This is a genomic window from Phyllobacterium sp. LjRoot231 (genome assembly GCF_964253365.1).
GTDB lineage: Bacteria > Pseudomonadota > Alphaproteobacteria > Rhizobiales > Rhizobiaceae > Phyllobacterium.
This window is the reverse complement of the sequence record NZ_CAXUQT020000001.1, coordinates 2,266,441-2,379,851: the sequence shown is the minus strand read 5'-3', so window position 1 is coordinate 2,379,851 and position 113,411 is coordinate 2,266,441. Positions and strand designations below refer to the sequence as shown.

Sequence of the window (113,411 nt, the reverse complement as noted above, 5' to 3'; positions counted from 1 at the left end):
TCGAGTTGGCAGCGTTTGAGGAACGTTCAGATTCCGCTCGCCCTTCCGACGATTATGGCTGGCATCAACCAGACAATCATGATGGCACTGGCCATGGTGGTCATCGCATCGATGATCGGCGTTCAGGGTCTCGGACAGCCCGTCTTGCGTTCGGTCAACGGCCAGTTTTTCTCGCTTGGACTTTTCAACGGCCTTGCCATTGTTGGTATAGCCATCATCTTTGACCGCGTTAGTCAGGCCTATGGCAAGCGTCTTCAGAAGCACCAGGAGGTTGTCCATGGCTGATCGTTCGGTTCAGGGAGCAGGCATCAAGATCAAAAACCTGTACAAGATATTCGGGCAGAGGCCGCAAGCCTATGTCGAGGCCGTCAAGAAAGGCATGTCGAAGACCGAACTGAACGAACAGCATGGGCACGTTCTTGGCTTGCGCGACATCAATATCGACATGCCTGCAGGTTGCATTCAGGTGGTCATGGGTCTTTCGGGCTCAGGCAAATCCACGCTGATCCGGCATATCAACCGGCTGATCGATCCGACGGCAGGTGAAGTCATCATCGATGGCGCCGATGTGTGCAAGATGAACCAGAACGATCTGCGCCAGTTCCGGCGCCACAAGACGGCGATGGTTTTCCAGAAATTTGCTTTGCTGCCCCATCGTACAGTGCTGGATAACACCGTCTATGGCCTTGAGATCCAGGGTCTGTCGCGTGAAAAGCAGGAAGAACAGGCCCGGCGCTGGATTGGCCGAGTCGGACTGAAAGGTTTCGAGGATCACTATCCCAACCAGCTCTCAGGCGGCATGCAGCAGCGTGTTGGTCTCGCTCGCGCGCTTACCAACGACGCCCCTATCCTCCTGATGGACGAAGCTTTTTCGGCACTCGATCCGCTCATCCGCATGGACATGCAGTCTGTCCTTCTGGACCTGCAGAAGGAAATCAAGAAAACCGTCGTTTTCATCACCCACGATCTCGACGAGGCGTTACGCCTTGGTGATCGCATCGCGATCCTGCGCGATGGTGAAGTCGTTCAGCAGGGTACCGGCCAGGACATCGTTCTGCAACCTGCCGACGAATACATTTCGAGCTTTGTCAAGGAAGTGAATCGCGGACGCGTCATCATGGTTGATACCATTGCCACGCAATCGGGAGCACCAGCTTCAACAGGCGGCGTGACGGTCAAGACGGGCACGATCCTCGAGGAAGCAGCCAAAACAATGACCGATGCCAACCAGCAATACGCCACGGTTATCGATGACAATGGGAGACCCACTGGCGTCATCAGCATGAACAGTTTGATTCAGGCGATGGTCACACCGATTAGCCATCTGACATCCAAGGCTGCAGCGGAATAACCGACGCATTCAGGTGTCGCTTCCCTTGCGCTTGGCGTCGCTCACGCCGCGCACGCTGCACTCTCCTCTCGCGATAGTGCATAATCGCCTGTCACGGGTGCGAATGAGGGCATGAGCAATGAGTGAACCTGCAGTTGAAATCGACACAAACGCATCATTGCGGGATCATGGCAGACGCGGCGGTCGGTCGCGCCCGCGTAGCGTTGAAAGCGGTGCTTTCGATCAGCCACCGTTCCGGCAGCTTAAAATTCCGTTTGCACCGACAAAGATCGTTTCCGATGATGAACTCGAATCAATCCACAATGCATCGCTCAAAGTGTTGCAGGAGATTGGCGTTGACGTGCTGCATGACGGTGCGCGCGAGATCATGAAAAAGGCCGGTGCCGATGTAACCCCCGGCACGATGCGTGTGCATTTCGACAAGGACATGATCCTCGAATATGTCGGTCATGCACCCTCAGAATTTACGCTGCATGCCCGTAATCCGGCACACAATGTCCGCTTTGGCGGTAACAATCTGATCTTCGCGCAAATGGGATCGGCGCCGAACTGCTCCGACACCGACAATGGCAGGCGCTCTGGAAATCAGGCGGACTTCCGCAACTTCGTCAAGCTGGCGCAGATGCACAATATCATCAACACGACCGGCGGTTATCCGGTTGAGCCGATCGATATTCATCCTTCCGTCCGTCATCTCGAATGCATCCGTGATCTTGCGACGATCAGTGACAAGGCTTTTCACATCTATTCGCTGGGCAAGGAACGCAATCAGGACGGCATAGAAATCGCCCGCCTCGCCCGCGGCGTCAGTCATGAACAGTTGCAGAACGAAGCGTCTTGCTACACGATCATCAACACCAATTCACCGTTGAAGCTCGACATTCCGATGATGGAAGGCATCATCCAGATGTCTGGTAATGGCCAGATTGTCATCGTGACGCCGTTCACCCTCGCAGGTGCCATGGCCCCGGTGACGATTGCTGGTGCGCTCGTTCAACAGAACGCCGAGGCACTCGCCGGTATATCCTTCACGCAGATGGTCAAGAAGGGTGCGCCAGTCGGCTACGGCGGTTTCACTTCGAATGTCGACATGAAGTCCGGGGCACCGGCATTTGGCACGCCTGAATACATGAAGGCACAATTGGTCGGCGGCCAATTGGCCCGCCGCTATGGTATCCCCTACCGCACCTCCAATGTCTGCGCAGCCAACACGGTCGACGCACAAGCAGCCTACGAATCGGTGTTTTCGCTCTGGGGCGCCATTCAGGGTGGCGGCAATTTCATGCTGCACTCGGCAGGCTGGCTGGAAGGCGGGCTCTGCTGTTCCTATGAAAAGATGATCCTCGATTTCGACCTCCTGCAAATGGTCGCGGAATTCCTGACGCCGCTTGATTTGTCCGAGGATGCGCTGGGGCTCGATGCAATGCGCGATGTCGGTCCTGGGGGCCATTTCTTCGGCACGCCCCACACACAGTCGCGCTACAAGACAGCCTTCTATGCGCCGATCATTTCCGACTGGCGCAACTACGAAAGCTGGCAAGAAGCTGGTTCACCAACGGCAATCGAGCGAGCCAATCGCGTGTGGAAAGAACGACTGGCTACCTATGTGAAGCCGGCAATCGATCCGGCGATCGAAGAGGAAATCAATGCCTTCGTCGCAAGACGCAAGGCCGAAGGCGGCGCGCCCACCGATTTCTGATCGTTTGAATCAAACTCTCAACACGTTGAATCACATTTTTATACAAGAGGCACAAGAGTATGAAATCGCACGTTAAAGCAGTGGTCATTGGCGGCGGTGTAGTTGGATGTTCCGTTCTTTATCATCTTGCCCGTGCCGGATGGACTGATGTCCTGTTGATCGAGCGGTCGGAACTTACATCCGGTTCCTCGTGGCACGCAGCCGGCGGTTTCCATACGCTGAATGGCGATCCAAACGTTGCCAAGCTGCAGGCCTATACCGTCAGCCTCTATAAGGAGATCGAGGAACTCTCCGGCCAGTCCTGCGGCCTGCATCTGACAGGCGGCGTTATGATGGCGGATTCGCCCGAGCGCATGGATTTTCTGCGGCTCGCTCACGCCCGCGGCCGTTATCTCGGCATGGATACCGAACTGATCACGCCGTCCGAAGCCAAGGCGATGTTCCCGCTGATGGACGAGACGAACTTTGTCGGCGCCATGTGGGATCCGGTCGAAGGCCATCTCGATCCCTCCGGTACCACCCACGCCTATGCCAAAGCGGCGCGCAAGCTTGGTGCAGAAATCAGCTTGCGTAACCGCGTCGTTGAACTGACGCAGGAGGTCGATGGCACGTGGAATGTCATAACTGAGCAAGGTACGGTGAAAGCCGAGCACGTGGTGAACTGCGGTGGCCTATGGGCGCGCGAAGTTGGGCGCATGGTCGGCCTTGAATTGCCGGTCCTCGCCATGGAACACATGTACCTTCTCACCGAGGACGTGCCGGAAGTCATGGAGTTCAACAAGTCTACCGGACGCGAACTCATCGGGGTCATGGATTTCAAAGGCGAGATCTACACCCGCCAAGAGCGCAATGGCATCTTGCTTGGTACCTATGAAAAAGCAGCGAAGCCATGGTCTCCGGTCAACACCCCATGGGACTTCGGCCACGAGTTGCTGCCACCGGACATCGATCGTATCGCCCCTTCCCTCGAAGTCGGCTTCAAGCATTTTCCAGGCATCGAAAAGGCCGGCATCAAGCAGATCATCAATGGCCCGTTCACCTTCGCACCAGACGGCAATCCGCTGGTCGGTCCGGTTCCGGGCCTCACCAACTATTGGACGGCCTGCGCTGTCATGGCCGGGTTCAGCCAGGGCGGCGGCGTTGGCCTCGCTCTTTCCAACTGGATGGTGCATGGCGAACCCGGCTTCGATGTCTGGGGCATGGACGTCGCTCGCTTCGGCGAATGGGCAACCTTGCGCTACACCAACGCCAAGGTTCGCGAAAACTATTCCCGCCGTTTCTCCATTCGTTTCCCCAACGAGGAACTGCCGGCGGCGCGTCCGCAGCAGACCACGCCCCTCTACGATACAATGCTCGCGCAGAATGCCGTCATGGGGGATTCCTGGGGCCTTGAAACGCCGCTCTGGTTCGCGCCCAAGGGCACGGAACCGCGCGATATCGTTTCCTATCATCGTTCCAACGATTTCGAGCATGTCGGCAACGAGGTTCGCGCCACACGCCAAAGTGTCGGTGTTACGGAAATCGCCAACTTCGCCAAATATGAAGTGACGGGCAGCGGCGCGGAAGCGTTCCTGTCGCGGCTGATGACCAACACCATGCCCAAGACCGGGCGTCTTGTCCTCACGCCCATGCTGAATGAGGAAGGCAAGCTGATCGGCGATTTCACCATCGCCAAGGCTGCCGACGACAGGTTCCTGATCTGGGGATCGTCAGCCGCCCAGCGCTATCACATGCGCTGGTTCCAGAAACAGCAGCCGAAGGACGGTTCGGTACGCATCCACCGCTTCGACCAGACACTCGTAGGCCTCGCGATTGCCGGCCCGAAAGCGCGCGATCTTCTCGCCAAACTCGTCGATGAAGATGTTTCGAACGCAGCGTTCCGCTTCATGGACTTCCGCGAAATAGCTGTCGGCGGTGCACCATGCAAGGTCAACCGCATCTCCTATACTGGTGACCTCGGCTACGAAATCTGGATGGAGCCGGCCTATCAGCGTCTTGTGTACAAGGCGATCAAGGAGGCCGGTGCCGAATACAACATCGTGGATTTTGGCATGCGCGCCTTGCTCGCCATGCGGCTCGAGAAGAACTTCCCGACATGGTTCCGTGAGTTGCGTCCAATCTACGGGCCATACGAAGGTTCGATGGACCGCTTCATCAAGCTTTCCAAGAATGATTTCATCGGCCGGGAAGCGGCGGCCAGGGAAAAGGCGGAATTCGACGCTGGCACCAGCACGAAACTGCGCCGAGTTTCCTTCTTGATCGACATACCCCATGGCGACGGCGCCGCCGATGTTATGGGTGATGAGCCGATTTGGGCCAAGGTCTCCAAGGATTATGGCGTCGTGCAGGCGAGCCATGGCGTCGGCGCACCACGTTTTGATGGGACGGGAGAAGTGGTTGCCAACGCCGGCGATATCGGCGCGGTACAGGGCGAATGGCGCGTCGTTGGTTGGGTGACTTCCGGCGGCTACGCCCATTATGTTGGCCAGTCCATGGCGCAGGGCTATTTGCCGGCAGAACTCGCGACAAGCGAAGTTCAAGGCTTGTTCGAAGTGGAGATCCTCGGCGTTCGCCGGGCTGCCCGGATCAATCTCGAACCGCCGTTTGATCCGTCAGGCGAAAAGATGCGCGGGTAATTCGAACGCCGAGATAAAGGGCAGGCCTTTGCGCTTGCCCGTCCAGCCGACAACGACCAAGGCGCTGGCCGCTTCGTCATAACGCTGCGCCAGTTCCCAGGATTTGCAATCGATCGCAGCGATATCTGCTCGGCCAGACGCAATGGCCTCGATGGAATGGCGATGCCCGCCGGTCTCCGTATGGCTGACAAACAGATCGAGTGTCTCTCCCTGAGCTTCAAGGTCCCGCTGAAGAGCGAGATAGCCGGACATCGAGTCGTGACTGTTGAACGCGAACCGTTTCTGCCGCATCACTTCCACAGGCAGCCTTGCCTCTCCGCCGAGTGGCGCCTCGACAGGCATCCCCGCGCCGCGCCGCATAACCAGTGCGCTTGAGTAAAGTTCGCCATCTCCACCATCAACGCCCGAGTAGTCATCCTGCCCGACAACATGAACATGCGCTTGAAGGCCCAATTCCAGCGGGCCCCAGCAGGTTTGGGCAAAGAGCAAATCAGGGTGACACCATAGCGTCGGCCGATCCAACTCGTCGGGTGGAAGTACAGCTGGATCCGGGGCGATGACATTGCCCGCTGCATCCTTGATGCCACCGGGAACCACTGGTAGGTCAGCATTGCGGCGCACCAGAAAATCCGGGGCATCAAGACCGTTCGATCGCAAGATGTCACGCAATACCATCCACTGCGCGTCAACTTCGGCGCGCCGTTCCGACCAGTCATACATCGGCAATGCCGCCACGAGAGTCATGCGGTTTGTTTACTCTTTCGGCGGCTCGGCGGGAATAGGCATTGTGGAGCCACCCTGCAGACTGATGCCATGGCGGCGTGGCCGGAAGGCCCGCCCCGGCGCTGGCTCACGCCGCAGAACCGGGTGAACGACTTCCTGTTTTTTGCGGAATGCGTATGCGCGCAAGATCTCGAAATAGTTGCGGAAGACATAGCCACCATTCATCCGCTGCCATTCCTCGCGCTGTTCGCGATAGAGCTCCGGCAGATCATACCAAGGCACGGTTGGCCGCTTGTGATGGACGAAATGCAAGTTGTTGTTGAGAAAGATCAGAGCTAACGGCGATTTCTCCACGATGATCGTCCGCCCGTCCGGACGTTCCGACCACTGGTGCTCGCAATAGCTGCGGATCGAGATGATCGACAGACCCCAATAAACAGCTGTCAGCGTGTAAATCCAAAGCGGAATGCCGAAGACAAACCACACAATGCTGAGCGTCGGAATAAGTCCGGCGAAATGCAAAAGCCAGGCCGTGCGCGTCTTCCGGTCGCCGCCTGCAACCAACGTCACCTCAGCGATTAAAAAGCCCACAACCATTAGCACCGGTCCGATGACGATCCGGCCAACCAGCGTGTTGTTCCAGTTGAGCAATGATTTGACAAACGCCGGCATTTTTTCCCAATCGCCCATGGCGCGGTAGTAACTTTCCGGATCATCATAGGGATCTGTCAGCCGTTCATCCGCATGGTGCTTGAGGTGCAGATGCTTGTAGCGGCGATAAGGAAAGACGAGACCAATCGGCAGCGAGATTAGGATTTCATTTACAACCCCGCTCCGCGTCGGATGACCGTGGAGGGCCTCATGCTGCAATGACGAATGCAACGCGACGGATATAGCCATCGCGGCCAGAGCAACAATCGGCATGGTATCGTAGACGTAATAGCCGGACAAAAACCAAAGTCCGTAGCAGGCTGTCATCAGGGCAATGGTTGGCCATTCAATGCCGGTGCGCCTTCGCGAATGCTGGGATTGTGAAGAGAGTATTTCGGTATGTCTTTCTGATTCCATGATTTTCATGGTCTCACTGTCAGGAGCTGTCAGCAATGCGATTCTTGTGAGTAAGTGTTGATTTTGCGCACCAAATGGCGCAATTGTTGTGCATTATAAACAATGAGACGCAAATATGGACAAACGCGACCTTTCTCGCCTGTTTCAGGAGCGCATCAAAAGCCTTCTTGCGCGGAGTGGGGAAAACCAGTCTTCATTTGCGGCGTCGGTCGGCATTGATCGTTCGGCCTTGTCGCAGCTCCTGTCGGGCCAGTCCACACGTCTGCCGCGCGTCGAGACTCTGCTTAACATTGCCGAGCGCCATTCCGTGTCGCTTGATTGGCTGCTTGGCCTCAGCCAAGATGAGGGGATTACCGGCGAACTGCGCCCAAGTCTCGAAATCGAGCAAGGGTTTGACAATCAGACGTTGCTTGTAAAATGGCATGCGGAGGCAACCGGCACGAAGATCCGCTATGTACCAGCCCGTATTCCCGACCTGTTGCGCACGCAGGCAGTCGTTGCTCACGAGACCTCTATGGTCCACCGCGACCCGGCAATTCAGCTGAGCGAGACCGCATTCCGGCTCGACTATAATCGCCAGCCGGGCACGGATATGGAAGTCTGCATGCCTTTCCAGACATTGAATGACTTCGCGGCCGGTTGCAGCATCTGGAGCGACCTTCCACGCAAGGTGCGTCTCGAACAGCTCAACCACATGGCCGGATTAATTGATGAGCTCTATCCGTCATTCCGGCTCTATCTCTTTGACGGACGCGAGCGCTTTTCTGTTCCCTATACGGTGTTCGGCCCCTACCGCGCCGCTATATTTGTCGGGGAAATGTATCTGGTCCTGTACACAACTGAGGCAGTCCTGACCATGCAACGGCATTTTGACGGACTTATCCGGGTTGCCAAAGTCAATGCCCACGAAGTGGCTGCGTATATTTCATCATTGAAGGTCAGTTGACCATGCGGCAGGCCTTGTCGCAAAAGATGATTGACCACATATAAAGACTTCCTTATATCGTTATTTAGCTGATCCAAAGGAATGTGCCATGACCGTTGCAAACCCACTCGCTGATCTCATTGCCGAAAAGGGCGTTTTGCTGGCCGACGGCGCGACAGGCACAAACCTTTTCGCGACTGGGCTGGAGGCTGGTGAAGCGCCGGAACTCTGGAACGAGGCGCAGCCTGAAAAAATCATTGCGCTGCATCAAGGGTTTGTCGATGCTGGAGCCGATATCATCCTCACCAATTCTTTTGGAGGCACACGGCATCGTCTGAAGTTGCATCATGCACAGGATCGCGTATTCGAACTCAACAAAAAGGCCGCAGAGCTGGCGCGCAGCGTTGCCGACACGGCAGATCGCAAGGTTATTGTTGCTGGATCAGTGGGCCCAACGGGCGAATTGCTGGTGCCGCTTGGCGCACTGACCGAAGAAGATGCGGTTGCGGCTTTCACCGAACAGTTGGAAGGCTTGAAGGCCGGCGGCGTCGACGTTGCCTGGATCGAGACGATGTCAGCCCCCGGCGAAATACGTGCAGCCGCCGAGGCCGCTGTCAAAGTCGGCCTGCCCTACGTCTATACGGGTTCATTCGATACGGCGGGCAAAACCATGATGGGCCTGCCGCCGAAGGACATTCACAGCGTGGTTGATGGTCTTGCGCAACGTCCGGTTGCCGTTGGCGCCAATTGCGGCGTCGGCGCTTCGGATATTCTGGCGTCCCTCCTCGACATGAGCGAGGCTGATCCGTCCGCTACGATCGTCATCAAAGGCAATTGCGGCATCCCGGAATTTCGTGGCGCCGAAATCTACTATTCCGGCACGCCCGAGCTGATGGCTGACTATGCTCATCTCGCCATTAATGGCGGCGCAAAGATCATTGGCGGTTGCTGCGGCACGTCGTTCGAGCATCTGGCGGCGATGCGCAAAGCGCTCGACAGTCATACACATGGCGCGCGCCCTTCTGTCGAGACAATCGTCGAGACCATCGGACCAATGCGCAACAAGCTTGCTGCTCACGCGGACGATATGCCAAAGCGGGAACGCCGCGGACGGCGCGCATAGACAAGTATGACGAAGAGCCGGCAGTTTGACCGCCGGCTTTTTCGAGAACCGGAGCGCAGCGTACGTAAGCACCGGAAGCGCAGAAAACTACGCCAGATGACCGCCACAATGGACTTATGAATAGTCTCTCAGAGGTCCTCAATCTCGCGGCGCACTCTTTTCAGGATTTCGCGCAACTGCTCGGCCTTCTCTGCTGTTAGCGAGCCACTGCGGAGCTTCGAGCGAAGTGCGAAGCTCAATGCATGCATTTCCTCACCCAAAGCGGCACCGCGTATCTCGCCTGAGGCGTTGTCGAGTTGGCCGTTGATCTTGTCTAACTCCGCCCGGTTCTCGTCGAGATAGGCAAGCCCCTGGTCTGTAATTGTATAGAGCCGCTTGTTGCCGGTTGTCGTGGAGGTGACAAGATCGGTTTCCTCCATCATCTGCAACATCGGGTAAATCGCACCGGCACTAGGGCTGTAGGCGCCTTGGAACCTCGCCTCTAGCGCCTTGATGACGTCGTAGCCGTGACGCGGCTCTTCCGCGATCAAACCGAGGACGACAAGGCGCAATGCGCCTGGATCGAACATGCGTGGACCCCGCCCGCCAAATGGGCCGCCTCGATGCCGTCCGAACGGACCGCCGCGACCGCGTCCGCCAAAGCGGCCGCCACCCTCCTGCGAACCTGACATTGACTCTACGCGCGACCAGTGATCGCCGCCGTGGCTGTGGTAATTTCTGCAATGACCGTACATGGAATATCTCCTAGTTATATCTTTCATGAGCTATATCTACACAAAGATATATCTTTTATCAAGACAACGATATATCTTTTAATGAGATCCGCGCCTAAGAATTTGAATTAGCTTCTATATTTTTTGCCGGAGAGGTAAATCAGCCCTGCGCAAAAGCGTTCATGTGAAAACGCATCTGCGGCGCATTGTACGCGTGCTCGCGTCCCACAGGACAGGCGCGGCGCGCCAGACAACCGCCATTCAGACAGGCGCCCCCTTCTCCAGAAGCAAGGTGGGCACGACAACGGACGACATCATATCTGCCATCGGAAAAGGCATTCACGGGGCAGGCCGAAAGGCACGGCTTATCCTGGCAATCGTCACAGGGATAACGTTGCGGACCGCAGCCAGGAAAGTCGAGCGCGCGATCAAACAGCAGCGCCCCGCGATAGGCGTGCCAAAGGCCATATTCGGGATGGATCAACAGCCCCAATGGGGAAGCAAGCAAGCCTTCAGCGCGCTTGGCCCATTGCTGAAACGGCAAATAGGGCGTGTCGGAGGGAAACACTGCCTTGGCGCCAATTTTCCCTGCAACGCCAGTCAGGACTTCCTTCGACCATGCATCGAGAGGATCCGGTTCGTCGGGGCGATATCGTCGCCATTCTATAAAATGTGGCCATATGGATGAGCCGTAGTGGCCGACCAGCACCACGCTTTTAGCTCTCACACCCTCTATCGGCGGCGGAGCTGAATTAGCCTCGTCAAAAACAAATCCGCCGCGCAGAACAAGACCGTATGGTTCCAGCGCAGCGGCAATTTGATCGAGAGTGGAGACAGCATTGATCATCTGGCGTCTTACCCCTTCACAGCAGAGGCCCAGACTTCCTTGTGAATCAAATCGGCCACTTTAGCCCGGCCGTCTTCGGGCTTCTTTCAGGTGAAAGCGTCGGGCATCGAGGCCTTTTTCTTGGCGATGAACTCTTTCAGGGATTCATCGATGGCCGGGTCGAGATAAGGTCCTTCATAGGATTCCAGCCAACGGCGGGCGAGTTCATTTGCGCGTTGGTCGGCACGCTTCTCACCTTCCGCCAGCCACTGCTCGTAGGAATTGTTGTCGGCAATATTCGAGCGATAGAACGCTGTCTGGAAGTTGGCTTGAGTGTGGTCGCAACCAAGATAGTGGCTGCCGGGTCCAACCTGCCGGATAGCATCCATTGCCTGACCATTCTCGGACAGGTCAACACCTTCCGCGATTTTCTGAGCCATGCCGAGCTGGTCGATATCCATCATGAACTTTTCATAAGACGAAACCAGACCGCCTTCGAGCCAACCTGCCGCGTGCAGCACGAAATTCGTCCCGGCAAGAAGCGTCGAATTCAAGGTATTGGCGCTCTCATAGGCTGCCTGTGCATCGGAAACCTTCGAAGCACAGAGCGAGCCGCCGGTGCGGAAAGGCAATCCGCAACGGCGTGCCAGTTGCGCGGCGCCATAGGAAACCAGCGAGGGTTCCGGTGTGCCGAAGGTCGGCGCGCCTGATTGCATGGAGATCGACGACGCGAATGTTCCGAAAATCACCGGAGCGCCCGGACGAATCAGCTGGGTGAAAGACGCACCCGCAAGAACCTCGGCCAGAACCTGCGTCAGCGTGCCTGCCACTGTCACAGGGCTCATGGCGCCTGCGAGAATGAACGGCGTAACGATGCAAGCCTGATTGTTGCGCGCATATACCTTCAAGGCGCCCAACATGGTTTCATCGAACACCATGGGAGAATTCGCATTGATCAGGCTGGTCAAAACCGTATTTTGATCAAGATAGTCCTCGCCGAACACCAGCTTGCACATGGAGATCGTATCTTCCGCACGTTCCGGCGCTGTGACAGAACCCATGAACGGCTTGTCGGAATATTTGATGTGAGCATAGACCATATCAAGATGGCGCTTGTTGACCGGCACATCGACCGGCTCGCATACGGTACCGCCCGAATGGTGGATGGACGGCGCCATATAGGCGAGTTTGACGAAATTGTTGAAGTCTTCGATTGTCGCGTAGCGGCGATTGCCGTCAAGATCACGCACGAAGGGCGGTCCGTAAACGGGTGCGAAGACAGTGGCGTTGCCGCCAATCTGAACAGAACGCTCCGGATTGCGCGCATGCTGCGTGTAGATTGGCGGAGCAGTCTTCAGCAGGGAACGCGGAAGGCCTTTAGGGAAATGCACGCGCTCGCCTTTGACATCGGCACCTGCCTCTTTCCACAGTGCCAAGGCTTCCGCATCGTCGCGAAATTCAATGCCGATCTCTTCAAGCACAGTATCCGCATTGGCCTCGATCAGCGCCAAACCTTCTTCATCCAACACTTCATAGGTGCGGATCTTGCGCGTGATATAGGTCAGCGACTTGCCGGGACCCCCACCAGAACGGGCAGCGCGCCGTGCAGCAGCACCCGCACCAGCGCCGCGGCCGCGACGTCCACTGCTTGTCTCCGCTTCCGCGGGGGCATCGACTGGCGTTTCCTCAATCATTTTCTTGTCTCCTCAGCGCGTCACAAGCGCAGACTTCTTCTTAAGCAAATCAAATCTAACCCTGGCAGTTGCAGGGGCGTTTCCGTGTGCGGCACCGGGTGGCGCATCGGAGACAAACAGCCGGTCGTTTTCGTCATTTACTAGGTCGCATTTAAGCGGTGCGTTTTCAGCAACTTGCCCGATATGTTAAACAAACACCAGTTATGTTAGTGACATGTGCATAACGCTTGAGAGGAAGCATACCCATGGCCGATGATGAAATCATTCTTTCGGAGCTTTCGGACGATGAACTCGTCGAGCAAATGCATGACGATCTGTATGACGGGCTGAAGGAAGAAATCGAGGAAGGCACCAATATCCTCCTCGAGCGCGGCTGGGTGCCTTACCGCGTTCTGACCGAAGCTCTGGTCGAGGGTATGCGCATCGTCGGCGAAGATTTCCGCGACGGTATTCTCTTCGTGCCGGAAGTGCTGCTTTCAGCCAACGCGATGAAGGCGGGTATGTTTATCCTGCGTCCTCTCCTTGCGGCAACCGGCGCGCCCAAACAGGGCAAGCTCGTGATCGGCACGGTCAAGGGCGACATCCACGATATTGGCAAGAACCTCGTCGGCATGATGATGGAAGGTGCAGGCTTCGACGTCATCGACCTTGGTATCAACAATCCGGTCGAAAAATATCTGGCAGCGATCGAAGAGCACAAACCCGATATTCTCGGCATGTCGGCACTCCTCACGACAACCATGCCCTACATGAAAGTCGTCATCGACACGATGAAGGAAAAGGGCATCCGTGACGACTATGTCGTTCTGGTTGGCGGCGCACCTCTAAATGAAGAGTTCGGCAAGGCCGTCGGCGCCGACGCCTATTGCCGGGATGCGGCGGTTGCGGTTGAGACCGCCAAAGCTTACATGAAACGCAAGCACAATCAGCTTTCGGGAGCTTGATGGCATGCAAAACGGCCGCATAAGCATGCGACCGTTTTGTTAGCAATAAATCAATAAACGGCTGAGGCCCGAGACGGCCTTAAGCGTTAATTAATTGGCAGCCTTTGCCACGCGATGACCAGCGCTCTGGGTTGCGTTTACGGTGTTGGCCGTATCCTGACCCATGCCACGAATGGTATTGGCACAGCCGGCAAGTGCGACGACTGCAAGCACAGCGGCAATCGGAGCGATATGTGATAGTTTCATGGACGGTATCTCCCGTTCTGCTAGAATTAAATCCAACGCTGGAACAACGCGATGGAGTAAAATCAGTTCCATGAATGCAAGCCAAAAGTCAACGAAATCACCGGAGACCGTACGGGTCATTGCGTGCGGCATGATTGCGCGCGAAATCCTGGCGATACGTGAACAATTTGGCCTCGACCATATTGATCTCAAGTGCCTCCCCGCGATCTATCACCACTATCCCGACAAGATTGCGCCATCGGTCAATCGAGCGATTGTCAAAGCCAAAGCGGAAGGCATAACACGCATATTTGTCGGCTATGCAGACTGCGGTACGGGTGGCATGCTTGATCGCGTCTGTGAGAAACACGGCGTCGAACGTATCGCCGGTCCGCATTGCTTTTCGTTCTATGTCGGTAATGAAGCCTTCGCGTCACAGTGGGACGACGACATGACGTCGTTTTTCATGACGGATTTCCTCGCCCGCCATTTCGAAGCGTTTATGGTCAAGCCGCTGGGATTGGATCGGCACCCGGAATTGCGTGACATGTATTTCGGTAACTACACAAAAATGATTTATATGGCGCAAACAGATGATCCTGAACTGAGCCTCAAGGCCGAACGGGCTGCAGCCTTCCTCGGCCTTGCCTATGAGCGGCGCCTTACTGGTTACGGTGATCTTGTGCCAGCTTTGACCGCCGCCGCTCACCACATATGACGTCATAAAGCACCAGAAAGAGCCATTTCACGATGTTTCGCGCCGCTATCGCCACGATTCTCCTTGTTTCTTGTGCAGGTTTTGCCCACGCGGATGGGGCAATCACGCGAATTATCACGAAGTCTGATCAGGCCCGTCTCGACAGCTATGAAGACACTAGGAACAAGGCAATCGATGCAGCAAGAAAAGGCGGCACTCCAACCGACGTGAAACGGTTGGAGGAAATCCTGGCCAAGCCCCACCTGCCCTTCAGTGAAGATTTCGACATGACTGGCGAATGGAAATGTCGAACGGCAAAGCTTGGCAACGAACCGGCGCTGGTGATCTATGGCTGGTTCAAATGCCGTGTCACCGACGATGGGTCAGGCTGGATGCTTGAAAAAACAAGCGGTTCCCAGCGCACCAAGGGTCGTTTCTACACTGAAAGCGATAAACGCCTGACCTACCTTGGCGTTGGCTATGTTGCAGGTGAGAAGCCGAAGAATTATGGCGCCGGTCCGGACATCGACCAGGCAGGTTATACTTACCGAACGGCAAAAAATGAGTTTCGAATCGAGTTCCCTGCACCCGCCCGCGAATCTCTCGTGGATGTACTTGAACTGAAGCGCTGACATTTTTCGTCATTGCAATGTCACCGATGTCGCGCCATATGCGTCAAAATGTGAACGAAGACGAGAAGATGGCCGCTATCGACGCAGAAGATAAAATGAAGCCGGAAGAAGCGGCTGTGCATTCAACAGCGGATAATGACCCCCGCCCGCTCTCACAGGTCTTCGAGGATTTGTCGCTGACCGCCACCGCGCCCGTGTCATTCACTGAGCTTGAAGACGCCTTCACCGATCGCAGCTTCGCTGCACTGCTGACGTTTTTCGCCATTCTGAATCTCCTGCCCTTGCCACCGGGTACTGGCGTCGTAACCGGAATTCCTCTCGTTTTGGTCTCGGTCCAGATGGTAATGGGCCGCGAATCTGTTTGGCTTCCGGCTTTCATGCGAACGAAAACCATCTCCCCGGATCGCTTCCGTCTGGTCTCCGACAAGGTTGTTCCTTGGTTGAAATGGCTGGAAAGGTACATTCGACCGCGCAACTGGCCATTCGGACGACGACAGGGTGATCGCTGGCTGGGTGCGTTTACCACCATTCTCGGCATGTCGGTCGTCCTGCCCATGCCGCTTTCCAATTGGTTGCCGGCTTTGGCCACCGCTATCATCGGCATTGCGCTGTGCGAGCGCGACGGCAGATTGATGTTTGGCGGACTGGTGCTGGGTGTCGTCTCGATCGGCATTGTCACGGGCTTTGCTTTCATTGCCGCAAGCGTTCTCGCCTACGCCGCCAGTTTCTGGCCTTTCTAAGAAAATTACCTGTCGCAAAAACACCAATGGCACACGTCGCATTTGAGTGCGCGCGCGTCGTGAGATAGCAAGCTTAACCCCTGATTTTCCGGCAAAAGGGTCCTCGTCGGAGGATGAATTGCATGGCTGATCTCATTGTCGTTTATTGGCGGGACATTCCCGCTCAAGTGACCGTCAAAAAAGGACGCCAGGCAGCCAAGCGCGAGCTTCCGATTCGTTTTACCGAGGCCATCGACATGTGTGCGATGCGCATTGGCGCGAAAGATTCCGATGCCTATCTGGCGGAATGGCGCCGCGGCACTCCGGTGCCTGTGAGTGACGATCTGGAGACCGAGGCTGACACAGCCCTCGCCCGTATTGACAATGAATATGATCGGGAACGCCTTGTGGCGCTCGTAAAGGCAGGTGGACATGACAATTCATGAATTCAAAGCGAAGCCCCAGCAGGATCAAATGAGCAAAATCGCAGCATCCATTGAAGTCGCGGCACGCCAGGCTATTGAATCGCAGGATTTGCCCGGTCTGTTTCCGGCTGGCACCCGCGTCTATATCACAGACATGGGAACCGACAGCGTCGATACGCTGACGGCGGCCGCGAAGCGCATTCATGATCTTGGTTACAAGCCAGTTCCGCATTTTGCCTCGCGCCGTCTGTCGTCCAAAGGAGCCCTTGAGACCCGCGTTCGCCGCGCCGCGCAGGAAGCTGGCGTGACTGACGTTCTCGTCATTGGCGGTGGTCTCGAGCGTCAGACTGGTGAATTCTCCTCCACGATGGAAGTTCTGGAAACAGGCTTCTTCGACAAATACGGCATCACCGAAATGGGTGTCGCCGGTCATCCCGAAGGCAGCCCGGAATTCTCCGAAGCGGTTGCGATCGAAGCACTGCGCCTGAAGAAGAATTTCGGTGAACGCACCGGCGCCAAACTGCGCGTCGTCACCCAGTTCGGTTTCGATGCTGACCGCTTCATCCGCTATTCGGAATCGCTGCGCCAGCATGGCGTCGACCTGCCTGTGCATCTCGGTGTTGCAGGCCCTGCCAAAATCACCACCCTGATCAAATATGCTGCCATGTGCGGCGTCGGCAATTCGATCAGCTTCCTGAAGAAGAATGCACTGTCGCTGACCGCCCTCGCCACCAGCCATTCGCCGGAAGGTGTCGTTGGACCAATCGAGCAGCATGTTATTTCCAGTCCGACCTCGGTCATCAAGCAAATCCACATCTTCCCGTTTGGTGGATTGAAGAAATCGTCCGAGTGGCTCGTCGATCGCGGCTCATGGAACGTAGATAGCGGCCAATACGCATCTGCAGCCAGCAATTGAGGATATCCTGAATGACCCGCACGATCGTTGCCTCGGCGACCAGAGAAATCATCATCGGATTTGATCAGCCCTTCTGCGTGATTGGCGAAAGGATCAATCCGACCGGTCGCAAGAAGCTCGCCGCCGAAATGATCGTCGGCAATTTCGATACGGTCATCAGGGACGCGCTGGAACAGGTTGCTGCGGGCGCGACCATGCTGGACGTCAATGCGGGTGTTACCGCGGTCGATCCCAATGCGACAGAGCCGGGACTTCTGGTTCAGACGCTTGAAATCGTTCAGAATTTGGTGGACGTACCGCTATCGATCGACAGCTCGGTAAGCGCTGCCATCGAGGCGGCGCTGAAAGTTGCCAAAGGCCGTCCCCTGGTCAATTCCGTGACCGGGGAAGAGGAAAAACTCGAGGCAATTCTGCCGCTGATCAAGAAGTACAATGTTCCAGTCGTTGCCATCTCCAATGATGAAACCGGCATTTCCATGGACCCGGATGTCCGCTTTGCAGTCGCCAAGAAGATCGTGCAACGTGCTGCCGATTTCGGCATCCCTGCCCATGACATCGTCGTCGATCCGCTGGTCATGCCGATCGGGGCGCTTGGCGATGCCGGTCGTCAGGTTTTCGCACTGCTGCGCCGCCTGCGCGAAGAATTGAAAGTTAACACCACCTGCGGCCTGTCGAACATTTCCTTCGGTCTCCCCCACCGTCACGGTATCAATGCCGGCTTCATCCCGATGGTGATTGGCGCTGGCATGACCTCGGCGATCATGAATCCCTGCCGTCCGCAGGAAATGGAAGCCGTTCATGCAGCCAACGTTCTGAACGGTACAGACGCCAATTGCACCTACTGGATCAAGAAATATCGCGACCACCAGCCGGCAGCAGCAGGAGCAGCTCCCGCTGTATCCGTCCCTGCAGATTCCGCTGGCGGCGGGCGCCGTCGTGGCGGACGCGAGGCGCGGCGCGGCGCCGCAGGCTGACGGTTTGCGTTACGCAAACTGACCAGCATAGAAAGGCGGTGGACGGCTAAGCTGCCCCTCGCCTGAAAGTTTTGGAGTATCGCTCGTGAACGCACCCGTCAAAGCACCAGAGGCATCGGCAAAGGAAGCGCTCGTTCTCTTCATGCCGTCGGGCAAGCGTGGGCGTTTTCCTGTTGGAACCGCGGTTCTGGAAGCTGCCCGCACCCTCGGCGTCTATGTCGAAAGTGTCTGCGGCGGGCGCGGCATTTGCGGGCGCTGCCAGGTCGAGGTGCAGGAAGGCCGTTTTGCCAAGCACGGCATAACCTCCTCCAACGATCACATTTCAGAATTTGGCCCGAAAGAACAGCGCTACGCCGAAAAACGCGACCTGAAGGAAGGTCGGCGTCTTTCGTGCTCCGCGACAATCCTTGGGGATCTTGTGGTTGACGTCCCGCAGGACGTTCAGATCAATGCCCAGGTCGTGCGCAAGGACGCCGATACGCGCATTATCGAGCGCAACCCGGCTGTTCGCATGTGCTATGTCGAGGTGGAAGAACCCGATATGCACAAGCCGCTTGGGGATCTCGATCGTCTGAAGATTGCCCTTGAAAATGAATGGGGTGTCCGCGATCTGGAAGTCGATACCTACCTTTTGGCCAATGTGCAGAGAATTTTGCGCAAGGGTGAATGGGGCGTGACCGCCGCTATTCACTACGACGAGGAAACCGCGCGTCCAACGATGATCGGACTTTGGCCGGGCCTCAAGAACGAGGCTTACGGCATTGCCTGCGATATCGGCTCAACGACCATCGCGATGCATCTGTCGTCGCTCCTCTCGGTTCGCACCATTGCTTCCGCTGGTACGTCCAATCCGCAGATACGCTTCGGCGAAGACCTGATGAGTCGCGTTTCCTACGTCATGATGAACCCCGATGGCCGCGAGGGCATGACCTTGGCTGTGCGCGAAGCGATCAACCGCTTGATCGATAAAGTATGCGCTGAGGGCGGTGTTGCCCGCGAGGACATTCTTGACGCGGTCTTCGTCGGCAATCCAATCATGCATCACCTCTTCCTTGGCATAGACCCAACGGAACTTGGCGGCGCACCTTTTGCGCTCGCCGTTTCCGGCGCAGTCCATCTCAAGTCCTCCGAAATCGGCTTGCCGATGAACCCTGGAACGCGGGTTTACATGCTGCCGTGCATTGCCGGACATGTCGGCGCCGATGCTGCTGCTGCAACACTGGCAGAAGGCCCGCACCGCCAGGACGAGATGATGCTGCTCGTCGACGTCGGCACCAACGCTGAAATTGTTCTGGGTAACAGGCAGCGGACAGTCGCAGCATCCTCACCTACCGGCCCCGCTTTTGAGGGTGCAGAGATTTCCGGTGGTCAGCGCGCCGCGCCCGGCGCCATTGAGCGCGTGCGTATCGATCCCGTGACGCTGGAGCCGCGTTTCCGCGTTATCGGCACAGAACAATGGTCAGACGAGCCGGGCTTTAACGAAGCCGTGCAAGCCAGTGGTATTACAGGGATATGCGGCTCCGCCATCATTGAGGTCATTGCTGAGATGTACCTCTCCGGGATCATTTCGGAAGACGGCGTTGTCGATGGCAGTCTCGTCGCAAAATCCCCGCGCGTCAGAGCAACCGGTCGGACTTTTTCGTATCTTCTGCACGAAGGTTCGCCAGCCATAACAATCACCCAGAACGACGTGCGCGCGATCCAGCTTGCAAAGGCCGCGCTTTATGCTGGTATCAAGCTATTGATGGACAAGCTTGGCATCGATCATGTCGACCAGATCAGGTTTGCCGGGGCCTTCGGATCCTTCATCGATCCAAAATATGCGATGGTTCTTGGGCTCATCCCCGATTGCGATCTCGATAAGGTCCAGGCCGTAGGCAATGCGGCTGGCACAGGCGCCCGGATGGCCTTGCTCAATCGCAACTATCGCCGCGAAATCGAGGATACGGTCACGCGCATCGAGAAGATCGAGACGGCATTGGAGCCAAAGTTCCAGGAACACTTCGTCTATGCCATGGCCATGCCAAACAAGATCGACCCCTTTCCAAAGCTGTCAAAGGCCGTGACCCTGCCACCGCGCAAGAATGTCAGCGAGGATGGTGTGGCAGGCGATGCAACCCCACGTCGCCGGTCTCGCGAAGATCGGGCAACGCGCCGCAACCGCGAATAGCTTTGTCCGGCACTCAATTTCCGCTATCACACATCTACGATGATTGATTCCGGAAATATTTCTCATGATAGCCTGCTTTGACATTGGCGGATCTGCCATCAAAGGCGCAATTGCTTACTCGCCTGAAGATATAAGACCGCTGCCAAAAGTTCCGACACCGCTACTAGACTTTGATGCCTTCGCGTCAGCTATCGAAAAGATCGCAGCAGACGGCGGTGCTGACCCCAAAAGCTTGATATCGATTTCCATCGCAGGGGTTGTCGATTCCGATACGGGCAAGATCACTTGCGCCAATATTCCATGCATTCATGGCCGTGCATTGGTCGCTGATCTCAGCGAAAAGCTGCAAAGGCCGGTGCTCGTCGCCAATGATGCCGATTGCTTTGCGTTATCCGAAGCCGTTGTTGGCGCGGGACGCGGCCACCGTATCGTATTCGGTGTCATCCTTGGCACAGGTGTCGGTGGTGGCATTGTCATCAACGGCAAGATTCACGAAGGCGCTGGCGGTTTCGCTGGCGAATGGGGCCATGGACCCGTCTCGGCAACCTTGGCGGGCAATCCGCCTGTCGCTATTCCGCGCTATGCCTGCGGCTGCGGCCAGGTCGGCTGCGTCGATGCAGTCGGCGCGGCCCGCGGCATGGAAAGACTGCACGCCCACCTGCATGGTGTGGATCTGCCGAGTACCGGGATTATCGCGGCGTGGAATGCCGGCGACCCCGCAGCCGAACGCACCATTGAAGTCTACATCGATATCGTCAGTGGCCCACTTGCGATGACGATCAACGTCGTCGGCGCATCCATCGTGCCCGTTGGTGGAGGGCTCGCCAATTCTGTTCGCCTTATCGAGCGACTGGATGAAGCGGTTCGCGCGCGCATTCTGCGGAAAACCGATAAACCATTGGTCATCCCGGCAGAACTGAAGATTGAACCCGGCCTCATTGGCGCAGGTGTCCTCGGGTTGATGGAAATGGCCAAATGAGCATCCTTCTGGAAGTCTGTGTCGACAGCTCCGAGGGGCTGGCGGCGGCCATCGCCGGTGGTGCGGACCGTATTGAACTCTGTTCGGCGCTCGAACTGGGCGGACTGACGCCAACACCGGGACTGATCGGACAGGCTGCTGTCTCCCCTATCCCCATATACGCCATGATCCGTCCTCGCCCGAGCAATTTCGTTTTTGTTGAAGCCGATATTGACGCAATGCTGCGTGAGATCGATGTCGTGCGTTCCGCCCGGCTAGCTGGTGTGGTTTTCGGTGCCAATCTTGCCAACGGTCAGCTCGACCACACGACACTCGAACGCCTCATCAGACAATGCAACGGTCTGGGCGTTACGCTGCATCGCGCATTCGATCTCGTCCCGGATCTTGCTGAAGCTGTCGAGATGGCCGTCGATCTTGGATTCGAGCGCATCCTGACATCGGGTCGCGCACTGACGTCCCCTGAGGGGATGGATGATCTGGAAAAGACATTTAAACTTGCCGCAGGCAGAATCAAGATCATGCCCGGCTCCGGCATCAACATCAGCAATGTCAGTTTGCTGCTGGATCGCATTCCGTTTGACGAAATCCATTCATCATGCGCCGTGACCGCGCCCGTGATCAGCGAAGCGGCAAGGCGGCTCGGATTCGAAACCGCATCACAGAAGCAGACGAGTGTGGACCTTGTCAGAGCATTGAAGGATTACTGCGCAAGCAGATAAGAGGCTTTTTGAGAATTCAACCTGATGAGTCAGCTGGTGCGATTTTCGAGAACCGGAGCGCAGCGGACGTATTGGTCCGTGAGCACCGGAAGCGCAGAAAATCACATTAGATGGCCATCAGGGTGGATTGGCAAAAGTCTCTAGCAGCTAAGCTTGCCAGTCCGCTCATACCCTTCAAAATAAACCCGTAGATGCTGTGCGACAGCTTTGACATGCGCACCCGCATTCTTCGCAATAAGCATGCCGAGCTTGGATTCGCCAAGTGGTGGCAGACCGTGCTCAGCGCCGAGCTGCACCATATTGTCTTCCAGAAGGAATTTCGAAAAAGGCGCAACGGCAAGATCTGCGACGATTGCCGCACGCTGACCCATCGTATGGGCGCTCATATAGGCAACGCGATATTCGCGGCCCGCACTTTCAAGCGCACTGATCGCGTTGGCGCGCCAGATGCACCCCTCTTCCCACATGGAAAGCGGCAAGGGATTACGTTCATGGGCTGTGCCGCATTTGGCACCCGCCCAGATGATGTCCTCGGTCATGAGAACTTCTATGTCATCCATCTTGGCCAGCGTCTCATTAACGTTGACCAGAGTGACATCAAGCCGTTGCTCGTCCAGGCGCTTGCGCAAATTGTTGCTCTGATCAATGACCACATCGACGGTCACGTCCGGATGAGATTCCGCAAAACGCTTCAAGACAAACGGAAGCACCCGTTCGCCGATATCGTCCGGCGCACCAAGCCGCACAACACCGGAAACCGTCGGCGCTATGAACTTCGCAACCGTTTCGCGATTGAGCGCCAGCATGCGCCTTGCAAAGCCAAGGAGAACTTCGCCGCTCGGTGTCAGTTTTACCGAACGCGCGTCCCGTTCGAGCAGCACGTGGCCCAACGTTTCCTCCAGCTTTTTGATTTGCATGGAAACAGCCGAGGGGGTGCGAAACACCGCATTGGCTGCGCTCGAAAAACTGCCAGTCTCGGCAATCATCGCAAAGGTACGCAAGACATCGAGGTCCAGGATCGGAATGGGATGATGCATCGGGGCTGACATGGCGCATTCTCCTTCATCAATTTTTCTGAAACATAGTGTTTCGTAATTTCGTTTGATTGAACATCAACTTCGGGCGATAGTCAAGATCATGAAACGGACGCCAATGAAAATTGTGGCCCCGCCGAAAGAAGGAGAAGGAAAATGAGCACTTGTGATGAACTATACCAGAGCGACACGAGAAGTTTCGCAGAACGCATTGCTACTTCAGTTGTCGATCGCGCGAATCGCCTGGCCGCACGCATTAGAACAGGACGCGAGATTTTCATCCGTGAACGCCGCCTGCGCGCTACGGAACTGGCACTTGATGGATTGCCGGAATACATGCGTTGCGACATTGGCTGGCCGGATCTTTATGAACGGCAGGTTGGCGAATGCAATCAGCTAAAAAAGTCGCGGTCCTAAAATCATGAACCAGTCAACTCAAGGGAGCAGATAACAGTCCATCTGCTCCCTTTTATTATATGTGATACCTGCGCTTTTGCGACACAGGTTCCCTCCCTTCCATTTAGAATAATTCTATGGTTCTATCTGAAAAAAAGCTCTCGAGACCACGCCCGTAAGTTGAAGTTGTTACTTCAGTTGCGACATGGCCTTAAAGCCAGATACGGGAACCTAGAATCAATGGATCACATCGGTCTCAATAAGCGCTCTTTCGTTTTCTTCCTCGTGCCGAACTTTTCGATGATCGCGTTTGCTACAGCCATCGAACCGCTCCGCATCGCCAATCGCATGCTTGGATACGAGGCTTATCGCTGGCGTCTGGCTTCCGTGGATGCCAAGCCCGTCACAGCATCAAATGGCGTAGAATGCGCAGCCAATTCATCGCTGGAAGATGAGCGCCGGTACTTGACGGGTGAAGAACGGCCTTCCATGGTTTTCGTCTGTTCCGGTGTGCATGTCGAAAAATTCCAGAACAAATCGGTTTTTGCCTGGCTCCGCGAGGAGTTCAATCGCGGCGTTGCCGTCGGCGGCTTGTGCACCGGCGCACATATTCTTGCCGCAGCTGGCCTGCTTTCGGGCAAGCGCTGCGCAATCCACTGGGAAAACCTGCCAGGTTTCGCCGAAGCCTTTCCCAAGGCCGATGTGTATGCCGATCTCTTCGAAGTCGACGGCAATATTTACACTTGCGCCGGCGGTACTGCCGCTCTCGATATGATGCTGAAGCTGATCGGTGACGACTTTGGCGACAACATCGTCAATCGCGTTTGCGAGCAAGCGCTGACCGACCGCGTACGCAGTCCGCATGATCGCCAGCGACTGCCACTGCGTGCCCGTCTCGGCGTCCAGAACTCCAAGGTATTGACCATAATCGAATTGATGGAAGCTCGCCTCTCGGAACCCTTGTCATTGATCGAGATTGCCGACCATGTCGGCTTGTCACGCCGCCAGATCGAGCGGCTGTTCCGGCAGGAAATGGGCCGTTCCCCCGCCCGTTACTATCTTGAAATCCGCCTCGATCGTGCGCGTCACCTCCTCATCCAGTCGTCCATGCCGATCGTGGAAGTGGCAGTCGCGTGCGGATTCGTCTCCGCATCGCATTTTTCCAAATGCTACCGGGAACTTTACGGGCGCTCGCCGCAGCAGGAACGCGCTGATCGCAAGCAGTTGATGGCAGCATAATTTATCTGGATTCCCAGTCCTGCATTCGCTTCTGCCAGATACGCTCTCCGGACAGGCAATCGATCTCCGGCTTGTCCTGGGCCAGGATTAGCGGCAATTTCTGTGAAGGCAGCCAATCTGCTTTCTGCATCGTGGGGCTACCACCGGCTAGCTCCAGAACCAGTTTACGGCGCACTGCCTCGGGGAACTGGTCCCAGGAATTGACCGGGACCATAAAAGCGCCCGGCCCGCCAATGACGCAGCTACTGTAGTAAAGATCGAGGTCCTTCACCGCCCAGTCTGAGTAGAAATCTCCACGGGTCATCAGCGGCAAACCGTTGATCGTTATACCCTTGGCAACCGCCTGATCACGCGCCTCGGCCACCGGGCGGCCGTTGTTATTCGCGCCATCGCCCGAAATATCGATAACCCTTCGCAGCGCTTTGAAGCCGTTATTGTCAAAAAGGGTGCTGCTGAAATCGATAGCGCCGGAGATAGAGGTTCGGCTTTGCGTTGACGGAATCGGTTGATCGAGGGCAGTTGCCAGTTTTTCGGCGGAGTCGACGCCATCAACAAGCGTCCACGGAACAATGATACGTTGCACGTTCGATCCGGCCCACTCCACATAGGTAATTGCGACGCGGCCGTGAATACCGTCACGAATAGCGTCGACCACTTCCTTGCGGCGGAGCGCAGCAACATAGCCGTCGCGCTGGATTTTCTGTTCAAAGGTTTCCATAGAGCGGGAAGCATCGACCGCAAGAACCAGTTCTACATCGACGTCGATATCAGCTGATTGTGCGCGCGTCGAAAAACTGGCCAACAAAGCCGCCAGTGACAGAAAACTACAAAGAGTCTTCGTGCGCGATGACATGCGAGGAGTGTAACTCAAATCGCTAGAACGCAAAGCGACTTCAAGCTCGATCACATTCTGTTGAACAAAGCCGCCAAAGCAAAAATGACGCCCCCTTGGGGCGCCATTTTCGAGATAAACGCTGACGTTTAAGCCTTCAAGCGCTCATTTTCAGTATCGAACGGTGATTCTGGAATCACAGTCGCGTTGTGGGTCTTCCCCAGTATCTTGATCTCAACCTGAGTACCCAGCGCGGAATAGTCCGGCTTCACCATGGCAAGCGCAATGCTCTTGCCGAGGCGCCAGCCATAGCCGCCATGGGTTGCGCGTCCGATAAGTTCACCTTTCACATAGATCGGTTCACTGCCGCGCGCATCGACGTCCGAGACACCCGGAACGTGCACTTCAAGCGTGACGAAGTTCCATTTCAAGCCGTTTTCGCGCGCCTTGACCACAGCATCGCGGCCAATGAAGTCACCCTTGTTGGGATGAACGAAACGATCAAGACCGCTTTCAAAGGCGTTGTATTCGATCGACAATTCACGCGGAATCAAGCGGTAGGATTTTTCCACCGCCATGGCGGTCATGGCGCGGATACCGAATGGCTTGATACCGAATTCCGCACCGGCCTCAAGCAGCAGATCATAGATGGTGTTCTGCTGTTCGATAGGGTGATGCAGTTCCCAGCCGAGTTCGCCAACAAAATTGACGCGCAGTGCATGCGCCGTTGCGGTGCCGACGCTGATCTCCTTGCCGGAAAGCCACGGAAATGCCTCGTTGGACAGATCGGCACGCGTGAGCTTTTCCAGAACCTGACGGCTCTTGGGTCCAGCCAGCACGAGAACACCGTACATCTGCGTAATCGGACGCAAGGTGACCGAACCATCGCTCGGCAGGAGCTTATGCAGATAATCGTGGTCGTGGTTTTCGTAAGCACCCGCCGAAACGAGATAAAACTTGCCCGGCGACCATTCATAGACCGTGAATTCCGAGCGAACGCCGCCCAATGGTGTCAGGAGATGGCACAGCGCGATGCGGCCCTGCTTCTTCGGAATGCGATTGGCGAGGATCGAATCGAGCCACGCGCGCGCGCCAGGACCGGAAACTTCCATCTTGGCGAAAGCCGACATGTCGAGGAGCCCGACATTGTTCGTCACATTCTTGATCTCGTGACCGACATGCTCGAAATAGTTCGAACGACGGAACGACCAGAGTTCCTTGACCTTGCCATCGGCATCAGGCTTCGGATGGTTATGGTTCATCAGCACATCCGGCTTGTCGAGTTTGGCAACATCAAGCCCGTAACCTTGCGGTGCGAACCAGTTGGCACGCTCCCAACCATAGACAGTGCCGAATACAGCGCCCAGTTCCTTTTGGCGGTCATAGGAAGGCGAACGCTTCAATGGCCGGGCAGCGCCACGCTCCTCGTCCGGGTAGTGAACCGAGAAGACCTCGGCATAGGCTTCCTCATTCTTTTCCTTGAGGTAACCTTCGGTCGCATAAGGGCCAAAGCGGCGCGGATCGACGCCCATCATGTCAATAGAGGGTTCGCCCTCGACGATCCATTCGGCCAGCTGCCAACCGGCACCGCCGGCCGCAGTGACACCAAAGGAGTGTCCTTCATTCAACCAGAAGTTCTTCAGACGCGGAGCCGGTCCAATGATCGGGGATCCATCGGGCGTATAGGCGATAGCGCCATTGTAGACCTTCTTGATACCGACTTCGCCAAACGCCGGAACACGTGCGATAGCCGTTTCGATATGGGGCTCAAGGCGATCCAGATCTTCCTGGAACAGTTCATATTCGCTGGCGTCCGAGGGACCATCGACATAGCAGACCGGCGCGCCTCGCTCATAAGGTCCGAGCAGCAAGCCGCCATTTTCTTCGCGCATGTACCAAGAACTATCGCTCTCGCGCAGAACGCCCATTTCCGGCAGGCCCTTGGCCTTGCGCTCAAGAATAGCGGGATGCGGCTCGGTAACAATATACTGATGTTCCACGGGGATAACCGGCACATCGAGGCCGACCATCTTGCCGGTCTTGCGGGCAAAGTTGCCCGTTGCCGACACCACATGTTCGGCGGTGATGTCGCCCTTGTCAGTCCTTACCAGCCATTGGCCAGACGGCAATTGATCGATGCCGAGAACGGTCGTGTAGCGATAGATCGTTGCGCCGCGATCGCGCGCACCCTTGGCGAGTGCCTGCGTCAAATCCGCGGGCTGGATATAGCCATCCTCGGGATGCTGGATCGCGCCGAGAATGCCGTCCATTTCTGCGAGCGGCCAGATTTCCTTGACCTGTTCCGGTGTCAGCAGCTTGACCGGAACGCCGATGGTCTCGGCCACACCGGCATAATACATATATTCGTCCCAGCGATCTTTGGTGCGGGCCAGACGAATATTGCTGCAATTCGTGAAGCCGACATTCATGCCGGTCTCTTCCTGCAGTTCCTGATAGAACTTGACCGAATATTTGTGGATCTGGCCAACCGAATAGCTCATGTTGAACAACGGCAGCAGGCCGGCGGCGTGCCAGGTCGAACCAGATGTCAGTTCCTTGCGCTCGATAAGAACCACATCACTCCAGCCTTTCTTGGCCAGATGATAGAGCGTCGAAACACCCACCACACCACCGCCGATAACGACAACACGCGCCTCAGTCTTCATTTCACTCTGTCCTTTGGTATCGATCGACGGCCGGAACGGCTTCCAACAATTTTTTGCACTATGGCGTTTCGTATGTCCATCGCTAAGGCCTGTTTGCGACATGGCCAAAACACGCCGCGACGCGCATTAAACTGGCGGTATTTTATGGAAGCGCTCGGCAATTTCGATCCCCATTTAACGCAATGTGGAGGATTGGACCTTTAAAGATAGTCTTCTCGCGCCGCAGAACCTGAATCGAAGTCGAATGTCGAATATTTCCAGAAGCTCCACGAGAATTTCGGCCCGAATATTCTCACCATTGGTGTTGCTCGTCCTCGTTCTCGTATTTGTTACTGTTCTTCTATCTCTGCCTTTGGTCGTCCCAATCGGCCCGATGTACTGGGACACTTATATCTATCTCGATGCAGCCCAGCGCATAAAACTTGGCCAGATACCGGCTGTGGATTTCCTCGCCCCCGTCGGCGCCTTGGACTACTACCAGTTTTACTGGTTGCAGAAACTCTTTCCCGGCGGCCAGCCTACGTTAATTGCACAATGGTCGGTGTTGATTTCTGCAGCGCCCTTGATGGCTGTTGTTGTTGCCGCGATCGACGGTCACAGCCGGAAGATTGCATTTGCTGTCCTCATTCCGTTTCTGATCTTCGCCCTCTGCCCAACCAACACGCAGAGCTTTCATTCCTATCCGGGCGTCAATGGGTTCGGCATCTACAACCGTCATACCTCGCTCCTGCTTTACGTCTTGGTGAGCGCGCTGGTGTTTGTGCCGAACGGCAGGAAGCTTGCTGTTATTGCTGCACTGTCAATGTTGGCGCTGTTCCTGACCAAGATCACCGGATTTCTGGCGGGTGGACTGATTGGTCTCTTCGCGATTCTCGCAGGGCGTCTGATGTGGCGGCATGTATTGCTGGCCATGTGCATCTTTGCCGCGGCACTCTTACTCCTCGAGTTCAACCATGGAATGGTATCTGCTTATATCGAAAGCATCGTAGCACTGGTCCAGTTGAACGAAGGCTTGCTTCTGCCTCGCTTCCTGACCGTTTTCTCGATCAAACTCGACGTTATCCTTGCGGCGGCAGTTCTGATCCTGTTCCTGCTCTGGCTCGACCGGGCTACCCTTGTGGACCGTCTGCACGATCTGCGTCAGAAGCCGACAACCGCGAGCGTCGCAGCACTGCTGGATCGGGATTGGTTATGGATCTGCGTCACGCTGGTGGCCGGCATATTCCTTGAGACTCAGAATACCGGCAGTCAGGAGTTCATCTTTCTTTGGCCGGTGCTGCTTGCAATGTTGCGCAAGACACCGGCATTGACCGAAAGACACCGGCTGATTGTCTATTGCCTCGTCGCATTCACCGCGATTCCAACGATTACCAAGGTTATGCAGGGAACCTTGCGCTTTGTCGCGGTCGCGCCGACCTATGTGGCGGCTCCAGTCACGGATGTGAGAACGATGGGCCTCGTTTCCACCCGCCGAGATATCATGGAACGGGTAAATCTGTTGGAATCCCATTACGCGCTGAATGCCGGAGCTTATCGCCAGCTTGCCGAGAAGGAACAACTGCCGAGTTGGCAGCTCTATTCCGAGCTCGACTACCAGATGTATTGGGTCATCTCCGCCGATCGTGTCGTCAAAGCCCTCAAACAGTTCGAGAGCCAGAACGGCATTCATCTGAACCGTTTGATGACGCTGGATTTCGTCAATCCGTTTCCGTGGATTCTCGATCGTGACGCAACGCGAGATATCCAGATCGGCGCTGACCCGTTCCGTACGGTCGGCGGTTTGACGCAAGCAGAAGAAACGTCGCTCCGTGCAACCGACGGCGTTTTGCGCCCATCATGTCCTACGACCAGCGCCCGGCTTTCGCTGCAGAAGGTCTACGAAAAAGCTCTGGCGGACCGGATAATCGTAAAACTCAATGATTGTTGGGATTTGTTGCTCAGGCCGGATATTAAACTCTTCGAAAAACCCTGACAGCGGAAAGCCAGGCCAATCCCCGGCTTTCTCATAGAGCTCTGATCTTACTTTACCTGCGCTTTGACGAAATCCTTGACGATGCGCACGATACCCCGTGAAAGCACTTCATCGAGCGCCTTGATGAATTCGTCCACATGCTCCCGGCCGCAAATCAGCGGCGGTTCAAGGCGGATAACATTGCGATTGTACTCAGTGAAAGCGACTAGCACGCCATGGTCGCGCAGGAGGTGGCTGCCGATAAAACCCGGGAGCGACCCTTTTAGCTTGTCATCGAGCACCGCAAGAACCGGACGCAACACCACGGGAACAGTCTTGGAGAAATCATGGAACTCGAGGCCAATCATCAGGCCCTTGCCGCGCACATCCTTGATCATCGTCGGATATTTGGCTTTGAGCTCTTCGAGCTTTTGCAACAGATAGTCGCCCGTTGCCGCAGCATTATCGATCAAATGCTCGTCATAGAGAATATTGATCGCCTCGATTGACGTAACGCAGGCTTCGCCAATACCGCCAAAGGTGGCCATGGCATGGATCATTGCCGTCTTGGGCGTGCCGTAGGCCTTCATATAAACCTCGCGCCGGGCGATCATCGCGCCGACGGCCGCCTTGCCGCCGCCAAGTGATTTCGCAAGGGCAGTCACATCCGGGACAACGCCTGCATGTTCGAACGCATAGAATTTGCCCGAGCGGCCAAAACCACACTGAACCTCATCAGCGACCCACAGGACGCCATACTGATCGCATAACGCACGCAGCTTTTGCCAATATTCATTCGGCGCCTGAATGATGCCGCCACCGCCCTGGATGGTTTCCAGAACGATCACCCCGATTTCCGGATCGGAACGGAAGGCGTTTTCAATGGCATCGATATCGCCGAAAGGAACGCGGATTGTATTATCGACAAGCTTGAAGTCACCGCGATAAAGCTGCCCGTCCGTGATCGACAGCACACCCTTGGTCTTGCCGTGAAAGGAATTCTCGGCGTAAACGATCTTCGGCTTCTTCGGCCCGGCAGCGCGCTCGGCGACCTTGATCGCTGCCTCCATCGCCTCGGAGCCGGACGAGCCGAGGAACACCATATCGAGATCGCCGGGTGAGCAAGCTGCAAGATTATGCGCCAGGGCACTCGCATATTGCGACATGAAAGCGATGGCTATTTCCTGACGCTTCTCGTCCTGGAATTTCTTGCGCGCCTCGACAATCCGCGGGTGATTATGACCGAAAGCGAGCGAGCCGAAGCCGCCGAAGAAATCGAGAATGGCGCGGCCGTTCTGATCGTAATAGTGCATGCCTTCCGCGCGCTCGATCTTCACCTTGTGAAAACCGAGCAGCTTCATGAAATGCAGCTGACCGGGATTGAGATGTTTGGTGAAAAGCTCGGTCATGCGCGGCAGCGTCATCACCTTGGCCTCTTCGACCGAGATCAAATCTGGCTTGCGTACAAGTCCCTGCACCGCCTCGTGCTGTACCGCCGTAGTAACCTTGTTCATCGCCATTCCCCGTTATTCCGCCGCTATGGACGATGGTTGCCGCACGGTCTCACCGTCTTTAATATTGCGATATTCCTTGTAAGCCGCGATCAACATATCCTCATCGCGGTGTTGCGGCACCCAGCCCAGCTGACGTTCCGCTTTCGACACATCGAGTACGCACATTTCGTCAGCGATCAAATATTGCTCCGGATCCATGATCGGCCTGTTCATCCAGTCGAAGAAGTCGAGCGTTCTTTTCACCGCCCAAGCGGGTGTCGGCAGCAGGATCGATCTCGATCCGGCAAATTTTACCAGATCGCCCAGTAGTTTTCGCACCGGTGGCGGATTGAGTGAGCCAAGATTATACGCCTCGTTTGGCACGCCCGCCTTCCATGCCGCACGCGCCGCTTCGGCACAATCGAAGACCGAAATGAACTGATAGGGATTCTTGCCCGAGCCAATCATCGGTATCGGCAGGTTGTAATCGATCAGTTTGAACAGTTTTTCCAGGATACCAAGACGGCCTGGCCCAATGATCAGGCGTGGGCGAAACAGGGAAATATTCATCCCGCGCATGCGCCATTCTGCAGCCAATTCCTCGGTTTTGAGTTTTGACATTCCGTACTCGCCGAGCGGTGCGGCAGGATGGTCTTCGGTCTGCGGCCAGACGTAGGTATGGCCATAAATCATATCGGTCGTGTAGTGAACGAGCTTCTTGGCACTCGCCTTGTCCATCGCCTTGATGATGTTCTCGGTACCGAAGTAATTGACAGGAAAGAAGAAATCATGCCGCTTCGCCCGCACCTGCAATGGCGAAAGCATCTTGGCTGACAGGTTGTAGACCATGTCGTCAGCCTTGATTCCAACCGCTGCTATGGACTTGGGATCGGTCACATCGCATTTGACAAATGCCGCATCGCCATAGTGAGACAGATCACTTTTCAAGATGTCCGCAACAATGACTTCCTCGCCGCCGGCAACCAGCTTCGGCGCGAGATGCCGTCCGACGAAACCGTCACCACCAAAAATAATGTGTCTCATTTATTCAACTCACTCACGAAGATGTTGTGGAGGCGGGGGGCGTTTGCTCGCCAGGTTCTGTCGTTTCGTGGCGTCCGCTCTGGGCAATCAGAACGGTCCCGATCATGATGAAGGCGATGCCCGCTATCTTGAATGTTCCGAGTTCCTCCTTGAACACCGCCCAGGCGAACAGTGCGACGACCACATAGGCGAGGCTGAGGAACGGATAGGCGAAGGATAGATCGACCTTGGAAAGCACATAGAGATGGGACGCCATGGAGATGACGAACATGGTCAATCCAGCAAAAACCCAAGGATTGAAGACGATCTGGAATATTCGCTGGATAATCGTATCGGCACTGAAACTGACCGGTCCGAGCGTTATCATGCCGTATTTCAGCATGACCTGCGCCGCCGCGTTGGTCATGACCGTAAACAGGATGAACGGAATGTATTTTGTCATGTCAGAGCGGCCCCTTTAGCCCATCGACTGCGTAGCAAAGCTGCGTTGAAAAGACCCCAAGCACATTGCTAAAATTTGAAACATCGGACGGATTCACTTCACTCTTCCCATGCCAGTGCAACGCGCCCAGAAATTGGAATTGAATGCCGGGTCCCGCTCCTGTTCCAGTTCTTTCCATCTCGGAAATCCGGATTTGAAAACTGAGGCGCTCATCCGTTGATCCTTGTAAGGATTGACCCTCCCGCCAGCATCGGTTGTCATCTGGTCGAGACGTTCCAGCACTGCAAGAGTACGAGCACCGTGATTGGGAAAGTCCACCGTCAGCGTATAGCCCGCTTGCGGAAACGACATCATGCCAGGCGAAGCCGCATTGCCGAAGCGTTTGAGCACTGTCAGAAACGAGTTTTGCCGAGCCTCCCGCGTTGCAGCCAGCATTTGCGGTATGACCACACGCGCGCACTCTTCTGGGATAGCGCTTTGATGTTGATAGAGCCCGGCCTTTCCGTAAAGACGGTTCCAGTTCGATACCTGATCGAGCGGATAGAAAAAGCTCTGGTAGCCGCAAAGGTGCGGCTCCTGCTTCCGGCCTTTCAAATGATAGTAGGCAGCGTTGAACAGTTTGAGGCTCGGATAATTCAGCGCCGATATGGGAAGATCGAAAGGTACGCCAACTTTGGATTCCTTCGTTCTGGCTTCGAAATTTCCATTGCCCGCATGATTTCCCGTAATGAGAACACCGCGCCCTGCTCTGTTCCCTGAGCTTAACTGATCGACCCAGGCGACGGCGTATTCATTGTCATTGTCAGCCTGCGGCGCCAGATCGAAATATTCGTCGAGACTGGCGAACGCTCTTATCCGCTCAATCACATCCAGCGAATTGACCTTCATCAATCGGATGGTCGCGGAAAGGATAATGCCAGTTAGCCCAAGTCCGCCGATTGTCGCTGCAAACAACCTTGAATTCATCCCGGGTGAACAGGTGACCACGATGCCGTCAGACCTCAGAAGATCGAAACGCTCGACATGGCAACCGAATGTGCCACGGCGATGGTGGTTCTTGCCGTGCACATCGTTGGCGATGGCGCCACCCAGAGTGACAAAACGTGTTCCGGGTGTAACCGGCAGGAAATATCCGTGCGGCGCGGCAATCGCGATTATATCCGACAGCATCAGGCCGGCTTCCGCAGTGAGCAGGCCCGTTTGCGGGTCGAATGAGATAAGCTTGTCGCTTCCTCGCATATCCACCAGCGTACCGCGATCATTGTGGCAGCTGTCGCCATAGGATTTGCCGTTGCCGAACGGCAAAAAGCCGCCCGGTTGCGGGTGTCCATCGTCGAAAAGCTGTCGCACGGCATCAAGCGATATCGCCGCACGCAAATGTCTGTCGATACGTCCGAAACTGTCATAGCCAGCAGTCATACGCGCATGCCACCATAGAGCAGCAGCACCGCACCGATGGCGATCACGATCTGACTGCGCCAATCCGAGATGATGAAAACGACAGGGTCGTCGTGCATCTCACCGCGATGCGCCAGGATCCAGATGCGGATGTTGAGATAGAGCACAATCGGACACAGCGGCCAAATCAGCCATGGATACGAATAAAGACTGACCACGGCCTCGCTGTTCACGTAAAGCGCGAGGACCAGCGCAGCGGCAAAGGCCGATGAAACGCCGCATTGGGCGACGACTTCACGATCGGCCTGCCGGTATCCCCTGCCCGCAATGCGGTTCTTTTCGACAAGCGCAGTGTTCTGCAGTTCGACGTATCGTTTGACGAGAGCGAGGGAAAGAAAGAAGAACGACGAGAACGCCAATAGCCAAAATGAGCCTTCAATCTGGTTGGCCGCCGATCCCGCAAGAATGCGAAGCGTATAGAGACCAGCCAGCGTCAAAACGTCGATCAGCAGCATGCGTTTCAGCGACAACGAATAGGCCGTGGTTGAAATGAGATAGACCACCAGCACGGCGCCAAACACCCAGGACAATTGCGCGGCCAGCAAACCGGAAAGAGCGAGTAAAAAAACGGCGACCTTCAAGCCGAAGGAGATGGAGAATATACCGCTGGCAAAGGCGCGGGTCCTCTTCCTTGCATGCTGGCGATCCAGAGGAAGATCAAACAGATCATTGACAATATAAATTGCCGAGGCGGCAAATGAGAAAGCGAAGAAGGCAATGATTGCCTGGATAAGAATATGCCAGTCCGTAATTTCGTGATCGAGTATGGCCGGAACAAAAATCAGCGTATTCTTCATCCACTGATGCACACGCAGCATCCTGACAAAGGTTTTCCAGTTGGTCTTCGGCGCTTCGAACAATCTTGCCGAATGAACGCGCTGCCATTTTGCTGCCGCCCGGTCCGGCGCCACAACTACGGCTTCGCTTGCCGCATCGAACACCGGAACATCTGCCTTGCTGTTTCCCGCATAGGCAAATTTGACGTCACCAAATGTATCGAGCAGAAATTTTGTCTTGTGTGCGGACGTCAGATTGCGGCTTTCGTCGGTCGCGTAGACCGCATCGAAAAAACCCAGATATGCGGCAATGCTTTCGGCAAAATTGCGTGCGGCGCCGGTCGCAAGCACCAAACGGCGGCCCTTGGCGTGCTCCTCGCGCAGGTAAGCGACGAATTCCCCCCGGTAAGGTAGTATCGCCGGATCGATCGCGACACGAAGCGATATCTGATGCTTGAGATAGCCTTTACCCTTCAGCGCCCAGAAAGGCAGAAGAAAGAGATACAGCATGTTCTGTTTGAGCAGTTGAAACGTACTTTCCCACAGAAGATCAGTGGCTATAAGCGTGCCGTCAAGATCAACTACGAGATCAATAGCCTTGTTATCAGAACGAGCATCCACCACAACACATCCCTGAAGTCATGCACCTATTCAAGCCGGCAAGAATATTGCCTACCAGTCAGGGACTTATCGGGAAAGTAAAAATGAAGAGTGAAGCTGGCTGTACCGCGTGAACGATAGTTTGAAAAATAGTATCGACAGTGAATGAAGCATTAAAAATCCGGCTGAAAATTGATTCCAGCCGGTTCGTAAACTTCGTATGTAATGTAGCAAATCGCTAAGCTTACTTAATCGAAACCTTACCACCCTTGATTTCAACGGTCTCGCCGCCTGTCAGGGCTTCGCGGTCACCATTGGGGAAGGTCACAAAACAACCGCTGTTGCAGAACTCGATCTTCTCGCCGGCGCCAACCTGCAATTCGGTTTTGCTTGAGCCTTCAGTAACAACGATGGTCTGGGCGCTGGCGTCATCGTTCTTGACGCTGGCGGCAAATGCCGATCCAGCTGAAATGGCAGACAGAAGAACGGCAACAACAAACTTGTTCATATCTTTACGGTGCTTCCACCGCCTCTGTTACGGAGCCTCAATGGGCTCTTCAATAACAGTTATAACGGCATCAAGTTGAACGGCAACTGAACGGCCAGTTGTTTTTACAGCATTAGGGTCAGGACCTGTTCAGGGCCGCAGCGGCGCGTATGAGCGTCTTGAAGGCATCCTCATCTATTTCATCACCCTCATGCAAATCGATAGCGCGCCTGACGTTGCCCTCAAGGCTGGAGTTGAATAGTCCTGAAGGGTCCTCGAGCGAAGCGCCCTTGGCGAAAGTCAATTTCACGACACTCTTGTATGTCTCGCCGGTGCAGATCAGTCCATCGTGAGACCAAACCGGAACGCCTCTCCACTTCCACTCCTCCACCACCTCAAGGTCAGCCTGTTTGATGAGAGCGCGTACATTGGAGAGCGTCTTGCCCCTCCAGTCGTCCAGTTCCTTGATCCTCGCGTCGATCAGCCGAGAAGGGGATTCGCCCGTGGTCGTTGCGCTCTTTTTCATATTGTGTGCACCTCATTCGGCTGTTTTTCTATCTTGCGATAGGTACCAATCATCAATCATCCGCACCAGCCTGCATGAGGCCGGCATCCGTTCCTGCATTCCAAATCCACTCGCAAGGCCAAAATCCGCTGGAGACAATGCTAGCGTGTGTCTGCCAAAGATATTCTTAATCCAGCTCGGCTAGTCTGGCCCGGACCATATCCTTCACTAATTCTCTATCGATTTCCCAATCGACAGGGATCTGAAAGCAGTTCCTAAAGACGACAAATTTCCCCAACCTCACTTTGAAGTCTTCAATTACACGAGAACTGAAGGGTGAAAATGTTAGATGATGCTTGTATGCACAAACGCCAACTACATATTTCCCATTCCTGTGGATGGTGGGTACGTTCCAGGAAATTTTAGACTCTAGTTCCGGAAATTGGGTAAGAAGCACATCAATTACGGACCTGAGGGTCCTTTCTTTCGTAGGGTCCAGTGAGGCCAAATATTCGTCAACTGAATTGAATTTTGGGGGCTTCATTTCTTTCCGACTCCTCGTGTAAATGCCAAGTCCTGATCCTTGTCTGTTGCACTATCGGGCGGTTTACGTCTCTCGTTGCCTCGCGCCTGGAGCGGGGAGGCAAGCATGGTTATTGCAACAAACGTCAAAATAGATCGATGAATGAAACGAGAAATTCGTGGCCCGTATCCATTTACGAACCGTCTCAAAGTGAGGATTGCCCGATCATACGGGCATGATCAAGATGCAATACATCAACCCCATCTAAACTAGTCGGCGGAGCGACATTGCTTGACGTTATCGTTATGACCCAAATGCTTTTTCAATAGTATCACACTATAAAAAAGAAGATTATTGGGTGTGGGAAGTATTTTTAAATGTGCAGAGTCGTGATTTGTAGCCTCCTTGATCTTGACCAGTCCCGGCACATTCTGTTGATTGCTTTGAGGTAAATCTTCTGTCCATCCAGCTTGCTAAACCTACGATTCGCCGAGATTGTGAGAACATGATAATCAAATGCCCCTATTGCGGACCGCGGGACGTCATCGAATTCACCTATCAAGGCGATGCGACGCGGAGGCGACCCGATCCGGCATCGACCAATCAGGAAGCGTGGAATTCCTACATCTATGATCGCACCAATCCCGGCGGTTTGCATCGCGAGTTCTGGCTGCATGGCGGCGGTTGCCGCCAGCATCTCGTCATCACGCGCGATATGGCAACCCATGCGATTTCCTCGGTCGCATTTGCGCGCGACGCAGTGATTGGTGGGCGTTCATGACGAGTTCGCGGCATTCAAAGGGCGGACGTATCGACCGCTCCAAATCCATCAGATTCACATTTGACGGCAAGGCTTATAGCGGTCATCCAGGTGATACACTCGCTTCCGCTCTTCTTGCCAATGGCATCACGCTATTCGGTCGTTCGTTCAAGTACCACCGCCCGCGTGGTGTGTTTGCAGCCGGTAGCGATGAACCGAATGCGCTCGTCACCATTCTTTCCGGCGATGTGCGCGAACCCAATGTCCGGGCCACGGAACTTGAAATTTTCGATGGTTTGGTCGCCCGAAGTCAGAATCGATTTCCTTCGCTGGAACATGACTTCATGGCCGTCAACCAACTGGCCGGCCCGCTGTTTTCTGCAGGATTCTACTACAAGACCTTCATGGGCCCAGCGATCGGCCCGCTCAAAGGCACGCGCTTCTGGATGTTCTGCGAAAAGTTCATCCGCCGCGCCGCTGGACTTGGCAAAGCAGGCACGGCCCCCGACCCAGATCGGTACGAGCGCATGAACGCGTTTTGCGATGTCCTTGTCGTCGGTAGCGGACCCGCCGGTCTGATTGCGGCAGAAGCGGCCGCGGCGACGGGCGCGCGCGTCATCATCGCCGAAGAGCGTCCATTACCAGGCGGTTCGCTCCTTGCTTCCGGTGAGATGATCGATGGACGCAATCCTGCCGTCTGGGCCCGCGAAAAAGCGGAAGTGCTGGCGAATATGCCCAATGTCCGGTTCCTCACGCGCACATCTGTCTGGGGTTACTATGACGGCAATATTCTCACAGCGGTCGAACATGTCTCGGATTTCAAACCGAACCGGACGAAGGGCCAGCCACGTCAGCGCCATTGGGTCATCCGCACCGGCAAAGTGATTCTGGCGACCGGCGCATTCGAGCGCCCGATAGTCTTCCCCGGCAATGATTGTCCCGGTGTAATGCTTGCTGACGCGGTGCGCCGCTATGCGATAGAATATGGCGTTGCAGCCGGAAACAACGTCACCCTGTTCACTAATAATGACAGCGCCTATGATGCGGCCCGGATCCTCTCCATTGCCGGCGTCAACGTTACAGCTATCATTGACGTGCGGTCCGATGTTTCCGGTACCTGCCGGGATATCGCCAGCGTCGCCGGCGCCGAACTGCTTCTCGGCCACGCGGTCACCGCGACCCATGCTGGCAAGACGCTGAGTTCGATCTCAGTTCAGCATTTCAATGCTGAAACCGGCCGGGTTTCGGGTGTGCCGCGAGAAATCAAGACCGACTGTCTTGGTGTTTCGGGCGGCTGGTCTCCTGCCATCCACCTGGCCAGCCAGGCAGGCGGCAAACCGGAATGGGACGAGGATATTCAGGCGTTCCTGCCGCCGGAACCAAACCAGAACTGGGTGATGACTGGTTCTGCGGCCGGATACATGGATACGATCAGTGTCATGTCCGACGCTGCAACCAAAGGCTCCGCCAAGAGCAGACTTGTACTTCCGCCGGTCGAGGCACCGATGCTGGATTCGTCTCCAGCCCCGGTTTTTGAAATCGAACCCGCCGTGAAATCGCAGAAGGCTTTCGTCGATTTTCAGCATGATGTCACTGCTGACGATATCCGCCTCGCCTACCGCGAAGGTTTTCACTCGGTCGAGCATCTGAAGCGTTACACCACGCTAGGCATGGCGACCGATCAAGGCAAGACCTCCAATGTTCCCGGCCTTGCCATCATGGCCGACGTGCGCGGAATTTCGATCCCTGAAGCTGGTACGACACGGTTCCGCCCGCCTTTCACACCGGTTTCCCTTGGTACCCTGGCCGGTGAACGTTACGGCGACCTGCGTCCACACCGGTTGACGCCCATGCACGACTGGCATCTGGCAAACGGCGCAAAAACCTATGAGGCGGGCCTCTGGCATCGCCCAATGATCTATTCCAGCCACGGCGAAACAATCGAGCAGGCCTATACACGTGAAGCGCGAGCAGTTCGTGAGAGCGTCGGCATCGTAGACGTTTCCACGCTTGGCAAGATCGACATTCAGGGCCCGGACGCTGCGGAACTTCTCGACCGGGTCTATACCAACATGTTTTCTACACTGCCTGTGGGGAAGGCCCGCTACGGTCTGATGCTGCGCGAAGATGGCATCGCATTCGATGACGGCACGACCTGGCGCCTCGGCGAAACACAGTTTCTGATGACGACCACCACGGCCAATGCCGGCCCCGTCATGCAGCATCTGGAATACTATCTCGACTGCGTCTGGCAGGAGCTGCGGGTGCATCTGACCTCGGTCACGGATGTTTGGGCAGGCTCTGCTATCTCGGGCCCGAAGGCTCGTGCAGTGCTTGAAGCCTGTGTAACCGGCACCAAAGTCGATAACGAGACCCTGCCTTTCATGGGTATCGTCCACGGCAAGATCGCCGATGTGCCAGTAATGATCTGCCGCCTGTCATTTTCCGGCGAACTCGCCTACGAAGTCTATTGCGGTGCCGGATATGGCACGCATGTCTGGGAAGCACTTCTCGCCGCCGGCAAGCCTTTCGACATTGTCCCATACGGACTCGAGGCGCTCGGTACCTTGCGTATCGAAAAAGGCCATGTCACCGGCGCGGAAATCGATGGCAGGACGAGTGCGCATGACCTGCATCTCGATTGGATGCTGTCGAAGAAGAAGCCCTATATCGGCTCCGCCATGATCAACCGCGAGGGTCTCAAGGATGAAAACCGCTTGTCGCTCGTTGGGTTGATCTCGCTCGACAATCAATCGATCAACGGCGGCAGTCATATCGTGACAGATCCCCGTCCTCGAGAGCCCGCGGATAGTTTCGGTCACGTCACCGCCGCTTGCTATTCGCCGGCACTTGGCAAATATATCGCGCTGGCGTTGGTCAAGCACGGGACATCGATGATTGGCAACCGCGCCTTCGCCACGGACTTACTCCGCGACAAACATTGCGCCGTGGAAATCGTCAGCCACCACATGTTCGATCCAGAAGGGAGCCGGATGCATGGCTGAGCCTCAATCTCCACTCGGCAGAACGTTCATTCCGGGCGACCACGGGAATTCCGCAGCCGGTATTGGCGTGACACCGCGTGAGCGAAAAAACCTCTCGATCATTCAGGTTACTGCCTGGCCCGATACTATACCCACCGTGCTGACCGCAATCGGCAGCGCAACGGGTCTTGTTCTTCAGAACAAACCCGGTCTTGGCCGCGTCGCCGGCGAAAAATCTGTCTTTGGTTTTGCGCCTGGCCGCTACTTCGTGGTTAGCGCAACACCGGATCTCGAATCCCGGCTGCGCTCCGCTATCTCTCCGGGACTCGGGACGATCATCGACCTCACTCATGGCCGCACCGTCATCCGCATAAGCGGACCACGTTCGGAATGGGTATTGTCAAAGCTCTTTGCCATCGACTTTTCCGAGCACGCCTTCCCTATCGCCTATGGGCGCGCCACTCTGCATCACGATATTCATACCAATATCCAGCGCATCGATGATGAGACTTTCGATCTCTATGTATTCCGCACCTTTGCCCGTTCGTTCTGGCAGACGTTGGGGCACGCGGCTGAAGAAGTCGGCTACCGCGTAGAATAATCAATTCACCAAAATGCTTTTCGCCGGGACGCCCGCAACATAGACCTCGGCAATCGCTCGGTCGTCGCCTATGGTCTGCATGAGCATGAGTTCTTCCACCAGCGTCTCGACCGTCTCCATGCGGATGCGCATAGCGGGCGTAGCACGGGCATCGAGAACGACGCAATCCGCTTCGGTGCCCGGCACAAATGAGCCGATGGAATCTTCAAGTGATAGAGCCCGCGCGTTTCCCAACGTCACCTGATAAAAGGAGCGCAATGGGTGATAACGCTGGCCCTGAATGTTGAGTATCTTGTAGCCCTCATCCAGCGTGCGCAGCATGGAATAGGACGTGCCGCCGCCAATATCCGTCGCGATCGCGTTGCGAACATGCGATGCCCGAAGTCGCGCCAGATCGAACAGCCCACTCCCTATGAAAAGATTGGACGTCGGGCAGAACACAGCAATCGATCCACTATTGGCAATGGTGCTGACTTCCGCATCGCTCAAATGGATGCAATGGCCAAGCAGCGTCTTCGGGCCCAGCAGGCCGTAGTGCTCGTAGACCTGCGTGTAGTCGCGGCTCCACGGAAACAGTTCCGCAACGAAGGCGATCTCGGCTGTGTTCTCGCACAGATGCGTCTGCACATGCATGTCCGGAAATTCGCGCACCAGTGCACCGCTCATCTCCAGCTGCTCTGGTGACGAGGTCGGCGCAAAACGCGGTGTTATTGCGTAGAGTTGACGTCCCTTGCCGTGCCACTCCTCGATCAGCGCCTTGCTGTCGTCATAGCCAGATTGAGGTGTATCGAGCAGGCCGGGCGGCGCGTTGCGGTCCATCATCACCTTGCCGGCAACCATGCGCATATTGCGCCGGTGCGCCTCAGTGAAGAACGCTTGCACCGATGCCTTGTGCACGGAGCAATAGGCAGCCGCAGTCGTGGTCCCGTGACGGATCAGCTCGTCAAAGAATGCAGAGGCGATCCTTTCCGGATGGCCCTGATTGGAGAATTTTTGCTCCTCGACAAAGGTGTATCTGTCGAGCCACTCCATCAGCGCACCGGCATAGGAGCCGACCACCTGCATCTGCGGATAATGGATATGGCAGTCGATGAAACCCGGCATGATCAGATACGGATGGTGATCGATGATCTCGACGTTACGACCCTCGCCTGCCCGCAACTTTGCATAGTCATCTATCGCGACGATCTTGCCATCGCGAATGAGCAGCCCGCCATCCTCGAGATAAGTGAATGTTTCGGCGCTTGCCTCGCCATGCAGTGGCTCGTCGTGAAAGGTCAGAATACGACCACGCAACAATAACTCTGTCATGGCGTCACTTTTCCTGCCGTCGCACCGCGATACCACGCGACGATCTGCGCGCGTTCGTCATCGGTGATGTGCGTCAGATTGCCGGGCGGCATGGCATGGCTTGCACCCGCCTGAATATAGATCTGGCTCGCATGGGTCGCGATCATTTCATCCGTATCGAGGCGTACCCCCATTGGCGGCATCATGATCCCTTCCCAGGAAGGTTCCGCCGCGTGGCACATGGAACAACGCCCCATCACCGTATCACGGACCTGTTGGAAATTCTGCGCAGCCAGAAAAGGTTCGGCGGCACGGGAAACCTTCTCCTCGCCCGTCAGGACTTTGGGAACCGTCGAAAGCCAGATGATAATGATGAAAAGGATCGTGCTCGCCAACCATGTCCAGTGCGGGTTGCCGGTGCCCGCATGCCTCGAATTGAAATAATGCCGAATGAGGACGCCGATGATGAATATCAGCGCGGCAATGATCCAGTTGAATTCGGTGGAGGTAGCGAGCGGATAATGGTTCGACAGCATCAGGAAGATAACGGGGAGCGTCAGATAGTTGTTGTGCGTCGAGCGCTGCTTGGCCTGCTTGCCGAGCTTCGGATCGGGGGTCTTGCCCGCAATCAAATCGGCAACGACCTTTTTCTGATTGGGGATGATCAGCAGGAACACATTGCCCGTCATGATCGTCGCGGTGAATGCGCCAAGGTGCAAAAGTGCGGCGCGTCCCGTGAATAGATGCGTGTAGCCCCAGGCCATGAAAACAATCACGCCGTAGAGGATGAGCATCAGCACGGTATCATTGGACTCCAGCGGAGATTTACAGAGCAGATCATAAATCAGCCAACCGATTGAGATCGACGCGAGCGAGATCAGGATAGCCACAGGCGTCGAAACATCGAGCACATTGCGGTCGATCAGAAATAGATCGGCACTGCCATAATAAACGATGCAAAGCAGCACGAAGCCGGACAACCAGGTGAAATAGGACTCCCATTTGAACCAGATGAGATGTTCCGGCATATGAGGCGGCGCGATCATGTATTTCTGGATATGGTAGAAGCCGCCGCCGTGAACCTGCCATTCCTCGCCGTTCACGCCTTGCGGGAGGTTTGCATGCCTTCGCAATCCGAGATCGAGAGCGATGAAATAGAAGGAGGATCCGATCCAGGCGATTCCCGTGATCACATGCAGCCAACGCGCCGCAAAGTTCAGCCATTCCCAGAAAATCAGATAATCCATCGAGGCCCCATGCGAAATTTCAGGCTACAATGCTGTTCTTCACGTACCGATGCAACTGGGGAGACCAAGGTGCGTTGAGATTCGGGTCAGGGCGAGCCGAAAATGGTGATTTTTGAGAACCGGAGCGCAGTGAACTTTTGGGTTCATGAGCACCGGATCGCAGAAAAGCGCCGTTTGCAGGCCGTCTTGGCGCGAATATCAATGCACCTTACTTCGAATCGTGGAAGATAATGCCGAGCGTATGGCGTTTGCCGCTGCGCAGACGGCTGACACCGTGGCGCATGTTCACGCGGTAATGGCCGCGCGTGCCCTTCACCGGACGTTGGCTGACCGGGAAAATCACCGCGTCTCCCTGCTGCAACGGCACGAGTTCCGCACGGGACTGCATACGCGGCCGCTGCTCCGTCAGGACGAACTCACCGCCGGTAAAATCCTCCTGCGGCCTGGATAACAGGAATGCCACCTGCAGCGGAAAGACATGGGCGCCGTAAATGTCCTGATGCAGGCAGTTATAGTCGCCCTCGCCATATTCGAGCAGCAGCGGCGTCGGGCGGTCCTGCCCCGCCGCGTGACAGCGCTCGATGAACGCTTCATGCCGGTCAGGATAGCGGACGTCGATGCCCATCAATTCGTTCCAGCGGTTGGCAATCCTGGCCAGGGGTGGATAGAGCAATTGGCGCAGATCGCTGACGATATCTGGCAGCGGATAACTGAAATACTTGTACTCGCCCCGGCCGAATCCGTGCCGCGCCATGACGATGCGCTTGCGAAACTGGCTGTCGTCCGGGTAACCCGCGGCTATCCTTTCGCACTGCGTCTTGGACAATACACCTTTCAAAATGGCGCAGCCGAAATTATCCAGCTCCGCTTCGATCGTATCCCACCGAATGGTTGATACGCTGCCGATTGCGTCAGCCATGATGACTTCTCCATTGCGAACCAAAGTTCAAACCAGAGTGTCTACCTTGGCCAATTCGTTCCACCCGTTTCCTGCAAAACGACATATTTTCCGGTCAGTAGTGCTGGTGCGCGACGATTTTAAGTGACTCGAGCTTTCAGACTTCATAAATAGAGTCGCAGCGAGGTGCTTTGCACCGCGATAAATTGATATTGGATAATCGTATGAGCCTTCAGGAAAATAGCAAAACAGGAAAGCGCAGCGTTGCTCCGCTCCTGATTTCTATTTTCTGGCTCGTTTCGACGATCAGCGCGGCCCTGGGCACAGTCTATATGACTGGCTCGGAGACCAGTATCGCGGCAAAGGATGCCCGAACGCCTACGCGCAATGAAACGCGCCTGGCCCACGAAGCCGACAATCAGCCCACTCCTGCTCAGAGGCCGATGCGCGTTGCAGCGCTTGAAGCTTTGCATCTGAAGATCAAGAGTGGCCTTCGGTCCGATAGCGGGCCAGAGAATGCGTTGGTTCCTGCCGAGCCTGCGCTGGTTATTGTAAATTGGAAAAGCGTCATTTCAGCTGAGTCCGGATCGAGTCTGGCGCTCGACCGCAATTCTGTTTTCAGCGCCCGCGCTCCACCTCTTGCCGTGGCCTGACATCACCGTTTCCAATAGGGAAACGACGAAAACAAACTCCGGCGGCCGCCAGGCAGACTCGTAAATCAGTTCTCGGCAGCGCGCCCGCTCTTCATAACGGAATATGAGATATGCGTACTTCGAGATGGGTCCTCTGGACCTACATTGCTATTATCCTGGTGGGTATTGTCCTCGCCCTTCCCAACGCCTTTACCAAAGCGCAGCTCGAAGCCATGCCGAGCTGGTTCCCGAAGAAACAGGTCGCCCTGGGCCTCGATCTTCGCGGCGGTTCCTATCTGGTTCTCGAAGTGGATGCTGCGGCACTCAAGAAAGACCGTATCCGCTCTATTCTCGATGATACGCGCGGTCATCTGCGCACGGCAAAAATCCAGCCGCAATCTGTCCGCGTCGCAGGTGACAGTGTCATTGTCACGCTGGCTGACGCGACCCAGAGCGACGCAGCTGTTGCCGCCTTGCGCGATCTGACGACCCAGGTCGCACAGGTCGGTTTCGCAGCGCCCGTCAGTGATATCGATATCACCACGAACGATAACCAGATCCGCCTGACGCTGACCGAAGCCGGCATGAAGGACAAGCTCGACAATGCCCTGCAGCAGAGTCTCGAGATCGTCCGCCGCCGCGTCGATCAGGTTGGCGTTGCCGAGCCCTCCATCCAGCGGGTTGGTTCTGACCGCATCGTCGTCCAGCTTCCGGGCCTGCAGGATCCGAGCCAGCTTCGCGCCCTGCTCGGCAGTACCGCCAAGATGACCTTCCATATGGTTGCCGATCGCAATACCGGCGCAGCACCGCCTCCCGGTGTATCCATCTTGCCGGATGCGAAAGACCCCAGCATCACCTATCCGGTTGAAGATCGCGTGGCTCTTAGCGGTGAGCGTCTGACCGATGCCCGCGCGGCCTTCGATCAGCAGACCAACCAGCCGATCATTTCATTCCGCTTCGATAATATCGGCGCACGACAGTTTGCCGATATCACCAGCCAGAATGTCGGTCGCCCCTTCGCCATCGTACTCGATGGCAAGGTGCTGACCGCACCAGTCATCCAGGTGCCCATCACCGGCGGCTCCGGCCAGATCACCGGTAACTTCACCGTTCAGGACACCGTAACTACCGCAGCGCTGCTTCGTGCCGGCGCCTTGCCGGCACCGCTGACCGTCATCGAAGAACGTACCGTTGGTCCGGATCTTGGTGGCGACGTCATCAAGATGGGCGTTCTCACGGGCCTCATTGGCTTCGCGCTCGTCGTGGGCTTCATATTCATCCTGTATAGCGGTTGGGGCCTGATCGCCAATTTCGCGCTTGCTCTCAACGTTATCTTGACATTCGGCATATTGAGCTTGCTTGGAGCGACACTGACCCTGCCCGGCATCGCAGCCATCATCCTCGGTATCGGCTTTGCCGTTGACGCGAATATTCTCATCAACGAGCGCATCCGTGAAGAAGCACGTAAGGGTATCGGCGCGATGGCTGCGGTCGATCGCGGCTTCAAGCTTGCCTATTCGACGATCATCGATTCGCAGGCCACACACCTTATCGCGACCTTTCTGCTCTTCTTGTTCGGCACCGGCCCGATACGTGGCTTCGCCATAACCATGATCATCGGCGCGCTCGTCTCGATGTTCACGGCAGTCACCGTCGTCCGTGTCATGATGACCACTATCGTTCGCCGCCGGAAGATGAAGACCATCCGTATCGAACACCTCTTCAAGCTCGTACCGGAAAACACCAATATCTCTTTCATGAACGCCCGTTTCTTCGGTATCGGCGTTTCGATCTTCCTGTCGATCGCCTCGATCATTCTGTTCATCCATCCCGGCCTCAATTACGGTATCGACTTCAAGGGCGGTATCCAGGTTGAAGTCACGACATCGAAACCCGCAGACCTCGCAACCATGCGTTCGACACTTGAAGGCCTCGGACTTGGCGAGGTTGCGCTTCAGCAAGCCGGTGGCGACAACAAGGTGCTTATCCGCGTCCAGCGTCAGGACGGCGGTGAAGAGGCGCAGACCGCGGCTGTTACCAAGGTAAGGGCTTCCGTTCAGCAGCTCGATCCCGGTGTGAAGATAGAAAGTTCGGAAGTCGTCGGGCCGAAGGTCAGCCAGGAACTTGCCCGGTCGGGTGTCCTCGCCGTTACCCTCGCCAGCCTTGCCATGTTGCTCTACATCTGGTGGCGGTTCGAGTGGCACTTCGCACTTGGTGCAATCGCCACGCTGATCCTCGATACCACGAAGACCGTTGGCTTCTTTGCGCTGATGGGGCTGGATTTCAACCTCACAGCCATCGCCGCGCTGCTGACCATCATCGGCTATTCGGTCAACGACAAGGTCGTGGTTTACGATCGCATGCGTGAGAATTTGCGCATCCACAAGAAGATGCCGCTGCGCCAGATTATCGATCTGAGTATCAACCAGACATTGGCGCGTTGTATCTACACCTCGCTCACCGTGTTCCTTGCCATGCTTCCGATGGCGATCTGGGGTGGCAAGGCCGTGGAAAACTTTGCTCTGCCGATGCTCTTCGGTGTGGTCATCGCCACAAGTTCGTCGCTCTTCATCGCAGCGCCGATTCTCTTGCTGCTCGGAACCTGGTGGGAGAAGAACCACGCTTCGCGCATCGGTTCAGGCGAAAAGCCAATCATCCAGAGCTGATCGGCGGCCAACTTAGCGTTCAACGCTAACTATTTGCGGCGCAGGGAAAAAATCACGTTTCCTGCGCCGCAGGGTCGACGAAATCGGTTTGCAAGCTATCTCCGGTACGCAATACTGCTGCGACAACAATTGTTCGCAGCACCACGATTTTTATCCTTTAAATATTCCGACGGAGGAGACGCCGACATATGCCTCATAAAACGCCGCTGATTGCGACAATCGTCATAGGTCTGGTTCTGGCCTTCATTTTCGGTGCGATTGCCAACCGTCTGCGTATTCCTCCCCTTGTCGGTTATCTTGTCGCCGGTGTCCTGGCCGGCTCCCATACTCCCGGCTTTGTCGCCGATCAGGAGTTGGCCTCCGAACTCGCGGAAATCGGCGTCATCCTGCTGATGTTTGGCGTCGGACTGCATTTTTCCCTGAAAGACCTTCTTTCGGTCCGCGCCATCGCAATTCCCGGCGCTATCGTACAGATTCTGGTAGCGACTTTGCTTGGCGCCGGCCTTGCCTGGATTCTCGGCTGGAGCATGCAGGCCGGTTTCGTCTTCGGTCTCGCGCTTTCGGTGGCGAGTACCGTGGTCCTCCTCCGCGCCATGCAGGAGCGCCGCCTGATCGAGACCGAGCGCGGACGCATCGCCGTCGGCTGGCTCATTGTTGAAGATCTCGCCATGGTCATGGCGCTCGTTCTGCTGCCCGCGATCGCTGGTGCTATAAATGGCGGCGGCGCAAATGATGGCGCGATACATGCAGCAAGCGATCCCCTCGCCTCCTATTTCAATCTTGGCGTTGGCGGTGTCATAGCGTTGACGCTTGGCAAGGTTGCAGCCTTCGTTGCCATCATGCTCATCGTCGGACGCCGGGTCATTCCCTGGACGCTGCATGCAATTGCCCATACCGGATCGCGCGAGCTTTTCCGCCTGGCGGTGCTGGCGATTGCGCTGGGCGTTGCCTTCGGTGCGTCCAAGCTCTTCGGCGTATCGCTGGCGCTCGGCGCCTTCTTTGCCGGCATGATCATGAGCGAATCCGAGCTTAGCCACCGTGCCGCTGAAGAATCCCTGCCGCTGCGGGACGCTTTCGCGGTGCTGTTTTTCGTGTCCGTCGGCATGCTGTTCGACCCGATGACAATCGTCAATGATCCACTGCCGCTGCTTGCAACGCTCGCAATCATCGTTGTCGGCAAGTCGCTCGCCGCATTTTTCATCGTTCGCGCCTTTGGCTATCCAACAGGCACGGCTCTGATCATTTCCGCCAGTCTGGCGCAAATCGGCGAATTTTCCTTCATCCTCGCCGAACTAGGCGTCGGGCTGGGTATGCTACCCGAAGAGGGTCGCGATTTGATCCTCGGTGGCGCCATTCTCTCGATACTCGTCAATCCACTTGTGTTTGCAGCGGTCACATATCTGAAGCCGAGGCTCGAAAAGCGTTTGCCCACAGCTGAGGAGCCTACCGCAGAGGCGGATGCACCAGCCGAAGAAGAGCCCGATGTCGAAGAAATTCGCCCAACCACGCTTACCGATCATGCCGTTCTTGTGGGCTATGGCCGTGTCGGCAGTCTTGTCGGCGATGCGCTTAAAGAAGTCGGCAAGCCGTTTCTGGTCATTGAGGACGCCGACAAAACGGTGGCGAAACTGCATGACGAAAACATTGAAACGATCGTCGGCAACGCAGCCAATGGCGATATCCTCGCCGCCGCCAATCTTGCCCAGGCGCGCCAGCTGATCATCGCCATCCCGAACGCTTTTGAAGCCGGACAGATCGTGGTCAAGGCCCGTGCGGCAAATCCGGTCATCAGCATTCTGGCGCGGGCTCACTCAGATGCGGAAGTGCAGCATTTGCAGGATCTCGGCGCGGACGCAGTTATCATGGGCGAACGTGAAATAGCCCGCGGAATCGTCGCCCACATCCTTAACCTCGAGGACCCGAAGCCAGAGGGACCAGACCGAATAAAAACAACAAAAGCGGTATAGAGTAAGAATGGGTGAGCAGGAAAAAGCATGAAGTTAAAGGATTACGTATGGCCGGTTGTTGGTCTGGCTGCCGTCGGGATTTCCGTATGGCTCCTCTACAAGGAGCTGCGGAGCATCTCGCTGGATGACGTGATCCACAGCCTTTATGCCATTCCGGCACATCGCTGGGTCCTGGCAGGGCTTGGATCCCTTGTCGCCTATGCGGCTCTGGCCGGTTATGACCGTATCGCGCTCTTGCATCTGCGCCGCAGGATTTCCTGGGTGTTTATCGCTCTCTGCTCGTTCACGACCTATGCGCTTTCGCACAATATAGGCGCGTCCGTTCTGTCGGGAGCGGTGGTCCGCTACCGCGCTTATTCCACGCAAGGCATGAGCGGTCCCGAGATTGCCCTGCTTATCGCCTTCTGTTCCTTCACCTTCATATTGGGGGTAGTGACGCTGAGTGCAGTCGTCCTCCTCATCGAGCCCCAGCTCTTGCAGCGTTTCAATGCCGAGCTGCCGCTTTCCCTGAGTTACGTCCTTGGTTTCGGCGCACTGGCGCTCGTATTATTGTATGTGTTCGGCAGCTGGCTGCGTTTCAAACCGTTGCGCATCCGCCGCTTCACACTCGAATATCCGCGTCTGGCAGTCGTCGCCCAGCAATTGATCGTCGGTCCGCTGGAACTTATCGGGGCTGCTGCAATCATTTATTTCACCCTGCCCAGCGCGGGCAATCCGGGCTTCCTTGTTATTCTCGGGATTTTTCTCGTGTCATTTTCCGCGGCGCTGATCTCTCATGCGCCCGGCGGCCTCGGCGTACTGGAACTGGTTTTCCTGACCGGACTGCCCGATATGAATCAAGCGGACGTATTGGCAGCACTTATCATTTTCCGCCTGTTCTATCTGTTGATTCCCTTCGCCTTGTCGCTGCTCGTCGTGCTGTACTTCGAGCGCTCGCAACTGCTGTTGCGCTGGTACAAGAAGGATGGCGAAACCTAGAGGCTTTCATAAGGCTCTAACTGCCAATTTCACGATAGTCACAATTCGCGCAGGGAATATTTTCCATATCTGACTGAGATTAGTGCACTGTTCCTTCATGGATCAATGCAGCCACCCTATTTTGAGGCCACATTACGAATTCTTCTCCGAGGCAATTTGCACAAAAGGAGTGGTGGCGCATGACGACATTGATCATTCCGGGATATCGCGGCTCCGAAAAAGGCCATTGGCAACAGCAATGGCTGCTGGAGGACGAAACGGCGCGCCTTGTCGAACAGGATGATTGTGAAAACCCGGTGCTTTCCCAATGGCTTCACGTTCTCGAAGCGGCCCTTGCCGAAACACCCGGTGCCGTCCTCGTTGCGCACAGTCTCGGTTGCGTTCTCGTTACGCATCTCGCCAGCCGGCCATCGGCAGCGCATATCGCGGGCGCGGTTCTGGTTGCACCAGCCGACGCCGAACGTATGGCCGTTCAGGATTCCAAGTTCCGCAGCTTTGCCCCTCTGCCGCGCCACAAGCTCGGCTTCCCGTCGATCGTCGTCGCCAGCCGCGACGATCCCTATATGTCCTTCAACAAAGCGGAAGCTCTGGCCGGAGTTTGGGGCTCAGGCTTTGTCGATATGAAAAACGCCGGACATATCAATATTGAGAGCGGCTTCGGCTCATGGCCGGAAGCGCATATCCTGGCCGATTCCATGCGGCGGCCGCAGGATGGTTTTCGTACTCAGCGAGCTGCTTAACTCATCTGCTTACGTTCGAGAGAATACTTTAAAATCAGCGTCACAACAGCAATCAAAGCCAATGTTGATGAGGCGCAAGCGACGATCGGCGATACCGAAAACGGTATTTCGACGAAAGTAACCAGCAGCTGACGTCCGGGAAAAATGAAACCGCGTCAACAGCAAGCAGCTTGCCACCGGCTAAGCCGCTTGCTTAGCGGTCAAAAGTTATGAAACTGTCACCAAAAACCGCGATGCTGCCAGCACCAGAGGAAATCCTCTTCGGTCCAGTTACGGTTCTTCTTGGCCGAAGCCTCCTCGCGATCGCGCTGCTTGGGATCGCTGGCATTCCGGTCGAGAGTTTCAGCTGTGAAAACTTCCCGCCACAGGCGTTCCGCCCGGTTAAAAATGCCTGATACTTCACTGTACATTGCGACCTCCATCAAACAATCCGGTTGCAGAGTGCAGTTGCCTTTTTGGGTCAACCGATACCTGATGATGACGGCTTGAAATCATTTGTCAATAATCTCTACCTGTTTAATCGTGTATCGGATTCACCATTGCCGCACCGCCGTCTTCGTGAAGTTCTTAATGAATTATTATTTTTCAGCGCCTTACACACCATTTTTAAGACATTTCTCGGCCGCAAAAAAACTTATTTTTTAACATTTTTGCACTAGAAAATGCGGTGCGAGGGACTATGACTGCACCACACTGGTAGTCAGGCAAAGAAAAATGATATCGCAAAAGGCCAAATATGCTCTGCGGGCGCTCGTCGTTCTGGCCAGGGCAGACGCCGGGAAAGCTCTCTTCATCTCGGACATCGCGGAAGAACAGAATATCCCGAAGAAATTTCTCGAACAGATACTGCTCGATCTGAAACATCAGGGTATCGTCATGAGCCGCCGCGGCAAGATGGGCGGCTATCTGCTGCTCAAGCCAGCCGAAGACATTACGTTCGGCGAGGTGCTGCGCCTCATCGATGGTCCGATCGCTCCGCTGCCCTGCCTGAGCAAGATCGCCTATCGCCGCTGCGAGGATTGCCAGGACGAAGCAACCTGCGAAATCCGCCATGTCTTCAACGAAGTCGCCAATGTCACCCGCGCCGTGCTCGACAAGACGACCATCGCCGATTGCCTCGTTCATGGCGATAATCGCAAAGTCGCCGAGATGCTGGAAAGCTAAAAGGCCCGCGGAATGACTGGGAGCGACCCCGATACATTGCACTTTTATGCAAGTGAAGCGGTCACCTATATCAACGGGGTGGAGGCGCGGTCATACAAACGTTTGGATACTTTCCTCGCGCTTTTGAATCCGGGTAGCTCGATTCTCGAACTGGGATGTGGCGGGGGTACCGACAGTGCATATATGCTCGCCCGCGGATTCGACGTTACGCCGACCGATGGGTCACCGGAAATCGCTGCGGAGGCGCAAAAGCGACTGGGTCGGCCTGTCGCGGTTCTGCATTTCGATCAGCTCGACGATAAGGTGCTTTATGACGGCGTTTGGGCAAACGCTTGCCTCTTGCACGTTCCGCGAAGTGATCTTCCCGCGATACTCCGGCTCGTGCACGGCGCGCTGAAGCCGGGTGGCGTTTTCTTCGCGAGCTACAAAGGTGGGACAAAGGAAGGACGTGACAAATTTGGCCGTTATTACAACTACCTATCGGCGGAAGCCCTTCAGGTTGCCTATGGCGAAGGTTGGAGTGACATTCGGATCAGTAAAGAGGCTGGGAGCGCCTATGACGGAAAGCCAACTGAATGGCTTTATGTCATCGCGACCAAGAGCGTCACGTAAACACCGCCCGGCCGATCACCGGCGTTGACGGTACGGCGACATCGCGTGGCTCGAGCATGCCCGCGTGAAAGGCCGCGTGTCCCGCATCCACCGCCTTGGCGAAAGCCCCCGCCATTGCCGCCGGATCGCCGGCCTTTGCCACGGCGGTATTGAGCAATATCGCATCGAACCCGAGTTCCATGACAATCGCGGCATGGGATGGCCGCCCGAGACCCGCATCGACGATCATCGGAATGTCCGGAAAATGGCCGCGTAACGAACGCAGTGCATGCAGGTTGAGCGGCCCGAGAGCCGAACCGATCGGCGCGCACCATGGCATCAGAACCTCGCATCCCGCTTCCAGCAGACGCTCGGCAACAATCAGATCGTCTGTCGTATATGGGAATATTTTGAATCCATCATCCGACAATATCCGGGCGGCCTCGACCAGCGCAAATACATCGGGCTGCAACGTATCATGATTGCCGATGACTTCGAGCTTGATCCAGTCGGTCGCAAAAACATCCCTCGCCATATGCGCCGTGAGAACAGCTTCTTTCACCGTATGACATCCCGCCGTGTTCGGCAGCACATGCGTTCCAAGCGACCGGATCAGTGACCAGAACTTGTCGCCAGATTTGCCGCCTGCCATTTCCCGCCGCAGCGAGACAGTGACGATTTCCGTGCCGGATGCATTGATTGCGTCCATCAGGATGGCAGGCGAAGGATATTGTGCCGTTCCCAGTAAAAGCCGGGACGAAAGCTCGGTATTATAGAGTTTCAGCATGCTCAGCCTCCTTGCCGTGGAGTAAGAATCTCGACCCGGTCGCCCTCGTTCAGGCGACAAGTCTGACGTTCCGGTGACCGCACGAGTTCACCGTTCAATGCCGTCGCCAGCCATTCGCCTTCGAATTCCAGTTCGGCAAGCAAAGCATCGAGCGATTGCGCCGACACATCGTGCGGTTCTCCATTGACCAGCAGTTTCATTGGCTTGCGCTCCTTTCATTCAAAATCATGTCCGCCGCTTGCATGGCCATGGCCGGCGCCAGCAGAAAACCGTGCCTGTAAAGCCCGTTGATGCTGATGGTGTTGCCCTCGCGGACGACACGCGGCAGATTGTCCGGATAGGCGGGACGAATTCCCACCCCTGTTTCGACAATCTCTGCTTCACCGAAGGCAGGGTGCAGGCTATAGGCCGCGTTCAGCAATTCCATCATCGAGCGTGCGGTGATCGGACCGATCGAGTCGCTTTCGATCATCGTTGCACCCACCATGAAGACATGGTCGGACCTCGGCACGATATAGATGGGAAAGCGCGGATGAACGAGCCGGACAGGGCGTGACAAGGAGATATCGGACGTGCGCAAGATCAGCATTTCACCGCGCACGCCGCGTATGGCTTGATCCTGGGTGGAATAGCCCGTGGACTGAACGGTCCAATCAAAGCCAACCGCCGCTGTCTGCGCCAAATCGGTTTCGAACACGACGCCGGCGGCCGCCAGCCTTGCCGCTAGACTGATCAACACGTGGCGCGGATCAAGATGCGCTTCCTCCTCAAAGAATAGCCCCTTGCGGAAGCACCCAGCCAGATCGGGCTCCAATGCTGCAATGGTCTCCTCTCCAGCCCATTCAAAGCCAGACGTTCGCGATCCGAACCGTTCAAGCTCCTTAATGTCGCGTGATGGAGCCAAAACCAGCGTACCATTGCGTGTCACCGAACCGGGCAGCGCTGCTTCCCACCAATCCGCCGCGCCCAAGCCCAGTTCGACAACAGGCTGCTCCGCGCTTTCCCGCTCGCAATAAGGCGCAAGCATACCCCCTGCAAACCAGGATGCCGCCGAGCGGCTGCCCTGCTGTGGTTCAAGCACCGTCACGCGCGCGCCGCGTGACGTCAATTCATGGGCGACCGACAGACCGGCGACACCGGCGCCCTGTACGAGAACGTTCATTCCTTCAGGCACCATTGTTCAGCGGCATGTAGAGATTGCCACCCTCGCGAAATTTCTCCGCCATGGCAGCCATGCCTTCCTTTTGCGCCTCGGCACGGATGTCGTGGGAGATGCGCATGGAGCAGAATTTGGGTCCGCACATCGAGCAGAAATGCGCCACCTTGTGCGCTTCCTTGGGCAGTGTCTCATCATGGTAGAGACGCGCCGTTTCCGGGTCGAGCGACAGGTTGAACTGGTCCTCCCAGCGAAACTCGAAACGCGCCCGTGACAGGGCATCATCGCGAAGCTGCGCTGCTGGATGGCCCTTGGCGAGATCGGCGGCGTGGGCTGCAATCTTGTAGGTGATCACGCCGACTTTGACATCATCACGATTGGGCAAACCGAGATGTTCTTTCGGCGTCACATAGCAAAGCATCGCCGTTCCAAACCAGCCGATCATCGCGGCACCGATCCCGGACGTGATGTGATCATAACCAGGCGCAATATCCGTGGTGAGTGGTCCAAGCGTATAGAATGGCGCCTCGCCGCAAACCGCGAGCTGCTTGTCCATATTCTCTTTGATCTTGTGCATCGGTACGTGGCCGGGACCCTCGATCATCACCTGGCAATCCTTGGCCCAGGCAATCTGGGTGAGTTCGCCCAAGGTTTCGAGTTCAGCAAACTGCGCCGCGTCATTGGCATCGGCGATCGAGCCCGGACGCAGACCATCGCCCAGCGAAAAGCTTACATCGTAGGCTCGGCAAATATCGCAGATCTCCTCGAAATGCTCATAGAGGAAGCTTTCGCGATGGTGATGCAGGCACCACTTCGCCATGATCGAACCACCGCGCGATACGATGCCGGTCACACGGTTCACCGTCAGCGGTATACAATGCAGCCGCACACCCGCATGAATCGTGAAATAATCCACGCCCTGCTCGGCTTGTTCGATCAGCGTGTCGCGATAAACCTCCCATGTGAGGTCTTCAGCAATACCATCAACCTTTTCCAGTGCCTGATAGAGCGGCACCGTACCGATCGGCACCGGCGAATTCCGGATAATCCATTCGCGTATATTGTGAATATTGCGCCCGGTGGAGAGATCCATCACCGTATCCGCGCCCCAGCGCGTGGCCCAGACCATCTTTTCCACTTCCTCGGCCATGGAGGAAGTCACTGCGGAATTGCCGATATTGGCGTTGATCTTGACCAGGAAATTACGGCCGATGATCATCGGCTCAAGCTCGGGATGATTGATATTGGCTGGAATGATCGCCCGTCCCCGCGCTATCTCTTCGCGGACGAATTCCGGTGTCACATGATCGGGGATTGATGCACCGAACGATTCGCCGTCGCGCAAGACACCATTCGTTGCACTCTCCCGGCCCAGATTTTCGCGGATCGCGGCATACTCCATTTCCCGCGTGATAATGCCAGCCCTTGCATAAGCAAGCTGGGTGACAGCCTTGCCGTCCCTTGCCTTCAACGGATTGTTGCGGATAGGAAATTCGGGTGTCAGCCGTTCGCCCGTGGCAAAGCCATTGTCCGCCGGGATGACACGGCGACCGTCATAGGAATGGGTATCGCCCTGCGCGGCGAGCCAGCTTTCGCGAACACGCGGGATACCCCTGGCAATATCGATTTCTGCCGAAGGATCGCTGTACGGACCAGAGGAATCATAAACCGTGACGTTGGGCTCACCGGCAGTCGGGTGAACGGCGATTTCGCGCATGGGCACGCGGATATCGGGATGAATGTGTCCGGTTTTGTATATTTTGGTCGACGCAGGCAGCGGTCCTGCCGAAACGGGTGGGGTGCTTGAAACAGTTGGATCAAATACGGTCATCATCAGGTTCCTTTGCTTTTTTGCATGGAAACCCAGTTCTGTGCCGGAAGGATGAAAGGAGTTCGCGAGTCTGAGTAGAGACCGAGTGCCAAGACACTCTATGCGAAGACTTTTGCACCGTCCCTACGCCAGTATGAACTGGATCAGGTTCAACGGGTCACTGCGCTGCAAAAGCCAGCAGTATCTCAGCCCCTTGTCGGGACTCCCCTGGTGAATGAGTTTATGTGACCCGCTGGCGACGCAGTTGTCAAGCGGGTCGATAGATCACGACGTGTGCAAAGGTTTGAGAGCCGTCGCCCACTTGAGCAATTCGGTCAGCATGGTCGTTGCGCCGGTTGCCATCAGATCATTGGGCTCGAACACGCCTTCGTCATTGATGAATTGCCTGTAGGTCGGCACGGGAACACCCTCTGGAATCGGCACCATGTGCAAGCCGGCAACCAAACCCTTTACCGATTCGACCGAACGCAATCCGCCCGATACGCCGCCATAGCTGACGAAGCCCGCGGGCTTGTAGCTCCATTCATTCGACAGATAAACCAGCGCGTTGATCAAAGACGGCGGGGCGTTGTAGTCATATTCCGGCGTGACGAAGACATAAGCATCAGCAGAATCGATGATCGCGCTCCACTTCTTCGTGTGGGCATGTTCATACTTCATCATCTTGGGATGGTTCGGCTCATCGAGGATCGGCAGGTTAACGTCGACAAGGTCGATGAGGACAGGTTCAAACCGCCCATCTTGCTTGGCAAATTCATTGAACCAGTTTGCAACTGCCGGACCACCGCGGCCCGGCCGCGTGCTGGCGATGATGATGTTGAGTTTGAGTGCCATTCAACGCGTCTCCATACAGATGAATCTTGTGACCGTATGAATAGGGAGTCGTTGCCGCACTGCACAAGAAGGCACCTTTTGGTAACCGGCCAAAGTCGGATTCTCTCGGCGCCGAGACTTTCGAGAATTCAGTCTGATGAGTCAGCTGGTGGGGTTTGCGAGAACCGGAGCGCAGCGGACTTTTTGGTCCGTGAGCCTAGGCAAGCGCAGAAAATCGCATCAGATGGCCATCAGAGTGAAGTTATCGAAAGGTCTTCAAAACGAAACCCGCTACGGCCTGCACCATGCGGGTTCTGTCGCGTTTATAAATGACCGGACGGGCCGGTCACGGACTATCTGCTGAAATCGCTGCCGTTATTACCGGCTGGGCGGGCAACGCGTTCTTTTTTCTTCGGACCTGGCAACAGGCCTTCACGCTGAGCCTGCTTGCGTGCAGCCTTGCGGGCACGGCTAACGGCTTCTGCTTTTTCACGGACACGGCGCTCGGATGGCTTTTCAAAAGCCTGGCGCGCCTTCATTTCGCGGAAGAGACCTTCCCGCTGCATCTTCTTCTTCAGGACCCGTAGGGCCTGTTCAACATTGTTATCACGAACGAGAACTTGCAATCGTTTTCCTTACCCATGCTTGCCTCGTCTTGCGGAGAGACGATTGACCACAATCAGACAAGCGTTTGAAGAATTGCCACTACGGCAATCCGGAGAAGCGCGGACTCTATTCATTTCCGTGCCAAAAATCCAGTGCGCTCAAGCAATTTACTTGAGTATGCCACCACGCCAACTATTCTGCTGACGTGGGCAGCATGATTTTGTGTTCTGTCGCCAGCAGCGAAATTCGCGCGACGTACGCCGAATCAGAGATGATCTCAGATTGCAGCCGTGATGATGATTTCGACCTTATATTCCGGCGTTGCGAGCTTGGCTTCGCCGGTCGCGCGTGCCGGAGTGTTTGCCGGATCGACCCAAGCATCCCACACGGCATTCATCTCGCCGAAGTCCTTCATGTCGTCGAGCCAGATAATGGCTTGCAACAGCTTGGACTTGTCGGAACCGGCTTCCTTGAGCAGGCGATCGATCGAAGCCAGAACATCCTTGGTCTGCTCGGTCACGCTCTTGCCCGGACCGCCCACCTGACCGGCCAGGTAGACGGTGTTGCCGTGGATAACGGCTTGGCTCATGCGCGGACCAACTTCAATACGGCGAATGCTCATGGAAAATCTCCTCTAGCTTTTGCAGGCATGAAAAAAGGGCCATGCGGCCCTTTTTTCAAAAGAATGGTGGGCACAGTAGGGATCGAACCTACGACCCGCTGATTAAGAGTTTTCGCCACCCTTAACCTTTTCAATCGCTTATAGTGGGGGTCCGTGGGAAAGCAATAGGAAATCAGCGGTTTTTCCCATGGTTTATGGAGGATTGATTTTGCGGCGATCGTAATCCTCGCGCGCCTGCATCGTTGCCGTCAACGCCGCGATCGCATTGGACATGCTGACCATACTGTCCTGCAGGCGATCGAGCCGGATCAAGGTGTCTTTCTGAAAATTTGCCGCCGTCGCATCGGCCGTCACCTGCTTAGTTTCGACCACCATCAACCGCTCATTGACCTTCGCGGATTGCTCGATTGCCGTGGTCGCGGTTGTCTCGATACGATCGATCCGGCTCGTCTGCATCAACACAGCCTGCTCCGCCGTTTTCTCCTGGGTATCAAATTTATTATTGAGCCATCCGGATCCAAGATAGACGATCGAAGAGATAAGAGGAATTGCGAGCGCCATTGACACCCTCGCGATTGCCCTAAGCAAAACACTGTCAGCGATATTTTGTGTGCGAACGTCCACCATCACCAGCACTCTCTCGTTTTGCCAAAGCTATTATGCGAGGCGATACCCTGCCCAGCTGGAACATCATTTCCGGCCAGGTAAACCGCCGTCACCGGCTTGATCGGGATCTTCTTCCATCCCGCGCAGCTGGGCGGCACATTCGTCCCGCAGGCCGCCAAGCTCAACACAAAGGGCAACAGGATCCAGAGAATGTATTTTTTCATCGGTGGTTGCCCTTTCCTGATAGGCCTTCGCAGTTTCTTTCACGGCCGCCACGGCGCTTTGCTGGCGACCCTGGCTTGTCCCATAGAGGTACACCGGCCCTGCAGAGAGCAGCGCGCCCAGGACTGCGCCCACCCCTATTTGCCAATACTTGAGAGCGGAGAGCATCAAGCGCTCTCCCGATCGCGCTGCACCAGGCGATAAATGCCATAGCCGACACCAAGAACCATCACTGCGCCCAAAGCCCACTGCACAGGGCCGGTGCCAGCTGCGAGGCCGGTCAATGCTGTGAGCAATCCAGCTGCAGGCCCCCACGCCTCCGGCTTCTTGATCGTCTCAACTATGGACAGATCTTTCTGGCTGGCTTTGGCGGATCCGGCCGGATCCGGAACGGCAGTTGGCCAGGCCGGCTCTTTTGCTACAAGGGAAAGCGCGTTTCCGACGACACCAGGCGTTGACTTCCACTGGCCCTTCGGATCTACGCCGGTCACACGAATAGTCCAGCCACGGCCGTTAGCGGAAAATCCCGTCTTTCCGCCAAGCGATTGAAGGTATTTCATGCGGCGGTTGCAATAATCCACGATCAATTTGCGCAGTCCGCCTTTGTACGAGCTGACAGCAGAAACAGTCGCAACGCCGATGATCCCATCTTGCGCAATACCTAGAACGTCCTGGAGTTTTTTGACGGCCGTGGCCGGTCCACTGTTAACCCCGAAGTCGAAGACCGCATAGTCGAGCCCGATCGGCAAAAGATCGCCACCCGATTGTGACCAGTACGATTTGCGATAAATATCCGTCGCTTCTTTCAGTGTCATTGCCATCACCTGCTCGGCGCTAACCGATGCAACGCCGCGATCGGCGGCCAACGTTTTGTGCGTGATGCCGTATTTCGTCGGGCCGCCGCTGTCTGATTTGCTGTTGGAGTATCCGCCCTCATCTCCGAACAGGAGTTGTAGCGCTGCAGGTAGGGTTTCACGAGCCATGGTGCACCTCTTTGAAGATGCCCCGAGAATAGCGCGAAGCCACAACGGTCAACTGACAAGAGGGTAGAGGGGTTGCGCCAGACTTTCCAATATGTAACGTGCTGGCGAAATATCAGCGGGTCAGTTCTGGGGGTAGTGGGTATGACTTTATTTTCTTTCACAAACGAAATCATCAACAAGGCTGAGTCGTTCGCCTTTCATGGCAAGCCGCTACCCGAAATTCTCACAACGTTGCGGAAACTCAGTTTGGAGGATTTCGGGCTTCTGATGATCTCTATGCCCAACGAAACGTATCCGCATCTGTCAAAGGTGCTACCTCGTATGGCACCCGAGGATGTTCAGCTCGGAATGACAGGCGCGACCGGTGTCACATTGTTCGCGCAGACCGCAGCGTTCGCGAGGGTCGTTGAAACCGCCATCGCGCGCCATACAAACCGCACCATCAAGGGCGCGACGATTCTTGATCTCGGTGTTGGATATGGCCGCAACATCCGCTCCATGCTGTATTTCACTAACCCTGATAATCTGTGGGGCCTTGACCCTTGGCCTCAGGCACTGGAGCACTCAACTAAGGCGGGGGTTCCTGGTCATCTGGTATTGAGTGAGCCGATCCCGGTTGATCTGCCCGTTGATGGAACACGCTTTGACCTCGCGATATCTTTTTCGGTGTTTACGCATCTATCAGAGGAAGCAGCGACGGCCGCGCTCAGGGCGGTTCGCAAGGTCATTAAGTCTGACGGTCTCTATGTCCTCACCATCCGCCCTATTGAATTCTGGCGGTTGCCTTGGGGGACGGCTACCCCGGAACAAATAATTCAAGCCGAGGCCGACCATAAGAACCACGGCTTTGCGTTCTTGCCGCATTCGTGGTCTGACGGTTCCTATGGTGATGCCTCGATCGACCTGAAATTCTTCAATCGCGAAGGATGGGAAATGCTGGAATACGATACCAGCACCCTAGACCCATATCAGCTATCCGTCATTCTCCGTCCGGTCTGACAGCCGCCACTTTTGCTTGAGCTTCGTTTATCTGCGCATTGATCGCGGCAAATACGGGAGCAGCGAGCCTGTATGGAAGTTCGCTCAAGCCCGTCGCGATAATGTTAAGCTGTTCATCGGTGATATTGAGTACGTGCATTTGCGGCATCTGTGCCATGTCTGGTCGGTCCTTTAGATTGTCTTGAACAAGGTAGCATCTACGTAGATTTCGAGGTTTGCGCCGTTTTGGCGGAATGAGACATAGCTTGCACCGAAGTTCCCGCGCATCTGCAACTTGCCACCAAATGATCCGTCAGCATTTCCCGCCCAGAACGCCGTTGAGTAGTTCGTGCCCGTACCTTTGGGCTGATGGTTGATCGTGATGTTTGCGGCGGTGCCATCTGCTTTTAGCGCAGGCTGTGCGGCGGTAGATCCCACAGCCTCAAGATGACCCGTTACCGTCCCCGCTACGGCAGTAACCTTGAAGTTGGCAAGGCCGGAATTGTTGAGGAACGAAGCGCCTGTGTTGTCAATGCTCAAGGTCTGCTTTGAGTTTGCAGTGTCAACAGTTGAGACGAGATCGAACCCGTTGTTACTGCCAGCATACTGCCACGTCACGACATGGCCGCGCGCCATCTTAATGGCGGTTCCAAATCCGGTAACACCATCCGTACCCGTAATGCCGATAGCATCAAAGACAATGCCAGTATTCCACGTATGGCCGTTCCGATAGATCAAAATTGCCGACGAGGATGGATTGGTTGGAGCGCCCGCATTTGGATCACCACCGGCAGCAAGGCCAAGCCCCATGCACATCGCAAAACGGCTATACGGCCCATTGACGGGATTAAGAGCAGTCTTATTTTTGGCGTTCCACTCCGCGATGTAGGAGGGAGTGGGTTCCGTGTTGACCACCTCTGCATACATGGCAAAGGCGCAGGTATCTGGATCAGGACTATCCTGAATAGCAAATGCTGTGAGCGCCGCCGATGTCATATAGGTGAAATCAACAAACTGCAGCGTCGCAGTGCCGTTTGCCGCCGATCCCGTTATGTGGGCGGGTGGTGTCGTCGAGTAAGTGCCGCCTGTCGTGATGTTGTAAACGCGCCCGCCATAGGCCACACGTTGACCCAATGTTGCCGTGCCGCCTGAAGTCCAAACAGACGGTACCGGACCGGGATGCTGAAGTGGGAATGACCTGTAAATGTCATGCACCCGAGACGCGAAAGCGCCACCGATGCCGCCGCGAGAGGAATATGATGCAAACGTAGCGCAACGGTCGATATAGCCAGTCCCGCCCACCGTGGCGACATACGAACCAAACTCGTTGTTTGATCCGTCGAAGGTAGCAGCGGCCTCGTCTATAAGAAATCGGTCGTGGACACGGTGAATGCGCGCGCCATCAGGATCCCAGAAAAATCCGGTTGGTGTCTGGTCAAACACACCATTATTGCCGAAATTTGGAAGTTCGGAATACTTGGCCAGGCGTTTGCCACCTGGCGTAACACCATCTTGGACGTGTACGGTAACGTCTGTCTCGTTCATCACCAACTCACCCATTACGCCGGTGAATGCGGCGATCTCGGCGGCTGTACCCTTACGGATGCTAATTTGATTGGCCATTTGATCGCCTCTTTTAAGGTGTTACAGGGTCGGTAACGCGACCCCAATTTTGGTTGAAATATGTGATAGTTTCGGTCACACGGCCCCAGTCATAGATTTGACCGTCGGGAAAACCAGTGAAGCCAGCTGTTGCGGCTTGAACCAACTGATTGGCTGCAGCTTCCGAGGTCGCCGCCGAACTGGCCGATGCGGCAGCTTGCGCGGTTAGATTTGTGACTGTTGGAACAATTCCGTCGATTTGCAGATGCAGCGCATCATCACCCGCGATGCGATTGGCCTGTTCTTCAGCCAATGCTTGCCGCCAAGCCGTTGCCTCAAATTCCGTGTCCGGACCATTTACGATAGTCCAAGACTGGCCGACAAGCCTCCAAACCAAAGAAGCCCCGTCAATGGGTGCAGCAATCAGGCTGAAAGATGTGCCGAAATCAAACTTCAGAGCACGATCAATATCGCGTTCCTGCTCTTGCTGAATTATTCGGCTTCGATCCAAGTCACTATCGATAGCATCGCTGGAAAAGCGCCCGTTTCTAACAACGGATATTAGTCTATCAATGATTGCTGTGCCGACTATCCGGTATTTTTCGCCAGCAAGAGCGGGCACGGTAAGCGTGAAACTTCCACCGGACGGTGATCCGGCTCCGCTTATCAAGTAGTTGCCTGGATAGCTGAGGACCGCTCTGTTCCCAGCGAGATCAATCTTTTCGATTGTCACATCGGCGTCGTCCTGGAACGGAAATGCGATCGCGAAAAGGGTCTGACCGGCAGATGCAATAATCTGGCGAAATCGGACATCCGTATTTATTGGAAATATGACGCTCATGATGCACCCCAAAATCGATCTTGGGTGCATCATGAGGCAGGCGAGGTAGGGTAAACTCTATTGTGGCGCGGGGATCAAAGCTGGTTTTTGTTTGCGCTTGATCTTCACGCCGCCTTCAAGCGGATTGCCTTCCGCCTCGACCGTCCGCACGAGATCCAAGGTAATGGCCTCCGATCCTTCCGCGATCGCGCGCGATCGGAGATCCGGCCAAGCCGCTTTCACCGCATCCCAATCCCACACTTTCTTCGTGGCATAGGCATCCGCAAGCCGTTGCGTCAATTCCGGCGATACCGCCTGCAGCTCGCGGTAGAACCCTTGCTCATCAATTTCCGCGCGCTGTGACCAGCCTGGCTCTCCAATCGCCACCAGGGCATTGCGCTCGATCGCCATCGCCATCTTTGAAAGAATATCGTCTGCAGCGGTGCGAGCTGCAGACGAGATCTCGATCGGATCACCATAACGATCTGTCAGCCGGTTCGCCGTCAGGTCGCGCCGGACAGCACCGATCGATTGAACAGCTCCTCGTGCGCGAACCATTGGATGCAGTCGCGCGGTTTTCGCGTCCATCATGGCGATCGAGATATAGGCCTTCGCCTCATCCTTTTGTTTCGCCAGGTAATCGGCCGCTCCAGCTGCATCGCCTGTTTCGAACAGCGAGCGCCATGTTGCGGCTTTCCCTTCCAGTTCGCCGCCTCTCTGCGCTGCCATTTCCCAAAACCGCGTGACGGATTGAGATCCGCGAGATGCATCCTTGATGAACCGGCGAGAAATTGGAGCGTCATCCAGGGCATAACCTGGCGCATCCGGCTGCGCCATATCGTAAAGGGACAGCAACCCGCGCCCGATACTGCCGGTGTGTGCCAAAATCAGATGATCCCATTCCACCGGCGCGAGCCCGAACATGCCGCCGATCTGCCTGGAAAGTTTCGAAGTCTTTTCCGTGTATTGCTGAAAAGGCTCCATTCCCTGCAGATGCTCGGGCACGATCGGCGCGCCGGTGAAAAAGCTTTTATTCGCTTTCATCTCGAAATAGCTGCTGATTGCCGGATTGCCCTCAATGATGGACGGCGGTGTGAGCGTGTAAAAGAGGCTATCGCCCCATTTGCTGAAGGCGGTTGCGTCATTTCTCGATATGGCATCATAGGCCGCCTCCCCGAGGTTGGCGAATACAGCCAGTTCGTGCGGCTTTGGAACCGCAATCCACTTATCGCCCCACTTCACCATCCAGTGCGTGGATCTCGTTTGCACCGAAATTTCGTCCTGATCCTCATTGCGGCTCATCAGGGCATAGAGAGAAGTCGATAAAGTCACCAATGCGGCAAGGCGCGCCCAGCTCTTTACCGATTGCCCCAGGGCGCGGCTTTCCTCGACGTTTAATGTTTCGCCCATCATTTTCTTGGCGACGGGCGTGAGCATGTGCATCCGGAATTTGTCTAGGCCCTGCAGCGAGGCATTGAGAAACGGTATTATCTTTGCAGCAGCACCCATGCCGGATCCGCGCCGATCAAAATCGATAAAGCTTCTGGCCTGCCAGCTTGCCTCCATCGCGGCTTCATAATTATCCAGGCCCCTCGCTTTTGCCTCATCGACGAACGTTTTGAACAGACCAATCCGTGTTGCTGTTTCTGCGAGCTCTGTCGCCTCGAAAATTCCGGAGAAGCTGGAAAGGCGCTGCGTTGCCCACCCTTTGCGTCGGAGCCCCTGGAGATCCCGTTTGACCATGGTTTCCGCCAGGCCAGCCGTTTCAGCGCCGCCCGATAAGCCGTAGACGCTGGAATAGAGCCGCGCGGTGTCGCGGCCAAGCACGTCATCGGTTGCGCCTTTCAACGTTGACGCCAGACGTTTGAACGGCTTGCCATAGAAAACGGCTGACAGAACCTGGTCGCGGATCACATTGGCGAGAATGAATTCCGGCGCGGCGGTGATACCGATGCGCAGGATACGGGCTGGCCAAGCCAGCATTTCGATGAAAAAGTTTTTCTCGACAGGCCCCATGCCGGTCAAGGCCTGATACATTTCCTTGCCAAACTTGCCGTCAGCCAGGCGCAACGCGCGCAGCTCGCCGCCGTCGCGGAAGAACGCGATCGCTTCACCCTTCTCGTTGATCATAGCCGGCCGAAAAATATTGGCCTTCTCATCGCCGATCGCACCCTCGACCATATCGCGCAATGCCACGATATCCGGCCGCGAAAGTCCGGCATTCTTGGCGGCGCTTTCGATGGCTTCCAAAGGATCGACGACGCTGCCGCGCAGCTCCTTGACCGGAATACGCTCGGCGATCGCACCAGCACCGACACCGGCATTTCGTGCCAGCCGGTCCAAAGTCTTGATAACATCATTGCGAACGATCGCCATTGACGTTTCATATGCATCGGAAATCAGGCTTTCGATCGGATTGATTACGTCCTTTTTGGATCCGCCAAAACGCCGAACAAAGCCGCTCTTGGCTTTACCGCCGCTCGGCTTGCCCGAGATCTGCCCATCGGCCGTCTCGCTGAAATCACGACGACCAGGCACATAGTCGCGGATCAACAGACCTTCGTCATACTGTTCCGAAGTGATGAGACCGGCATCGCGCTTTTTCTTCCACATCTCCAAGGCAAATTGATGCACCTTGTCAGCTGCTGAAACATACTGCGGATTGGCCGCCTCAAGATCCGCCACGTTTTGCAGATGATCGCCCCTGGTGAGCTTGTCGGGTGGATTTGGGATTGATCCCTGGTCGTAACGGTCCCATTCACCCAGGGCGCGGCGCGACCAAAGATAGGAGCCAAAATCGCGGGCGCTGCCGTCCTCCCATTTCGACAGGAAATTCGGCTTTCCCATTGCTTCAATCAACGCATCGCGCAGTGACGGGCTTGCGGGATTGGTGGCGCGATAGGGCACAACGCCATGAACAAGATCCATGTGACCGGCCGAAAATGCGCCGCGCGACATGAGCGCCAGCTTATGCGGATCGTCGGAAACCTTGATATTGATCGGCTTTCCGGTGTTCTGCATATGCAGATCACTCAACGCCCTTACGGCGCGATTGATCGGGTTCAAAGCATCAAACGTGAACGTGTAGAAGCGCTGCAGCACTTCGCCGATCGTTCCGGCCACACCGGATTGCTGCAGCGCCTCCTTGGATTTTCCGAGCCAGCCCTTTTCCTTTGCGGAAACGATCGTGCTGGCAACGGCGACAGTTGAAGGCGCATCAAGAAACGTGGTCCAGGCATCGCGCGCCGCGTCGATCGCGGCGGCCATATCCGGAACATTTGCTTTCAGTGACTGATCAAAGGCGGCCGCAAATTGTGGCGCAGCCTTCTCTGCAGCTGGACGGTTTGTCACCCACAACCGAAAGAATTCAGCAAAGCCTTCGGAAAGCAAATGCTTCTTGTTTGCTCCGGCATAGGCCATAGGCTCCAGCTCGGCCGCGTGTTTCTTTTTGAGCGGTCCGAGATCCTTTAGCTTCGCTTCCAGGTGATGACCGTATTCATGCGTGAGCGTGTCGAAGTCATCGAGCGAACGGACCCGAACAACGCCGGAGCGCGTTCCATAAGTCCCAAGGACACGACTGCCACCAGTGATCCGGCCCTGCCTGGTTGCGGAAACATCAAGCGCCTTGGCCAGTGCTTCCGCCGTTTCACGTACACGTGCGATATTCTCAACCGCCACTTTCGCGATACCGGCAACCGGACGATTGCGAGCGGCCGCATGCGGTGCGGCCATGTTCATAAACTCGCTGATATCGGTTTGATCGCGGGCGGCATCATCGAAAAGACCGCCTGGCGCTTTGTCGCCACCACGCAACGGCTTTTCCGCGCGAGCCGCCAAGCGGTCCGCGTCGGTTATCGGCGCAATGCCGTCGATTAAGGTTTGCTGACCGGCGTCTGTGCGCTCTGTCCGGATCTGATCTTGGCCAGCGCTTCGAGCTGGCCCGCTGTCCGCAACAGCGTTTCCTGGTCGAGCGGGCTCGCCGTCTCCGCTTGCGCGCGCATCCGCTTGGCGTTGCGCAGGCAATCCTGCGCCGTCATCGAAGAATGGGATTTCTGTGCCATCGGACCTCTCAAGCGCGATCGGTGCGCCGTTTGCATAGTAGTCTTCCATGATCGCACGCTCAAGAGCGTCCGGAGCAGAAAATCCATCGTCCATATGTTCGGCCGCACGGACAACGATTTCATCCGGGAGCGCGGCATCGATCTCCTGGGACAATTGATCGAGGTTTTGCCGCAGGCTGGCACGCGCGGCCGTCGCGTCCTCGTGTCCCGTAAGGTTTTCGACGGCCGCACGATCATGCTCGGAATAAACCTTCTCGCCACGCGCGTCGCGCTCAAGCGTAGAAAGGAAATCGGCAACCGACGTTTTCGCCGTGGCGTCGTCAACACTGCCAAACTCCCAAAGATAACCGTTTTGCGCGGCCATCTCCCGCGCGCGATCGAGCGTCATTCCGCCTTCGCGCACCAGGCGTCCAGCACCAGGCACAAAAACCTTGTTGAGATCGAGAGCGCCCAGCTCGCCGCCCTGATTTTGAATGCCGCCATTTTCGGCCAGCCAGCGGGCAAGCGATCGCGGCTTTTGCGGTGCTTTGCCTGGGGAAGGCGCTTCTTCGTTGAGGATCCGCTTTTCCTGCACGGAAAGCCCGCGGACTGCTGCAGCCTGGTTTGAAAGCCGCTCGCCGATCGGTTCAGCGGAAACGGGCGAAGATTGCCCCCCTGGCTTGCGAGGCGACACGAAATCAATCGCATCCTTGTCGATAACGACCCATTCGGATCTGCCACGCGGATCTTTGCCAACGATGACGCCAACACCTTGCGCCTTCAATTCTTCAATGCGCTTGGCACTCAATCGGGTGACGTCACCTTCGGCATTCAGGATCCGCGTGCCTGGCTTGACCTTGACGTCATAAAGCGATGGCGAACCGCCTTCCGCCCTGGAATAACCTTCGGCCAGTGCAGCATCGCCTTCGGTGTGGGTATAAAGACCGCCGTAGGTCCTGCCCTTCTTGGCCTGCTTCTGACCGGTCCGGACAATCTCAATGTCCTTCAACGTCAGGTTGGGGTTGCCGCTGCCGTGCACCAGCGTAAGCCCATCATTCCCCACGACATCGGGTATAGCGGCGGCGTCCGGTGTCGATCGTGGGATTGCGCCGCCACCAACCGGCTCTGCAGCGGGAACTTGACGGGGCGCAACAGGTCCAACCGGCTCCGCTTGCGGCACAGGCCGCGCTACAGCAGCGTTTGCAGGCTGGGACGACTGCGGCGACGCCGGAGCGGCGGTTTGCGCGCCTGTGACTCGCTCTGGCGTTTTTGGGCCGGAAGGAGAAAGGATGCTTTCTCCGACAAGCGTACTCTGTCCGTCTTCCAGAACGACGCGCACCATGCCAGCGGGCGCATTCGCCTGGTCATCGGCAATGGTGACGGTCCGGCCATTCATCGGATCAGCTTCAATGCCGCGCGCCGGATCCGCAGGTGCGTCGATTTTCGCGGCGGATCCTGCAGCAAGTTTCTCGATGCCCCGAGCGACACCGCCGCCAGCACCGCCGATGCCAGCACCCAGCAGGATCCCGATGCCGTACTGGACAGGATCAAAACTCTCGCGATGGCCTGCCTGGATCTCGACACCCTGGATTGCAAGATCAGTCGCAGCGTTGATCACGGCGCCGTCGACAGATCCGGCGAATACTCGTGACCATAGAGCGCTGACACCCCTGCCGGACAGTGCAACAATCTTTTCACCCAGGCCGATCGGCACGAAGTTTTCAGGGCTGGCGGCCGTGCCGACGAGCTGACCGGCGAGTGCGGTCGATCCTTCAAGAAAGCCGCTCCATTCCGGAAAGCTGTTGTAGCTCTTGTCGAACCATTGCCGGTCCAACTTGGCTTGCGGCCCGACTGCATCAGCCAGGGCACCACCAACCGTATTGTATCGCTTGCCCGCCTCGACATTCAGTTTGAAACGATCGACATAGCTCGGGTCTGGCGCTTCCTTCAAAACATCGTCGCGCTGGATCTCCGCATAAGGATTTGTTTCACCGGCCGGTGCGATCGCAGGAGCGTTTTCGTTCGCCAAAACCGCATAAGGATTGTCCGCCATTTATTTCGCCCCTTCATCCCCATAGATCGGGTTCCACTCGCCGATCGGCATTTTGTTGATCCGCAAAACTTCCGCGGCCGCACCTGGTCCATAAACCGCATCGAACTGATCGGCCTCTTGCGGATTGTGCGTGATGCGGGTGCGCGCGGCGCTTCCTGGAATTGGCCAAGCGTCGGGCTTGCGGGCCGAAACGCCATTTTCCGCCGCCGCTGTTTCTTGCAGAACATTGACGTTGCGCTGATCGGCGCGCGTCGGGCGCTCGCCGCGGTTCAGCTTGAAAAAGAGCGCCGTGCCGAGCGTGGAAAGCTCCTTGTCAACACCCTTGGCCTGCATCACCTGGGAGAATGCTTTTTCGGCATACGGACCATAGGCGTTGCTCACCTGGCCGACGAGCTGCTGCACCGCCTGATTTTGGGCGCGCGGATCCTGGACAGTGGAAATCGCACGAGCCAGGTTAAATGCCTCGTCATTGGTCAACGGTGATTGCGCGAGATCCGGCACGCCGATCGCTTCCTGCGCCTGCAGGCGAGCGGCAACCAGGGCTTGCAAACTGGCGGGGTCATCTGGCCTTGCCGCATCCGCCAGTGCTTTCACTTCCGGAAAATTGGTCTGGACGGCAAGCGCCGGATCCGTTGCGCGCTCTTTGACGATCGCGGCCGCACGTTTCGCCGCCTCGTCAAAAATCTTCTCCTGGTCAGCATAGCCCGGCGTTCCCGCCTTCGGCGCGAGTGTCGCCAACCTGGTCGAAATTTCCTCTTCGGTGTCGGCCTCCATACCTGCCGACGCCTCCCAAACCTTTCCGGCAAAGGCGCGTTTTTCCTGCCATTCCGCCAGCTTTTCCGGCCCGAGCAATTTTGCAACGCGGTCCGGCGTGATGCCATTTTCGTCGGTGCTGAGCCCCTTGCCGGTCGCGGCAACGGAAGAAATATCGTCATTGATCAGACCGGTGACGCGCGTGCGCTCAACGCTATTGCTGGCCTTCTCCTCGTTTGCCTGCTGGCGCGCGTCACGATAGAGCGTTTCCGACAGGGCTTTGACCGTGTTAAACGGCATATTCGCCAGCGGCCCCTCGCCTTTCGACCAATCGTCCAGGACGCCAAGTGCAAAGGCCTCTTTTTTCTCGGCACTATCGAGCTGCGAAAACACACCCTGGATCCGCGACTTTGCCGCCGTCTCTGCGATATTGCGTTTTGCTTCGGCACCTTGCGCCGGTGTCAGGACGCGGTTTTGCACCGCATTGTCGATCGAGCGCGAGGCACGATCGACCTGGCCGCCGATGATCCGGTCTGCATCGGGCGATCCACCCAGCACATAGGCCTGGCGCTCAATGTCGCTTGTCTGCGCCATGATGCCTTCGGCCGCCGCCGCCTGTTCGTCCTGGCGAAGGAATTTTTCATGTTCGGCGGAAACAGCACGCACGTAGGCTTCGGAGCGATCGGCAAACTGCTTGTCAAAGATCTCGCGCATTTGCGGATCTTGAAAGCTTTCGTCCTGCAGATACTTATCGCGGATCTGCCCGAGCGCATTTTGAAAGCCCGAGGGATTGTCCTGAAATTCCTGATAGGCATTCTGCATATCCGTGGACATGCCCTGCTGCAGCCGCCACGAATAGGAGTTGGTTGCCGCCTGGTCAAAGGCTTCACCGCGAATAGTGCCATCATTGCGCAGCTGCAGCGGCTGGGTGGAAAGAGGTTCGCTAGACCGCCCCTCTTTGTCGGCGTACAGCGCCTCTTGCTGCGTGTGCAGTGACTTAGCGTATGCGGTCGCATCATCTGGATTGTCGAATTTACCCAAATGCTTTCCGGTCTTTCGATACTGCTCGATTGCCTCCTTGTTGGATAGGATCTTCGACCCGTCATCCGCCACCGTTGGGATCAACGTTTCCTTGCCGTCGCTGTCTTCGAAAGAGATGGAACGCACGGTGCTGATCGTTCCGTCGGAATTTTTCACCACCGGACGCTTGGTAAGATCGATGTTGCCAGGAGCGATTAGGCCCTTGACGTCAGCCGTGTCTGGCTGCGGTTGTGTCGCTCCGGTAATGAGCGGATCCACCGGCGCGGCCGGAGCCGTTGCACCGTTTCCAAAACGCGCCAAGCTGTCGTTATAGGTGGCGATATGATCGGCGGTGTTGCTTTCAAATGCCTTCCATGTCGAAGAGAGCGCGCTGGTGATGCCAGGCGTCAAACCGTTCTTCTGCAAATCCGCGTCCAGCGACCGGCCAGTGTTGGCCTTATAATCGCGCTGGGCCAGCTTCCACGCATTGGCGTCCTGGTTTTTCGGAGAGAAGTCACCACCTCCGATGCCATCCCAAGTCGTGGCAACGAACTGATAGCGACCGGCCGCCGATGTCTTGCCGTCCGGCCCATCTACGAAAATGCGTGGATGCTTGGACAGATCATCGAAATACGCCGGTCCATTCGGCGTATAGCGGACATTGTACGCTCCGCCACTCTCACCGCCTGCAGTCGCGTTGAGGAAGGCCCGCGCGTAGGCCGGAAGATCAGTGTTTTCCGGATCCGCAACCTTGTACGGCTTGCCGCTTCCTATCGACTGCGCCCGCGCACCAGCGCGCTCCTCGACCGCTCGGGCAGCGAGATACGACGCTCCGGACTGCTGTCCGGCCGCGAGGCCAGCAAGCGCGCCTTCACGCGCTGCAGCGTTGTCAGCTAGCTGGCGAAGGCGATCGGAAAGACCGTCGCCGAGACCGGAGAGAGCCCGAGCGGCCGCGCCGGTATCGACCGCGAAGGAAGGAACGTCACCACGGATCTGCGCAGTTTCATCAAATCGGCGGATTTCGCCTGGGCTTCTGGATTGACGATTGACCATGATTAACCCCTTTTGGCGAGATCGATGCCATATCCAGCGCCGGTTTCGAGCGCGCCCAAGAGCCCCGCTGTGCGTGAGGATCTGGCTTGTGAGCGGAAACCGCTGGCCCGCTGCTTGAGCAGGGCGCGGCGGAAATCACTATCGGCACGGTCAACGGAAATTTCGTCGGTTGCGCGCTTCGTGGCATTGGCGGCCGCCGACTGTGCAATGCCGCTCGAAAGGTCGATACCAGCTGCAGCAAAGGTCACATCGTTTTCACCAAGAACGCGCGCAAGCTCGCGTTTCATGACTGTCTGTCGCTGGGTCTGTTTCAATTGCTCCTGGCTGCTTTCGAGTTCAGCCTGATCAGCCTGTTGATTGGACGCGTCGGCGGCGGCGTTTCCGGCGCCGATCTTGCCGAGAATACCCAGCGTTGCGGAGACACCCTGCAGGACAGAGAGAACGCCGGACGATGCGGAAGCGAGACCGCCAGCGGCGGCAGCGCCAGCGCCCGCCGTCGCCGCCCCAGCGCCTGCAGTAGCGCCTGCAGCTGCTAGGCCCGATGATCCGAATAATGCGCCGAAAGCGGCGGTGGCAAGTTCCATGGCGATCCCCTTTATAATGCCGCTTCAATGGTGATTGATCGGACGGTGAAACGTCCTGGCCGGATCTGGCTGATGGTCACAGTCGGTTCATCGACGTAACCGGTCAGGCCACGGATCGGGATCGTGCCGGTGAATGGCGCATCGAGCTCCGGCACGTCTGCGAGCGCGCCATAGCGCACCAGGTTCAAATCCTTGAGCGGCTTGCCGTTGACGGCGATCGCGATCGACGTGGTATCGAGAACGGACAATTGCACCGAATGAATGCGCGCTTTGCGCTTCATGACCAGATTTGGACCGATCGTGCGCGGCGGCGGCAATGTCTCAACAATGGGAGGTTTCCACGTGCCGACCGTGGCAAATGAAATTGCTCGGGGAAGGCTGATTACGCCACCGGAAACGACGAAAGGGCCGAAGACGTTTCTGTCGCCGATGCACCAGACCGTGCGGCCGTTGAATATTTCGAGGCCGCTGACAAAGGTTTGCGGCGTGCCGTAGCTGAAATCAATGGCTTCATCGAGCAGCAATCCATCTTCCGAGCGCTCCAGCTGGCGACCAGCCGGCCGATCGACAAGCCAGGACATTTCATTGCGGCCGTTGACGCTGACCGCACGAAAAAGCCCGTCGGTTGTCATGCGCGCGAATGCCGTCACGTCCTGTTCGCGCAGGATCGTCGCAAGCCGCGCTTCTCCTGGACCGGTGACAACGCCGACGATATTTCCATCGGTGGAAATGGTGGCGCGGCGCACGGCCAGATGCCGAACGTCCCTGATCAGATGAGAGGCGAGAAGCGAAATATCTGTCGAGACGAAATTGCCCTCAACATCGGTGTATCGGGTTTCACCAAGCACGCCGCCGTTGGCATGGCAGAAGATCGCCGCGCCCTCATTCTCGATGACCGGCACACCGCGCCGTGTCCCGTTGCGCGACGATTGCACATGGTTAGGTGCTTGCGTTTTACTCAGGGCGCGTTCGGCGATCCAATATTCCGCCTTCGTGGTGAACACCAAAAGACTGCGACTGCTAACCAGGCGCTCGATACGCTCTCCGCCTGGCACGTCCATCGGGATTAGCGCCGGACCGTTCGCCTCTGTAAAACGATCATCGTAGTTAAAATACTCGGAGACTTTTGACATCATCCAGGCATTCGGCAGGCTCTTGAAGCCGCCTATCAACAGCCGCTGTCCATAGAAAACGCCACAATGAGCATAGCCCCGCGCCGCCGAGAACAATGGTTCACCAGGCGCAACACCTGGTGTAATCTTGAGCGCAAGCACGGCCGCGTCAGCTTTATTGATAACGCGTGCCGAAATCGCCCACCCGTCGCCGCTGTTGTTTGCTCCGCCAAAAGTGATCAGGATTTTCTTGCCAGTGGCGTCGCCGGAGGACGAGAGAACGGTGATACCTGCGGCGGTGTTCGGCAAATCCAAAACCGCCGCCTGGACCCGCGCGGCGAGAATGAGCATATCGGAACCGTATTCGATCGAAACGGTTTCCTGCCCCGAAACGGTCAGCGTGAAAACGCTTTCTGCCCCTGGAGTGAAGGACAAGCCGACGAACTCCAATTCCCATACAGCAGGCACACCGTTGGTATAGACGCCACCATAGTCGTAGTTTGGGACGCCGGTGAAAGGTGCATTGTCGACAGCCCAATTTGTGGGCCCGAGGTGCTTTATCCGGCGCGTCTCCAGATCGTTGTGAAAGAGAAGCATGGTATCGAGCTGCTGAGCGACCGTGAATTCCGGAAGCATCGTCGCAGTCAGCCCTATGCCGATAATGTCAAACAAATAAGTTGTTGCAGACCAGACTTGCGCATTGTTCGGACTGAAGACGAGATCATATGATGCGCCGTTTGAAGCATCGAAAGGGAAGATTTTCGCAGCGTCTGCCGCTACAGCACCGATCCTGCGCAATCCGTCACGACCGCGAAATCCGCCTTGTGGCGCGATTTCGACATTTTCCATGCGCTTCGCGCCGGTGCCGAAATACTTGATTTCGGTGCGCTCATGCAGAAGCGGTTCCAGTTCTCCCGCTGTCCATGCTGATTGCAGACGCCCAGGACGGCCAACCATCTACGATCTCCAGGCGCGTTCGAGAGGATTGTTGCGCATATCCCTGCGGCGCGGCGGTTGTGCCATGCTGTCTTCGGAGATTGCCGCCCGCATTTGGCCGCCACGCCGCTGTTCTGACGGTGTGCCATAGGCTTCGGTGTCAAGTTCGTTGTAGAGCGCGCGATCGGAGGCAAGGGCGAGCGCCAGGCGCGATGCGCAGGCAGTAATGGTGCATGTCCTGAATGTCGCGATCCAAAGGTGCGGATCCGGCCGAAACTTGACCTTTCCGAAAAGAGGCTCGACGGACGCATGCACCTGGCCATTGCTCAGCGCATATTCCGTGAAACGCCGATCGGGATCCGTCACATCATCGGAGAGGTACAAGGGAGGCCCCAGCCGCTCGCCAGGGATATCGAAAACGAATTCATAGCCGGAAAACGGGGTAGCACCGTCGATGCGGGAAAGCTGGCGATACTCCATCGCAAAATAAAATGGATTAAGCCCGAGATTGAAATCAACCACGTCCTCATAAATGTAAGAGGCGGCCTGGCCGCCGTCCGTTTCCTCTTCAAAGTTCTCAAGCGGATCCACGCCGATCCGCGCGCAAGCGGCGTTGATGATATCGAGCGGGACGAGGAGAGCCATGGAGCCTCACTTTGAAAAACCGTGCATGGTTGAGAAAAATGCCATGAGCCGCCCTGGTGACATGAAACCAGGGCGGCTCCGGCGAGCCAAAACTAAGCGACGTTTTGGGCTGCGACCGTGACCACCGCGCCGGTGTTGGTGACGACGATGTAATTGCGCAGCATCGGTGTGCCGTCGAGATCGAGGGAACACATGATGATATCGCCAGTTTTCAGGCGACCGGCCAGGCTGTTGAAATAACCGGCCGTGATGACGGCGGCGGTGTCATCGTTGGTGACATAGGCGTGCAGCGACCGGTTGGCCCCAGCAGATCCATCGACAGAGCCGATGTGAGAAATGGTTTTGAAACCATATGCGTTATAGGCCATGATTTTGCTCCGTTGAATTGATGGCCAAGGGAAAGGACGGGCCGAAGCCCGTCCCGATTAAACGATTGCGATCGCGCTGTTGGTGGAAGTGGTGAAGCGCTTGATGCCCTTCCCTTCCTGCATAGGCGTGGCGCAACCCTTCGCCTGCATGTTGATGGTCCACCAATCCTCGTAGTTGTCCCACTGAGGAATGACCCGCATGTCGGTGTGGTTTGCCCAGCCCATGGCCGACTTGTGCCAGATGAACAGATCCTGCTTGTTGGCAGAGGGAACGGGATAGAGGTCCAGCGGATCTTCCTCGACCAGGAGGAACCAGTTGACGCCGTTCCAGAAGCGGGTATCGGTCGCTTTCACGAACGGAAGATCGCCGCCGACATGATCGGACGAGTTAACGACCTTGTTGGCGAGGAGCTGGTTCCACTGCAATGCGGGCAGACCGCAGAACACTTCACCATTCCATTTGACCTTATCGCCCTGCAGCGCGGCGCACAGGGTCAACGCCTGGGCGGCATTGAAAGCACCGGCCGAAAAATCGAGGCCAGCTCCGGCTGCAGGCAAGGCGGTCGCCATGGCCGCATAAATTTCCATATCGGTGGAACGGCCAAGCGCCATAGCGCCGGACTGATAGACGATTTCCTTTTCGTCCACATTCATGCGGTCGAGGTCGTATTCTTCGACCGTGTCGAAAACGACCCAAGTCGTCAACGGTACCTCGAACCGCTTGCGGCCGCTGTTGCTCGGGACATTGCGCTGATTGCGGGTTTTCTTTACGGCCTTGCTCTTTCCGGCGAGCCAGAAGACGGCCTTTTCAGCGCCCTCGATGCGGGTGGCTGGGGTGACGGTGGGGCGCAGGCGATTGCCTTCCTGCTGATAGATATGCATGGCGCGGCTGGCGTACTGTGTGGCGAACCAGGCTGGAGCTTGTGCGGACATTTGTTGTCTCCGATGTTGACGAAATGGGGAAAACACCGAGGAGGAGAGGCCGCATTCTGCCGACAGGTCCGGTTGAGCCGGAGAGGCCATCGAGTTTGCAGGTCCGCCCGTTGTTGCCAAAACATTAGGGCCGCCGAACTATGGTCAACTGGACACAAAAAAAGGCGGCGCGCCCGAAGACCCGCCGCCCTGATCGATAGGTTGAGATTATTGCTTTGCAGACTGCTTTTTGTAAGCCGCATCATAGCGATCGCGGAGCGCCGGATCAAAGCGCTTGTCCGGATCCTTATGCTCGCGGTTGCGTGGATCAATGCGCGGATCCGCGTCGAGCTTTTTCAGATCTTCCGCCGACAGCTCGCCCTGGATGGTGGGCTCGCCGGTGATGCGAATGCCGTTTTCCTGCAGGCGGCCGGAAAGCGCCCGCAACAGGACGTTGCCTGCAGCCGTATCGGTCAGGCTGATCAATGCCGCCTGTACATCGGGCTTCAACGCCTCCGGCACACCTTTCAGCTGCGCGCCAAGACCCTTTGCGAAGCTTTCCGCCTCGACGAGTGCCGCCTGCGCGCCGGTGCGATCGAGGCCGTTCGCGGTCATGAAGGTCTCAACTTCCGCCATCGGATTGAATGGCTGGGCGATCAATCCCTGCTCGATCAGCGGCGCATAGAGATCTTCCATGATTCCGGCAAACTGATCCTGCGAAACACCATGTTTGTGAAACGCGGTGCGCGCCTGGCCGAAAACTGGATCCTTGGCAATGTCGCCGACGAATGGTTTTACCTTTTCGCTGGGCTCATAGGTGTAGGCGTCGGGTTTATCCGGCGCTTTCGGCAATTGGCCGAGCTTGGTGCGCAGGCCTTCCATACGGGTGTTGGTTTCAGTAAACCCGCCGAGGAGCTTGCCAAGACTTTCCTCAATGGTTGCGCCCTTGAACTGGTCGGGAAAGCCGTCCGGTAGTGTGAGCGCGCCGCCGCCACCACCACCGCCACCGCCGTCGCCGTCGCCATTGCCACCGCCGCCGTTTCCACCGCCGTCGCCGCCACCATTGCCGCCACCTTCCGGCGCGCGAAGCGCCGCATATCTGTCAAGAAGAGCTTTCATGTCACATCTCTTGGTTTGGGTTGATCGTCATTCATGCCAAGCGCGATCTGCCTGGCAATCTCGTGCGCGAGGGCGTTCTGGCCTTCGCGAAACGCGCCGAAAACAGCCATGGACTGAATGTCCAGGCCGAGCTGCACAAAGAACACGGTGCGATTGAGCGTCCGGTCAAACAGCGCCTGCAGAGCCTTTGCACCGCCAGGCGTTGCAGCAAAATGCGCCCAGGCATGAGCGATCGCCTTGCTGTCGTCGCTCTCCTTTTCCTGGACAAGGCCCAAACGTTTCTGGATCTCCGGATCCGCCTGCTCGAACCAATCCCAGCCGCCCTTGGCAGCACCCTCGATAATTTTCTGCATATTCGCAGTCATGCCATAGCTCCTGGTATTGCCGATGGATCGAGCCCAGCGGTTTGTGCGGCGACGCTGGCTGCAGCTACAGCGGCGGCCGCGTCGGCGTCTTTCTTGTCCATCGCTTCGCGCTCATCTTTGGTGACGATAAACTTGATGGGCACGCCGAGATCGCGCCCGATCTCCGTCAATGCGAGGTCGATATGGGCGATGCGTGAAAGGCCTTGCGGATTTCCGGCCGCGCTCGTGATCGCAATGACCATCTGCAGCCATTGCACGACCTTTTCGATGCGCTGCGCTTCACGCGCGATCGCCAGCGGCGATTTCACCCGAACGCGCACGAGCAACTGATCAATTGGGATCTCATTCGGGATGAGACCCTTGTTGTAGGCGATCTCCATGGCACGCTTGACGCCTGGTATGACCAGCTCCTTGATCAGGCGGCCATAAGCACCAAGATGATCGGAGGCCAGACGCTTGACCCGCTCCAGAATTTCCGTGGCGGAGTGGACGCTTGCGCCGTCCGCTGGCAGCGCCTGATCCATCATGGTCGTTTTCACGCCCATGCGCAGATCCTGCAGCACCAGGTTGGACAGATCGAGGCGCGGATCCGGAAAGCGGTTGACGGAAGGCCCGAGCGCGCCGCCGTTGCGCGCCACTTTCCAGAAAACGCCAGGCTCAAGCGGTGCGAGATCCGGATTAAAAACGCCGTCATCAACGGCCGTATAGATGCCGAGCATGGCAATGGCCGCCGCCTGCAGCTGCAGACGCGCGGCGGTGTTCACGGTCTTGATTGTCGGCATGGCCAACATGACAGGACCGCGACCATAGGTTTCGCCAGGGACGCGGAAATAGCGGGGGATGAGCCAGGGGCAGGTGCGCGACTGCGCCGAGTAAACGATGCTTTCCTGCTTGTCCGAACAAACAAGCATATGCCAGCGGCGGCTCTTCGGGTCGTAAACCGTATCGCAATGGACGTCGATTTCGCTTTCCGGCTTTGTGCGCAGCAGCTCCTGGATCACAGATCCGAAATTACCTTCCGGCCAGGTCTCGGTGAATTGCCGGATCGTCATTTTGCGGCACCAGAAAATACCGCTCAAGCGATTGTATGGTCCGCTTTCCAGCAACAGCTCCTCGATCGCAACGGAGATCGGCTCCCACAACCGATCCGGATCATCGGATGGGTTGAGCAGCATCGCACCGGTACCGGCCGACAGGTCGAGCCCCATTTCGTGGAACGCGAGATCCCAATCGCCGTCATCAAAAAACGCCTGCAGCACTTTGCCGATCGGTTCGAGCTGTTGCGCCAGCTTTTCCTTCTCTTTTTGATCGAGAACGATAGGACCAGGCTCAAGCGAAAAGTTCTCCTGGCCAGCTGGCCAAAGATCCTGCTGGATTTTACCGGCGAAGCGAAAGGCGCTGTCGATCGCGGTGTGATCAAACACCTGGTCGACGCGCTTTTCACCAAGGCCGGTGTTGCGCGTCGATTTGCGATAGGGAATGGCGAATTGATAGGCTTCATCCAGCAACGGCTGAAAGCTGTCACGCTCTTTTTGCGCGGCGGTGCGCCTGGACTTAAGCTTGCTGACTTCAAACATCAGCGCTTAGCCGAGGGTTTCTTGTCCGGATCCGGACAGGAATGTGAGGAGCCGGCCGCCAGTCTTTTTCGGCGATGTGGTGGCGGTTGCCTGATCGACCTCGCCTTGCTGACGCGCCAGATCCGCGAGGCTCTTACGCTGCGTGGCTTCGTTCTGCTTTTTCGCTAGATCACTGCCGCTGTTGCTTTGGAAGATTTGTGGCATCTCCAGAGACCCCCTAATTCACATGGTTGAACGAACGAAAAGCCGCAGGCCTTTACAATTCTCTCACCAGCGCGAGAGGTACAGACCGTGACAATGCCACGATATGGCGAGGCAGCTATAGTCAACTGCATGGCACGGACGAACTGCAGCATGTTCTTGGCGAGCTCCGGCCGGACGTTAAACCACGCTTCCGCCTCGTTGTCTGGCAGCGGATAGAACCCGCAGAGCGCAACCAGGTCATCGCCGTCGCGCACCGCCCAGCTGTCGCCATTGGCCCACATTTCCCGCGCAACCGCCCAATACAGGCGGGAAGTCGCGCCGGACATTTCCGCAAAATCAAAGATCGTGGCCGGTGACGTGATCGTGAGCATCAGCGGCCGCGTGTTCCGGAGCGATGCGGATCAAAGCCGCTCGAACCGCGGGGTTTGCTTCCCCAGCCGGATCCGCCGCCTGGCAATTGCCGTTCGCCCGTTCCAGCTCCTCGGATTGCGCCCGCGCGGCCGCGAATGCCCAGGATGACATATTGCCCCGCATCCTGAATATCCGACCATGGATGCGATTTTTCCGGCAGATCCTCGAATTCATCGGTGGATCCTGCAGGCTTTTTCTTGAAGCGGTATTTCCCGCTCGCCGCCTGGATCCACTTCGGGCACTTTTGCGGGCAGACGATCAGATGCGAATTCGGCTCATGATAGCCGCGCAATTCCGCGCTCACGGCATCGAGGCGCAGACTGATTTCATTAGAGCCATTGGCGGGTATGTAGACAGGCAGGCCGAGGATCACACTGAGGATCTCCAAGGCCGACAGCTGGCCGCCTTCACTATCGCCGCCATGTTGAGCTGCGGGATCGATCCACAGCTTGATTTTGCGCGCGTGGCTGTAATCACTGTCGATCTTCATTTTGAGAGCTTCGCCGAAGCGCGCCGGACCGACGCCTGTCCCGATCTCCAGTTCGTCCAGGAGCGCAATGCGCGGCATCCAGGATTGGGCAAAGATCGCAGCAGGAGAAAGGCCGCCCGTCGAAATATCGATACCAATATGCAGGTCCAATTCCGGCCGGAACTGCAAAGGACCGCCCGCCACATGCTTGAAATACGAGAAGGACGCCAGCACCGGCTTGCCGGATCTCGAATAGCCGAACTCGTTATCGACCATGCGTTTGACGAAATGCTCCTCCTGGTTGTTGATGATGCGCTCGTAATAATCGGGCTCCAGGCTGAAACGGTTTTCCGCCATCGCGCCACGGCCGGACGGCTGGCGGTGCAGCACGCGATCGGGGGATTTTGTGGTGACAAAGACGGCATAGGTCCAGTTGTCGATCGTCGGCGCGTTCATGTCGCCAATGACGAAGCGCATGCGCTTGGCGTTCGGATCGATGAGCAGATCCGGCATCGGATAGCGGCCGACGCGTTGCTCCATGTCATCGAGCGCGCCTGGCGCGTGCGTGTCCAATTCGTTCAGCCAGGCGCCGGAATATTCACGGCCCTTCATCAGGGTTTCGATCGAGTTTTCACCCAACCCTGCAAACTCGGTGATCGCCTCGATGCGGATCCCGTCATGCCCGATGAAACGCAGCGTGTGTGTTACCGGCCGATCATTGCCGCCCGCCCAGCTGGAGCCCGGATAACCCTTCGGAAACCATTGCCTCCAGCTCTCCAGAACCGTCTTTTCCACCGACCGGAAGGTATCGCGCAGGACAATCCAGCGGCACATGCGCGTCGGTTTCTTGTCGATCGGGTGCCGCGCCACCGGTGCCCATGTCGCGGCCGTGATGCGCGCGAAAGCGCAAGTCGTGGTCTTGCCGCCGCCGAGCGGTCCCATGATGGCTTTTGTCAGTGTACGATCGAGGATGAAGGCTTGCGCGACCGGCCCTGGCGGCACATACCGGTACGGATCGAAGTTTTCGGCGATCTCGTACTTGGCGACAAGTTTCCGGACCTCCTCCTCGCTGAAGAGCCGCATATCCTCGCGGCTGACGATCTCCGCTAGATGCTGGCTCAAGATACCGCCTCCCCAAACCCCGAACCCGACCGCCTGCGGATCGCGCTTTCCCCTGCCCCTGCGCTATTTAATTGGCCCGCTGACGCGATTTGCAAAAATCGATAACGGTGTGCGAAAGCATCCCCCTGTACGGGGGGGCGGGGGCCGGTTCGGGGGAGCGCCTGCGCCGCGCGCCCGCCAGGCGCGCCCGCCGCCCCGCCTGCCCGCCGCGCCGCGCCGCCAAACCCACGCGCGCCCGAAATGCCAAAAGGACGGGACAGGCCTTCGAAGCCTTCGACCTGCTGATTTCTGATCAGCGCTATCGACACCATATTCCCCAACGTTTCCAATCACTTGCCCCTTTCGTGGGACGGGCGCTCGTGGGACGCAACCTTTTCGCCCTCGATAACGTCTTGATTTTCAACGATTTCCAGATCCACCGGCGCGCCGATACTCATCATCCTACCATCGGCGATCCGCTGGCCCTGTTCGAGCTGGTTTGTCCCGAGGTCAATGATCAGCGTCGGCAACCGCTCATCGATGATCTCGACCTGCACCGGCTTCTTGCCATGCAGATATGGAGCCAGGCGATCGGCAACCGCGTGCTGTTCCTTGATGATCTCGAACAGGCTCGGGACTGCCTTGGCCACCATCTTGCCGCCGATGCCATGCATCGTCCGCTCATGCTCGATGAACCAAGCCTGCAGCTCGACCGGATCCGCAGTGAGGTAGTTCGCCTGGGCAACCAGCGGATCCTTGAAGCCGCGAGCCTGGTAGAACTTCTCGAAATCCTTGGTTTTGTAATTGGTCGCGCCCTTCGGCCGACCGGCGCGGCGCTCTGCCACTGGCTCTTTCCGCTTTTCGGCCAGGTCGAACTCGTCGCGCGCCCGCAGATTTCCCGCGTCGGCGTATGGGTTCTCACCCGTATCGCCATCATCGAATAGATCGAAATCACCTGCCATTTGAGCCACCGAATATTTAATAGGTTTGCGAAAGACGCCGGTGTCTAGCCGTGTCTAGGAAAGTGTCTAGCTGTTTTGTTGAATGATTTCAGAAGGATAGGTAGGAAATAGACACCATAGACACTTAGACACATATCTATCCATACACGCGCGCGCGTATGCACATATATGAGAGAGCCGGTGTCTTGAGTGTCTACCATGTCTAGTTTTCCGATTAGTGAAGTGATTTCAATGCGTTAGGTGCCAGACACTTGCTAGACACCTTAGACACCCCATACCCTTGAAGGTGTCAAAAATCCCGCCACGCCCGACGCTAGCAGGCTTGTCCCGCCGTCAACCGGAACCTTTTTTGTTTCGAAAGGGGTGAGGGTTGGGAAAAAATAAAAAAAGCCACGCTGGCGCGGGCCAAGGGTGCGGGGTTTCGCACCGATCCGGACCAATCGCCTCTTGGAAGGGAGAAGAAAAGCGGAGCCGCGCTGTAGCGCGGCAAGACGGGCATGGCCGCGCCTGGCTGAATATCCCGCCTGTTCGCAACGTGCAGCCGCCCAGCACCGGTGAATAGTCGCCGATGTGGTGCAGCTGCTCGTTGCTGGCGGGTCGTTGACGCGCAGGAGCCTCATCCGTTGAGCCGCAGCCAGTTCTTGAGGACACCCATATTGACCAGCGTGCAGCGTCGCTGGTGCCCGCCGATCGACACACGGTTGACCTTCTTGTCAGTGCACATGATATCCTCCGGCCCTCGCCTCAGCGCCCACTGCCAGGAGCCGTTCGAGGATCCGTGCTGCGCATAGGGTGTACCGGCCAAAAGACGGGCCAGGGTGTCGCTCTGGTTGGGAATGGCAATGGTGTATCCCAGCGGCTCCTTGCCGCCGCCGACCTTCACTGGCTTGATCAGCCCGATATCCGCGTTTGCGAGCTGCTTTGCGGCTTCATCGAAACCGATCCCGCCCTCTTTCTTTTCCAGCTCCTCCAGGATCTGCGCAACCGTGTGGCGCTCGCCCTTGGTGAAGGCGTCGAGCTGGCGCGTGATGATACGCTCGATGCAATCCAGCCAGGGCGCTTTCTTGTCCTGCAGCTCGGGCAGGATATCGGCCGCCAGCGCCTCGCCCCAATAGTCGAGATCTTCCCAGGGCAAATTGCATGCGTTCATGCCCTCATCGCCGAGGAGCAGATGCGCGGCCGAAAGAAACATGCCGAAAGTATTCTGGCCGCGACTGTCATGGCCATGCGCTCGCAACACGGTGCGATAGTTCTCATAGATCAGCGGATGATCCTGCCAGTGATCGACCACGCGCCGCAGCAATTGCGGCCCGACAGTTTCCGGCGCTTTCAGCACCGGCGCTTTACCGTCTGTGGTCTTGAGCGGATTGAGCTGGATGATCGCCAGGCGGGTCAGGGACGCTGCAGGCAGCGGCGGCGGATTGATCGCGGAGAAGATGAAGGCGGATTGCGCGTTGAACTCGACGCCTTTGTGATCCTGGCCGCCACGGATGCGCACGGATCCGGACGCGGCATCGCGTGCCATCTTGATGATCTTCTGCGATTGCTCAATGCCGTCCTCGCCTTCCAGCTCATCGATCGAGATCGGCAGGCTGTCATGGCCGACGATCTGATAAAGACCGGCTTCGGAGGCATTCGTTGTGGAGATCATGGCGCGGCCGAGGATCGCACGCAGCAACCCATATTTGCCGGTCAGCTCGGATTTGCCGGTTCCGGCATCGCCGACGAGGAATACACTCGGCCGCCATTCCAGCGCGGCACCCATCAGCGCCACGCCCATCCACCCGAGCAGGATCATGCAATCGATATCGCCGCGCGCAAAATTCCACGTCCGCAGCATTTGGATGATCCGCACGGCCGGATTTGCATCGGCCGGATTGTCATCGTCCTCGATCTCGACAGGCTTGTCCCAGGGCAGGAAGGACGCCGGACGGCGGGCATAGAAGAAATCGCCCACTTCGCCGGTGTCGTGCAGCTCGCCATTGTACCAAAGATAATCGCCGCAATGCAGGATCAGGCGGCCCTCACTATCGCGCCAGGCCCCACGGCCGCGCACCATGTCAGTCATCGACCAGGGACCACGGCTGTCGGCGGCCGCGAACAGATCGCGCCGCACTTCTTCCGCCTTGAAGCCGGTAATGCCGCCCTTCTGGCTGAAAGACGGCCACGCCCAGGTCAGGAAATCCTCATGCCGCGAAAACAGCTTTTGCACGCGCTCGACGCCCATGGCTTTGTCGCCGGTGTTGAACACCTGGCCGCGCGTATCGACAAAATAGAAATCCTCGCCCTGGTAGCCAAGCGGCCGCACAGGACAGTTTTCCGGCAGGAAGCCCGTTTCATCCAGCCTTGCATCCTGCCGCCACTCACCCGGACGAACGCCGTCCCACGGCTGTCCTTTCGGCGGATAGACCGCATCACGGCGCTTTTGCGCCAGCGTGATCTTGGACACAGCGCCGCCGATAACGGCCGCCACCTTCTTTTTCCCCTTTGGTTGGGTTTTTTCTTCAACCGCCGCCATTGCATACCCTGATCAAAATAAATTTCTGCTGCTGTCTCGGAAAGCCCTGCAACGGGCCTTCCGGTTGACAATTGTCCGGTCAATTTCAAACCGAGTGCGGCTTACTTCTGCTTTTTCTTGCCGCGACCGCCCCGATTTGGCTTCGGAGCCGGAGGCGCAGAGCCGATCGCCAGCGGCGATCCACCTACAGGCTCAGCGTCAGGAGTATTCTGTTCGGGAGCGACTGGAGCGGGTGCAGCTGCATCAGCTGACGCATCAGCGGCAACCGCATCCGCTTCTGCAGATGGTGCGCCTGGCGCTTCGGAACCTTCACCAGCACCAGGCGCTGGATCGCCCACGGATCCGCCATCCTCTCCGGCTGCAGGTCCGCCTGCATCGCCTTCACCGGCAGGATCCGGCGCGCCCGCAGATGAGATACCAGTGTCAGGTTCTTGACCATTCAGATTGTCCAATCCAGTGATTGCTGCAACGTCCGCCTCCGCCTGCAGAAGCAGAGCATCCCTTTCTTCCAGATCTCGCCTCACGGCATCGAGGCCAGAAGCGATCACCGCCTCCGGCCGCAGCGTGCCCATGTGCTCCTCGGGTTCAAAAATGCTGTCTTCAAGCTTCAAAGGAACGTCCGGCCGCGTTGCCAGTTCGAGCTCGTTTTCGGCGCGATTTTGTTCCGTCTGGATCCGAGCGTGGGCCATGTCGCACACCTGGGCGAAAATATTGTACGCGAGCTGCACCGAGAACGGCAGATCCGTGAATGCGATCTGGTGCGGCTTAGTTGGAGAGGCCCGCTTTTCCAAAAGCATCTTGTGCCAGAGCTGTTCGCCCGAGCAATGCTTCGTTGTGACGTAGTCGGCAGCTGCATCTATATCGAGATTGATCTGCTCCGGAGGCAATTCAGATCCGCCGCGATCATACCAATTGATGATACCGCCCGTCTTTCCCCACGAAACCAATCCGTGCAGTTCTGAGGCAGCGACGTGCGCCACCCGTCCGGCGAAACTCGCCGCATCGATCTCAAGAATGTCCATCCTGGCCATTGTCGTTCTCCTGGTTAAGTGCATCGTTTACGTCTTTCCCCCAATCGGCCGGCATCGCGACGACTTCGACCGGTTTGCCAAACGATCGGAAGCGAGCGACCGCGCGATTGAACAGCGCGGCCGCCTGGGGTTTGCCCCAATCGTTGTCTTTGAAAATGATCCAACCCGAGACGCTGGGATGATCCGGCACGTACAGAAGACCGGATAGAGATCCTGCAGCCCAGCAACGCAGCTCCGGCGTGGCGATCGCGATCGAGAAACTATCCTCAATGCCTTCGGTGATGCTCGCCAGGCCGGAGATCCCCGCTGCAGCTGCATCTTCGGCCGTCATGCCGGAAGGGCCATTGGTGACGCGAACAACGAAGCTCGCGACCTCCGGCCACATCAGCTTCGCTTTCTCAACCGGAGCCTTGGAGCGGCCGTCCGGTGACAGAAACGTCATGTGGCACGCGTTGAGCGTGCCGTTGGCGGAAACCATGGCCGAAACCATCGCGGGATAGACCGGCGAGCGGCCAATCTTGCGGCCCTCCCCGTCGCGCTGGGATCCAAGCCAATACTCGCATTTTTCCCGATAGCGGAAAGATCGCGTGAGGTTGGGAACTTCGTTGAGCTCAATGCCGCGAGATCTCAAATAAACTTCGACCGGCGTATCAAGGATCTTGGCGTCGGCCGCGTAGAACATCTTTCGCGCGCGCTCTCGATTGTTTTGGCGACGGTCGTTTTCTTCGGCTTCAAGCCGCTCCTGGCTGGCCTTGGCAGTCGCAGCCATGGCGGCGCGCGTTTCCGGCGCCAGCGATTTCAGGCCATAGCGATCCTCTGCCCATTCAACGGCGCGGATCCGGCTATCAGAATGCACGATACCTTCATGGACGTAGGCAACAAGGTCGATCGCATCGCCCTTGTCACCGGACACAAAATCGGTCCACCCGCCGCGCCTGGCACCGCGCAGCCAGATAATCATCTGTTTGGGTTTGGATCCCGCTCGCCAAGGATTGCTGACGTTCCAGCCGGAATTGTTCTTATCCTTGCGCTTTGCATGAGCGCCGAAAATGTCAGCAATGACATTCTCCAGATCAGAGACAATTCTTTCCTTGGCGAGCGCAAAGCGAGAGGTCACTGCGCCCCCACACGCAAGGAGATGAAGCGCGGCAGATTGGTGACGATTTCGCCGATCTGCATGCGGCGTGCGCGCCGATCGGGCTGCATGGCGATGAAATCAGCCTGGATCGAAACCGTTGCCCTTATGACGGCATCGATCGAAGGCTTGCCGCCATTGGCCACGATCGTCCGGTTTGCTTCGTTGAGCGCTTCCTTGATCGCCTCGCGCATGATCTCGGCCTGGCCGTCGATTGTATTGGCCTTTTCCTTTGCTTCCGCTTCCTCTCGGACGGCCCTCGCCGCGTCGATTGTTGCCTGCTCTTCCGCCGTGAATACGGGATCTTCCATTTAAAGTGCCTCGCCGAAAAGTTGCTGTTCAAGGGTTGATAGTTCGCGGTCAAAGCCGCTGTTGCCGCGCCGCTCCTCGACCGATCGGAGCAGCTTCGAAATATTCTGTTTGGTGCAACCGGCGATCGAGGCCGCGATCGCGCCTGGTACGTTGCCGCCGGTCACGAGGAGATAGAGCGCAGCCGACTTGCGATCGGCTTCTGGAAGGATGGATACATTCACTGCAGCTTGGATCCCCCGCAGTGCCAGGGACGCAGCCCGCGTCACTTCGCGGGCCTTTTTCGTCGGGCGCGCCAGCTGGTCAGGATCCATGTCCTCGATCGCGGGCAGCGTCACGTGCATAGGAAACATTTCCAGCACGGCTTTTCGCTCTTTCTCGATCGAACGCAGAGCGAAGGTGATCGAGCGAATATGGCGATAAAACCCACGGCCGGAGACGCGCATTCGATACAGCGTCTTGATATTGATGGCCGATCGAGCCGCCAGAACGCTCAATGATATTCCGAGCGCCAGGCGTTTCTTTTCCAGGCGCGCGAGATCTGCAGAAACATCGGGACGGTAAGCTCCCCGATAAACGCCGCCCGCTAATAATTCCGATTGTGTGATCATGGTGTCCATTCTGAAAGTGGGGTGGGCGGCGAGCATCAGGGCTCCTACCTTCTAAGGTCCCCATAGGGTGCTGACGGCCTCGCGAGCCGGACCAGACCGCCCTGGGGTATTCTTATTCGGTCGCTGAAAGGCGCTCGCGGAGCGCGTATCCTTCGAGTGGCCACATTTGGCGAATGCAATCTTCCTCGGCGAACTTGCGCCCCAGCTCCTCGTTGAAATTCTCGGAATCTGCAGGGGCCGATTTGCCGACCAGGACGAAACCGTTCTTCAGCTGCATGACGCAAATCGTCATGGTGGGATGGATCGGCGGGTTGAGAAAACTGACCTGATCAATTTTCTCCTTCATGCTGTCCAGCGAAACACGGTTTGCTGTTTTCTGGACTGCTGCGCTTTCCGCGTCAGATACTTCGAGACTTCCCATGTCATTCTCCTATTGAGCCGCACAGAGGGAGCGGACCGGCGCATTGCGGCGCGCGCCGGTCCGCATTCAGCAATCGCAGCGCCTGGGAGGAGGACGACGCGCGACGGCTGAAAACTCAAAAACGCTTTACGATTTACAGATCAGTCGGACCCTTCTCCGGATCGTCCGGAGAAATGGCGAGGTCGCCATTGGCGACAAAACGAATGAAGGCAATACGGAAGGCTTCCGCCTCGGCTGAAAACCGCCTGGGCAATAGGCCGTCACCATCCCGAACGGCACGCATCAGCGTGATCCGGCTATTGATGAACGCTTGACCAGGTTCAAAACCGGCCTTTGCGCAGGCTTCCTCAAACACATGAGAATATGTGAGCAGGATGCTATCCGGCACGCGGAGGAGCAGATCGGCACGGCCGCGATCGTCAGCGGCATTGTGCATCTGGTCGATGATTGGCAGGAGATCGCTCATTGGAACATTCCCCGCTGCAGGGCATCGACCGCCGACGATGTGACGGCACTCAATCCGAAAGCGAGCGACAGAGCGGCATAGAGCGCCGATCGGGCAGCGTGCCGGTAAAGCGCCGATCGATAATCGACCAAAGCCATTCCGCCCCAAAAGAGGCCGAAATAGACGGCGACAGTGCCGGTGATAATCGCGAGGTAAGCCATGATCATTCTGCTTTCCTCTTCTGTTCCTTGAGGTAGGCACTCACCAGCTTGACCGTCAGCTGCTCGTGTGAAGCAACACAGGCGATCGTGGCAACCCGAGATCCAGGCTCATGACCGTCGATAAGCCGCGCCTCAACAAGCGCACCACCGCCAAAGCCCTGTTGAATGAACGCAAGGTTCATCGCGCCAACGAGGCTTTCCATAAGCTGCTTCAGATCTTTGAACGGGCTGGAGCGCCCGAAGGTGTCGGAGAGCGCAATCATGCCACCTCTCCGAATTTGAACTTATCGAGCGCAGCATGGAGCTTACGAAGCGTCCGGCCACGAGCAATATTGTCGCCGCTAACTAGGCGGGTGTACGTAGAAGGGTGAAGTTCAGCTACCTTGCAAAGTTCATACTGCGATACATTTAGACTTTTTCGGGTAGCCTCGATTTCTTGAAAAGTAATCATCGGGGCTCCGCATCATCACATCTGCTTATCGGCAAAATCAAATTGCTGACTTGCATTCATTTGATTTTCACATGCATTTGTGATTTGTATCACATTGTCAAGTGACGAGTATCAAAATGACAATCATACGCCTTCATGACGATTATCGTCACATGGATAACTCAGAAGACGACCAGAAGACGTGGTTAGAGGAATTGCTGGCCAAGCACAGCATCACCGCAACCGAGCTTGCGCGCCGCGCCGACATTCACCCTTCAACGCTGACCCGATTTCTTTCTCCGGAAGGCCGCGAGGGGCACGCTCTTTCGCTGCGCACCATCCGCAAGATCGAAAAGACTTTGGCGCATTCGCCGATCGAACAGCGCCTGAGAGAAATGGCGCAGTTCGCAGAGCCGGAAGCACGGCCTTATGAGCTTGAAGGCGTCGAAGCATCACCCGTTCGCGCAGCCCTGCAGGCCCTGAAAACCGGCCGGAATGGCGTTGAAATATGGGAAATTGGCAATGATACACTGGAAGGCATTAGGCTCTTCCGTGGCGATCTGCTGACTGTCGATAACAATGCGACCGCCATGCCTGGCGATATCGTTTGTGCACAGAAATATGATAGGGCGAACAGAGGTAGGCCGGAAACAATCTTCCGGCTTTACGAGCCGCCGTTCCTGCTGACCGGCTCAATGGATGCGGAATTGCGCAAGCCCCTCGCCGTTGACGGCCAGAACGTGATTGTGGTTGGCGTTGTCGTGGCTCGCTTCTCTCCCAGGACGATGCTACGCGGTCGAGCTGCAGCGTAGAAATCACACTCTTTCCCCAACTATTTCAAAATTTAAAATATATCGCGCGTTTCACGTGTGACTAATTGCATATGCAATGCGTTGACAATCACATAACTTTCACCATAAATCACATCGTTTCATATGGAAATAGAGGTGATTTGCCATGAATGCTATCAACACGATTACGCAAGATGTGAGCGGCAGGCCCGCAACATCAGGCGGAAGAGCGTTGCGTAAAATGTTTGAGCGGCCAGAAGAAGGCTGCAGAGTTCTGAGTGCTGCCCACATAGCCCACATGCTTAGCTGCAGTGAAGCCCACTTTCGCAGCAAGCGCCCGCAACTCGAAAAACACGGCTTCCCAAAAAAGCTGCCAGGCTGCAACGCCTGGTCGCGCGCCGCGGTTGAATGGTGGATTGATACCAACGCAGGACGGGACACCGGCGAGCCGCGGCTGGAAATTGTGACGAGTATCGACCCAGTGTCCGCTGCAGCGCAGATGTTGGACGATAGATATGCCGGAGCTCAGCGATGACGCCGCTTTCCCTCTCCGAAAATCCCTTCGTCGTGGATCCTCGCCAATCGCTCACGGCGCGCCAACGCCAAATCATTTGGCACGTCGATATGTTCACCGTGAAAAAGCGCAGCGGCGATTACTTTGGCGCGGGTGAATGCATAGGCGCATCCACCGTCCGCTCGCTAAAAAAGCATGGCCTGGTCAAAGAGGTCCTGGTCAACGGCCGCTGGATCCTTCGCCTGACCGAACTCGGCAAGATGGCGTTGGATCAGATCAACCAGAAGGCGAAGGCGCTATGATCTACTGTTTTGGCGTAATCATGCTCGCCATTGTTTTTGCCGGCTTCATCATAAGCAACGTCGCAATGGCAAGGCGCGAGAAATGAACGAGCTTTTCGAGCGCACACCAAAAGACCTTGCACTGTCTGCAGCCAGCCAGGCTGCAGACGCAACGGCCGAATTAGTACGCTTCGCCATCGAGGGCGAAGCGCTCAACGGATTTTTTGAAACTGACCTGGTCGAGCAGCTGCTCGATGCAGCGAAAATCACAATGGAACTCTCGCAAGAACACCTGCGGGACGAGGGAAAGAGTGAGGTTTACGGCGCGATCGCCAAATTTCTGGAGGCTTACGCATGATAGTCCGGTGGGATTGGTCCACCCTGCCAGCGTACCCACCGGACACTTTTCCACCCCGTTTTTGACAATCAAAGGATTGCTAGCCATGTTTGCCGGAACTTCACAGATTGGGAGGCAGCGCCCCATGGGCAAGGTAACGATCAAAATACCGCTTGTCACATGGCGGGACGGCCGTCCTCGCTACTGGCCTTCTGCAGCTCAAAGAACGCTAGGTTACAAAGGCGAGGATCTTCGCCACCCTCCGTTTGACCGCACAGGCCTCCCGATCGGCGCATGGCTTACCCTGGATGAGGCGATAGCCTGGTCTAAAAATAGAGAGCAGGACATCGCCGATCGGCGGCAGCAACTCGCGGACGGCACGAGCGCCCGCAAGATCCGCAAGCAAGTCGGAAAAAACCGCACGGACGGTCTGACGGCCGTCAGTCAGCTGTTCGATTTCTGGTTTACGGATCCGCGCATGAACGGCGAGTGGAAGAGCGACGGCAAGAAGCGTCGCGCACCGCTCGCTGAGAACACTGTGCGCTACTACAAGGGCGCGGCCAGGATCATCGAGGGATTTGACGAGGGCGGGATCTGGAACGAGCTGGCGGCCGCTCTACGGCCGAAAGCGATCGCGGGCATTCTCGACAGGATTGAGGTCCTGCATGGGCTTGCCCAGGCGCGCGCCGTTCGTGCAACCCTCTCTGCAGCGTTCAGTTTCGGTTGCAAGCAAAACCCTCCCCTCGTGCCGGTCAATCCGATGAAAGGCTGGGGAGAGGAAACCTTGCCCGTTCTGGAGGCCCGCATTCGATACGGAACCATGGAGGAGATGCGAACCCTCATCAAAGGGATGGATGCGCTTGGCTTCCCCGATATGGCCGATAGCGTCATGCTCGGGTTGTTCACCGGACAGCGACAGAATGACCGCCTGGCGCTCATCGGCGGCCAGGTGACGGATGCTGGCATTCTTTTCACGCAGAACAAAAAGAACAAGCAGCCGCTGTTGATCCCGATCGCGCCCGAGGTCTTGACGCGCCTGGCCAATATTCGAGCGCGCCGGAAAGAATGGAAGGTCAAATATCCTCACGTCCTTTTGTGCGAAAAGCTACGCAGCCCATGGAATAGCGACTGGTACCGGAAGGTTTTCCGCGTGTTGCGCATTGCGATCGCCACCGGAGACGTTGAGCGCGATGCAAAGGGCGAGCCTTCGAAGGACGCTAAGGCGATCCTTGGCGAGTTGAATATCCAAGAGACGCTTAAAGCTGCAGGGATAGAGCCTATGGCCTCCCTGCTCGATTTTCGCGATCAGGATCTCCGCGACACGGCCGTTACCTGGTTGGCGCTGGCGAGCTGCAACAAATACGAGATCATGGCCATCACCGGCCACAGTCAAAAATCCGTTGACGAGATATTGAAGCACTATCTTGGAATGCATCCGGAGCTGGCTCGCACCGCGATCGCCAAGCTCGTGACCTATTACGACGAGGCGAACGCACGATGAAAATTTACAATAGGAAGGATTTTCTGAAGCTTCCGGCCGGAATTATCTTTGCGAAGGGTCAGCCCTTTGCGTTCGATGAAATTCAGGTGAAGGGCGATAGCCTGGAGAACGATTTTTTCTCCAGAGAATGGACCTGGATCTCTGCCCATGACAGCGGCGAGGCCATGGCGCGCCTGGATGAAATGCTTGAGCGCGGCGCTTCGTATGCAATCAATGACGCCGAAGGTCGCGACGGTCTGTTTGACGACAATGACATATTTCTAGTGTTCGAGCCGGAGGATCTGCAAACAATGCGGCAGGATATCGACGCAGCAGTTGAAGCTTTTGCGAGCGTATATAACGAGGCGAACGCACGATGACGAAGGCAAAGCACCCGATGCAGCCCATCGTATGGGTTGGTGACGTGATCCGCTTCAAGGAGAACAAAATAGTTCGGCACCTGGTCGACAACGGATCGATTGACTTGAATGCGATAGCCGTCATGGATTTTCCCCGCGAAGACCACGAACAGCTTGCGCAGTTGATCGGTTATAGTGTTTCGGGTTTTGGTGACTTGTCCTATGCCTCACGCAAGGCGGTGAAGGAAGCGGACACTATAGCCGCCGAAATGAGTGAAAAGCGTAAATCCAAGCACCGTTGACGATCTCCTGAATTGCCATCAAACTCCCGCCATCGAGCGGGAGTTTTTCATATGCTTGATCCTGACGATATCCAGATCGAGGACGTGACGTTCCAGACCGAGAAGATAGGTCATTACCGGACGATCACGCACATATCCCAAGCCGCAGAGCAATTGCTTTATCACTGGCCGGTCAAGACCGGAGAGAAATGGTACGCGGCGCAACGGGCTTGCTACGCTACCTTAGAGCGAAAGCTATCGCCTGGAGCTGCCAGAGCGGCTTTCATAGACGCATGCGAAGAGGCAGGGATATTCGTCATTCCGAACCGCTTGCGTCCACCATCCACCGGAAAGGCCGAACACTGGCACAAGAGCAAGCCGCGCCGACGCTCTTAAAAATAGAGATAAAAGCTGAGCAATCCAGTCTGCTTTTGTTAACCCAATAACCAATGCCAACTCGACTCCAATCGTGAATATTTCTACGGTTTCACCACTTCACAACAGAAGTCCGGATTGACAGCCGGTTCGTACCTGGGACGTCCGAACGCGCCGCCGGTTGGGGGCGCGTTTTTCTATGGTCGGGCGTAATGGGAAGCCGAGAGGCTTACCATGTCCTCAGGCATGGTCTGTCAACCCGTTATGCTCGGCCGCCAGTTTTGACAGAGTGGCGACCAGCCCCCCCCCCAAAAACAAAACCTCCTGAGGAAATGAAATGCACATCCCCAACTGCTCGAATATCGAGGTCGCTGTTGCATCAGCTTCGGCGATCCTTGAGATACTCTCCTACGTTCACGAGGTTGCGACGCCCGACGAAATGGCCAGGCTGCAATCGTCACATGGATATCTGCTCAATTTGCTGCACAAAGAACTCGGAAGCGCTCGGTGTGAGCTTCCGCGCCGCAAATATCGCAATGACCCTGCGAACCGCAACACGGGATGCTCTAAGCGCTAATTTTCCCACGTGGGACGTGGGACGGTAAAATATCATCCCACAAGCGTCCCACGTTCTCTTTGTGTTCACGGTGCATTTAGGCAAGGAAAAACCCCAAGCCTTTGAAAGACTTGGGGTTTGATTTGGTGGGCACAACAGGGATCGAACCTGTGACCCGCTGATTAAGAGTCAGCTGCTCTACCAACTGAGCTATGTGCCCGTCAGCCGTTTTGGCGGCGACAAGTGAGGGCTCTATAACGGGGCAAATCTTGCCTGTCCAGCCCTTCTTGTAAACTTTATGACGGCTGGGCACAGCAACAACGTCAGGTTGAGAGTTAGACAAACAACCGGCCCTCTGCGACCCTGATTGCCGAGCCGCCAATGCGTCCGCCGATCAGCTTCTGGTCCACAATGTCGAGCTCGAGCCGCAGGCGCGACGGCCGTCCCATCTCGTATCCCTGCTCGATCGACAGGCGCAGCACGCCGTCCAGTGGCTCGTCGAACGCATGAATTGCACCGGCAAACGCCGCGGTTGCAGAACCCGTCGCCGGGTCTTCATAGGTACCCTCATCACTCACGAACATACGTGAGTGAAAATGGCTGTCGTGCAGGATTGTTTCGCGGCAATAGGCATAGACCGGCAGTTGGCGATGGCCGATCGTCGGTGCAACATCCTTCATCGCGATCTGGTTGATAACGATGCGCCCCGCCGCCTCAAGTCCGTGCACCGGCACCAGCATGAACGGTACGCCGGCATCCCAGATGCTCGGAACATGATTCTCGAAGCCGATTTCCTTTGGCTCAAGCCGTAACGCGTTGGCGATGGCGATCTTGTCGTATTTGTAGGGGATCTCTTGCGGCAGTTTCGGCAGATCGAATTCGGCAAACGCGCCGTTTTCACTCAGTTTGACCCCGCAGCGGACAGGTCCGACCTGCTCTTCCAAAATAATCAGAGCGTCCTGGGTACCCTTGATTTCGCCGAAGCGGTTCTGAGCCAGCGCAACCGCGGTTCCAACAGTTGGATGCCCCGCAAATGGCATTTCATAGTCCGGCGTAAAAATACGCGCCCAAGCAGTATGCGCAGGGTTCTTTGCAGGCAGGACAAAAACGGTTTCGGAAAGATTGAACTCCCGCGCGATCCCCTGCATGGCAACATCATCGAGGCCCTCGGCGTCGTGCACGATCGCCAATGGATTCCCCGTCAGTACCTTGTCGGTGAAGACATCATAGACCTCGTAGCGACGACCGGCCATTTGCTTTGCTCCCTATTAACGTCCGGAGAAAATAGAGTAAGGCAGCGCCTGCACAAGTCAAACCTTGTGACGGTGACATTCAGGTTTGGCGAAAGTGCCAGTCGGCAAATGTGCGAAACGTCCAGGGCGTCGCCTCGCCCATTTCCCCCGCAGCGGAAATCGCGGTGATGTCGTCGAGCTCGGAATTCTCCTCGGCGGCGATATGGGTTCGGATGCGCCCAAGCAGTTCATCCGCGCTGGCATCGAAATAGTGGCGCCGGAACAGTGCTATGCTTCGGCTGACGTTGACGAGATGAATATCCCCGTCGCGACTTCGAGCTTGAGAAAGTTTGATGCCAGTCTCCTCTTCGACTTCCCGGTGCATGTTGCCATCAATATCGATGAAATCGCCCGCCACATCGTCTTCGTCAAACGAACCGGCCGGAAAATAGATGCGCCCCGCCGCCGATGTCGAAGCGGCCATACGCCCGGTAATCAATCTGTTATCCCCCGAAACGATGACCCCCACAGCGAAAATGTGCCAGGGCTTTGCGCTGGTTGGATCAGCTTTCCAGTGCATCATCGTCGCAAATCGCGTGCGCTGATATCGCGCCTGGAACGCCTCGTCGGCGATGCCTGCCTCCTCCGCCATGAAAAACGGCCCATTGAATATGGCCGGGTTGGCTGCTGTTGCGCTCACCCAGTTGGCGGCAATTGCCGCCTCATTTGAAATTCCGTATTCGAGCGGTGCACTGTCAATGCGGATCGCCGCATTGTTGAGCGGGATCACGGTCTTCTCTGGAATATCATGCATTATTCAGACCACATTGAATGTGACGGCAACCGGGCAATGGTCGCTGGCCTTGGGGCGATCCCAGCCGATGCGCGGAAAAAGCTCCACCTTCTGATCCGGTGGGAAGATTGTCCGGTACGGCTGACCGCGGCGGATGATATCGGGTAGCGCATCGGCATTGCTGCGCGCCAGCGCCGGTGACGCAAGAATATAGTCGAGCTGGCACAGATGCCGCTCTTCTGGTCCACGCGTATGATAGAGCGTCCAGCGGTCCATCACCGGCCTCCGTTCCACCAGATTCTCGCAGAACCCTCCTTCCAGAAGAATGTCGAGACTGCTTGCCGGTTCGCTCACCGGCGCGAACGTATATCCGACGAGCGAATCCCCACCGATGATCACCCTCTCGCGATAATCGTTGAAATCGCCGCAGATTACCCAGCGCTTGCTTGCCGCGCCACCGCTATCAGCAAATTTGTCTTCGATGATCCGTCGTACTGCCGTCGCTTCAGCCACCCGCACCGGCATGGTGGATGCGCGCCCGTCCAGACCGTTGCGCGGTGATCCCATCGATTTGAAGTGACTGACGAACAATGTCAGCGGCTTGCCGCCGATGCGCACATCGATTTCAAGGCAATCGCGCTTGAAGATGCGCTCATGCGGCTCGATCCCGAGCAAGGCAAGTTCGGGATTGTGAATGCCGAAATCATTGTAGGTGATATGCGCGTGGCTGGTCATGTCGACGAATTCGATAGGCTCGCCGTATCGCGTCTGATCGCGCATCAGCACCGCCACATCGATGCCGCGGCTGTCATTGCCCTCGACCATGTATTTGTGCCGGTAGCCCTCGCCAACCATTTTGAACAGATAACCGAACTCGAAGGCGTTCAACGCGCCGATATTGTCGACTTCCTGCAGGCAAAGAATATCCGCATGGGTTTCAGCGATTGCCAGCGCGGTGAGTTGCCGCGTATCGTCGGCGTGTGCGATCGCTCGCGCCTGTTCAAGCTGCCTGTACTGCTCCTCATCTTCGATCTGGAAGAGCTGCAATGTCCGGTCCTTGTTGAGATTGTTCTTGAATCCCGAAAAATCGAAACGATTCATGAGGTTTTCGACATTGAAAGTGGCGATGCGAACGGACATGCAAAACTCGGGCGTTTGAACCATATGACGGGAACGACGTTCCTCTTGACGAGAACCTAGCCGCATTGATCGGCTGCCACCAGTGGCGATCCGCGCGACAAATCCTTATATGAGTCATATCAAATCGGGACGTGACGACAATGAAAGCCTTGAAGATCATATTTGCGGCATTCGGCTTAATTCTGGCAACGCAGTTTGTCAGCGCATCCGCACAGGAAATCCAGACCTACCGTCCGGCCCCGCGTGGTCTCGACGCCGTACCCAGAAAGCCGCTGATTCTTGGTAACGGCTCCCCGGCCAACATCGCTTCACCCGACTGTACCGGTACTGCTCGCTGCTATGATTTTCGCGTCCACCGTCCCATTGGTCCATCCGGCCGCACGCAAACAGAGCGTTGCCGGGCCCAATACCAATCCTACCGGGCTTTCGACAACACCTACCAGCCCTTCACCGGCCCGCGCCGCCGCTGCGATCTTTGATGGTTGGCCGAATCGTTAACGTGTGTTTGCTGGCTCGAGCCACACGACAATATCAGTACCTTAACAAAAAAAGGCCGGTGGAGCGCTCCACCGGCCTTGATTTAACGCGAGGCTCAAAGAGTTTGGTCTTTTAGTTCTTGGCCTTGTCAACCAGCTTGTTGCTGCCGATCCACGGCATCATGCCGCGCAGCTTTTCACCGACTTCTTCGATCTGGTGCTTGTCATTGTTGCGTCGTATCGCCTTGAAACGCGATGCGCCGGCCTTGTATTCCTGCATCCAGTCGGATGTGAATTTGCCGGTCTGGATGTCCGTCAGGATGCGCTTCATCTCGGCCTTGGTCTCGGACGTGATGATGCGTGGGCCGGAGACATATTCGCCCCACTCCGCCGTGTTGGAGATCGAGTAGTTCATGTTGGCGATGCCGCCTTCGTAGATCAGATCAACGATGAGCTTCACTTCGTGCAGGCATTCGAAATAGGCCATTTCCGGCGCGTAGCCAGCCTCGACCAGCGTTTCGAAGCCGGCGCGGATCAGTTCGACCAGACCGCCGCAGAGAACGACCTGTTCGCCGAAAAGATCGGTTTCGCACTCTTCACGGAAATTGGTTTCGATAACGCCTGAACGGCCACCGCCGACGCCGCAAGCATAGGACAAAGCGAGGTCATGGGCATTGCCGGAAGCATCCTGATGGATGGCGATGAGGCAAGGAACGCCGCCACCCTTCTGGTATTCGCCGCGAACCGTGTGGCCTGGGCCCTTCGGTGCGATCATGACGACGTCGACCGTCTTCTTCGGCTCGATGAGACCGAAATGCACGTTGAGGCCATGGGCGAAAGCGATCGCGGCGCCGTCGCGGATATTGTCGGCGATATGGTCCTTGTAGATATCGGCCTGCAGTTCGTCCGGGGTCGCCATCATCATGAGGTCGGCCCATTTTGCTGCCTCGGCAACACTGACGACCTGGAAGCCATCGGCCTGTGCCTTCTTGGCGGTTTCAGAGCCCTGACGCAGCGCAATGCGCACGTCCTTGGCGCCGCTGTCCTTGAGGTTGAGCGCATGGGCGCGACCCTGAGAACCATAGCCGATGATTGCAACCTTCTTCGATTTGATCAGGTTGATGTCCGCGTCGCGGTCATAATATACACGCATTGATTTCTTCCTTCCTGTGTTTAAGCCGATGCCGGGATCTGGTGGCCGTCCCCGGCCGTGTGAGCTCCATAGAGAGCCAGAAACTGTTGTGTCGCTCGAAGGGCATCCCGTTCGATCGCCGCATCAGTCAATTCGAGCCGGTCGCCAAGCAGCAACCGGATTTGCACGTCGCGGACAACCAGTCCGAAAAAGGTACGGAACGCTTCGTCCGTCTCCTGAAAATGCAGCAGGCCAGTGTCGCGCCCGAGTCGAAGCAATGGCTTCAAACGTCGTGCCATGGCAAAGGGACCGTTCTCGAGAACGATGGCGCCAAGGTCGTGCTTGTCGCTGCCGGCATGACCGACCGCCACCCGGTTGAGCGCCACAGAAATTGTCCCGGAGAGAACATGCAGCCAATCGGAGGCAAAACGTTGGAGACCCGCGGTCAGGGAGGCAAGGCCGAACGCCTCCGGGTCCACCGGTACGCCCCTCACCTTGGAAGCTTGCCATTGCACGGTAGCCGTCAGCAATCCGTCACGATCCCCGAACCATTTATACAGGCTTTCCTTGGAACAGCTGGCGCGGCGCGCGACGCTGGTCATGGTCAGCGTGTCGCCCGCTTCAACCAGAAGCGCAAGGGCCGCATCGAGAACGTCCTTCTGACGCTCCGTCAATGCATTCTCGCTGACCTCAACTGGTGCCTGCACGCTCCAACTCCCTGCCGTACCGTACCGTACGTTACGGCAGTGGTTTTAATAGGGCGAAGGAGATTTGACAAGTCGAAAGAGAGAAATATTTCGGGTCGTTCTGATCAACTTTTTGCGCAAGTTTATCCGAATCTCACACAAGGATGCCCGAAAATGGAACAAGAAAGTGCGATTCTGGCGCAAGAATTTCAATCGCCGATTGAGTTTTAGTTGTACCGGGTTGAACTCGCCGGCTTCGCTAGATGTTCACCTGCGTGCCGATCTCGACAACGCGTCCGGTCGGAATCTGGAAGTATTCCGTCGCATCGCTGGCTGTGCGCGCCAGCGCGATGAACAGCCGATCCTGCCAACGCGGCATTTCGGACCGCGCTGAAGCCTTCAGTGAACGTCGCGACAGGAAGAAAGAAGTCGTCATGATATCGAACTTCCAGCCCTGCTTCCGGCAAATTGCAAGTGTACGTGGAATATTCGGGCGCTCCATGTAACCAAACGTCAAAGTAACGCGCATGAAGAGGTCGTTTATAGGCTCGATACGCACCCGCTCGCTCTTTTTTACCAGCGGGGTTGGAGCGGTTATTACGGTCAGTATGACGTTATTCTGGTGCAAGACCTTGTAATGCTTGAGACTATGCATCAGCGCCGTCGGCGTGCTCTTGGGATCACCCGTCAGGAAGACAGCGGTGCCGGGCACAAGAGTCGGCGGGCTTTCGGCCATTTTCCTGGAGATCAGGTCAAGCGGAACCTCGCCCTTGCGGGTTTTCTCGAAGAGCTGGCGGCTGCCGCGAACCCAGGTAGCCATAATCAGAATAATCAGGAATGCGACCACCAGCGACGCCCAGCCACCATCGACAACCTTGATGAGATTGGCGCTGATGAAGGTCAGATCGATGATCATGAAGCAAAGCGTCAGCGATACAGCTACCCACAGGCGCCACTTCCAGATCCTGCTCATAACGAAGAACAGCAGCGTCGTCGTTACGATCATATTTCCAGTAACTGCGATACCATAGGCCGATGCGAGATTGGTCGAGCGTTCGAAGCCCAGCACCAGCAATATGACCAGGAGTCCGAGAAGCACGTTGACGCGTGGCAGATAGACCTGCCCTGACTGCTTTTCAGATGTATGTTCGATATTCAGACGAGGCAGAAGATTGAGCTGAACCGCCTGTCGCGACAGCGAATATGCACCGGAAATGACAGCCTGGCTGGCGATAACGGTGGCCATTGTGGCGAGGAGAACCATCGGCAGAAGCGCCCAATGCGGAAACATTTCAAAGAAAGGGTTTTTGGCGGCATCGCCATTCGCCAGAATAAAAGCGCCCTGACCGAAATAATTCAGTAGCAGACAAGGAAAAACGATCCACATCCATGCCGTCGCGATGGGTTTGCGTCCGAAATGGCCAAGATCGGCATAAAGCGCTTCGGCGCCCGTCACAGCAAGAAACACCGTACCGATCGTGGGGAATGCAGTTTGTGGGTTGTTGATGATGTAGTCGACTGCATAAATTGGGTTGACAGCGACAAAGACGCTCAAATCATCGGCGAGATGCCAGAGACCGAAAAAACCAATCGCCACGAACCAGAGCAGCGTTATCGGCCCGAAGATTATTGCAACCCGCGCGGTACCGAACCGTTGAACTGAAAACAGCGTCAACAGAATGACAAGCGTGATCGGAACGATAAATGGCTCGAGCGCCGGCGTCACGATCTCAAGACCTTCAACAGCCGAGAGCACGGAAATTGCCGGCGTAATCACTGCATCGCCGTAAAAAAGCGATGCACCAACGATTCCAAGGGCCAGAATCAGTTGCGGTCGGGTCTTGAAACTCGCGCGTGCCAAGGCCATCAGCGATAAAATGCCGCCCTCGCCGTCGTTGTCAGCGCGCAGAACAAACAGAACATATTTGATGGTAACGATGACTGTCAGTGCCCAGAAGATCATCGAAACGACGCCAAGCACGTCAGTGCGGCTCAAACTCCCATCGAGCGACGCGGCATGGAGCGCTTCGCGAAAAGCATAGATTGGACTTGTGCCAATATCACCGTAGACGACGCCGAGAGCACCAATAACAAGCACCGGAAAGGCTTCTTTGTGATGCAGTTCCGGTTCATGAACGACGGGACCGTTATAACAGTTCTCGTCATCCAATTGTTGTTCACTCATACAGGTTTTCCCTCGCTCTGACAGCGTGGGCGGACGAGGTAGTCGTGTTGCACCGCAATATCAATCACCATTTTTTCATAGCTCTTTACCCACGATATGCAAAAATGCATGGCAAAGCAAATCCTGCACCCGAATCAAAGGACTAGACCTTGAGCGCATCGAGAAATCTTTCCACAGCTCCAGACATTCCATGTACCAAAGCGTCTGCCGTCAGCCCATGACCAATTGAAACCTCAACAAGATTTGGCACTTTTTTGACCAAGGCCGGCAGATTGGCGACGGTCAGATCATGCCCGGCATTCACCGCAATTCCTGCTTTTGCCGCCGCTGCAGCCGTCAATTCGAGCTTTGCAAGCTCCACGGACTCGCGGCGAGGATCGTCATGGGCGCCGCCATAGGGTCCAGTATAAAGCTCGATCCGATCGGCGCCAAGCGCCTTGGCGGCGGCTGGAGCCTCTGGATCCGCATCAACAAACAACGAAACACGGATGGCCTGGTGTTTCAGACTTGCCACGATCGGCGCCAGGAAGCCGGCATGCTGTTTCAAATCCCAGCCATGATCGGATGTCGACTGTGCCGGATCATCGGGAACCAGCGTTACCTGTTCTGGTTCATTCCTTGCGACGATATCCAGGAATTCTGCCGTTGGATAACCTTCGATATTGAATTCGGCCTGGGGAAATTCATCATCAATGAGAGCCCGTATCGCCGGCAGATCTGAGAAGCGGATGTGTCGTTCGTCAGGGCGCGGATGTACCGTCAAACCGGACGCGCCCGCTGCCAAAGCGATGCGTCCAAGACCAATAACATTCGGCCAGGGCAGATCGCGCCGGTTGCGCAACATTGCGATCGCGTTGAGGTTAACGGAGAGAGATGCGGTCATGATTGAAACCCGTACGCGGAAGCACTTGCATGTTCTTTACAGGAGAAATGCGACATTAAACATTGCTATTTCATCTAATCCCAAAGATCGAGACGTTCATGAATCGGAATCCGGGATATCGGCTTGTTTGGTCTGATTTTTTCAAACCAGGAACCTGCTCAACCCGGCAACAATCGCCCCCGGGGCATCATCCTGAACGAGGTGTCCTGCCCTCGGTATGGCGTGAAATTGCGCGTTTGGTATGAGCGAAACAAGCTGACGTCCACGCTCAATCGGGATCCGTTGATCCTCTTAACCCCAAAGGATTGAGACCGGACAGCGAATACCTGGAATTTTGCCTTCAATATCATCAGTAAAGCGCTGATCCATTTGCGCAATTTGCCGATAGAACGCTGCCTGCCCGGTTTTACCGCGCCAAGGTGCGCAATAGAGTTCAGGCTCTCCTGCGGTAATGGCTGAAAGGATGCCCCTTATATAGGCAACGGTGCCCCATTACCGACGATGCCAAAGCGAACGGATTGCCCCAGATAGTCAAATGCGTGGGGCAGATCCCATTCGATTTTCGTCGCGCTGTTGTTGGTCATCCGCCAGCCTCGCTCCTCACTTTCTCATTGAAACCCAAAAAGCGATTTGAGACGAGCGAAGTCTTTTGACAGGCTGTTAAATTTTCCTGAAAGCTATGATCTAGCGCACCACAGTCAGGCGCTCGGCAGCGCGTGTGATCGCCGTGTAAAGCCAGCGTTCGCGCGTATCGCGAAAAGCATAGCTTTCATCGAAAAGCACGACCTCGTCCCATTGCGAACCCTGCGCTTTATGCGTCGTCAGGGCATAGCCGTAATCGAAATCGTCAAAACGCTTCTTGGTCTGCCAGGGAATCTCCGCGTCCGGATCGTCGAACTGGGCCTTCAGCAGCTTGATCTTGGCAACGCCCCTGCCCGGCTCTTCATCTTCCGGAGCGACCAGAAGATTGATGCCAGGTTTGACCGTTTCCCGCGACGAGGTCATGACCTTCCATAGCGAGCCATTAAGAAGGCCTTTGGCGGGGTCATTGCGCAGACATACAAGCTTATCGCCGGCTTGCGGAAAAGACGCTGAAAACCCCTTTAGTTCACGCAGCCGCTGGTTGTAGCGCCGGCGCGTGCGGTTGGTGCCAACCAGTACCTGATCGGCATCCAGCACCAGTTCTTGCGTCACATCGGCCTTGGAAATGACCTTTGCCGCACCAAAATCGCCGAAGGTGAACTCCCGGCCCTCGCGAACATCCAGCGCCAGACGAATAATCGGATTATCGCGGGCCTGGCGATGAATTTCGCTCAAGAGAAAATCAGGCTCGTGCTCGGTGAAAAAGCCGCCGCCGGAAATTGGAGGCAATTGTCCCGGATCGCCCAACACGAGAATGGGCGTTCCGAAACTCATGAGATCGCGTCCCAATTGCTCATCAACCATAGAGCATTCGTCAACGACGATAAGCTTCGCCTTAGACACAGGGCTTTGACGATTCAACGAGAATGTCGGAGCGATGCTGGTCTTGCCAGTGGTTTCATTCTCGACCGCCTCTTCGCCCCGTGGCCGATAAATCAACGAATGCAGTGTGCGGGCATTGGCGGCACCCTTGGAACGCAAAACCTGCGCCGCCTTTCCGGTGAAAGCCGCAAACTGAACGTCGCCTTCGATATGTTCGGCAAAATAGCGGGCAAGCGTCGTCTTACCGGTACCGGCATAACCGAAAAGCCGGAAAATCGGGCTGCGACCGTCTTTCAGCCATTTTGAAACGGCTCGAAGCGCTTCATCCTGTTGTGGTGATAATTGCATGGTCCTGAGTGACAGGATTCGCCGTCAAAGGGCAAGGAAAATGGACGCAGGGGGCATTAGACTTATAGGTTATCCGGGTTTCCCGGACGGATCTGCCCCTCGCCAACACGGCCGAACTGTTGGTCAATCATGCGAAACCGATCGCCTTTGACCTGCAACTTCCAGCAAATCTTCTGTTCTTCGCCCTCATATGTCAGGCAAAGACTATCTTTCTCCAGCGCCCAGTCGCCAGCGTAGGACATGCCCTTCGTCGCAACCTGTTCTGGCTTGCAGCACTCGATCATTTTGCCGCGAGACTTGCCATCCGGGCCGAGGAATTCTGTGAAATTGAACGGCGGCTCTGCTTTGACCTCACCTGTGAGCGTTGCTCCAGTGATGACCTTGCGTAAATCCTCTTCGCTGGGTGTTGGCCAGGCATCGTCTTGCGCCATGGCATGGCTGGCGAAAAGTATCAACGCGGAAACCTGCAAAAACGTCCCGATCTGGCGTACTCTCAGCAATATTTGCATCTTCAGGCCCGGTCCGGATCATTTTCAAGTGTAATGGGTTGTCCATGCGGAGTCGCATGAGCGGCACGTTGCCAGGCGGCGGCTAACTGATCAATATCATGCTTGTCCGCAACATTCTTGGAGGCAATGAGCAATTCCAGCGCCTCAAGCCAACAATGATAATAATCACTGGCGTCATCCAGCGCGCCGGGACGCTTGATTTTTACTGAAAGCGCGTTCGCCCATTCCTCCCAAGTGAACAAACCCCGATCATGCAGGGCGACCACCATTGCGAAGGCTTCCGCCTGCCAAGGTTCCGCGAATACCGGCGCATCACCATTTGCCGGTATTCCGCGTGAGTAAGTTATCAGCTCACGCAGGCTCAAGGTAACTCTCCCATGCATCAATGCTGACGGTCAAAGCAGGGTCGGCTCCATCGCCCCAAATTTCAGGCGCAGTAAAGACCACCGTATAGACGTATTGCGGGTTCTCGCCCTTGCCGTGGGCGTTGGTATCGGGAAAGACAAAGCCATCGCGGACAGCTTCGACAACACCGAACTTGCCACGTGCATAGCGCGGCAGGCGCGTATGTGTTTCCGGATTGAAGTTATGCGTGCGGATGCGATCACCAGCCTGGAAGCGCGGCTCCCCTGCCACCGGACGATCGCAGGGACCACCCTTCGCAAGGACAGCAGCGACATTTTCTGCTTTCAAGACACGCTTGGGCTGGGTTCCTGTGCCGAGAGAGTGGCCTTCGCCGAGTTCCTGTGGCTGGACAAATCCATGACGCTTGAGCAGCACCTCCAGCGCCTTCGTCCATATTTCGTAGTAGCTGGACGAGTAATAATCCGCAGGGCGCAGGCATTCGCGTGCGTGGCGGCTCTCGTCGATATTCCAGTGCCCCATCGCGCCAGCCGCGATCGTCATGCCCATTGCCCGTTTTTCCCACTCGGCATGAAACAGCGGCTCGTTCTTCTCGGGCGCAACAGGACCAAAACCCATCTGTCCGCCAAGGTCCTGCGGGCCGTTCATGCTGCCTCCGGTTCAAGCGCCAGCCCGGTTCCGATCATCGAATCACGTGTGACGAGCTCAGCCAGTTGCTCTTCGCTCAAGCTATCTGTACCTGCGGGACGCAGTGGCACAACCAGATAGCGCAGTTCGGCAGTCGAATCCCAAACCCGGATCCTGGTTGTTTTGGGAAGGATCAAATCAAATTCCGCCAGGACGCCACGCGGGTCAATAACCGCTTTGGACCGATACGGCGGGGATTTGTACCAGACGGGAGGCAAGCCAAGCACCGACCACGGATAGCAGGAGCAAAGTGTACAGACGACGAGGTTATGCGTGTCCGGCGTATTGAACACCGCCTGCATGTGCTCGCCCTGCCGCCCGGTGTAGCTCAGCGACTCGATTGCTGCAGTTGCGTCGCGCTTCAGCCAATCGGCATATTCCGGATCGGACCAGGCTTTGGCCACGACCTTGGCTCCATTGCGTGGACCAATCTTCGTCTCATAGGTATCGACGATCACATCGATAGCCCGCGGATCGATAAGGCCCTTTTCGGTCAAAATTGTTTCCAAGGCTCGCACGCGCGCGGCCATGGGATCGAGTTCATTATCGTGGTGGTCGTCATGATGGTGTGGCATCAGAAAATCCTATGCGCCAACAGCGGCTAGCGCAAGCTCACTTTAACATCGGCCATAGGCTGGCTACGAGCAAGGCGGCCATAGTGATGTTGAACCATTTGAGCCGCAACGGATCGGTAAGCCAGCCGCGCATGATCTGGCCAAAGGCTGCCCAACTGGAAACTGATGGGATATTAACGATGGCAAAAGCAACGCCCACGATCAAAACTGTCGCAAAGTAGGCCTGCGGCGAGGTGTAGGTCGCCATCGCCGTCACAGCCATCACCCAGGCTTTCGGGTTGATCCACTGGAACGCCGCAGCTTCCAAGAACGTCATCGGCCGCGCTTTGCCATCAACGGTATTGAGAGAGCGAGACATGGCGATCTTGTAGGCGAGATAAACCAGATAGGCGCCGCCCGCAAATTTCAGGATCGTATAGAGAAGCGGAAATGTCTGCAGCAAAGCGCCCAGTCCCAGACCGACTCCAAGAAGTAGACTAAAGAAACCCGAACCGATCCCGAACATGTGCGGAATTGTGCGTTTGAAGCCGAAATTGACGCCCGACGTCAGCAGCATGAAATTGTTCGGTCCCGGCGTTATCGATGTAACGAAAGCGAAAACCAGGAGCGTCAGAAAAATTTCGAGAGTCATCGTGAAACCAAACCTTATGAAAACCCACTCATAGGGTTCAGCGAGTCTTGGCTCAATCGCGAACTTGTCAGGGATACAATTGCGCATCCCCGACAACGCTTATTGAGAGTAATGGGCTCTACATACCCAAGGGGCCGCGGTTCATCGCGGCAACGCCCGTCCGGCAAATCTCGACAAGGCCAAGTGGCTTCATGATCGCGATAAACTGGTCAATCTTCGAGCCCTTGCCGGTGATCTCGAAGATGAAATGCTCCGTCGTTGCATCCGTCACCTTGGCGTGGAATGCATCGGCCAGACGCAATGCTTCGTTGCGATGTTCGCCAAGTCCCGCGACCTTGACCAATGCTAGCTCGCGCTGGATCGGACCACTCTGGCCAAGTTCATCTGCGCGCACAGATAAATCCACCACACGATGCACTGGAACAATGCGCTCCAGCTGGTGGCGGATCTGATCCAGAATATGCGGCGTGCCGCGCGTCACGATCGTGATACGCGACAGGTGCTGCTCATGCTCGGTCTCGGAAACCGTAAGACTTTCAATATTATAGCCTCGCCCCGAGAAAAGGCCAATCACGCGGGCAAGCACGCCGGGCTCATTGTCAACAAGAACCGATAGGACTGTCGTAACTGGTAGTTCAGTCTCCTTGGCAATGAAATATGCCGAGCCGGAGGCCAGATTTTGAGCGTTCATTTGTTATTTTCTCCGGTTGCTTAAACGAGCTGCCTGCCCTTGGCATCGATAGCGTTGGCGACTGCATCATCCGTTGCCTCGTCGGGCAGAAGCATTTCATTATGCGCTTTGCCGGAAGGGATCATCGGGAAGCAGTTTGCGAGATTAGCCACGCGACAATCGAAGAGAACTGGCTTTTTGACGTCGATCATTTCCTGAATGGCATCGTCGAGGTCACCGGGCTTTTCGCAGCGAATACCGTGACCGCCATAGGCTTCCGCGAGCTTGACGAAATCTGGCAAAGCTTCCGTATAGGAATGCGACAGGCGATTGCCATGAAGCAGTTGCTGCCATTGGCGCACCATCCCCATATACTGGTTGTTCAGAATGAAGATCTTGATCGGCGCCTCATACTGAACCGCTGCACTCATCTCCTGCATTGTCATCTGCACCGACGCATCACCGGCAATGTCGATAACCAGTGAATTCGGATGCGCGATCTGCACGCCCAACGCAGCCGGCAGGCCATAGCCCATCGTGCCGAGGCCACCCGATGTCATCCAGCGATTGGGCTTCTCGAAATGGTAAAACTGCGCTGCCCACATCTGGTGCTGGCCGACTTCTGTGGTGATATAGGTGTCGCGATCCTTGGTCAGCGCATAGAGCCGCTCCAACGCATATTGCGGCATGATCACGTCCTTGTTGCGCGTATAGGACAGAGATTTACGTGAGCGCCATCTGTCGATCTGCGACCACCATGCATCGATCGCCTTTTCGTCAGGCTTTGTCGAAGAGGCGCGCAGCAGCCGAACCATATCTTCGAGCACATGGGCAACGTCGCCAATGACCGGAACATCGACCCGAACCGCCTTATTGATCGAAGACGGATCGATATCGATGTGAATCTTCTTCGAATTCGGCGAGAAACCGCTGATGCGGCCGGTAATACGATCATCGAAGCGCGCACCGATGTTCAGCATGACGTCGCAATCATGCATGGTCATGTTGGCTTCATAGGTTCCGTGCATGCCGAGCATGCCGAGCCAATTCTTGCCGGATGCCGGATAGGCGCCGAGGCCCATCAGTGTCGAGGTAATCGGGAAATTGGTGAGTTCAACCAGTTCTCGCAACAATTTGCTTGCTTCGTTGCCGGAATTGATGACACCGCCGCCCGAATAGATAACAGGGCGCTTTGCCGTCAGCATAAGGGCCACGGCCTGCTTGATCGCCTCGATATCGCCTTGGATCTTGGGATGATAACTGGTGCGCGGAGAGATTTCCGGCGGTGTATACATGCCGGTCGCGAACTGAACATCCTTCGGAACGTCAACGAGGACGGGACCCGGACGCCCGGTTTTGGCAACGTGGAAAGCTTCGTGCAGAACACGCGCCAGATCATTGACATCCTTCACCAGCCAATTGTGCTTGGTGCAAGGGCGCGTAATACCAACCGTATCGCATTCCTGGAAGGCGTCCGAACCGATCAGACTTGTTGGAACCTGACCACTGATACAGACCAGCGGAATGGAATCCATCAGCGCATCCTGCAGCGGCGTTACCGCGTTCGTTGCGCCGGGACCTGACGTAACCAGCATGACGCCCACCTTGCCAGTCGAGCGGGCATAACCCTCCGCCGCATGGCCCGCACCCTGCTCGTGCCGAACCAGAACGTGGTTGATCTTGTCCTGCTGGAAGAGTTCGTCATAAATCGGAAGCACAGCGCCGCCCGGATATCCGAAAATATCGGTCACACCCTGATCGATGAGAGCCTGGACGACCATTTCGGCGCCGGTCATTTCACGTCGTTGCGATGAGTGGCTGTCACTATCCTGTTTTTCTGCGGTCATCGGTCTCTTCCCGTATATTCTGCGGCACTCGGCCCTTCAGAAGGTGTTTTCGTTTAGCTGAGATGTTGGAAATAAAAAAGGCCCCCGAAGGAGCCTGTGTTTCGCGCATGGGAGCTTTCGCCGGGTGCTTACTACACCCTGCCCATACGCGATCCCACGACGATAAGAACTGTTTTCATGGGCGCGGACGATAATTTAGCAAATTCCATTCGTCAACGGCAAAAATGCAAATCAATTGAGCCGCGCTGAAGCTGGTCAAAACAATTGTCATTATCGCGCTAAGATAATCTCAATGCCTTCAAACTACGGTGACCCGACAAGTTTGCCAACAAACCTGCCGTCAGTTCCAGGAATGGTCACAAAAAATGAGCGCTGAAGCATTGCCTGCTGAACAACCCAGACCCTTTGTCCGCAATCGGACCGATGGGCATGTCATCGAATGCAATGGCGAGAAAGCTGTCATTTATGCCCTGACCGGACCGTCTGTCGCAGCATCTGATGACTATTGGACGGTCGGCCAATTGATCTCTATCCAGGTCGGAACCACACGTGTTGTCGGGCTCGTCTACGAAGTCAATGTACACGATGCGGAGTGGGTCGTCGAAACCGACCAGAGCATTCGCGTCCATGTCGAACTCATCGGACAGGTTAACGAGCATGATGATGGTTCGTTGACATTCTCATCCGGCATCGCGAACTATCCGCACATGGGCGCCGTAGCGCACCGAATCCGCGCAACAGATCTCGCAACGATCTATACGACGAGCCTGAAAAACACCGTATCAGTCGGGCATTTGTCGCAAAATGCATCGATTCCAGCGCTGATATCGATCGATAGTCTGGTTTCGCGACACTTTGCTGTG

At 56.5% G+C, this 113,411-nt stretch carries 112 protein-coding genes, 1 tRNA gene and 1 riboswitch (2 of these 114 only partly in view); of the genes, 40 read left to right on the top strand and 73 right to left on the bottom strand.

Annotated elements, in window-relative coordinates; all coding sequences use genetic code 11:
- The 4 genes from ACSQ3H_RS11670 to ACSQ3H_RS11655 form a co-directional block, all read left to right on the top strand.
- Positions 1-285, top strand: partial view of an ABC transporter permease gene (locus ACSQ3H_RS11670; protein WP_436117220.1) — the final stretch only. The gene continues 603 nt to the left of window position 1, outside the view; only the last 285 of its 888 coding nucleotides appear in the window; its start codon lies beyond the left edge, outside the window; the stop codon is at positions 283-285.
- Entirely contained in the window at positions 278-1,351 is a 1,074-nt protein-coding gene (locus ACSQ3H_RS11665) for a quaternary amine ABC transporter ATP-binding protein (protein ID WP_436117219.1), read from the top strand. Before ACSQ3H_RS11670 ends, ACSQ3H_RS11665 begins: the two co-directional genes overlap by 8 nt.
- A gap of 118 nt (positions 1,352-1,469) precedes the next feature.
- Entirely contained in the window at positions 1,470-3,050 is a 1,581-nt protein-coding gene (locus ACSQ3H_RS11660; protein WP_436117218.1) for a trimethylamine methyltransferase family protein, read from the top strand.
- 59 nt (positions 3,051-3,109) lie between these two features.
- Positions 3,110-5,686 carry a GcvT family protein gene (locus ACSQ3H_RS11655; protein ID WP_436117217.1) on the top strand — a complete coding sequence of 859 codons (2,577 nt, stop codon included), beginning with the start codon at positions 3,110-3,112 and terminating at the stop codon, positions 5,684-5,686.
- Here the strand turns inward: ACSQ3H_RS11655 and ACSQ3H_RS11650 are convergent.
- Both ACSQ3H_RS11650 and ACSQ3H_RS11645 read right to left on the bottom strand, forming a co-directional pair.
- Positions 5,663-6,430: a phosphate/phosphite/phosphonate ABC transporter substrate-binding protein gene (locus ACSQ3H_RS11650; protein ID WP_436117216.1), complete on the bottom strand. Its 768-nt coding sequence runs from the start codon at positions 6,428-6,430 to the stop codon at positions 5,663-5,665. The two genes, ACSQ3H_RS11655 and ACSQ3H_RS11650, sit on opposite strands and share 24 nt — an antisense overlap.
- 9 nt (positions 6,431-6,439) lie before the next feature.
- Complete coding sequence (locus ACSQ3H_RS11645; protein ID WP_436117215.1) at positions 6,440-7,477, bottom strand: fatty acid desaturase; 1,038 nt, start codon at positions 7,475-7,477, stop codon at positions 6,440-6,442.
- A gap of 115 nt (positions 7,478-7,592) precedes the next feature.
- Here ACSQ3H_RS11645 and ACSQ3H_RS11640 point away from each other — a divergent pair, with 115 nt between their 5' ends.
- On the top strand, positions 7,593-8,423 hold the full coding sequence (locus tag ACSQ3H_RS11640) for a helix-turn-helix domain-containing protein (RefSeq protein ID WP_436117214.1): 831 nt from the start codon (positions 7,593-7,595) through the stop codon (positions 8,421-8,423).
- Between the two features lie 88 nt (positions 8,424-8,511).
- Positions 8,512-9,525 (top strand): betaine--homocysteine S-methyltransferase, encoded by a 1,014-nt coding sequence (gene bmt / locus ACSQ3H_RS11635; RefSeq protein ID WP_436117213.1) that lies wholly within the window; start codon positions 8,512-8,514, stop codon positions 9,523-9,525.
- A 128-nt stretch (positions 9,526-9,653) separates the two neighbouring features.
- Here the strand turns inward: bmt and ACSQ3H_RS11630 are convergent, their stop codons facing one another.
- The 3 genes from ACSQ3H_RS11630 to ACSQ3H_RS11620 form a co-directional block, all read right to left on the bottom strand.
- The gene (locus tag ACSQ3H_RS11630; protein WP_436117212.1) at positions 9,654-10,259 is read right to left on the bottom strand and encodes a PadR family transcriptional regulator; all 606 of its coding nucleotides are present in this window, start codon (positions 10,257-10,259) and stop codon (positions 9,654-9,656) included.
- Between the two features lie 139 nt (positions 10,260-10,398).
- Positions 10,399-11,085, bottom strand: coding sequence for a hypothetical protein (locus tag ACSQ3H_RS11625; protein ID WP_436117211.1), 687 nt, complete (start codon positions 11,083-11,085; stop codon positions 10,399-10,401).
- Positions 11,086-11,171: 86 nt separating this feature from the next.
- Positions 11,172-12,758 (bottom strand): trimethylamine methyltransferase family protein, encoded by a 1,587-nt coding sequence (locus ACSQ3H_RS11620; RefSeq protein WP_436117210.1) that lies wholly within the window; start codon positions 12,756-12,758, stop codon positions 11,172-11,174.
- Positions 12,759-13,003: 245 nt separating this feature from the next.
- Between ACSQ3H_RS11620 and ACSQ3H_RS11615 the strand changes: the two genes are divergently transcribed.
- On the top strand, positions 13,004-13,702 hold the full coding sequence (locus ACSQ3H_RS11615) for a corrinoid protein (protein WP_436117209.1): 699 nt from the start codon (positions 13,004-13,006) through the stop codon (positions 13,700-13,702).
- 90 nt (positions 13,703-13,792) lie between these two features.
- Here the strand turns inward: ACSQ3H_RS11615 and ACSQ3H_RS11610 are convergent, their stop codons facing one another.
- Entirely contained in the window at positions 13,793-13,948 is a 156-nt protein-coding gene (locus tag ACSQ3H_RS11610) for an entericidin (RefSeq protein ID WP_436117208.1), read from the bottom strand.
- A gap of 70 nt (positions 13,949-14,018) precedes the next feature.
- Between ACSQ3H_RS11610 and ACSQ3H_RS11605 the strand changes: the two genes are divergently transcribed.
- The 9 genes from ACSQ3H_RS11605 (at position 14,019) to ACSQ3H_RS11565 (ending at position 22,158) form a co-directional block, all read left to right on the top strand.
- Positions 14,019-14,645 (top strand): DUF1638 domain-containing protein, encoded by a 627-nt coding sequence (locus ACSQ3H_RS11605; RefSeq protein WP_436117207.1) that lies wholly within the window; start codon positions 14,019-14,021, stop codon positions 14,643-14,645.
- A 32-nt stretch (positions 14,646-14,677) separates the two neighbouring features.
- Positions 14,678-15,256, top strand: a complete 579-nt coding sequence (locus ACSQ3H_RS11600) for a DUF4893 domain-containing protein (RefSeq protein WP_436117206.1) — start codon at positions 14,678-14,680, stop codon at positions 15,254-15,256.
- 68 nt (positions 15,257-15,324) lie between these two features.
- The gene (locus ACSQ3H_RS11595; RefSeq protein ID WP_436117205.1) at positions 15,325-15,996 is read left to right on the top strand and encodes an exopolysaccharide biosynthesis protein; all 672 of its coding nucleotides are present in this window, start codon (positions 15,325-15,327) and stop codon (positions 15,994-15,996) included.
- A 122-nt stretch (positions 15,997-16,118) separates the two neighbouring features.
- Positions 16,119-16,421 carry a virulence factor gene (locus ACSQ3H_RS11590; protein WP_436117204.1) on the top strand — a complete coding sequence of 101 codons (303 nt, stop codon included), beginning with the start codon at positions 16,119-16,121 and terminating at the stop codon, positions 16,419-16,421.
- Between the two features lie 28 nt (positions 16,422-16,449).
- The gene (locus ACSQ3H_RS11585; protein ID WP_436117203.1) at positions 16,450-17,316 is read left to right on the top strand and encodes a methylenetetrahydrofolate reductase; all 867 of its coding nucleotides are present in this window, start codon (positions 16,450-16,452) and stop codon (positions 17,314-17,316) included.
- A gap of 11 nt (positions 17,317-17,327) precedes the next feature.
- Positions 17,328-18,290 (top strand): methyltetrahydrofolate cobalamin methyltransferase, encoded by a 963-nt coding sequence (locus ACSQ3H_RS11580; RefSeq protein ID WP_436117202.1) that lies wholly within the window; start codon positions 17,328-17,330, stop codon positions 18,288-18,290.
- A 142-nt stretch (positions 18,291-18,432) separates the two neighbouring features.
- On the top strand, positions 18,433-20,460 hold the full coding sequence (locus ACSQ3H_RS11575) for an ASKHA domain-containing protein (RefSeq protein ID WP_436119420.1): 2,028 nt from the start codon (positions 18,433-18,435) through the stop codon (positions 20,458-20,460).
- Between the two features lie 64 nt (positions 20,461-20,524).
- On the top strand, positions 20,525-21,439 hold the full coding sequence (locus ACSQ3H_RS11570; RefSeq protein ID WP_436117201.1) for an ROK family protein: 915 nt from the start codon (positions 20,525-20,527) through the stop codon (positions 21,437-21,439).
- On the top strand, positions 21,436-22,158 hold the full coding sequence (locus ACSQ3H_RS11565) for a copper homeostasis protein CutC (RefSeq protein WP_436117200.1): 723 nt from the start codon (positions 21,436-21,438) through the stop codon (positions 22,156-22,158). Before ACSQ3H_RS11570 ends, ACSQ3H_RS11565 begins: the two co-directional genes overlap by 4 nt.
- A gap of 140 nt (positions 22,159-22,298) precedes the next feature.
- Here ACSQ3H_RS11565 and ACSQ3H_RS11560 read toward each other — a convergent pair whose 3' ends face one another.
- Positions 22,299-23,207: a LysR family transcriptional regulator gene (locus ACSQ3H_RS11560; RefSeq protein ID WP_436117199.1), complete on the bottom strand. Its 909-nt coding sequence runs from the start codon at positions 23,205-23,207 to the stop codon at positions 22,299-22,301.
- A 141-nt stretch (positions 23,208-23,348) separates the two neighbouring features.
- Here ACSQ3H_RS11560 and ACSQ3H_RS11555 point away from each other — a divergent pair, with 141 nt between their 5' ends.
- A complete protein-coding gene (locus tag ACSQ3H_RS11555) occupies positions 23,349-23,609 on the top strand; it encodes a hypothetical protein (protein ID WP_436117198.1) in 261 nt (86 codons plus the stop codon).
- Between the two features lie 219 nt (positions 23,610-23,828).
- Positions 23,829-24,827: a GlxA family transcriptional regulator gene (locus ACSQ3H_RS11550; RefSeq protein ID WP_436117197.1), complete on the top strand. Its 999-nt coding sequence runs from the start codon at positions 23,829-23,831 to the stop codon at positions 24,825-24,827.
- Between the two features lies 1 nt (position 24,828).
- Here ACSQ3H_RS11550 and ACSQ3H_RS11545 read toward each other — a convergent pair whose 3' ends face one another.
- Both ACSQ3H_RS11545 and ACSQ3H_RS11540 read right to left on the bottom strand, forming a co-directional pair.
- Positions 24,829-25,734: a DUF1194 domain-containing protein gene (locus tag ACSQ3H_RS11545; protein WP_436117196.1), complete on the bottom strand. Its 906-nt coding sequence runs from the start codon at positions 25,732-25,734 to the stop codon at positions 24,829-24,831.
- Between the two features lie 74 nt (positions 25,735-25,808).
- Positions 25,809-28,325 carry a GcvT family protein gene (locus ACSQ3H_RS11540; RefSeq protein WP_436117195.1) on the bottom strand — a complete coding sequence of 839 codons (2,517 nt, stop codon included), beginning with the start codon at positions 28,323-28,325 and terminating at the stop codon, positions 25,809-25,811.
- Between the two features lie 244 nt (positions 28,326-28,569).
- Between ACSQ3H_RS11540 and ACSQ3H_RS11535 the strand changes: the two genes are divergently transcribed.
- Complete coding sequence (locus tag ACSQ3H_RS11535) at positions 28,570-30,297, top strand: hypothetical protein (RefSeq protein ID WP_436117194.1); 1,728 nt, start codon at positions 28,570-28,572, stop codon at positions 30,295-30,297.
- Positions 30,298-30,344: 47 nt separating this feature from the next.
- Here ACSQ3H_RS11535 and ACSQ3H_RS11530 read toward each other — a convergent pair whose 3' ends face one another.
- From ACSQ3H_RS11530 to ACSQ3H_RS11495, 8 genes are all read right to left on the bottom strand, one after another.
- Positions 30,345-31,790: an aspartate aminotransferase family protein gene (locus ACSQ3H_RS11530; RefSeq protein ID WP_436117193.1), complete on the bottom strand. Its 1,446-nt coding sequence runs from the start codon at positions 31,788-31,790 to the stop codon at positions 30,345-30,347.
- Positions 31,791-31,802: 12 nt separating this feature from the next.
- Positions 31,803-32,813 carry an NAD-dependent epimerase/dehydratase family protein gene (locus tag ACSQ3H_RS11525; protein ID WP_436117192.1) on the bottom strand — a complete coding sequence of 337 codons (1,011 nt, stop codon included), beginning with the start codon at positions 32,811-32,813 and terminating at the stop codon, positions 31,803-31,805.
- Between the two features lie 13 nt (positions 32,814-32,826).
- Complete coding sequence (locus tag ACSQ3H_RS11520; protein WP_436117191.1) at positions 32,827-33,255, bottom strand: EamA family transporter; 429 nt, start codon at positions 33,253-33,255, stop codon at positions 32,827-32,829.
- A gap of 93 nt (positions 33,256-33,348) precedes the next feature.
- On the bottom strand, positions 33,349-34,674 hold the full coding sequence (locus ACSQ3H_RS11515) for an FAD-binding protein (protein ID WP_436117190.1): 1,326 nt from the start codon (positions 34,672-34,674) through the stop codon (positions 33,349-33,351).
- Positions 34,671-36,110: a UbiA family prenyltransferase gene (locus ACSQ3H_RS11510; protein WP_436117189.1), complete on the bottom strand. Its 1,440-nt coding sequence runs from the start codon at positions 36,108-36,110 to the stop codon at positions 34,671-34,673. Before ACSQ3H_RS11510 ends, ACSQ3H_RS11515 begins: the two co-directional genes overlap by 4 nt.
- A gap of 223 nt (positions 36,111-36,333) precedes the next feature.
- Positions 36,334-36,597, bottom strand: coding sequence for a hypothetical protein (locus ACSQ3H_RS11505; protein ID WP_436117188.1), 264 nt, complete (start codon positions 36,595-36,597; stop codon positions 36,334-36,336).
- 118 nt (positions 36,598-36,715) lie between these two features.
- The gene (locus ACSQ3H_RS11500) at positions 36,716-37,102 is read right to left on the bottom strand and encodes a DUF1801 domain-containing protein (protein WP_436117187.1); all 387 of its coding nucleotides are present in this window, start codon (positions 37,100-37,102) and stop codon (positions 36,716-36,718) included.
- Positions 37,103-37,268: 166 nt separating this feature from the next.
- Entirely contained in the window at positions 37,269-37,625 is a 357-nt protein-coding gene (locus ACSQ3H_RS11495) for an iron chaperone (RefSeq protein WP_436117186.1), read from the bottom strand.
- Positions 37,626-38,109: 484 nt separating this feature from the next.
- Between ACSQ3H_RS11495 and ACSQ3H_RS11490 the strand changes: the two genes are divergently transcribed.
- From ACSQ3H_RS11490 to ACSQ3H_RS11480, 3 genes are read left to right on the top strand one after another with little or no spacing between them, the layout of a single operon-like run.
- A complete protein-coding gene (locus ACSQ3H_RS11490; protein WP_436117185.1) occupies positions 38,110-38,385 on the top strand; it encodes a sarcosine oxidase subunit delta in 276 nt (91 codons plus the stop codon).
- Positions 38,382-41,369 carry a sarcosine oxidase subunit alpha family protein gene (locus ACSQ3H_RS11485; protein ID WP_436117184.1) on the top strand — a complete coding sequence of 996 codons (2,988 nt, stop codon included), beginning with the start codon at positions 38,382-38,384 and terminating at the stop codon, positions 41,367-41,369. Before ACSQ3H_RS11490 ends, ACSQ3H_RS11485 begins: the two co-directional genes overlap by 4 nt.
- Positions 41,362-41,949 carry a sarcosine oxidase subunit gamma gene (locus tag ACSQ3H_RS11480; protein WP_436117183.1) on the top strand — a complete coding sequence of 196 codons (588 nt, stop codon included), beginning with the start codon at positions 41,362-41,364 and terminating at the stop codon, positions 41,947-41,949. The genes ACSQ3H_RS11485 and ACSQ3H_RS11480 overlap by 8 nt, the downstream gene beginning before the upstream one ends.
- Here ACSQ3H_RS11480 and guaD read toward each other — a convergent pair whose 3' ends face one another.
- From guaD to ACSQ3H_RS11465, 3 genes are all read right to left on the bottom strand, one after another.
- A complete protein-coding gene (gene guaD / locus ACSQ3H_RS11475; RefSeq protein ID WP_436117182.1) occupies positions 41,950-43,260 on the bottom strand; it encodes a guanine deaminase in 1,311 nt (436 codons plus the stop codon).
- Positions 43,257-44,486, bottom strand: a complete 1,230-nt coding sequence (locus ACSQ3H_RS11470) for a urate hydroxylase PuuD (RefSeq protein WP_436117181.1) — start codon at positions 44,484-44,486, stop codon at positions 43,257-43,259. Before ACSQ3H_RS11470 ends, guaD begins: the two co-directional genes overlap by 4 nt.
- Positions 44,487-44,694: 208 nt before the next feature.
- Entirely contained in the window at positions 44,695-45,405 is a 711-nt protein-coding gene (locus ACSQ3H_RS11465; RefSeq protein ID WP_436117180.1) for a 2OG-Fe(II) oxygenase, read from the bottom strand.
- 203 nt (positions 45,406-45,608) lie between these two features.
- Between ACSQ3H_RS11465 and ACSQ3H_RS11460 the strand changes: the two genes are divergently transcribed.
- The 5 genes from ACSQ3H_RS11460 (at position 45,609) to ACSQ3H_RS11440 (ending at position 52,367) form a co-directional block, all read left to right on the top strand.
- A complete protein-coding gene (locus tag ACSQ3H_RS11460) occupies positions 45,609-46,037 on the top strand; it encodes a hypothetical protein (protein WP_436117179.1) in 429 nt (142 codons plus the stop codon).
- Between the two features lie 110 nt (positions 46,038-46,147).
- Complete coding sequence (secD, locus tag ACSQ3H_RS11455; RefSeq protein WP_436117178.1) at positions 46,148-48,682, top strand: protein translocase subunit SecD; 2,535 nt, start codon at positions 46,148-46,150, stop codon at positions 48,680-48,682.
- Positions 48,683-48,870: 188 nt separating this feature from the next.
- Complete coding sequence (ybaL, locus tag ACSQ3H_RS11450; protein WP_436117177.1) at positions 48,871-50,649, top strand: YbaL family putative K(+) efflux transporter; 1,779 nt, start codon at positions 48,871-48,873, stop codon at positions 50,647-50,649.
- A 27-nt stretch (positions 50,650-50,676) separates the two neighbouring features.
- Entirely contained in the window at positions 50,677-51,627 is a 951-nt protein-coding gene (locus ACSQ3H_RS11445) for a lysylphosphatidylglycerol synthase domain-containing protein (RefSeq protein ID WP_436117176.1), read from the top strand.
- Between the two features lie 179 nt (positions 51,628-51,806).
- Complete coding sequence (locus ACSQ3H_RS11440; RefSeq protein ID WP_436117175.1) at positions 51,807-52,367, top strand: RBBP9/YdeN family alpha/beta hydrolase; 561 nt, start codon at positions 51,807-51,809, stop codon at positions 52,365-52,367.
- Positions 52,368-52,585: 218 nt separating this feature from the next.
- Here the strand turns inward: ACSQ3H_RS11440 and ACSQ3H_RS11435 are convergent, their stop codons facing one another.
- Complete coding sequence (locus tag ACSQ3H_RS11435; protein WP_436117174.1) at positions 52,586-52,777, bottom strand: hypothetical protein; 192 nt, start codon at positions 52,775-52,777, stop codon at positions 52,586-52,588.
- Positions 52,778-53,081: 304 nt separating this feature from the next.
- Between ACSQ3H_RS11435 and ACSQ3H_RS11430 the strand changes: the two genes are divergently transcribed.
- The gene (locus ACSQ3H_RS11430) at positions 53,082-53,531 is read left to right on the top strand and encodes an RrF2 family transcriptional regulator (protein WP_436117173.1); all 450 of its coding nucleotides are present in this window, start codon (positions 53,082-53,084) and stop codon (positions 53,529-53,531) included.
- A gap of 12 nt (positions 53,532-53,543) precedes the next feature.
- On the top strand, positions 53,544-54,143 hold the full coding sequence (locus tag ACSQ3H_RS11425; RefSeq protein ID WP_436117172.1) for a class I SAM-dependent methyltransferase: 600 nt from the start codon (positions 53,544-53,546) through the stop codon (positions 54,141-54,143).
- Here ACSQ3H_RS11425 and ACSQ3H_RS11420 read toward each other — a convergent pair.
- The 10 genes from ACSQ3H_RS11420 to ACSQ3H_RS11375 form a co-directional block, all read right to left on the bottom strand.
- Positions 54,136-54,909, bottom strand: coding sequence for a thiazole synthase (locus ACSQ3H_RS11420; protein WP_436117171.1), 774 nt, complete (start codon positions 54,907-54,909; stop codon positions 54,136-54,138). The genes ACSQ3H_RS11425 and ACSQ3H_RS11420 overlap by 8 nt on opposite strands.
- Positions 54,910-54,911: 2 nt before the next feature.
- Entirely contained in the window at positions 54,912-55,109 is a 198-nt protein-coding gene (gene thiS / locus ACSQ3H_RS11415) for a sulfur carrier protein ThiS (protein ID WP_436117170.1), read from the bottom strand.
- Positions 55,106-56,071 carry a glycine oxidase ThiO gene (gene thiO, locus ACSQ3H_RS11410; protein WP_436117169.1) on the bottom strand — a complete coding sequence of 322 codons (966 nt, stop codon included), beginning with the start codon at positions 56,069-56,071 and terminating at the stop codon, positions 55,106-55,108. Before thiO ends, thiS begins: the two co-directional genes overlap by 4 nt.
- Before the next feature lie 4 nt (positions 56,072-56,075).
- A complete protein-coding gene (gene thiC / locus ACSQ3H_RS11405) occupies positions 56,076-57,899 on the bottom strand; it encodes a phosphomethylpyrimidine synthase ThiC (protein WP_436117168.1) in 1,824 nt (607 codons plus the stop codon).
- A gap of 99 nt (positions 57,900-57,998) precedes the next feature.
- Positions 57,999-58,115: riboswitch (TPP riboswitch) on the bottom strand.
- 45 nt (positions 58,116-58,160) lie between these two features.
- Positions 58,161-58,730, bottom strand: a complete 570-nt coding sequence (locus tag ACSQ3H_RS11400) for an NADPH-dependent FMN reductase (protein WP_436117167.1) — start codon at positions 58,728-58,730, stop codon at positions 58,161-58,163.
- 332 nt (positions 58,731-59,062) lie between these two features.
- A complete protein-coding gene (gene rpsU, locus ACSQ3H_RS11395) occupies positions 59,063-59,335 on the bottom strand; it encodes a 30S ribosomal protein S21 (RefSeq protein WP_436117166.1) in 273 nt (90 codons plus the stop codon).
- Positions 59,336-59,592: 257 nt separating this feature from the next.
- Positions 59,593-59,937 (bottom strand): RidA family protein, encoded by a 345-nt coding sequence (locus tag ACSQ3H_RS11390; RefSeq protein ID WP_436117165.1) that lies wholly within the window; start codon positions 59,935-59,937, stop codon positions 59,593-59,595.
- A 192-nt stretch (positions 59,938-60,129) separates the two neighbouring features.
- Positions 60,130-60,498 carry a hypothetical protein gene (locus tag ACSQ3H_RS11385; protein ID WP_436117164.1) on the bottom strand — a complete coding sequence of 123 codons (369 nt, stop codon included), beginning with the start codon at positions 60,496-60,498 and terminating at the stop codon, positions 60,130-60,132.
- Between the two features lie 129 nt (positions 60,499-60,627).
- Positions 60,628-60,933, bottom strand: a complete 306-nt coding sequence (locus ACSQ3H_RS11380; protein WP_436117163.1) for a hypothetical protein — start codon at positions 60,931-60,933, stop codon at positions 60,628-60,630.
- Positions 60,933-61,748, bottom strand: coding sequence for a glycoside hydrolase family 108 protein (locus tag ACSQ3H_RS11375; protein WP_436117162.1), 816 nt, complete (start codon positions 61,746-61,748; stop codon positions 60,933-60,935). Before ACSQ3H_RS11375 ends, ACSQ3H_RS11380 begins: the two co-directional genes overlap by 1 nt.
- A gap of 141 nt (positions 61,749-61,889) precedes the next feature.
- On the opposite strand from ACSQ3H_RS11375, the gene ACSQ3H_RS11370 reads away from it, so the two are divergent.
- The gene (locus ACSQ3H_RS11370; protein ID WP_436117161.1) at positions 61,890-62,747 is read left to right on the top strand and encodes a class I SAM-dependent methyltransferase; all 858 of its coding nucleotides are present in this window, start codon (positions 61,890-61,892) and stop codon (positions 62,745-62,747) included.
- Here the strand turns inward: ACSQ3H_RS11370 and ACSQ3H_RS11365 are convergent.
- The 26 genes from ACSQ3H_RS11365 to ACSQ3H_RS11240 all read right to left on the bottom strand — a co-directional run bounded on the left by ACSQ3H_RS11365 (position 62,728) and on the right by ACSQ3H_RS11240 (position 91,974).
- The gene (locus ACSQ3H_RS11365) at positions 62,728-62,904 is read right to left on the bottom strand and encodes a hypothetical protein (protein WP_436117160.1); all 177 of its coding nucleotides are present in this window, start codon (positions 62,902-62,904) and stop codon (positions 62,728-62,730) included. The two genes, ACSQ3H_RS11370 and ACSQ3H_RS11365, sit on opposite strands and share 20 nt — an antisense overlap.
- 14 nt (positions 62,905-62,918) lie before the next feature.
- Entirely contained in the window at positions 62,919-64,349 is a 1,431-nt protein-coding gene (locus ACSQ3H_RS11360; protein ID WP_436117159.1) for a hypothetical protein, read from the bottom strand.
- A gap of 13 nt (positions 64,350-64,362) precedes the next feature.
- Entirely contained in the window at positions 64,363-65,169 is an 807-nt protein-coding gene (locus ACSQ3H_RS11355; RefSeq protein ID WP_436117158.1) for a hypothetical protein, read from the bottom strand.
- A 57-nt stretch (positions 65,170-65,226) separates the two neighbouring features.
- The gene (locus ACSQ3H_RS11350; RefSeq protein ID WP_436117157.1) at positions 65,227-71,241 is read right to left on the bottom strand and encodes an LPD38 domain-containing protein; all 6,015 of its coding nucleotides are present in this window, start codon (positions 71,239-71,241) and stop codon (positions 65,227-65,229) included.
- A complete protein-coding gene (locus ACSQ3H_RS11345) occupies positions 71,242-74,067 on the bottom strand; it encodes a hypothetical protein (RefSeq protein WP_436117156.1) in 2,826 nt (941 codons plus the stop codon).
- A 2-nt stretch (positions 74,068-74,069) separates the two neighbouring features.
- Positions 74,070-74,651 (bottom strand): hypothetical protein, encoded by a 582-nt coding sequence (locus tag ACSQ3H_RS11340; protein ID WP_436117155.1) that lies wholly within the window; start codon positions 74,649-74,651, stop codon positions 74,070-74,072.
- A gap of 11 nt (positions 74,652-74,662) precedes the next feature.
- Positions 74,663-76,720 carry a hypothetical protein gene (locus ACSQ3H_RS11335; protein WP_436117154.1) on the bottom strand — a complete coding sequence of 686 codons (2,058 nt, stop codon included), beginning with the start codon at positions 76,718-76,720 and terminating at the stop codon, positions 74,663-74,665.
- Complete coding sequence (locus ACSQ3H_RS11330) at positions 76,721-77,344, bottom strand: hypothetical protein (protein ID WP_436117153.1); 624 nt, start codon at positions 77,342-77,344, stop codon at positions 76,721-76,723.
- Between the two features lie 92 nt (positions 77,345-77,436).
- On the bottom strand, positions 77,437-77,712 hold the full coding sequence (locus ACSQ3H_RS11325; RefSeq protein ID WP_436117152.1) for a hypothetical protein: 276 nt from the start codon (positions 77,710-77,712) through the stop codon (positions 77,437-77,439).
- A 57-nt stretch (positions 77,713-77,769) separates the two neighbouring features.
- Positions 77,770-78,645, bottom strand: a complete 876-nt coding sequence (locus ACSQ3H_RS11320) for a phage capsid protein (protein WP_436117151.1) — start codon at positions 78,643-78,645, stop codon at positions 77,770-77,772.
- A gap of 207 nt (positions 78,646-78,852) precedes the next feature.
- On the bottom strand, positions 78,853-79,743 hold the full coding sequence (locus ACSQ3H_RS11315) for a hypothetical protein (protein ID WP_436117150.1): 891 nt from the start codon (positions 79,741-79,743) through the stop codon (positions 78,853-78,855).
- On the bottom strand, positions 79,740-80,108 hold the full coding sequence (locus tag ACSQ3H_RS11310; protein ID WP_436117149.1) for a hypothetical protein: 369 nt from the start codon (positions 80,106-80,108) through the stop codon (positions 79,740-79,742). The genes ACSQ3H_RS11315 and ACSQ3H_RS11310 overlap by 4 nt, the downstream gene beginning before the upstream one ends.
- A complete protein-coding gene (locus tag ACSQ3H_RS11305; protein ID WP_436117148.1) occupies positions 80,105-81,685 on the bottom strand; it encodes a portal protein in 1,581 nt (526 codons plus the stop codon). Before ACSQ3H_RS11305 ends, ACSQ3H_RS11310 begins: the two co-directional genes overlap by 4 nt.
- 6 nt (positions 81,686-81,691) lie before the next feature.
- On the bottom strand, positions 81,692-81,889 hold the full coding sequence (locus ACSQ3H_RS11300; RefSeq protein ID WP_436117147.1) for a hypothetical protein: 198 nt from the start codon (positions 81,887-81,889) through the stop codon (positions 81,692-81,694).
- A gap of 370 nt (positions 81,890-82,259) precedes the next feature.
- Positions 82,260-83,891: a hypothetical protein gene (locus ACSQ3H_RS11295; protein ID WP_436117146.1), complete on the bottom strand. Its 1,632-nt coding sequence runs from the start codon at positions 83,889-83,891 to the stop codon at positions 82,260-82,262.
- 329 nt (positions 83,892-84,220) lie between these two features.
- Positions 84,221-84,832 carry a hypothetical protein gene (locus ACSQ3H_RS11290; RefSeq protein ID WP_436117145.1) on the bottom strand — a complete coding sequence of 204 codons (612 nt, stop codon included), beginning with the start codon at positions 84,830-84,832 and terminating at the stop codon, positions 84,221-84,223.
- A 616-nt stretch (positions 84,833-85,448) separates the two neighbouring features.
- Entirely contained in the window at positions 85,449-87,305 is a 1,857-nt protein-coding gene (locus ACSQ3H_RS11285; protein ID WP_436117144.1) for a hypothetical protein, read from the bottom strand.
- A gap of 146 nt (positions 87,306-87,451) precedes the next feature.
- On the bottom strand, positions 87,452-88,381 hold the full coding sequence (locus tag ACSQ3H_RS11280) for a hypothetical protein (RefSeq protein WP_436117143.1): 930 nt from the start codon (positions 88,379-88,381) through the stop codon (positions 87,452-87,454).
- On the bottom strand, positions 88,359-89,498 hold the full coding sequence (locus ACSQ3H_RS11275; RefSeq protein WP_436117142.1) for a DUF7146 domain-containing protein: 1,140 nt from the start codon (positions 89,496-89,498) through the stop codon (positions 88,359-88,361). Before ACSQ3H_RS11275 ends, ACSQ3H_RS11280 begins: the two co-directional genes overlap by 23 nt.
- Positions 89,495-89,827, bottom strand: coding sequence for a hypothetical protein (locus ACSQ3H_RS11270; RefSeq protein WP_436117141.1), 333 nt, complete (start codon positions 89,825-89,827; stop codon positions 89,495-89,497). The genes ACSQ3H_RS11275 and ACSQ3H_RS11270 overlap by 4 nt, the downstream gene beginning before the upstream one ends.
- The gene (locus ACSQ3H_RS11265) at positions 89,828-90,436 is read right to left on the bottom strand and encodes a hypothetical protein (protein ID WP_436117140.1); all 609 of its coding nucleotides are present in this window, start codon (positions 90,434-90,436) and stop codon (positions 89,828-89,830) included.
- A gap of 112 nt (positions 90,437-90,548) precedes the next feature.
- Entirely contained in the window at positions 90,549-90,857 is a 309-nt protein-coding gene (locus ACSQ3H_RS11260; RefSeq protein WP_436117139.1) for a Gp49 family protein, read from the bottom strand.
- A gap of 133 nt (positions 90,858-90,990) precedes the next feature.
- Positions 90,991-91,323 (bottom strand): hypothetical protein, encoded by a 333-nt coding sequence (locus tag ACSQ3H_RS11255; protein WP_436117138.1) that lies wholly within the window; start codon positions 91,321-91,323, stop codon positions 90,991-90,993.
- Positions 91,320-91,529: a hypothetical protein gene (locus tag ACSQ3H_RS11250; RefSeq protein ID WP_436117137.1), complete on the bottom strand. Its 210-nt coding sequence runs from the start codon at positions 91,527-91,529 to the stop codon at positions 91,320-91,322. The genes ACSQ3H_RS11255 and ACSQ3H_RS11250 overlap by 4 nt, the downstream gene beginning before the upstream one ends.
- Positions 91,526-91,786, bottom strand: a complete 261-nt coding sequence (locus tag ACSQ3H_RS11245; protein WP_436117136.1) for a hypothetical protein — start codon at positions 91,784-91,786, stop codon at positions 91,526-91,528. The genes ACSQ3H_RS11250 and ACSQ3H_RS11245 overlap by 4 nt, the downstream gene beginning before the upstream one ends.
- Complete coding sequence (locus ACSQ3H_RS11240; RefSeq protein ID WP_436117135.1) at positions 91,783-91,974, bottom strand: helix-turn-helix domain-containing protein; 192 nt, start codon at positions 91,972-91,974, stop codon at positions 91,783-91,785. Before ACSQ3H_RS11240 ends, ACSQ3H_RS11245 begins: the two co-directional genes overlap by 4 nt.
- A 116-nt stretch (positions 91,975-92,090) precedes the next feature.
- Here ACSQ3H_RS11240 and ACSQ3H_RS11235 point away from each other — a divergent pair, with 116 nt between their 5' ends.
- The 8 genes from ACSQ3H_RS11235 to ACSQ3H_RS11200 all read left to right on the top strand — a co-directional run bounded on the left by ACSQ3H_RS11235 (position 92,091) and on the right by ACSQ3H_RS11200 (position 96,392).
- Positions 92,091-92,765 carry a helix-turn-helix domain-containing protein gene (locus ACSQ3H_RS11235; protein WP_436117134.1) on the top strand — a complete coding sequence of 225 codons (675 nt, stop codon included), beginning with the start codon at positions 92,091-92,093 and terminating at the stop codon, positions 92,763-92,765.
- 145 nt (positions 92,766-92,910) lie between these two features.
- The gene (locus ACSQ3H_RS11230; RefSeq protein ID WP_436117133.1) at positions 92,911-93,279 is read left to right on the top strand and encodes a hypothetical protein; all 369 of its coding nucleotides are present in this window, start codon (positions 92,911-92,913) and stop codon (positions 93,277-93,279) included.
- Positions 93,276-93,560, top strand: coding sequence for a hypothetical protein (locus ACSQ3H_RS11225; RefSeq protein ID WP_436117132.1), 285 nt, complete (start codon positions 93,276-93,278; stop codon positions 93,558-93,560). The genes ACSQ3H_RS11230 and ACSQ3H_RS11225 overlap by 4 nt, the downstream gene beginning before the upstream one ends.
- Positions 93,561-93,642: 82 nt before the next feature.
- Positions 93,643-93,897, top strand: coding sequence for a hypothetical protein (locus ACSQ3H_RS11220; protein WP_436117131.1), 255 nt, complete (start codon positions 93,643-93,645; stop codon positions 93,895-93,897).
- Positions 93,898-94,021: 124 nt separating this feature from the next.
- The gene (locus ACSQ3H_RS11215) at positions 94,022-95,377 is read left to right on the top strand and encodes a hypothetical protein (RefSeq protein ID WP_436117130.1); all 1,356 of its coding nucleotides are present in this window, start codon (positions 94,022-94,024) and stop codon (positions 95,375-95,377) included.
- Positions 95,374-95,736 carry a hypothetical protein gene (locus ACSQ3H_RS11210; protein WP_436117129.1) on the top strand — a complete coding sequence of 121 codons (363 nt, stop codon included), beginning with the start codon at positions 95,374-95,376 and terminating at the stop codon, positions 95,734-95,736. Before ACSQ3H_RS11215 ends, ACSQ3H_RS11210 begins: the two co-directional genes overlap by 4 nt.
- Positions 95,733-96,017 carry a hypothetical protein gene (locus ACSQ3H_RS11205; protein WP_436117128.1) on the top strand — a complete coding sequence of 95 codons (285 nt, stop codon included), beginning with the start codon at positions 95,733-95,735 and terminating at the stop codon, positions 96,015-96,017. The genes ACSQ3H_RS11210 and ACSQ3H_RS11205 overlap by 4 nt, the downstream gene beginning before the upstream one ends.
- Before the next feature lie 51 nt (positions 96,018-96,068).
- Positions 96,069-96,392, top strand: a complete 324-nt coding sequence (locus ACSQ3H_RS11200; RefSeq protein WP_436117127.1) for a DUF982 domain-containing protein — start codon at positions 96,069-96,071, stop codon at positions 96,390-96,392.
- A gap of 679 nt (positions 96,393-97,071) precedes the next feature.
- Here the strand turns inward: ACSQ3H_RS11200 and ACSQ3H_RS11195 are convergent.
- From ACSQ3H_RS11195 to ACSQ3H_RS11180, 4 genes are all read right to left on the bottom strand, one after another.
- A tRNA-Lys gene (locus tag ACSQ3H_RS11195) sits at positions 97,072-97,147 on the bottom strand.
- A gap of 115 nt (positions 97,148-97,262) precedes the next feature.
- Positions 97,263-98,180: a PhzF family phenazine biosynthesis protein gene (locus tag ACSQ3H_RS11190; protein WP_436117126.1), complete on the bottom strand. Its 918-nt coding sequence runs from the start codon at positions 98,178-98,180 to the stop codon at positions 97,263-97,265.
- Positions 98,181-98,259: 79 nt separating this feature from the next.
- Positions 98,260-98,973, bottom strand: a complete 714-nt coding sequence (locus ACSQ3H_RS11185) for an NUDIX hydrolase (RefSeq protein ID WP_436117125.1) — start codon at positions 98,971-98,973, stop codon at positions 98,260-98,262.
- Between the two features lie 3 nt (positions 98,974-98,976).
- A complete protein-coding gene (locus ACSQ3H_RS11180) occupies positions 98,977-100,092 on the bottom strand; it encodes an endonuclease/exonuclease/phosphatase family protein (RefSeq protein ID WP_436117124.1) in 1,116 nt (371 codons plus the stop codon).
- Positions 100,093-100,232: 140 nt separating this feature from the next.
- Here ACSQ3H_RS11180 and ACSQ3H_RS11175 point away from each other — a divergent pair, with 140 nt between their 5' ends.
- Positions 100,233-100,571: a BA14K family protein gene (locus tag ACSQ3H_RS11175; RefSeq protein WP_436117123.1), complete on the top strand. Its 339-nt coding sequence runs from the start codon at positions 100,233-100,235 to the stop codon at positions 100,569-100,571.
- 130 nt (positions 100,572-100,701) lie between these two features.
- On the opposite strand, the gene ilvC is transcribed toward ACSQ3H_RS11175, so the two are convergent.
- From ilvC to ACSQ3H_RS11115, 12 genes are all read right to left on the bottom strand, one after another.
- Positions 100,702-101,721 carry a ketol-acid reductoisomerase gene (ilvC, locus tag ACSQ3H_RS11170; RefSeq protein ID WP_436117122.1) on the bottom strand — a complete coding sequence of 340 codons (1,020 nt, stop codon included), beginning with the start codon at positions 101,719-101,721 and terminating at the stop codon, positions 100,702-100,704.
- A gap of 20 nt (positions 101,722-101,741) precedes the next feature.
- On the bottom strand, positions 101,742-102,407 hold the full coding sequence (locus ACSQ3H_RS11165; protein ID WP_436117121.1) for a TetR/AcrR family transcriptional regulator: 666 nt from the start codon (positions 102,405-102,407) through the stop codon (positions 101,742-101,744).
- A 238-nt stretch (positions 102,408-102,645) separates the two neighbouring features.
- The gene (locus ACSQ3H_RS11160) at positions 102,646-104,571 is read right to left on the bottom strand and encodes a potassium transporter Kup (RefSeq protein WP_436117120.1); all 1,926 of its coding nucleotides are present in this window, start codon (positions 104,569-104,571) and stop codon (positions 102,646-102,648) included.
- A gap of 142 nt (positions 104,572-104,713) precedes the next feature.
- Positions 104,714-105,454 (bottom strand): pyridoxine 5'-phosphate synthase, encoded by a 741-nt coding sequence (locus ACSQ3H_RS11155; protein ID WP_436117119.1) that lies wholly within the window; start codon positions 105,452-105,454, stop codon positions 104,714-104,716.
- 684 nt (positions 105,455-106,138) lie between these two features.
- Positions 106,139-107,266: an ATP-dependent DNA helicase gene (locus ACSQ3H_RS11150; protein ID WP_436117118.1), complete on the bottom strand. Its 1,128-nt coding sequence runs from the start codon at positions 107,264-107,266 to the stop codon at positions 106,139-106,141.
- A gap of 62 nt (positions 107,267-107,328) precedes the next feature.
- A complete protein-coding gene (locus ACSQ3H_RS11145) occupies positions 107,329-107,775 on the bottom strand; it encodes a hypothetical protein (RefSeq protein ID WP_436117117.1) in 447 nt (148 codons plus the stop codon).
- A gap of 2 nt (positions 107,776-107,777) precedes the next feature.
- Positions 107,778-108,140 carry a nitrile hydratase accessory protein gene (locus ACSQ3H_RS11140; RefSeq protein WP_436117116.1) on the bottom strand — a complete coding sequence of 121 codons (363 nt, stop codon included), beginning with the start codon at positions 108,138-108,140 and terminating at the stop codon, positions 107,778-107,780.
- Positions 108,127-108,786 (bottom strand): nitrile hydratase subunit beta, encoded by a 660-nt coding sequence (nthB, locus tag ACSQ3H_RS11135; protein ID WP_436117115.1) that lies wholly within the window; start codon positions 108,784-108,786, stop codon positions 108,127-108,129. Before nthB ends, ACSQ3H_RS11140 begins: the two co-directional genes overlap by 14 nt.
- Positions 108,783-109,400 carry a nitrile hydratase subunit alpha gene (gene nthA, locus ACSQ3H_RS11130; RefSeq protein ID WP_436117114.1) on the bottom strand — a complete coding sequence of 206 codons (618 nt, stop codon included), beginning with the start codon at positions 109,398-109,400 and terminating at the stop codon, positions 108,783-108,785. The genes nthB and nthA overlap by 4 nt, the downstream gene beginning before the upstream one ends.
- A gap of 37 nt (positions 109,401-109,437) precedes the next feature.
- Positions 109,438-110,031 (bottom strand): LysE family translocator, encoded by a 594-nt coding sequence (locus ACSQ3H_RS11125; RefSeq protein ID WP_436117113.1) that lies wholly within the window; start codon positions 110,029-110,031, stop codon positions 109,438-109,440.
- A gap of 118 nt (positions 110,032-110,149) precedes the next feature.
- Entirely contained in the window at positions 110,150-110,722 is a 573-nt protein-coding gene (gene ilvN, locus ACSQ3H_RS11120) for an acetolactate synthase small subunit (RefSeq protein ID WP_436117112.1), read from the bottom strand.
- A 20-nt stretch (positions 110,723-110,742) separates the two neighbouring features.
- A complete protein-coding gene (locus tag ACSQ3H_RS11115) occupies positions 110,743-112,548 on the bottom strand; it encodes an acetolactate synthase 3 large subunit (RefSeq protein ID WP_436117111.1) in 1,806 nt (601 codons plus the stop codon).
- Positions 112,549-112,913: 365 nt separating this feature from the next.
- On the opposite strand from ACSQ3H_RS11115, the gene ACSQ3H_RS11110 reads away from it, so the two are divergent.
- Positions 112,914-113,411, top strand: the start of a protein-coding gene (locus tag ACSQ3H_RS11110) for an ATP-binding protein (RefSeq protein WP_436117110.1). The gene runs 1,386 nt beyond the window's last position; 498 of the gene's 1,884 nt are visible here — the first part of the coding sequence; the start codon lies at positions 112,914-112,916; its stop codon lies off the right edge, out of view.

Excerpts from the sequence above, each read along its gene's own strand:
- ACSQ3H_RS11625 (WP_436117211.1), bottom strand. The coding sequence starts at position 11,085 with ATGATCAATGCTGTCTCCACTCTCGATCAAATTGCCGCTGCGCTGGAA.
- ACSQ3H_RS11205 (WP_436117128.1), top strand. The coding sequence starts at position 95,733 with ATGACGAAGGCAAAGCACCCGATGCAGCCCATCGTATGGGTTGGTGAC.
- ACSQ3H_RS11210 (WP_436117129.1), top strand. The coding sequence starts at position 95,374 with ATGAAAATTTACAATAGGAAGGATTTTCTGAAGCTTCCGGCCGGAATT.
- ACSQ3H_RS11445 (WP_436117176.1), top strand. The coding sequence starts at position 50,677 with ATGAAGTTAAAGGATTACGTATGGCCGGTTGTTGGTCTGGCTGCCGTC.
- ACSQ3H_RS11180 (WP_436117124.1), bottom strand. The coding sequence starts at position 100,092 with ATGTCCGTTCGCATCGCCACTTTCAATGTCGAAAACCTCATGAATCGT.
- ACSQ3H_RS11505 (WP_436117188.1), bottom strand. The coding sequence starts at position 36,597 with ATGAACAAGTTTGTTGTTGCCGTTCTTCTGTCTGCCATTTCAGCTGGA.
- ACSQ3H_RS11270 (WP_436117141.1), bottom strand. The coding sequence starts at position 89,827 with ATGGAAGATCCCGTATTCACGGCGGAAGAGCAGGCAACAATCGACGCG.
- ACSQ3H_RS11600 (WP_436117206.1), top strand. The coding sequence starts at position 14,678 with ATGTTTCGCGCCGCTATCGCCACGATTCTCCTTGTTTCTTGTGCAGGT.
- ACSQ3H_RS11580 (WP_436117202.1), top strand. The coding sequence starts at position 17,328 with ATGACCCGCACGATCGTTGCCTCGGCGACCAGAGAAATCATCATCGGA.
- ACSQ3H_RS11495 (WP_436117186.1), bottom strand. The coding sequence starts at position 37,625 with ATGAAGCCCCCAAAATTCAATTCAGTTGACGAATATTTGGCCTCACTG.
- ACSQ3H_RS11330 (WP_436117153.1), bottom strand. The coding sequence starts at position 77,344 with ATGGCTCTCCTCGTCCCGCTCGATATCATCAACGCCGCTTGCGCGCGG.
- ACSQ3H_RS11615 (WP_436117209.1), top strand. The coding sequence starts at position 13,004 with ATGGCCGATGATGAAATCATTCTTTCGGAGCTTTCGGACGATGAACTC.
- ACSQ3H_RS11350 (WP_436117157.1), bottom strand. The coding sequence starts at position 71,241 with ATGGCGGACAATCCTTATGCGGTTTTGGCGAACGAAAACGCTCCTGCG.
- ACSQ3H_RS11525 (WP_436117192.1), bottom strand. The coding sequence starts at position 32,813 with ATGAGACACATTATTTTTGGTGGTGACGGTTTCGTCGGACGGCATCTC.
- nthA (WP_436117114.1), bottom strand. The coding sequence starts at position 109,400 with ATGCCACACCATCATGACGACCACCACGATAATGAACTCGATCCCATG.
- bmt (WP_436117213.1), top strand. The coding sequence starts at position 8,512 with ATGACCGTTGCAAACCCACTCGCTGATCTCATTGCCGAAAAGGGCGTT.
- ACSQ3H_RS11300 (WP_436117147.1), bottom strand. The coding sequence starts at position 81,889 with ATGCCACAAATCTTCCAAAGCAACAGCGGCAGTGATCTAGCGAAAAAG.
- ybaL (WP_436117177.1), top strand. The coding sequence starts at position 48,871 with ATGCCTCATAAAACGCCGCTGATTGCGACAATCGTCATAGGTCTGGTT.
- ACSQ3H_RS11655 (WP_436117217.1), top strand. The coding sequence starts at position 3,110 with ATGAAATCGCACGTTAAAGCAGTGGTCATTGGCGGCGGTGTAGTTGGA.
- ACSQ3H_RS11465 (WP_436117180.1), bottom strand. The coding sequence starts at position 45,405 with ATGGCTGACGCAATCGGCAGCGTATCAACCATTCGGTGGGATACGATC.
- ACSQ3H_RS11250 (WP_436117137.1), bottom strand. The coding sequence starts at position 91,529 with ATGATCATGGCTTACCTCGCGATTATCACCGGCACTGTCGCCGTCTAT.
- ACSQ3H_RS11620 (WP_436117210.1), bottom strand. The coding sequence starts at position 12,758 with ATGATTGAGGAAACGCCAGTCGATGCCCCCGCGGAAGCGGAGACAAGC.
- ACSQ3H_RS11425 (WP_436117172.1), top strand. The coding sequence starts at position 53,544 with ATGACTGGGAGCGACCCCGATACATTGCACTTTTATGCAAGTGAAGCG.
- ACSQ3H_RS11320 (WP_436117151.1), bottom strand. The coding sequence starts at position 78,645 with ATGTCCGCACAAGCTCCAGCCTGGTTCGCCACACAGTACGCCAGCCGC.
- ACSQ3H_RS11480 (WP_436117183.1), top strand. The coding sequence starts at position 41,362 with ATGGCTGAGCCTCAATCTCCACTCGGCAGAACGTTCATTCCGGGCGAC.
- ACSQ3H_RS11440 (WP_436117175.1), top strand. The coding sequence starts at position 51,807 with ATGACGACATTGATCATTCCGGGATATCGCGGCTCCGAAAAAGGCCAT.
- ACSQ3H_RS11630 (WP_436117212.1), bottom strand. The coding sequence starts at position 10,259 with ATGTACGGTCATTGCAGAAATTACCACAGCCACGGCGGCGATCACTGG.
- ACSQ3H_RS11390 (WP_436117165.1), bottom strand. The coding sequence starts at position 59,937 with ATGAGCATTCGCCGTATTGAAGTTGGTCCGCGCATGAGCCAAGCCGTT.
- ACSQ3H_RS11305 (WP_436117148.1), bottom strand. The coding sequence starts at position 81,685 with ATGTTTGAAGTCAGCAAGCTTAAGTCCAGGCGCACCGCCGCGCAAAAA.
- ACSQ3H_RS11375 (WP_436117162.1), bottom strand. The coding sequence starts at position 61,748 with ATGGCTCGTGAAACCCTACCTGCAGCGCTACAACTCCTGTTCGGAGAT.
- ACSQ3H_RS11175 (WP_436117123.1), top strand. The coding sequence starts at position 100,233 with ATGAAAGCCTTGAAGATCATATTTGCGGCATTCGGCTTAATTCTGGCA.
- ACSQ3H_RS11280 (WP_436117143.1), bottom strand. The coding sequence starts at position 88,381 with ATGGCCAGGATGGACATTCTTGAGATCGATGCGGCGAGTTTCGCCGGA.
- ACSQ3H_RS11290 (WP_436117145.1), bottom strand. The coding sequence starts at position 84,832 with ATGGCAGGTGATTTCGATCTATTCGATGATGGCGATACGGGTGAGAAC.
- ACSQ3H_RS11560 (WP_436117199.1), bottom strand. The coding sequence starts at position 23,207 with ATGTCAGCCCCGATGCATCATCCCATTCCGATCCTGGACCTCGATGTC.
- ACSQ3H_RS11585 (WP_436117203.1), top strand. The coding sequence starts at position 16,450 with ATGAGCAAAATCGCAGCATCCATTGAAGTCGCGGCACGCCAGGCTATT.
- ACSQ3H_RS11245 (WP_436117136.1), bottom strand. The coding sequence starts at position 91,786 with ATGATTGCGCTCTCCGACACCTTCGGGCGCTCCAGCCCGTTCAAAGAT.
- ACSQ3H_RS11485 (WP_436117184.1), top strand. The coding sequence starts at position 38,382 with ATGACGAGTTCGCGGCATTCAAAGGGCGGACGTATCGACCGCTCCAAA.
- ACSQ3H_RS11530 (WP_436117193.1), bottom strand. The coding sequence starts at position 31,790 with ATGAACAAGGTTACTACGGCGGTACAGCACGAGGCGGTGCAGGGACTT.
- ACSQ3H_RS11460 (WP_436117179.1), top strand. The coding sequence starts at position 45,609 with ATGAGCCTTCAGGAAAATAGCAAAACAGGAAAGCGCAGCGTTGCTCCG.
- ACSQ3H_RS11260 (WP_436117139.1), bottom strand. The coding sequence starts at position 90,857 with ATGGGAAGTCTCGAAGTATCTGACGCGGAAAGCGCAGCAGTCCAGAAA.
- ACSQ3H_RS11365 (WP_436117160.1), bottom strand. The coding sequence starts at position 62,904 with ATGGCACAGATGCCGCAAATGCACGTACTCAATATCACCGATGAACAG.
- ACSQ3H_RS11115 (WP_436117111.1), bottom strand. The coding sequence starts at position 112,548 with ATGACCGCAGAAAAACAGGATAGTGACAGCCACTCATCGCAACGACGT.
- ACSQ3H_RS11590 (WP_436117204.1), top strand. The coding sequence starts at position 16,119 with ATGGCTGATCTCATTGTCGTTTATTGGCGGGACATTCCCGCTCAAGTG.
- ACSQ3H_RS11225 (WP_436117132.1), top strand. The coding sequence starts at position 93,276 with ATGACGCCGCTTTCCCTCTCCGAAAATCCCTTCGTCGTGGATCCTCGC.
- ACSQ3H_RS11315 (WP_436117150.1), bottom strand. The coding sequence starts at position 79,743 with ATGAAAGCTCTTCTTGACAGATATGCGGCGCTTCGCGCGCCGGAAGGT.
- ACSQ3H_RS11235 (WP_436117134.1), top strand. The coding sequence starts at position 92,091 with ATGACAATCATACGCCTTCATGACGATTATCGTCACATGGATAACTCA.
- thiS (WP_436117170.1), bottom strand. The coding sequence starts at position 55,109 with ATGAAACTGCTGGTCAATGGAGAACCGCACGATGTGTCGGCGCAATCG.
- ACSQ3H_RS11650 (WP_436117216.1), bottom strand. The coding sequence starts at position 6,430 with ATGACTCTCGTGGCGGCATTGCCGATGTATGACTGGTCGGAACGGCGC.
- ACSQ3H_RS11435 (WP_436117174.1), bottom strand. The coding sequence starts at position 52,777 with ATGTACAGTGAAGTATCAGGCATTTTTAACCGGGCGGAACGCCTGTGG.
- ACSQ3H_RS11595 (WP_436117205.1), top strand. The coding sequence starts at position 15,325 with ATGGCCGCTATCGACGCAGAAGATAAAATGAAGCCGGAAGAAGCGGCT.
- ACSQ3H_RS11145 (WP_436117117.1), bottom strand. The coding sequence starts at position 107,775 with ATGCAAATATTGCTGAGAGTACGCCAGATCGGGACGTTTTTGCAGGTT.
- ACSQ3H_RS11355 (WP_436117158.1), bottom strand. The coding sequence starts at position 65,169 with ATGAGCGTCATATTTCCAATAAATACGGATGTCCGATTTCGCCAGATT.
- ACSQ3H_RS11125 (WP_436117113.1), bottom strand. The coding sequence starts at position 110,031 with ATGACTCTCGAAATTTTTCTGACGCTCCTGGTTTTCGCTTTCGTTACA.
- ACSQ3H_RS11420 (WP_436117171.1), bottom strand. The coding sequence starts at position 54,909 with ATGCTGAAACTCTATAATACCGAGCTTTCGTCCCGGCTTTTACTGGGA.
- ACSQ3H_RS11200 (WP_436117127.1), top strand. The coding sequence starts at position 96,069 with ATGCTTGATCCTGACGATATCCAGATCGAGGACGTGACGTTCCAGACC.
- ACSQ3H_RS11540 (WP_436117195.1), bottom strand. The coding sequence starts at position 28,325 with ATGAAGACTGAGGCGCGTGTTGTCGTTATCGGCGGTGGTGTGGTGGGT.
- ACSQ3H_RS11345 (WP_436117156.1), bottom strand. The coding sequence starts at position 74,067 with ATGGTCAATCGTCAATCCAGAAGCCCAGGCGAAATCCGCCGATTTGAT.
- ACSQ3H_RS11325 (WP_436117152.1), bottom strand. The coding sequence starts at position 77,712 with ATGGCCTATAACGCATATGGTTTCAAAACCATTTCTCACATCGGCTCT.
- ACSQ3H_RS11400 (WP_436117167.1), bottom strand. The coding sequence starts at position 58,730 with ATGGCACTCAAACTCAACATCATCATCGCCAGCACGCGGCCGGGCCGC.
- ACSQ3H_RS11335 (WP_436117154.1), bottom strand. The coding sequence starts at position 76,720 with ATGGTTGGCCGTCCTGGGCGTCTGCAATCAGCATGGACAGCGGGAGAA.
- ACSQ3H_RS11575 (WP_436119420.1), top strand. The coding sequence starts at position 18,433 with ATGCCGTCGGGCAAGCGTGGGCGTTTTCCTGTTGGAACCGCGGTTCTG.
- ACSQ3H_RS11515 (WP_436117190.1), bottom strand. The coding sequence starts at position 34,674 with ATGACTGCTGGCTATGACAGTTTCGGACGTATCGACAGACATTTGCGT.
- ACSQ3H_RS11385 (WP_436117164.1), bottom strand. The coding sequence starts at position 60,498 with ATGGCGCTCGCAATTCCTCTTATCTCTTCGATCGTCTATCTTGGATCC.
- ACSQ3H_RS11230 (WP_436117133.1), top strand. The coding sequence starts at position 92,911 with ATGAATGCTATCAACACGATTACGCAAGATGTGAGCGGCAGGCCCGCA.
- ACSQ3H_RS11660 (WP_436117218.1), top strand. The coding sequence starts at position 1,470 with ATGAGTGAACCTGCAGTTGAAATCGACACAAACGCATCATTGCGGGAT.
- ACSQ3H_RS11155 (WP_436117119.1), bottom strand. The coding sequence starts at position 105,454 with ATGACCGCATCTCTCTCCGTTAACCTCAACGCGATCGCAATGTTGCGC.
- ACSQ3H_RS11360 (WP_436117159.1), bottom strand. The coding sequence starts at position 64,349 with ATGGCCAATCAAATTAGCATCCGTAAGGGTACAGCCGCCGAGATCGCC.
- ACSQ3H_RS11265 (WP_436117140.1), bottom strand. The coding sequence starts at position 90,436 with ATGATCACACAATCGGAATTATTAGCGGGCGGCGTTTATCGGGGAGCT.
- ACSQ3H_RS11190 (WP_436117126.1), bottom strand. The coding sequence starts at position 98,180 with ATGGCCGGTCGTCGCTACGAGGTCTATGATGTCTTCACCGACAAGGTA.
- ACSQ3H_RS11550 (WP_436117197.1), top strand. The coding sequence starts at position 23,829 with ATGGATCACATCGGTCTCAATAAGCGCTCTTTCGTTTTCTTCCTCGTG.
- nthB (WP_436117115.1), bottom strand. The coding sequence starts at position 108,786 with ATGAACGGCCCGCAGGACCTTGGCGGACAGATGGGTTTTGGTCCTGTT.
- ACSQ3H_RS11570 (WP_436117201.1), top strand. The coding sequence starts at position 20,525 with ATGATAGCCTGCTTTGACATTGGCGGATCTGCCATCAAAGGCGCAATT.
- ACSQ3H_RS11640 (WP_436117214.1), top strand. The coding sequence starts at position 7,593 with ATGGACAAACGCGACCTTTCTCGCCTGTTTCAGGAGCGCATCAAAAGC.
- ACSQ3H_RS11370 (WP_436117161.1), top strand. The coding sequence starts at position 61,890 with ATGACTTTATTTTCTTTCACAAACGAAATCATCAACAAGGCTGAGTCG.
- ACSQ3H_RS11605 (WP_436117207.1), top strand. The coding sequence starts at position 14,019 with ATGAATGCAAGCCAAAAGTCAACGAAATCACCGGAGACCGTACGGGTC.
- ACSQ3H_RS11645 (WP_436117215.1), bottom strand. The coding sequence starts at position 7,477 with ATGGAATCAGAAAGACATACCGAAATACTCTCTTCACAATCCCAGCAT.
- ACSQ3H_RS11565 (WP_436117200.1), top strand. The coding sequence starts at position 21,436 with ATGAGCATCCTTCTGGAAGTCTGTGTCGACAGCTCCGAGGGGCTGGCG.
- ACSQ3H_RS11520 (WP_436117191.1), bottom strand. The coding sequence starts at position 33,255 with ATGACAAAATACATTCCGTTCATCCTGTTTACGGTCATGACCAACGCG.
- ACSQ3H_RS11430 (WP_436117173.1), top strand. The coding sequence starts at position 53,082 with ATGATATCGCAAAAGGCCAAATATGCTCTGCGGGCGCTCGTCGTTCTG.
- ACSQ3H_RS11555 (WP_436117198.1), top strand. The coding sequence starts at position 23,349 with ATGAGCACTTGTGATGAACTATACCAGAGCGACACGAGAAGTTTCGCA.
- ilvN (WP_436117112.1), bottom strand. The coding sequence starts at position 110,722 with ATGAACGCTCAAAATCTGGCCTCCGGCTCGGCATATTTCATTGCCAAG.
- ACSQ3H_RS11535 (WP_436117194.1), top strand. The coding sequence starts at position 28,570 with ATGTCGAATATTTCCAGAAGCTCCACGAGAATTTCGGCCCGAATATTC.
- ACSQ3H_RS11220 (WP_436117131.1), top strand. The coding sequence starts at position 93,643 with ATGAACGAGCTTTTCGAGCGCACACCAAAAGACCTTGCACTGTCTGCA.
- ilvC (WP_436117122.1), bottom strand. The coding sequence starts at position 101,721 with ATGCGTGTATATTATGACCGCGACGCGGACATCAACCTGATCAAATCG.
- guaD (WP_436117182.1), bottom strand. The coding sequence starts at position 43,260 with ATGACAGAGTTATTGTTGCGTGGTCGTATTCTGACCTTTCACGACGAG.
- ACSQ3H_RS11215 (WP_436117130.1), top strand. The coding sequence starts at position 94,022 with ATGGGCAAGGTAACGATCAAAATACCGCTTGTCACATGGCGGGACGGC.
- ACSQ3H_RS11160 (WP_436117120.1), bottom strand. The coding sequence starts at position 104,571 with ATGAGTGAACAACAATTGGATGACGAGAACTGTTATAACGGTCCCGTC.
- secD (WP_436117178.1), top strand. The coding sequence starts at position 46,148 with ATGCGTACTTCGAGATGGGTCCTCTGGACCTACATTGCTATTATCCTG.
- ACSQ3H_RS11490 (WP_436117185.1), top strand. The coding sequence starts at position 38,110 with ATGATAATCAAATGCCCCTATTGCGGACCGCGGGACGTCATCGAATTC.
- ACSQ3H_RS11340 (WP_436117155.1), bottom strand. The coding sequence starts at position 74,651 with ATGGAACTTGCCACCGCCGCTTTCGGCGCATTATTCGGATCATCGGGC.
- ACSQ3H_RS11255 (WP_436117138.1), bottom strand. The coding sequence starts at position 91,323 with ATGAGCGATCTCCTGCCAATCATCGACCAGATGCACAATGCCGCTGAC.
- ACSQ3H_RS11185 (WP_436117125.1), bottom strand. The coding sequence starts at position 98,973 with ATGCATGATATTCCAGAGAAGACCGTGATCCCGCTCAACAATGCGGCG.
- thiO (WP_436117169.1), bottom strand. The coding sequence starts at position 56,071 with ATGAACGTTCTCGTACAGGGCGCCGGTGTCGCCGGTCTGTCGGTCGCC.
- ACSQ3H_RS11240 (WP_436117135.1), bottom strand. The coding sequence starts at position 91,974 with ATGATTACTTTTCAAGAAATCGAGGCTACCCGAAAAAGTCTAAATGTA.
- ACSQ3H_RS11500 (WP_436117187.1), bottom strand. The coding sequence starts at position 37,102 with ATGAAAAAGAGCGCAACGACCACGGGCGAATCCCCTTCTCGGCTGATC.
- ACSQ3H_RS11310 (WP_436117149.1), bottom strand. The coding sequence starts at position 80,108 with ATGACTGCGAATATGCAGAAAATTATCGAGGGTGCTGCCAAGGGCGGC.
- ACSQ3H_RS11380 (WP_436117163.1), bottom strand. The coding sequence starts at position 60,933 with ATGCTCTCCGCTCTCAAGTATTGGCAAATAGGGGTGGGCGCAGTCCTG.
- thiC (WP_436117168.1), bottom strand. The coding sequence starts at position 57,899 with ATGATGACCGTATTTGATCCAACTGTTTCAAGCACCCCACCCGTTTCG.
- ACSQ3H_RS11665 (WP_436117219.1), top strand. The coding sequence starts at position 278 with ATGGCTGATCGTTCGGTTCAGGGAGCAGGCATCAAGATCAAAAACCTG.
- ACSQ3H_RS11610 (WP_436117208.1), bottom strand. The coding sequence starts at position 13,948 with ATGAAACTATCACATATCGCTCCGATTGCCGCTGTGCTTGCAGTCGTC.
- ACSQ3H_RS11470 (WP_436117181.1), bottom strand. The coding sequence starts at position 44,486 with ATGGATTATCTGATTTTCTGGGAATGGCTGAACTTTGCGGCGCGTTGG.
- ACSQ3H_RS11150 (WP_436117118.1), bottom strand. The coding sequence starts at position 107,266 with ATGCAATTATCACCACAACAGGATGAAGCGCTTCGAGCCGTTTCAAAA.